Source organism: Chitinophaga horti, from assembly GCF_022867795.2.
GTDB lineage: Bacteria > Bacteroidota > Bacteroidia > Chitinophagales > Chitinophagaceae > Chitinophaga > Chitinophaga horti.
Window position 1 is genome coordinate 2,133,049 of record NZ_CP107006.1, and the last position, 115,343, is coordinate 2,248,391.

General features: G+C 49.9%; 84 protein-coding genes and 2 tRNA genes (2 of these 86 only partly in view). 41 read left to right on the forward strand and 45 right to left on the reverse strand.

Going from position 1 to position 115,343, the window contains the following annotated elements; all coding sequences use genetic code 11:
- Window positions 1-546, forward strand: partial view of a RagB/SusD family nutrient uptake outer membrane protein gene (locus tag MKQ68_RS08675; protein WP_264282949.1) — the 3' portion only. 897 nt of this gene lie to the left of the window's left edge; 546 of the gene's 1,443 nt are visible here — the last part of the coding sequence; its start codon lies off the left edge, out of view; its stop codon occupies window positions 544-546.
- A 72-nt stretch (window positions 547-618) separates the two neighbouring features.
- On the opposite strand, the gene MKQ68_RS08680 is transcribed toward MKQ68_RS08675, so the two are convergent.
- Window positions 619-2,178 carry a DUF6600 domain-containing protein gene (locus MKQ68_RS08680; protein WP_264282950.1) on the reverse strand — a complete coding sequence of 520 codons (1,560 nt, stop codon included), beginning with the start codon at window positions 2,176-2,178 and terminating at the stop codon, window positions 619-621.
- Between the two features lie 488 nt (window positions 2,179-2,666).
- On the opposite strand from MKQ68_RS08680, the gene MKQ68_RS08685 reads away from it, so the two are divergent.
- The 4 genes from MKQ68_RS08685 to MKQ68_RS08700 all read left to right on the forward strand — a co-directional run bounded on the left by MKQ68_RS08685 (window position 2,667) and on the right by MKQ68_RS08700 (window position 8,281).
- Window positions 2,667-3,602 (forward strand): hypothetical protein, encoded by a 936-nt coding sequence (locus tag MKQ68_RS08685; RefSeq protein ID WP_264282951.1) that lies wholly within the window; start codon window positions 2,667-2,669, stop codon window positions 3,600-3,602.
- Between the two features lie 260 nt (window positions 3,603-3,862).
- Window positions 3,863-4,900, forward strand: a complete 1,038-nt coding sequence (locus MKQ68_RS08690) for a sensor histidine kinase (protein ID WP_264282952.1) — start codon at window positions 3,863-3,865, stop codon at window positions 4,898-4,900.
- Window positions 4,901-5,599, forward strand: a complete 699-nt coding sequence (locus tag MKQ68_RS08695; protein ID WP_264282953.1) for a LytR/AlgR family response regulator transcription factor — start codon at window positions 4,901-4,903, stop codon at window positions 5,597-5,599. It begins immediately after the preceding gene.
- A gap of 99 nt (window positions 5,600-5,698) precedes the next feature.
- The gene (locus tag MKQ68_RS08700; RefSeq protein WP_264282954.1) at window positions 5,699-8,281 is read left to right on the forward strand and encodes a TonB-dependent receptor; all 2,583 of its coding nucleotides are present in this window, start codon (window positions 5,699-5,701) and stop codon (window positions 8,279-8,281) included.
- A gap of 106 nt (window positions 8,282-8,387) precedes the next feature.
- On the opposite strand, the gene MKQ68_RS08705 is transcribed toward MKQ68_RS08700, so the two are convergent.
- The 3 genes from MKQ68_RS08705 to MKQ68_RS08715 all read right to left on the reverse strand — a co-directional run bounded on the left by MKQ68_RS08705 (window position 8,388) and on the right by MKQ68_RS08715 (window position 10,590).
- Window positions 8,388-8,867 (reverse strand): hypothetical protein, encoded by a 480-nt coding sequence (locus tag MKQ68_RS08705; protein WP_244837664.1) that lies wholly within the window; start codon window positions 8,865-8,867, stop codon window positions 8,388-8,390.
- 283 nt (window positions 8,868-9,150) lie between these two features.
- Window positions 9,151-9,996 (reverse strand): dienelactone hydrolase family protein, encoded by an 846-nt coding sequence (locus MKQ68_RS08710; RefSeq protein WP_264282955.1) that lies wholly within the window; start codon window positions 9,994-9,996, stop codon window positions 9,151-9,153.
- Window positions 9,997-10,026: 30 nt separating this feature from the next.
- Window positions 10,027-10,590 carry a mechanosensitive ion channel family protein gene (locus MKQ68_RS08715; RefSeq protein WP_264283640.1) on the reverse strand — a complete coding sequence of 188 codons (564 nt, stop codon included), beginning with the start codon at window positions 10,588-10,590 and terminating at the stop codon, window positions 10,027-10,029.
- A gap of 469 nt (window positions 10,591-11,059) precedes the next feature.
- On the opposite strand from MKQ68_RS08715, the gene MKQ68_RS08720 reads away from it, so the two are divergent.
- A complete protein-coding gene (locus MKQ68_RS08720) occupies window positions 11,060-12,160 on the forward strand; it encodes an FUSC family protein (protein ID WP_244837658.1) in 1,101 nt (366 codons plus the stop codon).
- A gap of 538 nt (window positions 12,161-12,698) precedes the next feature.
- Here MKQ68_RS08720 and MKQ68_RS08725 read toward each other — a convergent pair.
- Window positions 12,699-12,772 (reverse strand) — tRNA-Arg (locus MKQ68_RS08725).
- 207 nt (window positions 12,773-12,979) lie between these two features.
- Window positions 12,980-13,053 (reverse strand) — tRNA-Arg (locus MKQ68_RS08730).
- Window positions 13,054-13,177: 124 nt separating this feature from the next.
- Between MKQ68_RS08730 and MKQ68_RS08735 the strand changes: the two genes are divergently transcribed.
- Window positions 13,178-13,651 (forward strand): 23S rRNA (pseudouridine(1915)-N(3))-methyltransferase RlmH, encoded by a 474-nt coding sequence (locus tag MKQ68_RS08735; protein WP_264282956.1) that lies wholly within the window; start codon window positions 13,178-13,180, stop codon window positions 13,649-13,651.
- A 39-nt stretch (window positions 13,652-13,690) separates the two neighbouring features.
- Complete coding sequence (locus tag MKQ68_RS08740; RefSeq protein WP_264282957.1) at window positions 13,691-14,341, forward strand: rhomboid family intramembrane serine protease; 651 nt, start codon at window positions 13,691-13,693, stop codon at window positions 14,339-14,341.
- Between the two features lie 28 nt (window positions 14,342-14,369).
- Here MKQ68_RS08740 and MKQ68_RS08745 read toward each other — a convergent pair whose 3' ends face one another.
- The 3 genes from MKQ68_RS08745 to MKQ68_RS08755 are packed head-to-tail and all read right to left on the reverse strand — an operon-like array spanning window position 14,370 to window position 16,024.
- Complete coding sequence (locus MKQ68_RS08745; RefSeq protein WP_264282958.1) at window positions 14,370-14,558, reverse strand: tRNA lysidine(34) synthetase TilS C-terminal domain-containing protein; 189 nt, start codon at window positions 14,556-14,558, stop codon at window positions 14,370-14,372.
- Window positions 14,559-14,560: 2 nt separating this feature from the next.
- On the reverse strand, window positions 14,561-15,697 hold the full coding sequence (gene tilS, locus MKQ68_RS08750) for a tRNA lysidine(34) synthetase TilS (protein ID WP_264282959.1): 1,137 nt from the start codon (window positions 15,695-15,697) through the stop codon (window positions 14,561-14,563).
- Window positions 15,698-15,712: 15 nt separating this feature from the next.
- Window positions 15,713-16,024: a hypothetical protein gene (locus MKQ68_RS08755; RefSeq protein WP_244837649.1), complete on the reverse strand. Its 312-nt coding sequence runs from the start codon at window positions 16,022-16,024 to the stop codon at window positions 15,713-15,715.
- 75 nt (window positions 16,025-16,099) lie between these two features.
- On the opposite strand from MKQ68_RS08755, the gene MKQ68_RS08760 reads away from it, so the two are divergent.
- From MKQ68_RS08760 to ispE, 4 genes are all read left to right on the forward strand, one after another.
- Complete coding sequence (locus MKQ68_RS08760; RefSeq protein ID WP_264282960.1) at window positions 16,100-16,840, forward strand: electron transfer flavoprotein subunit beta/FixA family protein; 741 nt, start codon at window positions 16,100-16,102, stop codon at window positions 16,838-16,840.
- A gap of 34 nt (window positions 16,841-16,874) precedes the next feature.
- Window positions 16,875-17,846: an electron transfer flavoprotein subunit alpha/FixB family protein gene (locus MKQ68_RS08765; RefSeq protein WP_264282961.1), complete on the forward strand. Its 972-nt coding sequence runs from the start codon at window positions 16,875-16,877 to the stop codon at window positions 17,844-17,846.
- A 132-nt stretch (window positions 17,847-17,978) separates the two neighbouring features.
- Window positions 17,979-18,581 carry a bifunctional nuclease family protein gene (locus MKQ68_RS08770; RefSeq protein WP_264282962.1) on the forward strand — a complete coding sequence of 201 codons (603 nt, stop codon included), beginning with the start codon at window positions 17,979-17,981 and terminating at the stop codon, window positions 18,579-18,581.
- Window positions 18,550-19,392: a 4-(cytidine 5'-diphospho)-2-C-methyl-D-erythritol kinase gene (ispE, locus tag MKQ68_RS08775; RefSeq protein WP_264282963.1), complete on the forward strand. Its 843-nt coding sequence runs from the start codon at window positions 18,550-18,552 to the stop codon at window positions 19,390-19,392. The genes MKQ68_RS08770 and ispE overlap by 32 nt, the downstream gene beginning before the upstream one ends.
- Before the next feature lie 66 nt (window positions 19,393-19,458).
- On the opposite strand, the gene rplT is transcribed toward ispE, so the two are convergent.
- Together rplT and rpmI are read right to left on the reverse strand one after the other, a co-directional pair.
- Window positions 19,459-19,806: a 50S ribosomal protein L20 gene (gene rplT / locus MKQ68_RS08780; protein WP_244837636.1), complete on the reverse strand. Its 348-nt coding sequence runs from the start codon at window positions 19,804-19,806 to the stop codon at window positions 19,459-19,461.
- Window positions 19,807-19,844: 38 nt separating this feature from the next.
- Window positions 19,845-20,042, reverse strand: coding sequence for a 50S ribosomal protein L35 (gene rpmI / locus MKQ68_RS08785; protein ID WP_264282964.1), 198 nt, complete (start codon window positions 20,040-20,042; stop codon window positions 19,845-19,847).
- A 557-nt stretch (window positions 20,043-20,599) separates the two neighbouring features.
- Here rpmI and MKQ68_RS08790 point away from each other — a divergent pair.
- Window positions 20,600-37,288, forward strand: a complete 16,689-nt coding sequence (locus tag MKQ68_RS08790; RefSeq protein ID WP_264282965.1) for a T9SS type B sorting domain-containing protein — start codon at window positions 20,600-20,602, stop codon at window positions 37,286-37,288.
- A 67-nt stretch (window positions 37,289-37,355) separates the two neighbouring features.
- Here the strand turns inward: MKQ68_RS08790 and MKQ68_RS08795 are convergent, their stop codons facing one another.
- A complete protein-coding gene (locus MKQ68_RS08795; protein ID WP_244837615.1) occupies window positions 37,356-37,883 on the reverse strand; it encodes a transposase in 528 nt (175 codons plus the stop codon).
- A gap of 339 nt (window positions 37,884-38,222) precedes the next feature.
- Window positions 38,223-39,461 carry a phosphoglycerate dehydrogenase gene (serA, locus tag MKQ68_RS08800; RefSeq protein ID WP_264282966.1) on the reverse strand — a complete coding sequence of 413 codons (1,239 nt, stop codon included), beginning with the start codon at window positions 39,459-39,461 and terminating at the stop codon, window positions 38,223-38,225.
- A gap of 291 nt (window positions 39,462-39,752) precedes the next feature.
- On the opposite strand from serA, the gene MKQ68_RS08805 reads away from it, so the two are divergent.
- Window positions 39,753-40,934, forward strand: a complete 1,182-nt coding sequence (locus tag MKQ68_RS08805) for a serine hydrolase domain-containing protein (RefSeq protein WP_264282967.1) — start codon at window positions 39,753-39,755, stop codon at window positions 40,932-40,934.
- A gap of 1 nt (window position 40,935) precedes the next feature.
- Here the strand turns inward: MKQ68_RS08805 and MKQ68_RS08810 are convergent, their stop codons facing one another.
- Window positions 40,936-41,916 (reverse strand): cation diffusion facilitator family transporter, encoded by a 981-nt coding sequence (locus MKQ68_RS08810; RefSeq protein ID WP_264282968.1) that lies wholly within the window; start codon window positions 41,914-41,916, stop codon window positions 40,936-40,938.
- A gap of 78 nt (window positions 41,917-41,994) precedes the next feature.
- On the opposite strand from MKQ68_RS08810, the gene MKQ68_RS08815 reads away from it, so the two are divergent.
- Window positions 41,995-42,513, forward strand: a complete 519-nt coding sequence (locus tag MKQ68_RS08815) for a HEAT-like fold family protein (RefSeq protein ID WP_244837606.1) — start codon at window positions 41,995-41,997, stop codon at window positions 42,511-42,513.
- A gap of 136 nt (window positions 42,514-42,649) precedes the next feature.
- Here the strand turns inward: MKQ68_RS08815 and infC are convergent, their stop codons facing one another.
- The 4 genes from infC to MKQ68_RS08835 all read right to left on the reverse strand — a co-directional run bounded on the left by infC (window position 42,650) and on the right by MKQ68_RS08835 (window position 48,540).
- Window positions 42,650-43,450 (reverse strand): translation initiation factor IF-3, encoded by an 801-nt coding sequence (infC, locus tag MKQ68_RS08820; RefSeq protein ID WP_264282969.1) that lies wholly within the window; start codon window positions 43,448-43,450, stop codon window positions 42,650-42,652.
- Window positions 43,451-43,509: 59 nt separating this feature from the next.
- On the reverse strand, window positions 43,510-45,453 hold the full coding sequence (gene thrS / locus MKQ68_RS08825; RefSeq protein ID WP_264282970.1) for a threonine--tRNA ligase: 1,944 nt from the start codon (window positions 45,451-45,453) through the stop codon (window positions 43,510-43,512).
- Between the two features lie 69 nt (window positions 45,454-45,522).
- Entirely contained in the window at window positions 45,523-47,904 is a 2,382-nt protein-coding gene (locus MKQ68_RS08830) for a TonB-dependent receptor (RefSeq protein WP_264282971.1), read from the reverse strand.
- 51 nt (window positions 47,905-47,955) lie between these two features.
- A complete protein-coding gene (locus tag MKQ68_RS08835; RefSeq protein ID WP_264282972.1) occupies window positions 47,956-48,540 on the reverse strand; it encodes a DUF3347 domain-containing protein in 585 nt (194 codons plus the stop codon).
- A gap of 570 nt (window positions 48,541-49,110) precedes the next feature.
- Here MKQ68_RS08835 and MKQ68_RS08840 point away from each other — a divergent pair.
- Genes MKQ68_RS08840 through MKQ68_RS08850 form a run of 3 tightly spaced genes read left to right on the forward strand, consistent with a single transcriptional unit; the run spans window position 49,111 to window position 53,160 of the window.
- Window positions 49,111-51,087, forward strand: a complete 1,977-nt coding sequence (locus tag MKQ68_RS08840; RefSeq protein WP_264282973.1) for an ABC-F family ATP-binding cassette domain-containing protein — start codon at window positions 49,111-49,113, stop codon at window positions 51,085-51,087.
- 11 nt (window positions 51,088-51,098) lie between these two features.
- A complete protein-coding gene (locus tag MKQ68_RS08845) occupies window positions 51,099-51,785 on the forward strand; it encodes a response regulator (protein WP_264282974.1) in 687 nt (228 codons plus the stop codon).
- Between the two features lies 1 nt (window position 51,786).
- Entirely contained in the window at window positions 51,787-53,160 is a 1,374-nt protein-coding gene (locus MKQ68_RS08850) for a sensor histidine kinase (RefSeq protein ID WP_264282975.1), read from the forward strand.
- A gap of 44 nt (window positions 53,161-53,204) precedes the next feature.
- Here MKQ68_RS08850 and MKQ68_RS08855 read toward each other — a convergent pair whose 3' ends face one another.
- Both MKQ68_RS08855 and MKQ68_RS08860 read right to left on the reverse strand, forming a co-directional pair.
- Window positions 53,205-53,978, reverse strand: a complete 774-nt coding sequence (locus MKQ68_RS08855) for a hypothetical protein (RefSeq protein ID WP_264282976.1) — start codon at window positions 53,976-53,978, stop codon at window positions 53,205-53,207.
- Window positions 53,978-54,304: a hypothetical protein gene (locus MKQ68_RS08860; protein ID WP_264282977.1), complete on the reverse strand. Its 327-nt coding sequence runs from the start codon at window positions 54,302-54,304 to the stop codon at window positions 53,978-53,980. Before MKQ68_RS08860 ends, MKQ68_RS08855 begins: the two co-directional genes overlap by 1 nt.
- Window positions 54,305-54,462: 158 nt before the next feature.
- Here MKQ68_RS08860 and MKQ68_RS08865 point away from each other — a divergent pair, with 158 nt between their 5' ends.
- Window positions 54,463-54,861 carry a hypothetical protein gene (locus MKQ68_RS08865; protein WP_264282978.1) on the forward strand — a complete coding sequence of 133 codons (399 nt, stop codon included), beginning with the start codon at window positions 54,463-54,465 and terminating at the stop codon, window positions 54,859-54,861.
- Window positions 54,862-55,012: 151 nt separating this feature from the next.
- On the opposite strand, the gene MKQ68_RS08870 is transcribed toward MKQ68_RS08865, so the two are convergent.
- Genes MKQ68_RS08870 through MKQ68_RS08880 form a run of 3 tightly spaced genes read right to left on the reverse strand, consistent with a single transcriptional unit; the run spans window position 55,013 to window position 56,880 of the window.
- Window positions 55,013-56,278 (reverse strand): hypothetical protein, encoded by a 1,266-nt coding sequence (locus MKQ68_RS08870; RefSeq protein ID WP_264282979.1) that lies wholly within the window; start codon window positions 56,276-56,278, stop codon window positions 55,013-55,015.
- Between the two features lie 8 nt (window positions 56,279-56,286).
- Complete coding sequence (locus MKQ68_RS08875) at window positions 56,287-56,682, reverse strand: hypothetical protein (RefSeq protein ID WP_264282980.1); 396 nt, start codon at window positions 56,680-56,682, stop codon at window positions 56,287-56,289.
- A gap of 6 nt (window positions 56,683-56,688) precedes the next feature.
- Window positions 56,689-56,880 (reverse strand): hypothetical protein, encoded by a 192-nt coding sequence (locus MKQ68_RS08880; RefSeq protein ID WP_264282981.1) that lies wholly within the window; start codon window positions 56,878-56,880, stop codon window positions 56,689-56,691.
- A 201-nt stretch (window positions 56,881-57,081) separates the two neighbouring features.
- Between MKQ68_RS08880 and MKQ68_RS08885 the strand changes: the two genes are divergently transcribed.
- A complete protein-coding gene (locus tag MKQ68_RS08885; RefSeq protein WP_244837566.1) occupies window positions 57,082-58,083 on the forward strand; it encodes a sensor histidine kinase in 1,002 nt (333 codons plus the stop codon).
- A complete protein-coding gene (locus MKQ68_RS08890; protein ID WP_264282982.1) occupies window positions 58,080-58,787 on the forward strand; it encodes a LytR/AlgR family response regulator transcription factor in 708 nt (235 codons plus the stop codon). Before MKQ68_RS08885 ends, MKQ68_RS08890 begins: the two co-directional genes overlap by 4 nt.
- Before the next feature lie 176 nt (window positions 58,788-58,963).
- Here MKQ68_RS08890 and MKQ68_RS08895 read toward each other — a convergent pair whose 3' ends face one another.
- The 10 genes from MKQ68_RS08895 to MKQ68_RS08940 all read right to left on the reverse strand — a co-directional run bounded on the left by MKQ68_RS08895 (window position 58,964) and on the right by MKQ68_RS08940 (window position 71,406).
- On the reverse strand, window positions 58,964-59,452 hold the full coding sequence (locus MKQ68_RS08895) for a TolC family protein (RefSeq protein WP_264282983.1): 489 nt from the start codon (window positions 59,450-59,452) through the stop codon (window positions 58,964-58,966).
- Entirely contained in the window at window positions 59,382-60,386 is a 1,005-nt protein-coding gene (locus MKQ68_RS08900) for a TolC family protein (protein ID WP_264282984.1), read from the reverse strand. Before MKQ68_RS08900 ends, MKQ68_RS08895 begins: the two co-directional genes overlap by 71 nt.
- Entirely contained in the window at window positions 60,373-63,495 is a 3,123-nt protein-coding gene (locus MKQ68_RS08905; protein WP_264282985.1) for an efflux RND transporter permease subunit, read from the reverse strand. The genes MKQ68_RS08900 and MKQ68_RS08905 overlap by 14 nt, the downstream gene beginning before the upstream one ends.
- A 25-nt stretch (window positions 63,496-63,520) precedes the next feature.
- On the reverse strand, window positions 63,521-64,627 hold the full coding sequence (locus tag MKQ68_RS08910) for an efflux RND transporter periplasmic adaptor subunit (RefSeq protein ID WP_264282986.1): 1,107 nt from the start codon (window positions 64,625-64,627) through the stop codon (window positions 63,521-63,523).
- A gap of 119 nt (window positions 64,628-64,746) precedes the next feature.
- The gene (locus MKQ68_RS08915; RefSeq protein ID WP_264282987.1) at window positions 64,747-65,160 is read right to left on the reverse strand and encodes a hypothetical protein; all 414 of its coding nucleotides are present in this window, start codon (window positions 65,158-65,160) and stop codon (window positions 64,747-64,749) included.
- A 142-nt stretch (window positions 65,161-65,302) separates the two neighbouring features.
- The gene (gene trhO / locus MKQ68_RS08920; RefSeq protein ID WP_264282988.1) at window positions 65,303-66,337 is read right to left on the reverse strand and encodes an oxygen-dependent tRNA uridine(34) hydroxylase TrhO; all 1,035 of its coding nucleotides are present in this window, start codon (window positions 66,335-66,337) and stop codon (window positions 65,303-65,305) included.
- A gap of 466 nt (window positions 66,338-66,803) precedes the next feature.
- Window positions 66,804-69,317 (reverse strand): DUF5686 and carboxypeptidase regulatory-like domain-containing protein, encoded by a 2,514-nt coding sequence (locus tag MKQ68_RS08925; RefSeq protein WP_264282989.1) that lies wholly within the window; start codon window positions 69,315-69,317, stop codon window positions 66,804-66,806.
- An 11-nt stretch (window positions 69,318-69,328) separates the two neighbouring features.
- Window positions 69,329-69,697 carry a hypothetical protein gene (locus MKQ68_RS08930; RefSeq protein ID WP_264282990.1) on the reverse strand — a complete coding sequence of 123 codons (369 nt, stop codon included), beginning with the start codon at window positions 69,695-69,697 and terminating at the stop codon, window positions 69,329-69,331.
- 97 nt (window positions 69,698-69,794) lie between these two features.
- A complete protein-coding gene (locus tag MKQ68_RS08935) occupies window positions 69,795-71,000 on the reverse strand; it encodes an O-succinylhomoserine sulfhydrylase (protein ID WP_349773810.1) in 1,206 nt (401 codons plus the stop codon).
- Window positions 70,981-71,406 carry an OsmC family protein gene (locus MKQ68_RS08940; RefSeq protein WP_264282992.1) on the reverse strand — a complete coding sequence of 142 codons (426 nt, stop codon included), beginning with the start codon at window positions 71,404-71,406 and terminating at the stop codon, window positions 70,981-70,983. The genes MKQ68_RS08935 and MKQ68_RS08940 overlap by 20 nt, the downstream gene beginning before the upstream one ends.
- Before the next feature lie 113 nt (window positions 71,407-71,519).
- Here MKQ68_RS08940 and metX point away from each other — a divergent pair, with 113 nt between their 5' ends.
- The gene (gene metX / locus MKQ68_RS08945) at window positions 71,520-72,539 is read left to right on the forward strand and encodes a homoserine O-acetyltransferase MetX (RefSeq protein ID WP_264282993.1); all 1,020 of its coding nucleotides are present in this window, start codon (window positions 71,520-71,522) and stop codon (window positions 72,537-72,539) included.
- A gap of 133 nt (window positions 72,540-72,672) precedes the next feature.
- Window positions 72,673-75,510: a TonB-dependent receptor gene (locus tag MKQ68_RS08950; protein ID WP_264282994.1), complete on the forward strand. Its 2,838-nt coding sequence runs from the start codon at window positions 72,673-72,675 to the stop codon at window positions 75,508-75,510.
- Window positions 75,511-75,600: 90 nt separating this feature from the next.
- On the opposite strand, the gene ychF is transcribed toward MKQ68_RS08950, so the two are convergent.
- Complete coding sequence (ychF, locus tag MKQ68_RS08955; protein WP_264282995.1) at window positions 75,601-76,704, reverse strand: redox-regulated ATPase YchF; 1,104 nt, start codon at window positions 76,702-76,704, stop codon at window positions 75,601-75,603.
- Between the two features lie 112 nt (window positions 76,705-76,816).
- On the opposite strand from ychF, the gene MKQ68_RS08960 reads away from it, so the two are divergent.
- Window positions 76,817-78,049, forward strand: coding sequence for a nucleoside recognition domain-containing protein (locus tag MKQ68_RS08960; protein ID WP_264282996.1), 1,233 nt, complete (start codon window positions 76,817-76,819; stop codon window positions 78,047-78,049).
- Between the two features lie 36 nt (window positions 78,050-78,085).
- Complete coding sequence (locus tag MKQ68_RS08965; RefSeq protein WP_264282997.1) at window positions 78,086-79,339, forward strand: YeiH family protein; 1,254 nt, start codon at window positions 78,086-78,088, stop codon at window positions 79,337-79,339.
- Window positions 79,340-79,857: 518 nt separating this feature from the next.
- Here MKQ68_RS08965 and MKQ68_RS08970 read toward each other — a convergent pair.
- Together MKQ68_RS08970 and MKQ68_RS08975 are read right to left on the reverse strand one after the other, a co-directional pair.
- The gene (locus MKQ68_RS08970; protein ID WP_264282998.1) at window positions 79,858-80,166 is read right to left on the reverse strand and encodes a thiamine-binding protein; all 309 of its coding nucleotides are present in this window, start codon (window positions 80,164-80,166) and stop codon (window positions 79,858-79,860) included.
- Between the two features lie 100 nt (window positions 80,167-80,266).
- Entirely contained in the window at window positions 80,267-81,787 is a 1,521-nt protein-coding gene (locus MKQ68_RS08975; RefSeq protein WP_264282999.1) for a bifunctional GNAT family N-acetyltransferase/carbon-nitrogen hydrolase family protein, read from the reverse strand.
- 197 nt (window positions 81,788-81,984) lie between these two features.
- Here MKQ68_RS08975 and MKQ68_RS08980 point away from each other — a divergent pair, with 197 nt between their 5' ends.
- Complete coding sequence (locus MKQ68_RS08980) at window positions 81,985-82,437, forward strand: hypothetical protein (RefSeq protein ID WP_264283000.1); 453 nt, start codon at window positions 81,985-81,987, stop codon at window positions 82,435-82,437.
- Between the two features lie 80 nt (window positions 82,438-82,517).
- Here the strand turns inward: MKQ68_RS08980 and MKQ68_RS08985 are convergent, their stop codons facing one another.
- From MKQ68_RS08985 to MKQ68_RS09010, 6 genes are read right to left on the reverse strand one after another with little or no spacing between them, the layout of a single operon-like run.
- Window positions 82,518-83,768: a glycosyltransferase family 2 protein gene (locus MKQ68_RS08985; RefSeq protein ID WP_264283001.1), complete on the reverse strand. Its 1,251-nt coding sequence runs from the start codon at window positions 83,766-83,768 to the stop codon at window positions 82,518-82,520.
- A gap of 12 nt (window positions 83,769-83,780) precedes the next feature.
- Window positions 83,781-84,914, reverse strand: a complete 1,134-nt coding sequence (locus MKQ68_RS08990; protein ID WP_264283002.1) for a glycosyltransferase family 4 protein — start codon at window positions 84,912-84,914, stop codon at window positions 83,781-83,783.
- Window positions 84,914-85,936, reverse strand: a complete 1,023-nt coding sequence (locus MKQ68_RS08995) for an NAD-dependent epimerase/dehydratase family protein (RefSeq protein WP_244843886.1) — start codon at window positions 85,934-85,936, stop codon at window positions 84,914-84,916. Before MKQ68_RS08995 ends, MKQ68_RS08990 begins: the two co-directional genes overlap by 1 nt.
- A gap of 12 nt (window positions 85,937-85,948) precedes the next feature.
- Window positions 85,949-86,860, reverse strand: coding sequence for a glycosyltransferase family 2 protein (locus MKQ68_RS09000; RefSeq protein ID WP_264283003.1), 912 nt, complete (start codon window positions 86,858-86,860; stop codon window positions 85,949-85,951).
- Window positions 86,861-86,918: 58 nt separating this feature from the next.
- Window positions 86,919-88,064 carry a sugar transferase gene (locus MKQ68_RS09005; protein WP_264283004.1) on the reverse strand — a complete coding sequence of 382 codons (1,146 nt, stop codon included), beginning with the start codon at window positions 88,062-88,064 and terminating at the stop codon, window positions 86,919-86,921.
- 50 nt (window positions 88,065-88,114) lie between these two features.
- A complete protein-coding gene (locus tag MKQ68_RS09010; RefSeq protein WP_244843879.1) occupies window positions 88,115-88,504 on the reverse strand; it encodes a response regulator in 390 nt (129 codons plus the stop codon).
- Between the two features lie 587 nt (window positions 88,505-89,091).
- On the opposite strand from MKQ68_RS09010, the gene MKQ68_RS09015 reads away from it, so the two are divergent.
- From MKQ68_RS09015 to MKQ68_RS09065, 11 genes are all read left to right on the forward strand, one after another.
- Window positions 89,092-90,276 (forward strand): glycosyltransferase family 2 protein, encoded by a 1,185-nt coding sequence (locus MKQ68_RS09015; RefSeq protein ID WP_264283005.1) that lies wholly within the window; start codon window positions 89,092-89,094, stop codon window positions 90,274-90,276.
- 48 nt (window positions 90,277-90,324) lie between these two features.
- Window positions 90,325-91,089, forward strand: a complete 765-nt coding sequence (locus MKQ68_RS09020) for a class I SAM-dependent methyltransferase (RefSeq protein ID WP_264283006.1) — start codon at window positions 90,325-90,327, stop codon at window positions 91,087-91,089.
- A 3-nt stretch (window positions 91,090-91,092) separates the two neighbouring features.
- Window positions 91,093-92,175 carry an acyltransferase family protein gene (locus MKQ68_RS09025; RefSeq protein WP_264283007.1) on the forward strand — a complete coding sequence of 361 codons (1,083 nt, stop codon included), beginning with the start codon at window positions 91,093-91,095 and terminating at the stop codon, window positions 92,173-92,175.
- A 478-nt stretch (window positions 92,176-92,653) separates the two neighbouring features.
- On the forward strand, window positions 92,654-99,433 hold the full coding sequence (locus tag MKQ68_RS09030) for a fibronectin type III domain-containing protein (RefSeq protein WP_264283008.1): 6,780 nt from the start codon (window positions 92,654-92,656) through the stop codon (window positions 99,431-99,433).
- Between the two features lie 95 nt (window positions 99,434-99,528).
- Entirely contained in the window at window positions 99,529-101,733 is a 2,205-nt protein-coding gene (locus tag MKQ68_RS09035; RefSeq protein ID WP_264283009.1) for an exopolysaccharide transport family protein, read from the forward strand.
- 24 nt (window positions 101,734-101,757) lie between these two features.
- Window positions 101,758-102,873 (forward strand): acyltransferase family protein, encoded by a 1,116-nt coding sequence (locus MKQ68_RS09040; protein WP_264283010.1) that lies wholly within the window; start codon window positions 101,758-101,760, stop codon window positions 102,871-102,873.
- 10 nt (window positions 102,874-102,883) lie between these two features.
- Entirely contained in the window at window positions 102,884-104,233 is a 1,350-nt protein-coding gene (locus tag MKQ68_RS09045; RefSeq protein WP_264283011.1) for a flippase, read from the forward strand.
- A complete protein-coding gene (locus MKQ68_RS09050) occupies window positions 104,230-105,462 on the forward strand; it encodes a glycosyltransferase (RefSeq protein ID WP_264283012.1) in 1,233 nt (410 codons plus the stop codon). Before MKQ68_RS09045 ends, MKQ68_RS09050 begins: the two co-directional genes overlap by 4 nt.
- Before the next feature lie 118 nt (window positions 105,463-105,580).
- On the forward strand, window positions 105,581-107,107 hold the full coding sequence (locus MKQ68_RS09055) for an O-antigen ligase family protein (RefSeq protein ID WP_264283013.1): 1,527 nt from the start codon (window positions 105,581-105,583) through the stop codon (window positions 107,105-107,107).
- 11 nt (window positions 107,108-107,118) lie between these two features.
- Window positions 107,119-107,817 (forward strand): TolC family protein, encoded by a 699-nt coding sequence (locus MKQ68_RS09060; RefSeq protein ID WP_264283014.1) that lies wholly within the window; start codon window positions 107,119-107,121, stop codon window positions 107,815-107,817.
- A 3-nt stretch (window positions 107,818-107,820) separates the two neighbouring features.
- A complete protein-coding gene (locus MKQ68_RS09065; RefSeq protein ID WP_264283015.1) occupies window positions 107,821-108,594 on the forward strand; it encodes a carboxylesterase family protein in 774 nt (257 codons plus the stop codon).
- A 98-nt stretch (window positions 108,595-108,692) separates the two neighbouring features.
- Here the strand turns inward: MKQ68_RS09065 and metK are convergent, their stop codons facing one another.
- The 3 genes from metK to MKQ68_RS09080 are packed head-to-tail and all read right to left on the reverse strand — an operon-like array spanning window position 108,693 to window position 112,153.
- Complete coding sequence (gene metK, locus MKQ68_RS09070) at window positions 108,693-109,946, reverse strand: methionine adenosyltransferase (protein WP_264283016.1); 1,254 nt, start codon at window positions 109,944-109,946, stop codon at window positions 108,693-108,695.
- A 21-nt stretch (window positions 109,947-109,967) separates the two neighbouring features.
- A complete protein-coding gene (locus tag MKQ68_RS09075) occupies window positions 109,968-111,341 on the reverse strand; it encodes a DUF4270 domain-containing protein (RefSeq protein WP_264283017.1) in 1,374 nt (457 codons plus the stop codon).
- Window positions 111,342-111,373: 32 nt separating this feature from the next.
- Window positions 111,374-112,153 (reverse strand): glycogen/starch synthase, encoded by a 780-nt coding sequence (locus MKQ68_RS09080; protein ID WP_264283018.1) that lies wholly within the window; start codon window positions 112,151-112,153, stop codon window positions 111,374-111,376.
- Window positions 112,154-112,302: 149 nt separating this feature from the next.
- On the opposite strand from MKQ68_RS09080, the gene panC reads away from it, so the two are divergent.
- The 4 genes from panC to ppk1 all read left to right on the forward strand — a co-directional run.
- Window positions 112,303-113,145, forward strand: a complete 843-nt coding sequence (gene panC, locus MKQ68_RS09085) for a pantoate--beta-alanine ligase (RefSeq protein WP_264283019.1) — start codon at window positions 112,303-112,305, stop codon at window positions 113,143-113,145.
- A 74-nt stretch (window positions 113,146-113,219) separates the two neighbouring features.
- Window positions 113,220-113,564, forward strand: coding sequence for an aspartate 1-decarboxylase (gene panD / locus MKQ68_RS09090; RefSeq protein ID WP_244843797.1), 345 nt, complete (start codon window positions 113,220-113,222; stop codon window positions 113,562-113,564).
- A 30-nt stretch (window positions 113,565-113,594) separates the two neighbouring features.
- Window positions 113,595-114,605, forward strand: a complete 1,011-nt coding sequence (locus MKQ68_RS09095; RefSeq protein WP_264283020.1) for a lysylphosphatidylglycerol synthase transmembrane domain-containing protein — start codon at window positions 113,595-113,597, stop codon at window positions 114,603-114,605.
- Between the two features lie 196 nt (window positions 114,606-114,801).
- Window positions 114,802-115,343, forward strand: partial view of a polyphosphate kinase 1 gene (gene ppk1 / locus MKQ68_RS09100; protein ID WP_264283021.1) — the 5' end (the start) only. The gene runs 1,621 nt beyond the window's last position; 542 of the gene's 2,163 nt are visible here — the first part of the coding sequence; the start codon lies at window positions 114,802-114,804; its stop codon lies off the right edge, out of view.

Below are 115,343 nucleotides of genomic sequence, written 5' to 3' on the forward strand. Positions count from 1 at the left end.
ACGAATGTAGACCTGGGTATTAGCCCCGACTTCCTGAGCAGCGCTACCAATCCGTGGCTGGCTGCAGACGATAAGCGCCGTACGCAACTTATCGGGCTTCATGCCGGTCAGCAGGTAATGGTATCGCTGAAGTACCGCGACGTGGCAGACTGGGCTCCCATTATTCGTTATGCAGAAGTGCTGCTGAACTTTGCAGAAGCAGCCGCCCATTTAAGCACTACGGCCGATGCGGATGCAGTGGTGCGACTCAACGAGGTGCGTAACCGTTCACGCGTGAGCGGACAGTCTTATACCAACGGCAGCTTCGCCACACAGGCGCTGTTGCTGGATGCGATACTGGCTGAGCGTCGTATAGAACTGGCTTTCGAAGGACATCGCCTGTTCGATCTCAATCGTTTGAAGAGGAGCATTCAGAACAAACGCGACTTCGATTACAATACGTTCGTGACTACGCAGGCCTATGGCGCCGATAAGCGCATCCTGCCTATTCCGCTGGCGGAGATGGAGAAGAGTGGCGGTGTGTTGGAAAAGAACCCCGGTTATTAATACTTCATCTATAAAAAGTAAAGGGCGGCCTCCTATCGAGACCGCCCTTTTTATTTGTTGTAGCTGATATGATTACGATTCCCTGGAACCTCTGCGGCCGCCACGATCGCCGTTGTTAGAAGGCTGCTGGCGTTGCTGAGGGGCCTGGCGTTCGAAACTCCTGCCGGGAGCCGACTGCCTGGGTTGTTCTACTCGCTGCGAACGCTGCTCGGGCATGGCACGGCGTTGTTCCATTTGCGGTGCGCGCTGCGGTGTGCTACGTTCAAACGTTCTGCGGTTCTCCGGCGCACTCGTCCTGTTTTCATTACCCGGCCTGTTCCAGTTACCACGTTCGCGCGGTGTAGTCGGACGAACGTCGTTATTACGTTCCGGCAGGTTGTTCCTGTTATCCGGGCGGTTCACGGTACCACGGTCAGGGATGTTGTTGTCGCGCGGCGTATTCGGACGCACATCGTTACTACGTTCCGGCAGGTTATTCCTGTTCTCCGGACGGTTTACATTACCACGGTCGTTGTTATCGTTGTTGCGATCCCAGTTGCTGCGGTCGCGCGGTGTAGTCGGGCGCACATCGTTACTACGTTCCGGCAGGTTATTCCTGTTCTCCGGGCGATTCACGTTGCCACGGTCGTTGTTATCGCTGCTGCGATCCCAGTTGCTGCGGTCGCGCGGTGTGGTGGGACGGGCATCGTTATCGTTACGATCGTTATCCCTTGACCACTGGTTGTCGAAACTGCGTTGTGGCTGGTTATCGCGCCTTCTGCTATTATCATTGTCGCGGGTCCACTGTCCGTTCGTGCGGCCGTTGTTATCCGGGCGGGCGCCTTCTGAACGACTGAACACCCTTGAAGGAGCAGGACGTGCATTGTCATTGCGACCATTGCTGGCATACTGCCTTACTTCCGGCCTGTACATCCTTACTTCGTTGCGTCCTACACGGTCCTGTCCGGGACGACGCTCGCTACGGATAGCGGCAGGGCGCAGATCACGGCCGGTGCTGCGGCGGTACCAGCTTGCATCGGGACCATTAATATAAGTTCGGTTGTTATACACATAAGTGTTACGCACGATCACCGTATTGTTGTAATACACGTTGTTCGAACGGAACGGCATACAGTGATTGTAGTAAGAGCGATGACCGAGCCACCTGGTTTCAAGGAACACCCAGTGGTTAACCGGGATGACTGCGTTAAACGACAGGTTGATGCTTACGCCAGGCCCCATCGGTGCCCAGCCACACATGCCTGCGTTGTTACGCCAGCTCACCCAGGCTGGTCCCCATTCATAACCAGGTATCCATACCCAGCCATAGAACGGGTCCATGCGCCAGCGGCCGTAGTGGAACGGCGCCCAGCCCCATCGGTAGGAAGAAACCCAGGTCCAGCCATACGTCGTGTACTGCCAGTTACCATTGGTGTAATAGGGGCGGAAGTCCGCACCTTCATTTGGTTGCCAAACGTAACCGTACTCCGAATCATCGATCCAGCGGCCGTAAGGGCTTAATTCATCGTAGAAAGTCTGGTAAGTTACCGGGCCGTCATCATAATAATCCTGCAATGGACTAGCGGTGGCTAAAGTGGGCATGGCAGCTATGAATATTCCCGCGAACAACGCGACTGCGAATACTTTTTTCATAACTTTTAATTTATCTCCCATAACCAGGGAGTGCTGTTGTTTCCGTTACTAATGCAAAACTGTTGCCAGATTTAAAAAAGCAATAACTTTAACATTTATTAAACGCAAAAGCATCGATTTTATTGGACGTATGGATTGTAAGCCAGGCGATTATAATTTTTTAACAAACACCGCGTTAAAATATCGCCGGTAAGTTATACATTTAGTCTACCGAGTACATGCTGACTTAAAAACTCAATTATGAACGTTGTTTGGTTTACCGCCATAGTGTTGATGCTGGCCGTCCCTACGTTGATCATGCTTTCTGCTTATGCCGGTTCATATATAGCGCCTTATTACCGTTTAAGGAACAAAGGCTACACGCCGCCTGAAAGCTTTACGATCAGCGTTGCAGGGTTTATGACGGGATTATTATTGTCAGGCTTTTGCTTCGCATTAGGTAAACATCATCTCTTTAACGGCGAAGATCTCCTTTTTCATGTCGTATTATGGTGCGTGATCCTTCCGCCCGTCAACTTCCTTTTTGCTCCTTTTTTCCTGCCGGAAGAAAAGGTTTCTCTATTCGATGGCTGGCTGGTTTGCTGGTGGCCCTCATCGTGGCCATCGTGATGCTGTATGTATATGTATTCATGGAACATGGCTTAAGCCATAGTGCTATTATAAAAGGGGCGATCGACATCAGCATCGGCGTAACGGCAGTCGTTTTTGCCTACTTTTCGGTGCGTCAGCGCTTCCGGGAAAGGCAGCAGCAGGAGAACGCGGTGACCCTTCAACCCGGTAAAAAGTATATCCTGCTGATCCGCCCTTTTACCACCGACCGCGACCCGTTCTTCCTTGGAAATATCTATCGCCATAAGGTGTATAAACAGCTGGCCGGTGATCCCGTTTATTTCATGCAGAATGGGGCCATCCGGGTGGTGGACTTTAAGCAGTTCTTCTCCAAAACCTTTAATAATTACATCTGTGCCGTGATGCCGGAGCACTCCCTTGCCAACGCCGAGGTGGTGATCTGCTCCCCTGCCAAGTCGCCCCAGCAAATCGAAGATTTCAAAGTATTGGCCGGCGGCGCCGCCTGTATTATCGCCATCCCCGGAAATATCGGTAAACTGGCCCTGGAGCTGCAAATGATCCGGGAAAACGCCTGGCAGGAGAAATTCTTCATCTTCACCAAGCCTATCTACCAGAAAATATACTCGCACATCCTGCTCCCCCTGTTCCAGTGGGTGTTGGACGTAAAACCAGTTCAGTGGGACCGCTTCTCCGCCCGTATGAAGTCCTTCGGCTACCAGGTACAGGAAGCCGCCCCCGAACCTGGCACCATCCTCGGATTCGACCGGGAAGGCCGCCAACAGGTACTCGTCTCCGGCGCCCGTAACCCGATGGGCTACATCGTACCCGTCCTGGGCCGGCTCGACAGGCACTGATAAAGGGTTGTTTACCAGCTTTTTCTCTCTTTTCACCCGCCGTTGTGTCACTCACTTCAGCGGCAGTTTCGCTATTCGTTCAGGCATACCCAACCATCACCCAACCATCACCCAACCATCACCCAACCATCACCCAACCATCACCCAACCATCACCCGACCATCCCGACCCCTTTCGGGAAAGCCTGCTTTCGTCGCATAAATACCCGGTAACGCCGCATTACCCGGTACAACCCACCGCTTTGTTGTTACTTTTGTGGGATGAAGCAACCCTGGTATTTCCGAAAATGGGTGAATATAGCGATGCACTGCCTGGCGTGGATCATTCTGTTCTCCCTGCCGTATTTCTTTAAACCGTCGATGGACAAGCATCCCGAGCGGGAGCCTAACCGCCTGCTTTGGGAAATGCATTACCTGCTCAATAACATCCTGCTGATCGGTATTTTCTACCTGCAGGCGTTCGTATTAGTGCCGCATGTGATCTATAAAAAGAAGATATCCTTATATATTCTCATCGTTTTCTCCTTACTGACGGGCCTGGTCGCGATCAGGTGGCTGTTTGTGACGTCACTCATTAACGCCAACGACTTCGAGCTGAAGCCGAACATCCTGTTTTCTTTCTTTACGCTGCTGTTCATGCTCTTCGGGGCTACTACCTACATCGTGATCAAGGAAAAGATGCGGGAGGACAGGATCAAGAGCCAGACGGAGAACGAAACGCTCAAAACGGAGCTGTCGTTCCTGCGCTCGCAGGCGAGTCCGCACTTTATGTTCAACGTACTCAACAACATGGTGGCGCTCGCGAGGAAGAAGTCAGACCAGCTGGAGCCGTCTTTGATCAAACTGTCGTCGCTCATGCGGTATATGTTGTACGAAACCGATGAGGACAAGGTGCCTGTAGAGAAAGAAGCCGAATACCTGCAAAGTTACATCGACCTTCAGCGGCAGCGCTTCGGTAAAAACGTACACATCGACGTCAATCTCGATATTGACGACGGCGGCTACGAAATTGAACCCATGCTACTGATCCCCTTCGTAGAAAACGCGTTCAAGCATGGTACGGGCCTTATCCCGGAGGCGCATATCGAGATCAAAATGGAAATGAAAAAGAATACCCTGCACTTCTTCGTGGCCAACCGGTACGATCCGCGGTCGATCGAAGTGAAGGATAAAACTTCGGGTATTGGTTTGACGAACGTGAAGCGCCGCCTGAACCTGTTGTACGCTGCCGGCCACTCCCTCACCATCGAAAGGGGGAATGAACGTTTTGCCGTATCTTTAAAAATAAACCTGCACTAAATGTTACGTTGTATTGCTGTTGATGATGAACCGCTGGCGCTCGATCTGCTGGAAGATAATATCAGTAAAGTGCCTTACCTCAAGCTGGTAGCGCGTTGCAGCAACGCCTTCGAGGCCATGGAGGAGCTGAAGAAAGAGCAGGTGGACCTCATCTTCCTGGACATACAAATGCCCGGACTCACGGGTTTGCAGTTCATACAAAGTATGCCCGAAAAGCCGATGATCATCCTCATCACAGCTTATGAAAAATACGCGCTGGAAGGCTTTAACCTGGATGTGACGGATTATCTCGTAAAGCCTGTATCGCTTGAGCGTTTCGTGAAGGCGGCCAATAAGGCTTACGAATTGCATCTGCTTAAAAAGAAAGATAAACATCCTACCTCGCCCGACTTCTTCTTCGTAAACGCGGATTATAGCCTGCTGAAAGTAAACGTAGCCGACATCGTGTGGATCGAGGGTATGCGCGATTATATCAAGATTCACCTGAAGAGCAGTCCGCGCCCGATCGTCACGCGTATGGGCATGAAGAATATTGAAGATCAGCTGGCGCCGGATAAGTTTATCCGCATCCATAAATCCTACATCGTATCAGTCGCCAATATCACCGCAGTGCGCAAGAACAGTGTGTTTATAGACACATTAGAGCTGCCCGTAAGCGATGCCTACAAGACCGTGATAGATGAACTGACAGGGAAATAAATCCGTATTTCCCTTTCGTCGCATCTTTTTACCAACCTGCCTCAATTCCCCCTTCTCCCCTATAAAGCCGGCGTAATTTTGAGTCTGAATAACAAGACCATGAAAAAGATTATCGCCCTTCTCGCCTTTCTATATGCCCCCTACGCGCTGATGGCGCAAATGCCGGGTGGCGCACCTGGTGGAGCACCCGGAGCTGCCCGACAGGCCATGCCCAATATGGGTCACATCTACGGTAAACTTTTAGATAAAGACAATAAACCGGTTCCTTTCGCCTCTGTGATGGTAATGCAAAGCAAGTTTGATACTGCCACCAAAAAGCAGAAAGACGTGCTCGTAAAAGGTATGATTACCGAAATGAACGGTGAGTTCAACTTCGAAGATTTACCCGTGATGGGCATCAAAGTAAAAGTATCGGCTACGAATTACAAAGCGTACGAAAAAGCGGTGAGCTTTGCGCCTGCCGGTGGCAAGCCATCCTTCGATAAAGACCTCGGCAACATCAAACTGGAAGGCAGTGTAAGTCAGCTCCAGGGCGTGGAAGTAACGGCCAGCAAACCAATGATGACATTGGATATCGACAAGAAAGTGTTTAACGTAGAAAAGAACATCGTGAGTGCCGGTGGTACCGCGGTAGACGTGATGAAGAACGTCCCATCTGTAGCGGTGGACATCGACGGTAATGTATCGCTTCGTAACAGCGCGCCGCAGTTGTATGTAGACGGTCGCCCCACTACCCTCACGCTCGACCAGATACCTGCGGATGCGATCGAGAGTGTGGAGGTGATCACCAATCCATCTGCGAAGTACGACGCTTCCGGTGGTGGCGCAGGCATCCTGAACATCGTGCTGAAGAAAAATAAGAAGACTGGTTATAACGGTAACCTGCGTGCAGGTATCGATAAACGTGGCGCCGTAAATGGTGGTGGCGACGTTAACTATCGCCAGGATAAATTCAACTTCTCTGCGAGCATCAACGCTAACCAGAATAAGAGCCGCACGAATGGTTATACCGATCGGGATAATCTGGGCACTACGCCGCTTACCAGTCTGCTGCAAACGAACAATAACCGTAACAACGGCGCTTTCGTGTTCGGTCGCGCCGGTATCGACTACTTCCTTTCGAACCGTACCACGATCTCTGTATCGGGCGTAAAAGTACACGGCAAATTTAAGCCGGATGACGTGAACAACATCACGACCGATAGCCTGTTCAATACGGGCATCACGTCCTCCTTCAGCCACCGCACGACCGAAGGCGAACGTACCTTTAACGCGAACGGCCTGGTATTAGGCTTTAAGCAATTGTTTCCCCGCGAAGGTGAGGAACTAACGGCCGACTTCAACTACTTTGGCGGTAAACATGAGAACTACTCGCTTTTCAATACCGATTACTTCAGCGGCGCTGCCAAGACGGGCAACGAACTGCAAAGGATATTGGGTGATGGTAAGATGAGCAACACGACCATTCAAACCGACTACGTTCGCCCGATCGCCAAAACCGGCAAGCTGGAAACCGGTTTGCGCGCGCAGTTACGTACTACGGAGAACAATAACTTCAACTACATATATAGCGAGGCTTCGCAGGATTACGTGCTGATTCCGAGTACGAGCAGTAACTATAAAAACAAGGATAACGTATACGCAGCTTACCTGAGCTTCAGCAATTCGATCGGTAAGTTTGGCTATAAAGTAGGCTTACGTGCAGAGAGCTCCGAGTATGAAGGTGAGTTATTGCAAACCGGCGAGAAGTTCAGCAACAGCTACCCGGTAAGCTTGTTCCCTTCCCTGTTCCTGAGCCAGAAGCTGAATAAAGACCAGGAGCTGCAGTTGAGTTATACCCGCCGTGTAAACCGCCCTAACTTCTTCCAGCTGATCCCGTTCGCGGACTCTACGGACAAGTTGAACATCACCCGCGGTAATCCGAACCTGGTGCCGGAGTTTACACAGTCGGTGGAAGCTTCTTACGCTAAAACATTCAACGCAAATCACAGCCTGCTTGCCTCTGCGTATTTCAAGCACACAGACGATCTGATCACCAATTACCTGGAGAAGGTGACCGACGACGTAACGGGTTCCGAAGCGCTGATCAATACCTTCACCAATGCTAATTCTTCGTACTCCTACGGCACCGAAGTAACGCTGATCAACAAACTGACGAAGTGGTGGGATATTTCCACCAGCGTTAACGTATACAACTCTAAGATCAATACCGACAATGTGAGCGGCAGCTCGCAGGATGCGATGTGGAGCATGTTCGGAAAATTCAACAGTAACTTCAAACTGCCCGCCAGCTTCGATGTACAGCTGTCGGCCACGTTCCAGTCTAAAACGAACCTGCCGATCAATAACAACCCGCGCGGCTTCGGCGGCCCCGGCATGAGCCAGGCACAGAGCGCTGCACAGGGTTACATCAAACCATTTGGTGGCGTTGATTTAGCCGTGAAGAAAAGCTTCCTGAAGAACAATGCGTTGTCAGCCACGTTAGCCATCAGCGACATTTTCCGCACCATGAAGACCATTCAGTATTCCGAAAGCGAATACTTTACCCAATACTATTCCCGCCTGCGCGACCCGCAGATGCTGCGTTTAACACTGGCTTACCGCTTTGGTAAGGTAGATGCCAGCCTGTTCAAACGTAAGAGCCAGGGTACCGGTAACAGCGGCATGGAGGGAATGCAATAACATTTACCAGTTTATAGATTGATATAAAGCGCCGCCCTGGTTTGCCCGGGGTGGCTTTTTTCAACAATGCAAAGAAAAGCCACCCGGAGGTGGCTTTTTTCATTTGCTACGGCATCGGGAAAATGTTCGAGTTCACGGTCGGCGTGTAACTGATGTTCTGCGTCTGGCTACCTACCAGGATCTTCGATCCGTTCATGTAGTAAAACCGCTCGGAATACAACGTTCCGCTGTACGACAGCGATGCGATGGTGCCCGCGCTGTTCAGCGAATAGCTTGTACCTGTAGGCGTGTACGTGTGCTGAGTCGTGTAAATGCCCGACGTTGACGAGCGTACGATGGTCGTGTGCGGCTGGTCTACCGCGGTAATCACGTTCGTTACGCTGTAGTTTTCGTAGGTAAAGTCCACGGCGACACCCAGGGCAAAGGTACCATAAGTGGTCATGATGTTCAGGAGTCCCTGCCATTCGTAATAAAGGGCAAACAGCTGCTGCGTCTTTTGCACTGTGGGCGTGCTTTGCGGGTTTGCATTCTTAAAGGAAGATAATGACAGGGCGGCTACTGCGAGTAGCAAAGGGATTCGTTTCATTGACTTGGGATTTCGGGTTAAAAAAAGAACTATCCCTATAAAGATTGCAATAATTCCGCAGTAATTGTTTGCCGATTTTGATGGATTGTTGGCGAGAATTACCGCCGATGAAGGGTGTGACACAACGGCGGCTCCATAGCGGGAAAAAAGCTGGTAGCATAAAAAAGGGGCTGTCTCAAAAGTAGTTTGATGGCCATGAGAAACGCATAAACGAAAAATCTCTCCATCAGGTGCCCGAACAAAAACGGGTCAAAGCTACTTTTGATACAGCCCCCCGTTCAGTTTAGAATATCGTACTGAAGAACGTCTTCATGTCGTTCCACGATGCCGAGTCGGCGGCAGCGTTGTAAGCGATGGGAATGTTGAACTTCTGACCGTTCTCTGTAGAGCCAGGGTTTGTAAAGGCGTGCACGGCACCGGGGTAAGCGATGAACTTGTAATCCGCGCCAATTGAGTCGAGACCTTTCCTGAAAGCGGCAATTTCTTCGTTAGACACGAATTTGTCGTCGGCGCCATGGCAAACGAGTATTTTGGCTTTCAGCAGCTCTTTGTTGGCCGGAGCGCCGGCGAGGTTGCCGTGGAAGCTTACCACACCTTTCAGCGGCGTGCCCAGTTTAGCCACGTTCAGCACCACGGAACCGCCGAAGCAGTAACCGATAGCGGCAATGCGGGTAGTGTCTGCCTGCGGGAAGGATTTGATCTTGGCCAGGGCGGCTTCGATGCGTGTTTTCATCATGGCCGGGTTAGCGTAGAACTTGCCGGCTTCGGCACCCGCTTCTTTAGGCGTAGGCGCCTGGAAGCCGTTACCGTACATGTCTACCGCAAACGCGATGTAGCCCATCTCTGCCAGCTGGCGGGCGCGGGCTTTCGGGTAGTCATTGATGCCCCACCATTCCGGTACGACCAGCACTGCGGGACGGGCAGCGTCGCTGGCTTCGTTGTACGCTACGTAACCGATAAGGGTGGTCGTATCGTCTTTGTAGGTCACTGTTTCCTCCTTCAATTTCACTTCGGCAGGCGCTGTAGTGGCCGTAGAGTCCGTGGTGTTCTTCGCTGGCTGGTTGTTACAGGCGGTAAAGCCCATCACCGAAGCAGCCATGGCGGCAAATAGCAGGCGTTGTTTCTTCATCTTGTTGAGTTTATCTGTTTAGGTGACTAATTAGTCTTCTACTTCTTTTTTGTTGACGGATAAAATGACTGTGTTCACCGCACGTTTCATCTGTCGCTCTACTTCCTTGTCGTGCCGCGGGATGAGGAACTGTACTTTGAAACGTGCCAGGTCTTTACGGATTTCAAGTGTTTTCAAAGAAAAACTGTTAGCCGTGATATTCGCCGAGAATGGGTGAAGCGCCTCTTTCAGTCTGCCTTCCAGGTCGGCCGGCGACGTAAAGTTATGCAGGTCTACCTCAAACTCGATCGACATCTTTTTGATATTCTGCTTGCTTTGGTTGACAATCGTAGAGGTAAAGATCACCGAATTTGGAACGATCACGATATCGTCGTCGTCGTTCTGTAATACTACATTGATAAGTGTGATGTCCAGTATCTTTCCCTGGAACTCCCCTACCCTGATCTGGTCGCCGAGCGATAACTGGTCAGAGAACATGATGATCAGGCCGTTGATGATATTTGTGATGTAATCCTTCGACAGCAGCGCGATGGCCGCGGCAACGATCGTGATGCTTGTAATGAAACGGAGAATATCAACGCCAAATACAATCATCACCGCCAGAATAATAAGTATTGCATTTAGTACCGATGATATACGTCTGATCCCCAGCAGAAAGTTATCCCGTTTTACATTGGTGATGTTGTTCCTTCGGATATACCACGACCTTACGATAATATGAATCAGCGAGATCACGATATTACCGCCAAGAAGCAGGTATAGCGCGTGCGTTAATTTTAACAGGAGACGATAATTATCGGCAAAATACTCCGGATAATTGTTGTGAAAGTAAATGATAACGCCATATACAAGTATTTTAGCAATAAAAATAAGGCGCGCCCTGCGTTCCCGGGCAACATTCTCACTGGATGATGGTCCGTTTACCATATGCTTCTTCGGATACGTTTGATGATACCTTGCAAAAGTAGCCAATCTGGGCCGGAATGCATGTTGTTAAGTTTAAGTGTTGGGTTGACAGGCGCTTTTTTCTTAGCAGGATTAGGGATAATTTTGCCGGTAGTATATGAAACCGACTATTCGCCAGATCATCCTGCAGGAGATAAAGACACTTTTTGAGCTGAAGAAAACCGAGCGCCTGTGGCACATTCCGGTACTGGCGTCGTTGTGTGTAGGTATTCCGATGCTGGCCGGTTGGTACTTCGGTCGGCTGGATTACGGGTTGCTGGCCTGTATGGGCGGACTCGTCATCTTATACCTGAACGCCGGCACCGTGGCCGAACGAATGATTACCCTGGTGGCATGTTCTTTTGGTTTCATGGCCTCCTACGCGATCGGCATCAGTTTCAGCTTCAATCCTTTGTTGTCGACCTTGTTCATAGGCGCGTTCGCTATGGGTGTGCATTGGGTGACAAGTTACTTCCGGCTGCCCCCGCCGAACAGTTTCTTCTTTATTATGCTGGCAGCTATCGGTAGTTGCGCGCCTTTCCACTTGCATACAATCCCTAACCGCGTGGGGCTGATCGGAATGGGCACCATGTTCGCCTGTACCCTTGCCTTCTTTTACAGTTTGTATATCACCAAACGTATCCCTGCTAAAAAGCCGGCGCCGCTTGTGCGTAAGGAGCCTTATTCGGACACCGTAAAGTCGCTGATCGTCGGTGTGTTTGCGGGCATATCGATATTGGTGCCTCAGCTGTTGCAGCTCGACAATCCTTACTGGGTGCCTATTTCGAGTATGGCGGTGATGCAGGGGGTGGATGTTCGTCATGTATGGCAGCGTAGTTTCCAGCGCATCCTGGGTACCTTTGCGGGCATGGGACTCACCTGGGCATTGCTCTTGTTTCATTTCAATGCCCTGGGTATTTGTATCGCTATTCTCGTATTGCAATTTTTAGTGGAGATGCTGATCGTGCGGCATTATGCGCTAACTGTTTTCTTCATCACTCCTATGACCGTTTTCCTGGCCGAGGCGGGCAGCGCGATGACACAGGACCCGCGTGTGCTGGTAGAACTGCGCGTGCTGGATATCGTAATCGGCAGCCTCATTGGCGCAGTTGGCGGCTGGTTCCTGCATCACAGGGCGATACAGGAGCAAACGCGCCGGCGTTTACGCATTACGCGTTATGTGCTACTGAATTTGCGTCATAAGACGAGGTTGCGCTGATTGCTTCCTGCATGGGTTGCCGCGTTAATTACTTCTTCAACAATTTCTGCTCAGGATGATGTGCTGATTATTTCTTTAACAATTCCTGCACAGGCTGTCGCGCTAACTTCTTGAGCAGTTCCCGCGCTGGGTGTTGAGCAGATTACTTCTTCGACAGTTTCTGCACGGCTTGATGTGTTGATTACTTCTTCAACAGTTCCTCCACGGGTTGTTTCCTGGTTATGCTGATGTAAGTGTGCTGATGTTGCCTGCGTATACGGCGGATTGAGGAAGCGAACTTATAGCGAGAGAGAGAAAAAAATGCCAGGCAGACAATACTGCCCGGCTTAGTAGTCCTAAGCCTTTTACGTTTTTTTGCAAATGGAAGGTGAGATCTTAACCACCTTCATTATCACTTCATCTCTAATTTCCTACAAATCTGGCAGAATGCGCGTTTCAGCGTGATTGGATTTTTATCATTAACCGGGAGTTAACAGCTAAAGCGAGCGTTGCGGGCATAAAAAAAGGGATCAAATCGTAGTAGATTTAATCCCTTTTGTGACTCCGTCTGGATTCAAACCAGAAACCTTTTGATTCGTAGTCAAATGCTCTATTCAGTTGAGCTACGGAGCCGTTGTTTGTTTGACGGGATGCAAATGTACGATGCTTTGTGTGTGATTTCCAAAACTTTAGTAAAGAAATGTAGAGATGAGTTTTCCTCATTGCTAGATTAATCTGTTTTTCAATAAGTTACGCTGTGAAATGTGGATAAGTGAAGCGTTACTACGGCGCGTAGAGAAATAAAAAAAGGCAAAGAGAATGATCTCTTTGCCTTTTTAGTGACCCTGTCAGGATTCAAACCTGAAACCTTCTGATCCGTAGTCAGATGCTCTATTCAATTGAGCTACAAGGCCGTGTTCATGTTGAACGGGATGCAAATGTAGGGAGATTTTCTATTTCTGCAAATCTTTCGCTTAAAATTCTTGCATTTTCTTTTTTAGCCCTACTTTTGACGCTCATCAAATAACGCGGAAAGCCTTGAAGATACAGCTTTGGAGCATAGGTAAAGAGAACGATGCGTACATCGCCGATGGCATCAGAATATTTCAGAAGCGGCTGCAACACTACACGGATTTCGAGATAAAACTGATTCCCACGGTGAAGCAGGCAGCAAGTCTTTCTACCACCGAATTAAAAAAACAGGAAGGCAAAATGCTGCTCGATATGTTGCAACCATCGGACTACCTCGTGGCTTTATATGAACGCGGTAAAACGATGACCACCCTGCAACTCGCCGACTTCCTGCAGCAACGGGCCAATGCGGGTACCAGGCAGCTCATCATCCTTATAGGCGGCGCTTTCGGGCTGGACGAACCAGTGCTGAAGCGCGCACAGTTACAGCTGTCATTATCTGCACTCACGTTCCCGCACCAACTGGTACGGCTCATCGTAACAGAACAATTGTATCGGGCTTATTCGGTACTGAGTAACGAAAAATACCACCACGAATAACCGATTTCCTTTATTTTAGCGCCTACATCAGCTATTGTTATGTCCATTACGCTTTCGATCATCATCCTTACCTGCCTGGTTTCTTTCACTGCACTGCAAAGCCAGGACCAGTTCTATAAATTGAGTATGTCGCCCTACCAGGTGAAACATCAGCGTCAGTATTACCGGATGATTACTTCCGGCCTTATACATGCCGACTTCATGCACCTGGGTTTTAATATGCTGTCGCTGTACTTTTTTAGTTCGGTGGAGGATATTTATGTGATGCGTTTCGGCAGTAAATACTATTTCCTGTTGATGTATGTGGCGGCTTTGCTGGTGTCGAGTGTGCCATCGTTACTTAAACACCGCGATAACCCGAGTTACCAGTCTGTAGGCGCTTCTGGTGCGGTATCGGCAGTGATCTTTTCGGGTATCCTGTTTTTCCCGTGGAGTGGTATCTCTTTCTTTTTTATTGATATTATCCGCTTTCCTGCCGTGATCTTCGGCGCGGTGTATATATGGGTGTCCGTTTACCTCGATGGCAAAGGTGGTGGTCGTATTGCGCACGATGCGCACTATTGGGGTGCGGTGTTCGGCCTCCTGTTCCCTGTGTTGCTCGAGCCTGTCATCGGCATGGAGTTTATCAACGCGATCCGCTACGATTTTCCGGGGATTGACAAATACATTGGATCAAGAAGGCGATACTAGCGATACTGCGATGTTAAATGCAGTTCGGTCATGCGGGCTTCCACTCCAGTTGTATTAACTGTCTGGTTTGCGGGGTCAGCTTAAAGCGATCGTCGATACGCAGTCCTACAACCCACACAATCTTTTTGTCACTTTCCAGCACCCAGGTATTTTCCTTTTGTGGGATAGATAACTTTTGGTCGATGAAAAAGCGGGACAGCTTTTTCTTTTTCTGCATGCCTAACGGGTAGAAGTAATCCCCTTCTTCCAGCGCCGGAGCAGCAAGGGGTATTTGAGGTGTTTTGTGTCCAGGCAGGCGATGGTGGCGGCTGTGGGTGGTGTAATGCCCGTTGCATCTTTTGCCTGCAGGTAGATGGTGGCGCCGGGCAGCAATACGGTCTCCTGCCCTTCCGCAATGACGAAATGCGTCGACTGGTCTACCTGCTGCGGCGTAATAATCAGCCATTTCCGATCGCGGTAAATACGATGGGTTTGCGTAGAAAGATATTTTCCTGATCCGCTATCCAGCATATCCACTACCTGCGCAGCCTGTGCCGCACTACAGCCAAAGGGTTTCAGCAGTTCGTAAGCGATCGTTTGCAACGGCGCCGTTTTTTGCAGCTTCAGTATCGGGATGAAGTACTCCTCTCCTCTCTTTTCAAGCAACTTTTTCCGGTGTACGGCCAACGCCTCCTGGTACAGCATTTCCGCCTCGCGTAAACGCTCGATGCTGCTGCCGATATTTCGTATCGCTTCGGGATATACTTCTTCTATTTTAGGGATTACCTTGTGGCGAAAGTAATTCCGTGTATACTTATCTGTTATATTCGAACTATCTTCCACAAACCCTGTTTCCTTTTCTTTTTCATATTGATTGATTTGCTGCCTGGTCGCGAAAAGCAGTGGCCTTATAACGCGACCGCTTTTCGGCGGGATGCCATGCAGTCCCGCGATGCCAGTGCCTTTCGAAAGGTTCATCAGCACCGTTTCTACATTGTCCTGCATATGATGCGCCGTAGCGATGTAGTCCAGCTGCTGTTGCTGCCGAACTTCTTCCAGCCACTGGTAGCGCAGCTCACGGGCAGCTACCTGTATGGATAGTTTATGTTCCGTTGCAAATGCCCGTGTATCGAAATGTTTTACATGATAACGAACCGCCAGCCGCTGCGCAAGTGCCTGCACAAATTGCTCGTCCCGCATCGACTCCTCATCCCGCAAAGCAAAGTTGCAGTGCGCAATCTCAAACGCCAGTCCTGATACATGAAAGAGGTGCGCCATTACCACGGAGTCGCGGCCGCCGCTCACGGCGAGCAGTGTTTTTTGTTCGGCAGCCAGTAAATTCTGCTGACGGATATAATCACGGAATGCTTCTTGCATAGCTGAGCGTTGAGTTTAATAGGCCAGGTCTTCGTAAGCCGACTGTAGTTCATTATAAGCGTGGCGTTGCCCGGCTGCCTTCGCGATGGCCATGCCTTTTTCGTAAGTGGCGAGGGCTTCCTCAGGCACTCCAGCGCGTTCGAGCAGTTTGCCCAGGTGATAGTAAGAGCCGGTATATCCTGGTTCGTTAGCGAGCAGCTCTTCGAACTGCCGGCGTGCCGAAACATCGTCTCCGATCTTGATGTACTCCAGTGCCAGCGCGTGTTTCAGGAAGCTGTCGTTAGGCTCCTGGGTGAGTAATTCGGCTAATTGGTCTATTCTGCTCATATGCCTGTTGTGAATGCTGAAAATCGATATATTTGTAAATACCGCATTTACCAAAACAAAACTAAGTTAAAGGTTATGAAGATTTTAGTATGTATCAGTAAAACCCCGGACACTACTGCAAAAATAGCTTTCACTGACAACAACACGAAATTCAGTGAGGCGGGCGTGCAATTCATCATCAACCCCTATGATGAATGGTATGCGCTGGTACGTGCCCTGGAATTAAAAGAAACACTGGGCGGTACGGTTCACCTGATCACTGTTGGCGGCGCAGATACGGAGCCTATTATCCGTAAGGCCCTCGCGCTGGGTGGCGACGAGGCCTTCCGCATTAACGCGGATAGCCATGACAGTTATTTTATTGCTGCGCAGATAGCAGACCACGCGAAGAAAGAAAACTATGACCTCATCCTCACCGGTAAGGAAACGATCGATTACAACGGCTCCAGCATCGGCGGTATGCTTTCCGAACTACTGGACCTCCCCTTCGTTTCGATCGCCGCTAAACTGGACATAAACGGGCAGACCGCCACCCTTAACCGCGAAATCGAAGGCGGCGAGGAAGTGGTGGAAGTAGCGTTGCCTGTCGTAGTCAGCGCCCAAAAAGGCATGGCTGAGGCCCGCATCCCCAATATGAAAGGTATTATGGCAGCGCGCACCAAGCCCCTGAAAGTACTGGAGCCGGTGGCTGCGGATAATCTTACCACCGTGGTTGGCTTCGATCTTCCCCCGGCTAAAGCGGGCGTGAAGCTCATCGATCCTGAAAATGCGGAGGAGCTGGTAAAACTGCTCCACGAACAGGCCAAAGCATTTTAGTCCACGTTATCATTCACCAGAAAAAGGAATTAGCATGTCTGTATTAATATTTGCGGATCAATTCGAAGGAAAGATAAAAAAATCGGCCCTGGAGGCAGTACAATATGGCGCAAAAGTAGCGCAGCAACAAGGCAGTAACGCAGTAGCCATCGTTTTGGGTGATGTGGACAACGCCGAGCTGGCCGCACTGGGTAATTATGGCGCAGCCAAAGTATTACAGGTAGCCGGCGCAAAGTTCAGCGACGCCGATGCTGGTGTAAGCACTAAGATCATAGCCGAAGCCGCTGCTAAAGAAGGCGCTAAAGTGGTGATCTTCTCCCACAACTTCTCCGGCCGTGCTATCGCCCCGCGCGTAGCCGCCAGGCTTAAAGCCGGACTGGTGGCAGGCGCTATTGAACTGCCTGATACCGCTTCCGGTTTTGTAGTAAAGAAGAACGTGTTTTCCGGCAAGGCCTTTGCGAAAGTGAACATCACCTCCGACATAAAAGTAATATCCGTGCTGCCCAATACGTTTGCTTTGGAAGCAGGTACAGGCACCGCCTCTGTGGAAGCCTTCGCTCCTGCTGTAAGCGATGCAGACTTTAAAGTGAAAGTTCTGAAAACGGAAACGATCAGTGGCGAGGTGCCTTTAACCGAAGCCGAGATCGTAGTGAGCGGCGGCCGTGGTTTGAAAGGTCCCGAAAACTGGGGGCTGGTAGAAGACCTGGCCAAAGCATTGGGTGCTGCTACTGCCTGTTCAAGGCCGGTGGCTGACTCCGACTGGCGCCCGCACCACGAACATGTGGGACAAACAGGCCTCACCATCCGCCCGAACCTGTATATCGCGATCGGCATTTCCGGGGCGATACAGCACCTGGCGGGTGTAAACGGCAGTAAAGTGATCGTAGTGATCAACAAAGATCCGGAAGCGCCGTTCTTTAAGGCGGCCGACTACGGTATAGTTGGCGACGCTTTTGAAGTGGTGCCTAAAATCACCGCAGCAGTTAAGAAGATCAAAGGTCATTAATAGGTTATCCATTTGATAGTTACAGGCCTACAAGTCTGTAACTATCAATTTGTCAAATGTTTTTTTTTAGAATATTTTTCTAACTTCACGTCTTGCGCTGATACTAACCGCAGCGCGAACGTATCTGACAGTATGAGAAAGATAGAATTGGAAATAGTTGCATTGTCGCATAGCATTACCCAAACGCATTCGTACGCTGTAGTGTTGGGCGAAGTGAACGGATTAAGGCGCTTACCGATAGTGATTGGTGGTTTTGAAGCGCAGGCCATTGCGGTTGCCCTTGAAAAAATGCAGCCCAGCAGGCCTTTGACCCACGATCTCATGAAGAACTTCATGAATGCGTTCGGGGTTGAGCTGCACGAAGTTGTTATCAGTAACCTCCAGGAAGGCATTTTCTATTCTAAATTAGTTTGCTCCAACAACGACGATACCATCGAAATTGACTCCCGTACATCCGATGCGCTGGCCCTGGCCGTACGTTTCGGTTGCCCGATTTATACATACGAGAACATTCTCAACAGTGCGGGCATCCTGCTGGACGATCCGGCTGGTAAAAAGGCGGCCAAAACTACTACCGGCCCCACCATCTCCGAACATGAAAAGGGCGCAGAGGACGATCTGAAGGCCATGAGTCTCGAAGATCTGAACCAGCTGCTGCAAGACGTGCTGGAGCAGGAAGACTACATCCGCGCAATCGCCATCCGTGACGAGATCAACGCCCGCAGAAGCAGATAATATGGTCGTTTTTCCGAACTGTAAGATCAATTTAGGCCTGCACATCCTCCGCAAGCGAATGGATGGCTTTCACGACCTGGAAACGATCTTCTATCCCCTGCCCCTTTGTGACGCACTCGAAATCGTTCATGCCGATGAGCTGTCATTCACCGTTAGCGGCATAGATGTACCAGGCAATACGGACGATAATCTTTGCCTGAAGGCTTATCATCTATTAAAGAAGGATTTTCCCACGCTTCCGCCCGTTCACATCCATCTTCACAAACATATTCCCATTGGCGCAGGCCTGGGGGGCGGCTCTTCCGATGCTGCATTTACACTCCTGTTGCTGAATGACAAATTCAAATTAGGCATCTCCGAACCGCAACTGATCGCCTATGCGGCCATCTTAGGAAGCGATTGTGCCTTTTTCATCAAAAACAAGCCTTGTTTAGCCACCGGTCGCGGCGAGGTATTAGAGGAGATTGACCTGGATTTGAATCGATACAGTTTCCTGGTGGTACATCCTGGTATTCATGTGAATACAGGTAAGGCGTTCGGGAAAATAACGCCTGGGGAGCCAGCGCAACAGTTGAGGGATTTAGATCTACAGTCAGTTCATCAATGGAAAGACGTGCTGGTGAATGATTTTGAGGCGGTGGTGTTTGCGGAGCATCCGGCCATTAAAGCCATCAAGGATAAGATGTATACTTCCGGGGCGGTTTACGCGGCCATGAGCGGCAGCGGTTCTGCGGTGGTGGGGCTGTTCCCTAAGGGGCAATTGCCCGTGATTGACTGGGGTGCGCAGTATAAAGTGTTTGAAAAACAATAGGGTATATAAAAAATAACCGGCTCCTTGTGGGAAGCCGGTTGAAGAGTATTGAGAAAGTTAAGGTAATTATCCTTTTACGGAAGCTACCAAAGCTTTAAAGGTTTCTGGTTCGTTCATTGCCAAGTCAGCGAGCACTTTCCTGTTAAGGTCGATATGCTTTTCTGATAATTTATGGATAAACTGAGAATAAGTGAGACCTTCGGCGCGGGCAGCAGCATTAATACGTGCGATCCACAGCTGGCGGTATTCTCTTTTCTTCAGTTTGCGGCCTACATAGCTATATGTAAGACCTTTCTCCAGAACGTTCTTGGCAACGGTGTATACGTTCTTTCTTTTACCGTAGAAGCCTTTAGCTTGCTTTAAGATTTTCTTTCTTCTTGCTCTTGACGCGACTGCGTTTACTGAACGAGGCATGATTACGCTTTTTTAAAAAAGTGATAAATTGAAAAATATTAGCGGAGAACAAGCATTCTCTTCACCAGGTTCAGGTTAGCATCGTTTACCATGCTACCACCTCTCAGGTGACGTTTTCTCTTGTTGCTTTTTTTAGTGTTCAAATGGCTTTTGTAGGCATTTGCACGCTTGATTTTTCCGCTTCCCGTAACCTTGAAGGTTTTTTTCGCACGGGAGTGTGTTTTTACTTTCGGCATACATCAAATTTGGTCTGCAAAGGTAGGTAAATAATTATCAATTCCACTAGGGTGGTAAAAAAATATCGAATGGTATCCTATTTGTGTATAAAAAGTTAAGATTTTTTCCGGCAGGTTAAATGGTTGGAAATCAGATAACAGATAGTTTATAAACATAATATTTATGGTTTTTTGTCAGTTTGGGATAAAAAATGCATTTTTGTATGTCATATATAGTTATTAATTTTAATCTCAGATACACTGAATACTGAGCTTTGTAAGAGAAGAAAACTTGAACACCGAATGAATAATACCGTATTCCTGATTACCTGGTGTTGAATACGTAGGTTGACACAGCAGATGGAGAAACCGAAGATTGAACACCGAACGCCGAATATTATATATATCCTGAATAACCGAACCGAATAAGACCGAAGACCTATGAAAACAATTTACACTTATGAAGTGTCAGCTCGCAGGGCTGAATTTTCTCACAACGCATACAAAGGCTGTGGCCAATGGGCGCTTTGCGGTTAGCCGTAAAGGGTATCATTCTATTCACCTAACTGTTAGCGCATATGAGAAAATTTTTACTCCTATTGACCCTGCTTGCGTGCACCTTTGTAATAGGTAAGGCACAGAACAACGCGAGGCTTACCGCGCCGAGGGACGTGTGTAAAGGAAACTTCGTTTCCATGCACGCCTTTTATTTTAACAACAACACGATCAACCGTGTTGAATGGCGTATTACGCCCCTTGGCAGGCCAATGTATACCATTACGCCCAGTTCCACCGTTGGTGTGAACGGGTTACGATACATTTCCAGTGGTAGAGGACAATCTGTTACGCTTGATTTCCTTGAGGATGTTGCATCTTATACCGTACAGGTGAGGATCTTTAACAACTCAGGAACGACGTCGTTTACAGATACGGACCCGGTCACCATCCGGTTGCAAAATTGTGAGATTACGGAATGTAAAGGTAGTTTCCAATCCTCCTCGAACTTCAAGGAAACGTTTGGAACTTTCGGCGTTAATGAAGGCCGTCGCTGTATTCCTAACCCGCCTTCAGGTCCACCGATTATCCAGTACAACTGTAACACCTCTTCTTCCCTCGCGGACAATGACTATAATATTTACTGGGAAACAAATGGCGGCGGTCGTCCGGAATGGGTAGCCTCTACAGACCACACTGGCGATACCAGGGGTGGTATGCTCATTTGTAACTCCAGCCACCAGCCTAACACGTTCTACCGTAGAGAAATCACGGGGCTGTGTCCGGGTGCGGTATATAACTTTACCGCCTGGTTCCAGAACCTCGATGGCAGGAACATTATGGAGGGTACCTGTAGAAACGATTATATATATACAGGTGTAACGTTCAAAATTTACAGACCATCAGATCTCGTTAACCCGATCGCGTCTTTTCCAACGTACGCAGTATCGGCCAACTTCGAGAACAACGCAGCCAGGAGATGGATGCAGTTTGGTGGTAGTATCCGTCTTGCTCCCGGCCAGGAAAACCTGATCCTTACGATCGAGAATAACTTCCCTGGTGGTTGTGGTAACGACATCGCGATCGACGATATCTCTTTCGAATATTGCGCGCCTAAAATCTTTTCTTACATCGATGGTTTAAAAACAGACAGAGATGCGATATGTCAGGGTGCGCCCATCAGGCTTACCTCTGAAATAGATCCGATCAACTACTTCCAGGACCCGCTGTACCAATGGCAACGTTATAACGCAGGTACCGCTACCTGGCAGCCTGTTGCCGGTGCTGGTTTTACCGGTATCAACACAGAAACATTGAACATTGCTGCGAACGTGCTCACTACGGTGGGCGTTGAGCGTTTCCGGCTCATGATCTATGAACGGGGGAACGAAAATGCAGCGAACTGTTATACGCCCGGTAACAGTGTGGAACTAACGATACTAGAGAAGCCCGTCATCGCCTTTAGTACACCATTTATATGTTTGGGGCAACGGGCCACACTAACGGTGAACCCGGGGACGTACGACATTTATAATTTTACAGGGCCTAACCTGATTCCGCTGGGAGGGCCGAACTATAACCGGATTGATGCGCAGCCGACCACCACATCTCAATACATAGTGGAAGCGGTTGCGAACTACGGTAATGGTAAAACCTGTTCCGCGTACGATACCTCTACCCTTGTGGTGGATACGATGCCTCGTCTGAACCTCGGCCCGGACGTGGCTGTGTGCGTTGGTAATTCTATTACCCTCGACATGGGTGCCGCCAACTCCATTTTCTATACACAATGGACTGGCACCGGTATCAGTACCACACTCGGACAAACATTAACGATTTCGCCTTCACCTGCCGGTAACTATACTTATACGGCATTAGTAAGAAACAACGCTTGTACGATCACCGACAACATTACGATCAGCGCGCTGAACCCGCCGACAGCAAGGATCAGTACCGCTTCACAATCATTGTGTAACGTTACCGACCTGGCGATTGCGGCCACATCTAACCCGCCATCTAACCAGCGCGGTACATGGACAATCGTCGGTGCCGCACACGGTGCTTACATTGAAAGCCCGAACGCTTACAGCACGCGGGTACGTAGCCTGCCTGTCGGCGAAACGATCACTGTTAGATGGACCGTATCGTATACCGCTATTGCTGGTTGTGAATCTTACGACCAGATTACGATCCGGAACGTGGCCCGGCCACAAACCGCCAACGCAGGACCTTCGCAAACCGTCTGCGGACAAAACTCCATTACAATGGCTGCTAATGCGCCATTGCCGAATGAGTATGGTACATGGAGTTCTGCTACACCTGGTGTTAGCTTCAGTAACGTGAATGATCCTAATGCAGTGATGACCTATTCCGGTGCACTGCCAAGGACGCTTATCTCGACCACCTGGTCGCTGAGGGATACCTCTAATATATGTCCGGCTTCAACATCGACCGTACAGCATAACCTGCTGGCCGCGCCGACCCTGACTGTATTGGAAGCGAGGGATACCTGTGCTACCACCGGCCTGTTCCGGTTGTTGTTCAGCACCGCCGGTAACCCTAACCGTTATTCCATTACAGCAAGCGGTGCGAACCCAATGCCTGGCTTTACGGATATCGTAAACCAGACCTTGTCCAGCTCCAGCTCACAGCTGTTGCTGTCGTACCCTAACACAGTAGATTCCGGCACCTACACCTTTAGCATGACAGTAACGCAGGCAGCCGGCTCCAACGCCGCCTGTACCTCTACGCGCGACTTTACATTGCGACTGGTGAAGCCATCCAGGCTGGATTCGATCAGCCCCTCCTCTACTACTATCTGTAACGGTTCATCCGCTACCCTGATCGCTTATGGTTATAAGTCTCCGGGTGCGGTATGGCGTTGGTATACCTCATCTTGTAACGGTACGCTTGTGCATACAGGCGATACCCTTACTGTGTCACCAACATCTACCGTTACTTATTATGTAAGAGCAGAAGCTGGTACTGCTTGTCCCGCAACTACCTGTCTTACTACGACGATCAACGTAGATCCGATGCCTGCCCGGCCGAACGCTGGTCCCGACCAGACGCTTTGTAACGTGGTGTCGTTCAATACAGCGGCCACCTATACAGGCGGCGCTACCAGCGGTATCTGGTCACAGGTGCCAGGTGGTACAGCTGTATTCGCCAACCCGAACGCCAACATCACCCAGGTAACCGGCATTGCCGCCGGATCCAGCGCTACGCTGATCTGGAGCGTGAGAAGAGGTGTGTGCGTATCGTTACCAGATACAGTAGTGTTCAGAAACCTGGCCCCTATCACTAATAACGTGATCGGGCCTAACCAGACAATATGTCTTGGTTCTCCCGCTGCCATGATAGATATGCCTAACGGCCTGCCTGCAGGTGGTAATGGCAGCAACGTTTACTCGTGGGCCTCGGCTCCAACAGCAACTGGAACGTGGACTACCATCTCTGGTGCAAATGGTGCTACCTATACACCAGGTGCCCTGGCTAATACTACCTATTTCAGGCGTACAATCGCTGCTGGTTGTCCGAGCGTTAGTAACGTGATAGCAGTAAGGGTTGCGAGGAACGCACCAGTGTTGGTATCGACACCTGCAGCCGTTACCGTGGATTGTGTGAACGGAACTGATTACACCACCAACTTTGGTACACCGGTGTTCTCCCATCCTGACAATATCCCGGTTACGATCACCCAGAGTGATGTAACGACCACCGTGGGTTGTGGTTCCAGGATCACCCGTACCTGGAGAGCGACCGACTCTTGTGGCAGGTTTGTTGAAACCTCGCAAATCGTGAACGTACAGGACACGACCCGACCTGTATTCTCAACGCCTGCTCCGGCGAATGCAATCGTGAATTGTGATGCCATTCCTACACAGCCGGACTTAACCGCGACTGATAATTGTAGCACCGTGACCGTGGACAAACGTGAACGTACCCGTACGATCGCGGGCGCCACTTGTGCGGCAAATTATGAGATCATCCGTACCTGGATTGCCACCGACCTTTGTGGTAACAGGGATTCCGTTGTACAGGTATTAACTGTACAGGATACTACCCGTCCGACCTTCACTGGTACCGCTCCTGCTGATACCGTAGTTCAGTGTGGCGCGATCCCGGCTCAACCGACAATTGGTGCGCAGGATAACTGTACGCCCGCAGGCAGCGTGACCGTGACGATGCGTGAGCGTATTGAACCGGCTCCCGGATCTACCTGTGTTAATAACTATTTACTCGTACGTACCTGGATTGCGCGTGACCTTTGCGGTAACAGCGATTCGCTCGTGCAGCGTTTAACCGTGATTGATACAGTCAGGCCGGTGTTTACTACGGCGGCTCCGCTGAATGTGACGGTGAATTGTGATGCGATTCCGACGCAGCCTACCTTACAGGCAACTGATAACTGTAGCGCGCAGAATAACGTAAACGTTGTTCCGACACAGCGTCGTGAGGATATTCCCGGAGCATGTGTAAACAACTACCGTTTGATCCGCGTATGGACGGCGACAGACGAGTGTGGTAATGTGGATTCTGTTAGGCAGATCATTACCGTACAGGATACTACCCGTCCTACTTTCACCAGCACTGTACCTGCTGATACCATCGTGAACTGTCATGCACCATTGCCGGTACAACCAACAATGACTGCTACCGACAACTGTAGCGCAGGCAACGTGGTAGTTACACCTACACAGCGTCGCGAGGATATCGCCGGTGCCTGTGTAAACAACTACCGCATTATCCGTGTATGGACTGCTCGTGACGAATGTGGTAACGTGGACTCTGTACGCCAGATTATTACCGTACAGGATACTACCCGTCCTACTTTCACCAGCACCGTACCTGCTGATACCACTGTAGACTGTCACGTACCATTGCCGGTGCAGCCGACAATGACTGCTACTGACAACTGTAGCGCAGGTAACGTAGTAGTTACGCCTTCGCAACGCCGCGAGGATATCGCAGGTGCCTGTGTGAACAACTACCGCATCATCCGTGTATGGACTGCTCGTGACGAATGCGGTAATATCGACTCTGTACGCCAGATCATTACCGTACAGGATACTACCCGTCCGACTTTCACCAGCACCGTACCTGCTGATACTACTGTAGACTGTCATGTGCCATTACCGGTACAGCCGACACTGAACGCTACTGACAACTGTAGCGCTGGTAACGTAGTAGTTACGCCGTCACAACGTCGCGAAGACATCGCTGGCGCGTGCGTAAATAACTACCGCATCATCCGTGTATGGACAGCCGTTGACGAATGTGGTAATATCGACTCTGTACGCCAGGTCATCACTGTACAGGATACTACCCGTCCGACGTTCACCAGCACTATACCTGCTGATACCACTGTAGACTGTCACGTGCCATTACCGGTACAACCGACTTTGAACGCTACCGATAACTGTAGCGCTGGTAACGTAGTGGTTACGCCGTCACAACGTCGCGAAGACATCGCCGGCGCGTGCGTAAATAACTACCGCATCATCCGTGTATGGACGGCGGTTGACGAATGTGGTAATATCGATTCTGTACGTCAGATCATTACCGTTCAGGATACTACCCGTCCGACATTCACCAGCATCGTACCTGCTGATACCACTGTAGATTGTCACATACCATTGCCGGTACAGCCGACGCTGAATGCTACTGATAACTGTAGCGCTGGTAACGTAGTGGTTACGCCTTCGCAGCGTCGCGAAGACATCGCTGGCGCTTGTGCGAACAACTACCGCATCATCCGTGTATGGACTGCGGTTGACGAATGTGGTAATATCGACTCTGTACGCCAGATCATTACCGTACAGGATACTACCCGTCCGACGTTCACCAGCACCGTACCTGCTGATACCACTGTAGATTGTCACATACCATTGCCGGTACAGCCGACACTGAATGCTACCGACAACTGTAGCACTGGTACTAATGTGACCGTAACACCAAGCGAACGTCGCGAAGACATTGCAGGCGCGTGTGCGAACAACTATCGCATTATCCGTGTATGGACTGTTCGTGACGAATGCGGTAATATCGACTCTGTACGCCAGATCATTACCGTACAGGATACTACTCGTCCGACCTTCACCAGCACCATTCCTGCTGATACCACGGTAGACTGTCACGTACCATTGCCGGTGCAGCCGACAATGACTGCTACTGACAACTGTAGCGCAGGTAACGTAGTAGTTACGCCTTCGCAACGCCGCGAGGATATCGCAGGTGCCTGTGTGAACAACTACCGCATCATCCGTGTATGGACTGCTCGTGACGAATGCGGTAATATCGACTCTGTACGCCAGATCATTACCGTACAGGATACTACCCGTCCGACTTTCACCAGCACCGTACCTGCTGATACTACTGTAGACTGTCACGTGCCATTACCGGTACAACCGACACTGAACGCTACTGACAACTGTAGCGCTGGTAACGTAGTAGTTACGCCGTCACAACGTCGCGAAGACATTGCGGGCGCGTGCGTAAATAACTACCGCATCATCCGTGTATGGACAGCCGTTGACGAATGTGGTAATATCGACTCTGTACGCCAGGTCATCACTGTACAGGATACTACCCGTCCTACTTTCACCAGCACCGTACCTGCTGATACCACTGTAGATTGTCACATACCATTGCCGGTACAACCGACTTTGAACGCTACCGATAACTGTAGCGCTGGTAACGTAGTGGTTACGCCGTCACAACGTCGCGAAGACATCGCCGGCGCGTGCGTAAATAACTACCGCATCATCCGTGTATGGACGGCGGTTGACGAATGTGGTAATATCGATTCTGTACGTCAGATCATTACCGTTCAGGATACTACCCGTCCGACATTCACCAGCATCGTACCTGCTGATACCACTGTAGATTGTCACATACCATTGCCGGTACAGCCGACGCTGAATGCTACTGATAACTGTAGCGCTGGTAACGTAGTGGTTACGCCTTCGCAGCGTCGCGAAGACATCGCTGGCGCTTGTGCGAACAACTACCGCATCATCCGTGTATGGACTGCGGTTGACGAATGTGGTAATATCGACTCTGTACGCCAGATCATTACCGTACAGGATACTACCCGTCCGACCTTTACCAGCATCGTGCCTGCTGATACTACTATAGATTGTAACGTACCATTGCCGGTACAGCCGACGCTGAATGCTACTGATAACTGTAGCGCTGGTAACGTAGTGGTTACGCCTTCGCAGCGTCGCGAAGACATCGCTGGTGCCTGTGCGAACAACTACCGCATTATCCGTGTATGGACTGTTCGTGACGAATGTGGTAATATCGACTCTGTACGCCAGATCATTACCGTACAGGATACTACTCGTCCGACCTTCACCAGCACTGTACCTGCTGATACCACTGTAGACTGTCACGTACCATTGCCGGTTCAACCGACACTGAATGCTACCGACAACTGTAGCACCGGTACCAATGTGACCGTAACGCCTTCACAACGTCGCGAAGACATTGCAGGCGCGTGTGCGAACAACTATCGCATTATCCGTGTATGGACTGCGGTTGATGAATGTGGTAATATCGATTCTGTACGCCAGGTCATCACTGTACAGGATACTACCCGTCCGACGTTCACCAGTACCACACCTGCAGATACCACTGTAGACTGTCACGTATCATTACCGGTACAACCGACACTGAATGCTACCGACAACTGTAGCGCTGGTAACGTAGTAGTTACGCCGTCACAACGTCGCGAAGACATCGCTGGCGCGTGCGTAAATAACTACCGCATCATCCGTGTTTGGACAGCTGTTGACGAATGTGGTAATATCGACTCTGTACGCCAGGTCATCACTGTACAGGATACTACCCGTCCGACGTTCACCAGTACCACACCTGCAGATACCACTGTAGACTGTCACGTATCATTACCGGTACAACCGACACTGAATGCTACCGACAATTGTAGCACTGGTACTAATGTGACCGTAACGCCAAGCGAACGTCGCGAAGACATCGCTGGAGCTTGTGCGAACAACTACCGCATCATCCGTGTTTGGACAGCCGTTGACGAATGTGGTAATATCGACTCTGTACGCCAGATCATTACCGTACAGGATACTACCCGTCCGACTTTCACCAGCACCGTACCTGCTGATACCACTGTAGACTGTCACATACCATTGCCGGTTCAACCGACACTGAACGCTACTGACAATTGTAGCGCTGGTAACGTAGTGGTTACGCCTTCACAACGTCGCGAAGACATCGCTGGCGCGTGCGTAAATAACTACCGCATCATCCGTGTATGGACCGCCGTTGACGAATGTGGTAATATCGATTCTGTACGTCAGATCATTACCGTACAGGATACTACCCGTCCGACGTTCACCAGCACCGTACCTGCTGATACTACTGTAGATTGTCACATACCATTGCCGGTTCAACCGACGCTAAATGCTACCGACAATTGTAGCACCGGTACTAATGTGACCGTAACGCCAGGTGAACGTCGCGAAGACATTGCAGGCGCGTGTGCGAACAACTACCGCATTATCCGTGTATGGACTGTTCGTGACGAATGTGGTAATATCGACTCTGTACGGCAGATCATTACTGTACAGGATACTACCCGTCCGACGTTCACCAGCACCATTCCTGCTGATACCACTGTAGACTGTCACGTACCATTGCCGGTTCAACCGACACTGAATGCTACCGACAACTGTAGCGCCGGTACCAATGTGACCGTAACGCCTTCACAACGTCGCGAAGACATTGCAGGCGCGTGTGCGAACAACTATCGCATTATCCGTGTATGGACTGCGGTTGATGAATGTGGTAATATCGATTCTGTACGCCAGATCATTACCGTACAGGATACTACCCGTCCGACCTTCACCAGCACCGTACCTGCTGATACCACTGTAGACTGTCACGTACCATTGCCGGTACAACCGACGCTGACTGCTACTGACAACTGTAGCGCAGGTAACGTAGTAGTTACGCCTTCGCAACGCCGTGAGGATATCACCGGTGCCTGTGTGAACAACTACCGCATCATCCGTGTATGGACAGCCGTTGACGAATGTGGTAATATCGACTCTGTACGCCAGGTCATCACTGTACAGGATACTACCCGTCCGACGTTCACCAGCACCGTACCTGCTGATACTACTGTAGACTGTCACGTGCCATTACCGGTACAACCGACACTGAACGCTACTGACAACTGTAGCGCTGGTAACGTAGTAGTTACGCCGTCACAACATCGCGAAGACATCGCTGGCGCGTGCGTAAATAACTACCGCATCATCCGTGTATGGACAGCTGTTGACGAATGTGGTAATATCGACTCTGTACGCCAGGTCATCACTGTACAGGATACTACCCGTCCGACTTTCACCAGCACCGTACCTGCTGATACTACTGTAGATTGTCACATACCATTGCCGGTACAGCCGACGCTGAACGCTACCGATAACTGTAGCGCTGGCAACGTAGTGGTTACGCCTTCACAACGTCGCGAAGACATCGCTGGCGCGTGCGTAAATAACTACCGCATCATCCGTGTATGGACCGCCGTTGACGAATGTGGTAATATCGATTCTGTACGCCAGGTCATTACCGTACAGGATACTACCCGTCCGACGTTCACCAGCACCGTACCTGCTGATACTACTGTAGACTGTCACATACCATTGCCGGTTCAACCGACGCTAAATGCTACCGACAATTGTAGCACCGGTACTAATGTGACCGTAACGCCAGGTGAACGTCGCGAAGACATTGCAGGCGCGTGTGCGAACAACTACCGCATTATCCGTGTATGGACTGTTCGTGACGAATGTGGTAATATCGATTCTGTACGCCAGGTCATTACCGTACAGGATACTACCCGTCCGACATTCACCAGCACTGTACCTGCTGATACCACTGTAGACTGTCACGTACCATTGCCGGTACAGCCGACACTGAATGCTACCGATAATTGTAGCACCGGTACTAATGTGACCGTAACGCCAAGCGAACGTCGCGAAGACATCGCGGGTGCTTGTGCGAACAACTATCGCATTATCCGTGTATGGACTGTTCGTGACGAATGTGGTAATATCGACTCTGTACGCCAGATCATTACCGTACAGGATACTACCCGTCCGACGTTCACCAGCACTATACCTGCTGATACCACTGTAGACTGTCACGTGCCATTACCGGTACAACCGACACTGAATGCTACCGATAATTGTAGCACCGGTACTAATGTGACCGTAACGCCAAGCGAACGTCGCGAAGACATCGCTGGCGCGTGCGTAAATAACTACCGCATCATCCGTGTATGGACAGCCGTTGACGAATGTGGTAACATAGACTCTGTACGCCAGATCATTACCGTACAGGATACTACCCGTCCGACGTTCACCAGCACCGTACCTGCAGATACTACTGTAGACTGTCACGTGCCATTACCGGTACAACCGACACTGAACGCTACTGACAACTGTAGCGCTGGTAACGTAGTAGTTACGCCTTCACAACGTCGCGAAGACATCGCTGGAGCGTGCGTAAATAACTACCGCATCATCCGTGTATGGACAGCCGTTGACGAATGTGGTAATATCGATTCTGTACGCCAGATCATTACCGTACAGGATACTACTCGTCCGACTTTCACCAGCACCATACCTGCTGATACCACGGTAGACTGCCACATACCATTGCCGGTACAGCCGACATTGAATGCTACCGACAACTGTAGTTCCGGTAACGTGGTGGTAACGCCAAGCGAACGTCGCGAAGACATCGCTGGCGCCTGCGCGAACAACTACCGCATCATCCGTGTATGGACAGCCGTTGACGAATGTGGTAATATCGATTCTGTACGTCAGATCATTACCGTACAGGATACTACCCGTCCGACGTTCACCAGCACCGTACCTGCAGATACTACTGTAGACTGTCACGTGCCATTACCGGTACAACCGACACTGAATGCTACTGACAACTGTAGCGCTGGTAACGTAGTAGTTACGCCTTCGCAGCGTCGCGAAGACATCGCTGGCGCTTGTGCGAACAACTACCGCATCATCCGTGTATGGACTGCGGTTGACGAATGTGGTAATATCGACTCTGTACGCCAGATCATTACTGTACAGGATACTACCCGTCCGACGTTCACCAGCACCGTACCTGCAGATACCACTGTAGATTGTCACATACCATTGCCGGTACAACCGACACTAAATGCTACCGACAATTGTAGCACCGGAACGAATGTGACCGTAACGCCAAGCGAACGTCGCGAAGACATCGCAGGCGCGTGTGCGAACAACTACCGCATTATCCGTGTATGGACTGTTCGTGATGAATGTGGTAATGTCGACTCTGTACGCCAGATCATTACTGTACAGGATACTACCCGTCCGACATTCACCAGCACTGTACCTGCTGATACCACTGTAGACTGTCACGTACCATTGCCGGTACAGCCGACACTGAACGCTACCGACAACTGTAGCACCGGTACCAATGTGACCGTAACACCAAGCGAACGTCGCGAAGACATCGCTGGAGCGTGTGTAAATAACTACCGCATCATCCGTGTATGGACAGCCGTTGACGAATGTGGTAATATCGATTCTGTACGCCAGATCATTACTGTACAGGATACTACCCGTCCGACGTTCACCAGTACCACACCTGCAGATACCACTGTAGACTGTCACGTATCATTACCGGTACAACCGACACTGAATGCTACCGATAACTGTAGCACCGGTACTAATGTGACCGTAACGCCAAGCGAACGTCGCGAAGATATCGCCGGAGCTTGTGCGAACAACTACCGCATTATCCGTGTATGGACTGCCGTTGACGAATGTGGTAACGTAGACTCTGTACGCCAGATCATCACTGTACAGGATACTACCCGTCCGACTTTCACCAGCACCACACCTGCAGATACCACTGTAGACTGTCACATACCATTACCGGTACAACCGACACTGAACGCTACTGACAACTGTAGCGCTGGTAACGTAGTGGTTACGCCTTCACAACGTCGCGAAGACATTGCTGGAGCGTGCGTAAATAACTACCGCATCATCCGTGTATGGACCGCCATTGACGAATGTGGTAATATCGACTCTGTACGTCAGATCATTACCGTACAGGATACTACCCGTCCGACTTTCACCAGCACCGTACCTGCTGATACTACTGTAGACTGTCACATACCATTGCCGGTACAGCCGATGCTGAATGCTACTGATAACTGTAGCGCTGGTAACGTAGTGGTTACGCCTTCGCAGCGTCGCGAAGACATCGCTGGCGCTTGTGCGAACAACTACCGCATCATCCGTGTATGGACTGCGGTTGACGAATGTGGTAACATAGACTCTGTACGCCAGGTCATTACCGTACAGGATACTACCCGTCCGACATTCACCAGCACCGTACCTGCTGATACCACGGTAGATTGTCACATACCATTGCCGGTTCAACCGACACTGAATGCTACCGACAACTGTAGCACCGGTACTAATGTGACCGTAACACCAAGCGAACGTCGCGAAGACATCGCGGGTGCTTGTGCGAACAACTATCGCATCATCCGTGTATGGACTGCAGTTGACGAATGTGGTAATGTCGACTCTGTACGCCAGATCATTACTGTACAGGATACTACCCGTCCGACATTCACCAGCACTGTACCTGCTGATACTACTGTAGACTGTCACGTGCCATTACCGGTACAACCGACACTGAATGCTACCGATAATTGTAGCACCGGTACTAATGTGACCGTAACACCAAGCGAACGTCGCGAAGACATTCCGGGTGCTTGTGCAAACAACTATCGCATCATTCGTGTATGGATCGCCCGTGACGAATGTGGTAATATCGACTCTGTACGCCAGATCATTACTGTACAGGATACTACCCGTCCGACGTTCAACATCACCGTTCCTGCTGATACAACTGTAGATTGTCACGCGACGTTAGTTGCACAACCGACGTTGACTGCCACCGACAACTGTAGCGTAGGCGCGAACGTAATCGTAACACCAAGAGAATACCGCGAAAGCATCCCAGGTGCCTGCGCCGGCAACTACCGCATCATCCGCGTATGGACGGCGACCGACGAATGTGGCAATGTGGATTCCGTACGTCAGATCATCACCGTACAGGATACCATCAGACCAGTATTCACCGCACCAACGCCTGCGAACACGACTGTGAGCTGCGACAACGTACCGGTTCAGCCTGATCTCGCCGCTACCGATAACTGCTCACCTAACGTGACAATTGTTAAAGATGAGCGCATCACTCCGATCCCTGGCCGTTGTGAAAACAACTACCTGATCGTACGCACCTGGACAGCGATCGACGAATGTAACAACACTACTACCATTACCCAGACGATCACCGTGATCGATACCACCAGGCCGGTATTTACGGTAGCAATTCCTGCTGATACCACTGTAGATTGTCACGCAGTACCTGCCCAACGGATGTTGCCTGCAACCGACAACTGCAGCCCTGATAAGGTAACCGTAACGATGACCGAACAACGCATCGACCAGCCCGGCGCCTGTGTGAACAACTACCAGTTGATCCGCCGCTGGACAGCGACCGATGTATGTGGTAACGTAGCTACTGCTATGCAGACCATTACTGTACAGGATACGACAAGGCCGGTATTCTCCGCCCCTGCTCCTCCTGATGCTACAGTAGCTTGTGATGCGGTACCTGCTCAACCTGACCTGACCGCTACCGACCTTTGCAGCCCGACCGGTGTAACGATCACCAAGGCTGAACAACGGATCGATATTCCGGGTGCATGTGTAAACAACTACCAATTAGTACGCACCTGGACGGCAACCGATGCTTGTGGCAACAGCATAGTAGTATCACAAACACTTACTGTTCAGGATATCACCAGGCCGACATTTGCGGTGGCGATACCAAGAGACACTACGGTGAACTGTCATACGATCCCTGCCATGCCGCAGCTGACTGCAACCGACAACTGTAGTCCTGCCGCGAACATTACCATCACGATGAACCAGCAGCGTGTAGACAACGTTGGTGCATGTGAGAGCAGCTACCGGTTATTACGTACCTGGACTGCGACCGACGAGTGTGGCAACTTTACAACTGCCCTGCAGATCGTAACCGTACAGGATACAACTAAACCAGTGTTCACAATGCCTATCCCGGCCAACGTGACCGTAAACTGTGGCGAAGTACCTGCTCAGCCAGATCTGACCGCGACGGATAACTGTACGCCTGCAAACAGGGTGACCATTGTGAAGGACGAACAGCGTGAGGAGATCAGCAATACAAGATGTGCTGGTAACTACCGCCTCATCCGCACCTGGACCGCCCTCGATCAGTGTGGCAACGTAACAGTAGCCCGCCAGATCATCACTGTACAGGATACCTCAAGGCCAGTGTTTACTTCGCCGATCATGAGGGATACAACCGTAAACTGTCACGAAGTGCCGACCTGGCCTGTAGTAACAGCTAGCGATAACTGTAATCCGAATGGCGTAACGATCACTACCAGCCAAACCAAACAGTTCCTGAGCGCTACCTGCAGCAATAATTACAGGTTGATCCGTCAGTGGACTGCGAGAGACGAATGTGGCAACACCGCTATCATGCAACAGATCATCACTGTAGAGGATACGACCAGACCAACATTCTCGATCGTAGCACCACGAGACACTACTGTAAACTGTAACGCAGTGCCTTCAATACCAACTGTAACTGCTACCGACAACTGTAGCGTAAACAGCCGGGTGAGAGTGACGCAGACCCAGATAAGGGAAAACATCCCGAACTCCTGCAACTACCGCCTGGTACGCACCTGGACCGCAACCGACGAATGTGGCAACGTGAGCACCATTCGCCAGGTGATTACGGTACAGGATACAACAAGGCCAGTGATTGCGGCGGCTCCGGCCAGCATGACACTGTCTTGCCAGCAGCCGGTACCTGCAGCTGTGACGCTGCGAGCTACAGACAACTGTGACGCCAGCTTCCCGAAAAATGCAGTAATGACTACTGATCCGTTCGTAGCAGACAACTGTAACGGTTACACCATCACCAGAAGGTGGAATGTTGTAGATGCCTGCGGAAACAGGGCCGAAGAAAGAGTACAGATCATCACCGTACTGCCTTGTCCGAAACCTGTACTGAAACCGGAACTGCCGCGTAATTGCTCGACGGATCCGTTCTTCACGATCGAAACAGTAAGCCCGGTAACGAATCCGACTTATATCCTGGTTGGTGTAACACCATCCAACGCGGTAAGAACGCCGCTGTCGCAGACCAGCAACCGCTTTAACCTGAATGGCGCTACTTCAGCATCGTTCATCGTGAGAGACGGTCGCACAGGTTGTGCATCAGATACGGTGACTTACCAGCTGAATTACATACAGACACCGGTTGTAAACCTCGGCAGAGACACCAGCATCTGTGGTGGCGACGGCCTGGTACTCGATGCAGGCGCTGCTAACTACAACAACGCTATCGTATGGAGCACCGGTGCAACAACACAACGTATCAGGGTATCACAAGCGGGTACTTACTGGGTACAAGTGTCGAACGGCATCTGCGTAACCAGGGATATTGTAAGAGTAGCCATGATACCAATGCCGCTGGTAGACCTGCCAGATACCACTATCTGTCGTGGCCAGTCAGTAAGGCTGAACGCAACAGTAGCCGGAGCAACTTACCTGTGGAGTACTGGCGCGACCACACCGTCGATCAACGTAAGTACACAGGAACGCTTCTGGGTACGAGTGATGAAAAACGGTTGTATCACCATCGATACGGTGAATGTAACGGTGAATCCTCCGCCAGACATTACCCTCCGCTCAGACACTACGATCTGTCAGGGCCAGTCCGTTGTACTGTCAGTTACCGCGAATGCAAGCCGCATCCAGTGGATAACCGGCGAAACAGGCAGCTCGATCGTGGTGAACAAAGCCGGCAACTATTGGGTGTCCGTTACGAGAGACCGTTGTGTGGTAAGAGACACCGTAACTGTCAGAATGAGAGCACCGATTAAGTTCGACCTCGGTCCGGACCGTATCATGTGCCCAGACGGTCGCTTCACGATCGACGCAAGAATGGACGATGCCGCTTCTTACCTCTGGAACGATGGCGATCGCAACCCAATCAAATCGATCGACCGCGCTGGCACTTACGTTCTGAGCATCATGGACAGGTACTGCTACGATGTGAAATCCGACAGCCTGAAAGTAAGGATCGCCGGTGCGCCGAAAGTAAGCCTTGGCAATGATACCATGATTTGTCGCGGACTCACTTACACCATCAGGCCAAGACTGCTCGAAGATGCAACACACATCCGCTGGAGCAACGGCACAACCGGTCCGACACTCAATGTAACTGAGCCAGGCACGTACACCGTAACCGCATACAATGATTGCGGCAGCACAACGGACGAGATCGTGGTAGACTTCATGGAGTGCGAAAGCAAACCAGATATACCAAACGCCTTCTCTCCAAACGGTGACGGACGAAACGACATCTTCCGCCCTGTAGTGAGAGGTCCGATGTACGACTACGAGTTACGCATCTTCAACCGTTGGGGCGAAATGGTCTTCATCTCGAAAGACCTCCACAAAGGATGGGATGGTACACAAAAAGGTCAACCTGTTGACAATTCCACTTTCGTGTGGTGGATGAGTTATAAAAAGGTTCAGAATGGACCAGTGTTCATACTGAAAGGCGAAGTAACCGTGATTCGCTAGCCTGGTAAACAAAACAAACTAAATACGGTTCTTTCACAGCGAGGTCGCCACAAGCGGCCTCGCTTTTTTATACCCGTACCCAATCACGGTAATTGCTCAGCATATCGAACTCATCGCGCCCGCGCTCGTAGAAAAGGCTGGACGAATACCCATAATCGGCAGCCGTGCGGCATAGCCGCCAGTGATGACGGAGGGGATTTTGATGCATATTGTGGAGCAGCTGCATCACCTCACCACTATTTTGCACTTGCCGCGTTATAGCGGGCAATTGCCAGATGCTGCCAACATCGCCACTCATTTCGGGCGATATATGATACAACATCATCGGCTGCTCGTCATATAACAATACCTGCAGCCTGTTGGCGCTTTCGCGCAATAGTCTATCGAACGGTTGCTCGGAGTCATTACGCCTCAATACTTCCATCAAAACATGAATATGGTCGGGCATGATCACGTATCCATAAATACGCGCACACTTTTTATCATGCAATAACTGCAGATACCTGATGATCACATCCTTACATTTGTCTGATACAAATACACGCTGCCCGTAGCGGATACAGGCCGTACAATAGTAGATCTTACTCGGCTTCATGAGGTTAACAATTTCACTCAAAGGTAAGCCACTCTCCCCGATCTAACACGCTCAAACATATCGTTTTCACTTGAAAGCTCTTATGGTTTCACATCACCTGAAATCACAAAAAGAAACATCCTGCTCAATAATAAGAGAATACACCATCCCCTCAAACACCGGTCAACTATAGTAACGCGTGCCCCAGCGCACAATTCATCTTTTGCAACACATTCTCCCCTCAAACACCGGTCATTTATAGTAACGCGCGCGCCAGCGCACCATTCAACTTTTGCAACATCCTTCAACAAAAAAAGGAACGCCACCAGGCGTTCCTTCACTATCAGCAATTAAATCAAACTAATACAACAACCTCGCTTTAATCGTATGCGGCACCTCTTTCAGCAACGTAAACGCTTCCTGCGAAAGCTTCGAATCCACGTCCAGTACAACGTAACCAATTGTATCATTGGTTTTAAGGTACTGGCCCAGGATGTTGATCTTGTTCTGCGACAAGGCCGTGTTGATAGCCGACAATACACCCGGAACGTTCTCGTGAATGTGCAGGATGCGATGCGTATTTTCAACAGCCGGTACACTGATTGCCGGGATGGTGTGAGAACCGAAGCTGGCACCCTTCTCCAGGTAGTTCAGCATCTTCGCGCTCACATCCAGGCCGATGTTGAATTGGGCTTCTTCGGTGCTGCCCCCGATATGCGGCGTCAATATCACGTTCGACAGCTTTTGTAACGGTGTGCTGAAAGCCGCACCGTTTTTCTCGGGTTCAATAGGGAATACGTCGATCGCCGCGCCAGACAGCTGCCCGCTTACCAATGCATCTTTCAGGTCGTCGAGGTTCACCACTTCGCCACGGGCGTAGTTGATGAAAATAGCGCCTTTCTTGGCATATTGAAGGATCTCTTTGTCGATCATGTTTTCGGTGCGCGCGGTGGATGGCACGTGCAGGGTAATGATGTCCGACTTGCTGAACAGTTCTTTCAGCTGCCGCTCCTGTACGGCGTTACCCAACGGGAGTTTGGTTTCCACATCATAATAAAGCACGTTCATGCCCATCCCTTCGGCCAGTACGCTCACCTGGCTACCGATGTTACCGTAACCCACTATGCCGAGGGTTTTTCCGCGCAACTCGAAGCTACCGGTCGCTTCTTTTTTCCAGATGCCTTCGTGCGCAGCGGCGTTCTTGTCGGGAATGCGACGGATCAGCATAATGGAAAGTCCGATCACCAGCTCAGCAACGGAACGGGTATTGGAATACGGTGCGTTAAATACCGCTACACCCGAGGTACGGGCTGTTTTGAGGTCAACCTGGTTAGTACCGATACAGAAACAGCCGATCGCCTGTAACTTATTGGCTGCTTCGAGTACAGCGGCAGTAACCTGCGTTTTGGAGCGGATGCCCAGCAGATGTACGTCTTTGATCTCGCGTACCAGGTCTTCTTCGCTGAGCGCACCGGTAAGTCTTTTCACGTTCGCGTAACCTGCATCCTTAAACTCGTTGGCTGCAGCCTCGCTAATGTTTTCCAGGAGCAAAATGTTGATCTTTTCCTTCGGATAACTGGTTATTTTACGTTCACTCATATTCATCTTTATTTTCGATAACGTCAAGTCGCAAACCTACCAGAGTTTAAGCACAAATCAAATACCGGCTTCAGCAAATTCGATTTTCTCAAAATTTTGGGTCGACTTGGCTCATTTTTTGAATAAATTTTAGGATCATATCTTAAAAACTCCTTAAAAAACGAGCGTATCGTGCAATTTTATTTGGCAAAGGCGGTATCAGCGCTTATTTTTAGGGCTTTTATAACCAAACTGACCCATAGTTTTCTATTAGAGATGAAGTGCAAGCATGCAGCCATAGGTGTTTTAGCCATGTCCTTATCAGCTTCGCTCCTGTTTTCAGGATGTAGCAATAGCGTGGCCCACCGGAAAGACGTGAAGAATGAGAACAATCCAAATGAGAATGTCTACACCCTTGGACTAACAGCCGCGCAAAAGGATTCTATCCGCAACCTGCCGGCCAGTAAGCGCATCAGCCGTGATATGGCTTTTGTTTATGCAGAAAAACTGAAGAGAAGTGGGTTCAACGGTGCTATCCTGGTCGCACGTAAAGGGGTTGTGTTATACGAAAATTATAATGGCTTCGAGGACTTCAAAACCCGTACGCCGCTTACAGATAGTTCCAGCTTCCAGCTTGCTTCGGTGTCGAAAACGTTCACAGGTATGGCTATAATGCACCTGGTAGAAAAAGCGCAGCTTTCTTTGGAAGATAGCCTGCAACACTTCTTCCCCGACTTCCCCTATAAAGGCATCACGGTAAGAATGTTGCTCAATCACCGCAGCGGCCTGCCGAATTATCTTTACTTCTGCGACAGCCTTTGGCCTGATCGCAATAAACTCATGACCAACAACGATGTGATCGGCCTCATGATCAAACATCGCCCACGCATACAACATCTTCCTAACACGCATTTCCAGTATTGTAATACGAACTACCTGCTGCTGGCCTCTATCGTTGAAAAGGTGAGCGGAGAAAAGTTCCCGGACTTCATGCAGCACACGTTCTTCCAGCCACTGGATATGTACAACACGTTTGTCGACGACGGTCTCAGGCCTAAACGTCCGCATCAGACGGTAAGCCACGACTTCCGCGGCAGGCCCGAGCCAGATGTGAACTTCGATGGTGTGGTAGGTGATAAAGGCATTTACAGCACGGCACAAGACATGTTGAAATGGGACCAGGCGCTCTACTCCGGGAAACTTTTTAGCGACGCTACTTTGAAAGAAGCCTTTCAGCCTTACAGCAATGAAAAGCCAGGCATCCGCAATTATGGCTTAGGCTGGCGTTTGATGGTGTATCCTGATAGTACGCGTAATATCGTTTACCACAACGGCTGGTGGCATGGTAACAACACGGTGTTCTATCGTTTTGTGCATGATTCTACCACGCTGGTGATATTGGGCAATCGCTACAACCGCGCTATTTACCATGCTGTAAAACCTATCCGCGAAGTGTTAGGACAGGCAGATGGTGAAGAAGCCGGGGCCGAATAGCCTATTCGCCGTGCTTGCGGTTAGGCAGCACGTTACTTCTTGTCCATTCAATTTTCTCTTTAAAAGGATGACTGCGCACCGGGCATTGCAGCAGCTGGCAGTATGGACAGCTCGTAGGCACGCACGGATCGGTGTGTATAAAAAACTCCGTTTCTCCCTTCGGTAATTCCCGGTTGATGAGTGCATCCACCGCTTTCAGTTCATCGTGAGCCTGACTTAATTCGATGTAGTAAGGCATGGTGATATGACAGTCGATGTGATAGTTGCTGCCGTACTGTTGCACCCGCATATTGTGTACGTCGATCCACATGGGGCGGCGGTGGGTGGATAGAATATCGATCACCTTATCAACGACCTGCATATCGGTTTCATCCATCAAACCAGAAATAGAACGGCGCAACAGTTGATAACCTTTAAACAGGATGAAGCCACCCATAATGGCCGACGTCGCCGGGTCTATCCAGTCCCAGCCTGTAAAGTGAATCAGTAACAGCGCGATGATCAATGCGACCGAGCTGTAAGCATCCGTGAGGATGTGCTGCCCGTTCCCGCTCAGCGTAATCGAACCGGAGCGTTTTCCTGCATACAACAGGTATCTTCCCAAAACGAAATTGATCACTGTAGTGGCCCCTGTAATCCATACACCCTGGTCCACATCCTCGATAGGTGCCGGCGTAAAAAAGTATTGCGCGGCTTTAAACAGGATAAGACAGCCCGCAATAAAGATCATCGCGCCCTCAAATCCAATCGAGAAAAACTCTACCTTTCCATGTCCGTAGGGGTGGTTTTCGTCGCGGGGTTTGCTGGTGAGGTAGATGCTGTAACTTGCGAAAGCGCCCGCCACCACGTTGATGATCGACTCCAGGGCATCCGAAAGGATCGCCACAGAATGCGTCATAAACCAGGCGGTGAACTTGGCGATCGTCAATACAAAACTGACCGCCAGCGATAACAGGATGATGCGGAACTCTCTCTTCAGCAAATGAACAGGTTTAGTGAGACAAATATCTTGTAAAACCGCCGATTATCGTGCCAGTTGACTTAAATTTTATATTCGCGTATGGATTTGCGTAACGCCATTTTAGAAGAGCATTCAAAGGAACAAACATTAAAACTGGCGGCTTACATCGGTAACGATAAGAAGCGTTTTGCCGAATTGGTCAGCCTGGTGCTGCATGATGAATACCGCGTCGTGCAACGCGCCGCCTGGACGCTCCGCCACGTCGTAGAAGACCACCCCACGCTTATCAAGCCTCACATCGATGCGCTCATTACTCGGCTTGGCGATCCCGGCATACCGGTAGCGGTTAAACGCAATGTAATGGCCGTACTGCAACAGGTGCCCATCCCCGAACACCTGCACGGCCCGGTGATGAACTATTGCTTCGACTTCCTGCAGGACCCGCAGGAGACGATTGCCGTGAAGTCTTTCTCCATGGTGATACTCGCGCAGCTTGCCAAATCTTACCCCGATATCCGTAATGAGATCGTACTCGTGATCAGTGACTTACTGGAGCAGGAACCGAGTGCAGGCATCCGGTCGAGAGCGGCGAAAACACTCAGGCAGTTAGGTACCTAGTTTCAGCGCGAACTTACAACTAACCCGGCGATAATACATTCACTTACCCGGCGTAAAACGTTTCGAAGCACCCAATCTCACCATAAAAAAAGCCCGGGACCACGTCCCAGGCTTCTTCCGTGAAATATCGATACCCTTAGTTACTACCTTCCGTATTTTGATCCGGCGTAGGTTCTGCTGCTGCGGGTTTGTTTTTGTATTGGATGTTGATGGGCGGTCTGCCGCTTGGCGTAATCTGCGTAGTGCCTGGTTGAGGCGCTGATGCAGCCGGTGCAGGTCTTGGTTCACCAGCGGGCCTTTCCGGGCGCTCTGGTCTTTCAGGCCTTTCCGCTCTTTCTGCTTTGTCAGGCTTTTCAGATGGCTTCTTCTTCGCGCTCTTAGGTGCGAAAATAGCGATCATCCTTTTACCTTCCATCGTCGGCATACCTTCCAGTGCGCCCACCTCTGCGAGGCGTTCTGCGAACTTCAGCAGGATCAGTTCACCACGTTCTTTAAACATGATCGCACGGCCTTTAAACTGAACGTACGTTTTTACTTTATTACCTTCCTTCAGGAATTTCTCGGCATGTTTCGCCTTGAAGTCAAAGTCATGATCGTCCGTGTTCGGCGTAAAGCGAATCTCTTTTACTTCGCTTTTATGCGCGTTGGCTTTCATTTCCTTTTCCTTCTTCTTCTTCTCGTAAAGGAATTTATTGTAATCGATGATTCTACATACGGGGGGAACGGCATTTGGGGAAATTTCTACCAGGTCGAGACCCTGATCTTCCGCCATACGCAACGCCTCATCAGTACGATATACGCCGACCTCCACATTGTCACCTACCAATCGAACTTCAGGAACGCGGATCATCCTGTTGGTGCGATGTTCTTGTTGTTGTTCTCTTCTGAAGTTAGGGCCTTTACCCCGGTTGAAATTTGGCTTTGGTCTTTGTTGCATTAAGAAAAATAAAGTTCTAAAATTAAATTTTACTGTTTGATACGTAAATTACGACTTTCTTACTCAAAAGGTTTGCGATTTATTACTTCGTCGGTTACCATGTCGATGAAATTTTTAATCTCCATGGTTCCCAGGTCTCCTTTTGCCTGTCGGCGTACTGCCACCAGGTTATCGGTTGCTTCCTTCTCGCCCAGCACCAGCATGTATGGAATCTTGGCTAGCTCGGCTTCGCGGATCTTTTTACCGATTTTCTCGCTACGATCGTCAATCTCTGCGCGAATTTCGGAATTTTTCAGCAATTCTGCCACTTTTTCCGCATAAGCCTGGCTCTTGTCACTGATTGGCAGGATTTTCACCTGGGTAGGTGCCAGCCACAGCGGGAACTTTCCGGCTACGTGCTCGATCAGTACGGCAATAAAGCGCTCCAGCGATCCGAACGGCGCCCTGTGAATCATTACAGGACGGTGTTTGGCGTTGTCGGCCCCGATATACTCCAGCTCAAAACGCTCTGGAAGGTTGTAATCTACCTGGATGGTACCAAGCTGCCATTTGCGGCCCAGCGCATCCTTCACCATGAAATCAAGTTTCGGGCCATAGAATGCAGCTTCGCCATATTCTACCACAGTTGGCAGTCCTTTTTCTTTCGCACTCTCGATAATCGCCTGTTCTGCCAGGTTCCAGTTCTCGTCGCTGCCAATGTATTTGGAGCGATCTTCCTTGTCACGCAGCGATATCTGTGCGGTATAATCTGTAAAGTTCAGGCTTTTGAATACGTACAGCACAAGGTCGATCACTTTGATGAACTCTTCTTTCACCTGGTCGGGGCGACAGAAAAGGTGGGCATCATCCTGCGTAAAGCCACGTACACGGGTCAAGCCGTGCAACTCTCCGTGCTGCTCATACCGGTAAACTGTACCAAATTCCGCAAGGCGAACGGGTAAATCTTTATAAGACTTAGGCGATGCTTTGTATATCTCGCAGTGGTGCGGACAGTTCATCGGTTTCAGCAAAAACTCCTCTCCTTCTTCGGGAGTAGAAATCGGCTGAAAGCTGTCCTTACCGTATTTCTCATAGTGACCGGAAGTCACATACAACTGTTTCGATCCGATGTGTGGCGTAACTACCGGCAGGTAACCGCTCTCGATTTGCGCACGCTGCAAGAACTGCTGCAGTCGTTCGCGGAGCATAGCACCTTTAGGCAGCCACAGTGGCAGGCCCAGACCTACTTTCTCAGAGAAAGTAAACAGTTCCAGCTCTTTACCCAGTTTGCGGTGGTCGCGTTTTTTCGCTTCCTCCAGCAATAACAGGTGCTCGTCCAGTTCCTTCTGCGTCGGGAAAGTGATACCATAGATGCGGGTCAGCATCTTGTTTTTCTCATTTCCGCGCCAGTAAGCACCGGCTATATTGGTGAGTTTGATCGCTTTAATAAAACCAGTGTTCGGGATGTGTGGTCCGCGGCAAAGGTCGGTGAAGCCGCCCTGGGTATAAAAGGTAATGGTACCGTCCTGCAGGTCGTTGATAAGTTCCAGTTTGTACTGGTCTTGCTTGTCGGTGAAGTAAGTAAGTGCGTCTGCTTTGGACACGTCTTTACGTACGTATGAGTTGTTCTGTTTGGCCAGTTCATTCATTTTGGCCTCCAGTTTACGCAGGTCTTCCTCCCCGATCTGGCGGTCGCCCAGGTCGATGTCATAGTAAAAACCACCGCTTTCGATCGCCGGACCAATACCCAGCTTCACCCCGGGAAACAGCGCTTCCAGGGCCTCGGCCATCAGGTGGGCTGAGGAGTGCCACAACGTGGACTTGCCCTCCTGGTCGTTCCAGGTCAGGAGCTGCAACGTACTATCCTGCGTGATCGGGCGTGTGGCGTCGATCACCTCGCCGTTTACTTTGGCCGATAATACTTTGCGCGCAAGTCCTTCACTGATTGACTTGGCAATGTCCAGTGCGGATACGCCTGGTTCATACTGTCTGACTGCTCCATCCGGGAGTGTAATGTTGATCATATTAGTCTTAGATCTTCTTTATAAAATGCTTGCGAAGTTAAGCAATTGGGTGGAAATTAACCAGCAGTGCTAAAACTTAAAGTTCCAGGTGGCCGAAGGCAGCACCGGGAACAGCGAAACCTTGCGTCCTTTTAGCTGCAGCGTACCATCTGCCACGTTGCCTTTCTGGTAAAAATACATGAAATAGGGGTTCATCCTGCTATATACGTTGTACACCGAAAACGCCCAGCTACCTTGCACACGGTTATTGAACCGTTTCTTCTTCGGTGTATAAATGGCCGAAAGGTCCAGACGGTGGTAAGGCTCCATCCGGTAAGAGTTGATGCTGCCACTCTCCTGCCGAAGCACGCCTTCTATGAAATAGAACTTCTCCGGCAAAGTAGTCGTATTGCCCGATCCGAAAATAAACACGCCCGAAAAACTCCACCGTTCATTCTTGTCGTAAGTCGCTACCACGGCCAGGTCGTGCCGGCGGTCGTATTTGGCGGGGAACTTATTGCCATCGTTCAGGTCGGGGAACCGCCGCCAGGTCCAGGCCAGGGTGTAACCCAGCCAGCCGGTAAACTTGCCCTTGTTTTTTTTCACGAACACTTCTGCCCCATACGCCCAGCCCTTGCCGAACACGAAGTCTTCCTCCGGATCGGTGGTCGACGGCGTGTAACCTTCCCGGTATTCCACCTGGTTCTGCATGTCTTTGAAATAGGCTTCTATAGAGGCTTCGTAATCGTTGTTGCTAAAGTTACGGAAGTAGCCGGCGGAGTACTGCCACGCGATCTGCGGCTTCACGCGGTAGGTACTCGGCACCCAGATGTCGGTCGGTAAAGAAGATCCGGCGTTGGTCACCAGGTGTATGAACTGGTTGTTGCGCGTCACCGATGCTTTCAGAGAGTTGGCGTTGTTCCAGGCGTAACGTACGATCACGCGTGGTTCTGGCCAGCCGTACGACCGGACAGGCACGCCCTTTCCCCAGCTGGTGCTGTCGAGTTTATTGCCATCTGTGTCGCGTTCGTAAGCGGTGTAAGGACCAATCTGCTGAAATCCGCTGTAACGCAAACCGGCATTGACTTTCAGGGTGGAGCTGATCTCCCAGTCGTCCTGTATATACAACGCCGCTTCGTGCGCAAATTTCTTGTAAGTGTTATCGGGATTGAACGTCGTCGTATCCTGCACGCCGGAGATCGATGATGGACGAAACTGGTGGTAAATATAATTGCCCCCGAACTTCAGGTGGTGTTTGGAATTGAGGAAGTAATCGAAATCGAGTTTGGCGTTCAGGTCGCGGATGCCCGACTTCATGCGAATATTAAAGTCGCTCTGGCTGCCGGAAAACTCGAATTTATAGTCATTGTAGATCAGCGAAGTATTGGCGAACAGCTTGTTCGAAAACACGTGGTTCCAGCGCAAAGTCGCCGTGGCATTGCCCCAGGGAATGTGTGCATCGAACGCCCGCTCGCGGTTGTTGAAGGTAAATACGTCCTTTCCCATATAGGCGCTCACGTACACGCGGTCTTTGTCCGAAAAGCGGTAATTGGCCTTGGCGTTGAGGTCATAAAAGTAGTAGCCGGACCCATAAAAGTCACTGTCTTTCGGGATGAAGGGTTTCGTGAGAATGTCCACATAAGTCCTTCTCGCCGACAACATAAACGACGACTTGTCCTGCTGTATGGGGCCTTGTATAGATAGCCTGGATGCAATTGCCCCCAGCCCCCCTTCTACTTCGAACGCCTTGTTATTGCCCTCTTTCATGCTCACATCCATCACAGACGATAACCGGCCGCCATAGTTGGCGGGCATGCCGCCCTTTATGAGTTTCACATCTTTAATGGCGTCTGCATTAAATATCGAGAAGAAGCCGAACAAGTGCCCGGTGTTGTAAACAGGCGCTTCGTCCAGTAAGATCAGGTTTTGATCAGGGCCGCCGCCACGTACATAAAAACCGGCATTACCTTCGCCTGCAGCCTGCACGCCCGGCATCAGCTGCATCACCTTCAAAAGATCCACCTCACCCATAAGGGCCGGCAGCTTTTTCATGCGGTCGGTGGAGAGCTGTATCGTGCCCATCTCCGTATTACGGATGTTCTGGTCGCGCCGCCTGTCCGTAATCACCACCTCTTTCCCCTGGATGGCGCCGGATTGCAGCGCTAAGTTCTGCTTCATGTCCTGGTGGAGGGTGACGGTCAGTTCCTGCGTGGAGGCGCCGATGTACGAGTACACCAGGATGTAGTCGCCTGCGGGTAGTGTAAGAGAATAGAATCCGTAGGCATTGGTCTGCGCCCCGGTGAGGGTGCCTTTCACCAATACATTCGCGCCGGGAATGGATTCGCCGTTGCGGGCATCGGTAATGTAACCGCTGATCGTGAATCTTTGCACAGATTGCGCCCCCGACCGCAGTACCAGCGCGGTCAGCAGAATGATAGAGAGTAAAATAAAGTGTGCCCGGCGGTTAAACATATGTCGGGGAAATTAAGCAAGTGTTCCCAGCAAAAACAACGGTGATATCGGTTATTGGTAACGCAGCGTGTCGGTTACAGCGCCGCAGGTAAGCATTTCGTCGCCGAAATATGGGTTACGGATCTCCGTTTGGTCGCTCAGCCAGTAAGCGCCCTTATCGTCGAAGGCCATCGGGCAGTATTGACGGTAAACCGTTTGTCCCTTCAGGCCGGTCGCTTTAATGAGGTCGAACAGCATATCCGACACCATCTGGTAAGATGCCCGTTTTTTCTCTAGGTCCGTTTCGCCCATCAGGCCCGTCAGTTCCGCACTAATGTCGCCCGTGGTAGACTTCACCAATGTAAAAATGGCTGAGTCGGAACGGAGTACGTCCACCGGCAAACTGTCGATGCTACTTTTTAAGGAAAGGGCCGCGTCGTTGGCTTTGATCGTATTGGCTGCCACGAGCGATCCGGAAAGATGGTAGTAGTTAGTCAGCGCCCCCTTCAACGAATCGTAAAACACGCCGGGGTACGGCGCCTGGAAGGCCGCTTGTTCGTCAGCCGCTGCCGTTTCACCCGTTTTACCTTGCTGCTGGCACGCCGACATCGTCAAAAGCCCTGCTACTGCCGCCAATCCTAAAAGTTTCAATCCCATTTCCTTACGTTTGGAACAAAGATATATAAAAATAATGGCTGTGTTACCGCCTTCTGCTTCCTTCCCCAGCCCCCGTTGTGTCACTCACTTCAACGGCATGGCTACTATCGGCATGTAGGCTAGTTTCATGACCTACCCCTGTCTTGTAAACCTTAATCCGGATTATCTCACAAGGGTGTAAACCTATTTTAGGACGTGACGACAGGGCTCCTTCAGGGATACTCAACCATCACCCAACCATCACCCAACCATCACCCGACCATCCGAAGGAGTGTCGGTCCGGCTGAGCTAAAGTTGCCCGATCCTCCCAGGATCGTTCGTGCATCCTTGCTATCGGCTGCTGTAATCCTGCTGTGGCAGTGAGGTTTCAGCAGGGTGACAGCAAGGATCCTCGAAGGATCCACGAAGGATGGTCGAAGGGTTGATTAGGGAACCAGGCGGTGCAGTGAGTGACACAACGGCGGCTGAAACAAATTCCCATGGCTGATTTAACTACCTTTTCACTCGCCCGGTTTGCCAAGCCGGACTGAAATAGTAACTTTGACAGTTTTTTAATCTATACGACGACTTATGCTGTTAGCATTACAGGATGTAACCTTTGAGTTTGGGGCCAGGACCATCGTTCGGAACGCTTCCTGGCACATTGTGCCCGGCGACCGGGTGGGCCTTATCGGCATGAACGGAACGGGCAAATCGACACTGCTCAGAATTATTAATGGCGAATACTCTATTTCAGGCGGAAGCCTTAATAAAGCCAAAAACTTATCGCTCGGCTTCTTTAACCAGGACCTGCTCAGCTTCGAGTCCGACGACTCGATCCTCGAAGTGGGCATGATGGCTTTTGGAGAAGCCCTGAAGGTGGAAAAGGACCTCGAGCGCCTGGTGGCGGAAATGGAACATAACGAAAGCGAGGCGTTGCTGAACGAGTACAGTGACAAACTGCACCTCTTTGAAACGCTGGACGGTTATAACATGCGCAACAAATCGGCGCAGGTGCTGGAAGGCCTCGGCTTCAGCACGGCCGACCTGGAAAGGCCTTACAGCCAGTTCTCGGGTGGCTGGCGTATGCGTGTGCTCCTTGCACGCCTCATCCTGCAGCACCCGGACGTGCTGATGCTTGACGAACCTACGAACCACCTTGACCTTCCCTCTATCGAATGGCTGGAAAGGTACCTGCAGACGTACGACGGCGCGGTGATCATTGTATCGCACGACCGTTTCTTCCTGGATAAGATGGTAAATAAAGTGGTGGAACTGTACCAGCAGGAGTTGCATCACTATGCGGGCAACTACTCTAACTACGAAGTGGAGAAGGACATGCGCCGCGAGCTGCAGCAGCGGGCTTACGAGAACCAGCAGGACTACATCCGCCAGCAGGAACGGTTTATCGAACGCTTTAAGGCCAAAGCCTCTAAGGCGGCGCAGGCACAGAGTGTGATGAAGCGGCTTGACAAGATCGAACGTATCGAACAGGTGGATAGCGGTCCTTCCAAGATCCGGATCAACTTTTCGGTGGACAAGCAGCCGGGTAAGATCCTGCTGACCTTGAGCGACGTATCAAAGAGCTTTGGCAAGATCGAAGTATTGAATCATACCGGCGCGGAAATTAATCGTGGCGACAAGATAGCCCTCATCGGGGCGAACGGTAAGGGTAAGTCTACCCTGCTGCGCATCATTGCAGGTACCGAGCCGGTAAGCGGTGAACGTATTCCCGGACATAACGTGGTCACCAGTTTCTACGCGCAGCACCAGCTGGAGTCGCTGAACCTGGACTACGAGATTCTCGATGAGTTGAAAACCAGCGGTAGTGGCCGTTCTGAAATGGAACTCCGCTCCCTCCTGGGTTGCTTCCTGTTTAACGGGGACGATGTATTTAAAAAGATCCGCATCCTTTCCGGTGGTGAGAAAGCGCGTGTGGCATTGGCTAAGACGATCATCAGTCAGGCCAACTTCATGCTGCTGGATGAGCCCACGAACCACCTTGATATGTTATCGGTTCAAATGCTGATCGATGCATTGAACAAATACGAGGGTAGTTTCGTTCTTGTATCGCACGACCGTTATTTCGTGAGCCAGACCGCCAACAAGATCTGGGAAATCGTGAACGGCGAGATCAAAGAGTTTAAAGGTACCTACGCTGAGTGGGAAGAGTATAAGAAACGCCAGGCGCAACGTGAAGCACAGGCGCAGCAACAGGCTGCGGCGGAGAAGAAAGCGGCCAGCGCGAACGAGCAGGTGAAGAAGGCGGCAGCGCCTCCTCCGGCACCGGTAAAAGGCGCCGGCGCCATCGATAAAGAAGCGCAGAAGGAGTTGCAGAAGCAGCAGAAACAATTCTCGCAGATAGAATCGCAGCTCGCCAGTCTGAAAACCCGAAAAGGCAAACTGGAAGAAGAAATGGGCGATCCGGCCACGTATGCCGATCCGAAGAAGTTTAAGAGCTGCGAAGAGGAATACGCGCACGTAGGTAAAGAGCTCGACCGGGTGAACCAGCAATATGAAAAGGTGTTTGAAGCCATCATGGAGCTGGAAGCTAAACTGGGTAACTAGCATTATCATTTATGCAGAAAATACTGGTAGTTGAAGACGAAGTGAAAGTAGCCAATGCCGTGAAAAAGGGGTTGGAGGAGAATGGCTTTGAAGTAGACGTGGCATACGACGGCCGCATGGGCAAAGGCCTGGCAGCCGGCGGTAAATACGATCTCGTTATTCTTGACCTGAACCTGCCGCACGCCAATGGCTACGAACTTTGTGAAGTGATCCGCAGCCGCAACGCCAAAGTGCCCATCATCATGCTTACCGCCCTCGGTGGTCTCGATGATAAGATGCAGGCCTTTGACCTGGGGGCGGACGACTACCTCGTAAAACCTTTTGATTTTCGTGAACTGTTGGCGCGCATCCGGGTATTCTTAAAACGGATGGGCGCCGAAGTTGCGACCGGGGCGGGTAACCGTCTCGTTATCGCCGACCTGGAAATCGATCGTGAAAAGAAAGACGTGATCAGGGCCGGCAAAAAGATTATGCTTACCGCCAAGGAATACCAGCTGCTGGAGTTCCTGGCGCTGAACAAAGGCAAGGTGATCTCCAAACTCACCATCGCCGAAAAGGTATGGGATATCGACTTCGATACAGGTACCAATGTGATAGAAGTGTACGTAAACTTCCTCCGCAAAAAGATCGATAAAGACTTCGATACTAAACTGCTGCATACCAAAACAGGCATGGGTTACTACCTGGCCGAAGAGTAGCATGAAGATCAAATTCAAAATAGCGCTTTATTATACGGTTACCGCGACCGTATTACTCGTTACATTCGCTACCCTCGCCTATTTTCTCTCCGTTAAAGAACGCCGCCAGGAGTTCCAGGACCGCCTCGAATACCGCGCCCGCTCCGTAGCCAGCGTACTCGAAGAAGGCATCCGCCAGGAAACCCAGTTGCTCAAGAAGCTGGAGGAAACCTCCTTCCAGGACCTGTACCGCGAAAGCATCGTGGTATATAACCATAACAATGATGTGGTGTACTCCAGTCAGCGCGACACCGCCATCAGCATCAAGATTGATATATTGAAGTTCATTCGTCGCGGCGGCGTGTATCACTTCGAACGGGATAACCTGGAGACCGTGGGCATCTATCACGACAAGGGCAAAGAACCGCTTGTAATCATTGTTTCCGCGCTCGACAAATACGGCCTGAGTTTCGTCGCCAGTCTCCGGCAAATACTATTGATAGAACTGGCTATCTCGGTGATACTGCTCGTCGGCATCGCTTACCTCTTCGCCCGCAAAATGATGCAGCCCGTTAACCGGCTGGTGCAGGAAGTGAACAGCATCAACGCCAATAACCTGCAGGACAATCGTGTAACCATTACCGGTAAGGACGAAATAGCCTCGCTGGGCGGTAACTTCAATACCATGCTGCAACGCCTGAGTAACTCCTTCGACTTGCAGAAAAGCTTCGTGAGCAACGCCTCGCACGAGCTGCGTACCCCGCTGGCGTCGATGATCAGCCAGTTGCAGGTAACCTTGTCGCGCTCCCGCACGCCCGAAGAATACGAGCAAACACTCCACTCTGTTCTGGAAGATGCCGAGAACCTCTCCGACCTTACCAACGGCCTGTTACAACTCGCCCAGTCTGATATGAACCAGTCCCAGTCGTTGTTTCGCCCCGTACGCATCGACGAACTGTTACTGGAACTTCCCAACCTCATTAAACTCAAACAGAAAGGCAGCGCCCGCGTGGAGATCAACTTCGGCGACATACCGGACAACGAGGCCATGGTGACCTGCAACGGCAACGAAAGCCTGCTGAAAGTACTGTTTCTCAACCTGGTCGACAACGCCTGCAAATTCTCCCCCGATAACGCCGCTGCTGTCACCATTCACACCGAACCCGGCCAGATCGTGGTTGCCGTGCGGGACAACGGTATTGGCATCCCCGCAGAAGAGATCAGCAAAGTATTTGAACCCTTTTACCGCGCGCAGAATGCTGCGGCCATGCGTGGGCATGGGTTGGGTTTGTCGATCTGTAAACGTATTGTCGGTATTCACCATGGCGTGATTAGTGTGGAGGCGAAGGTGGGTGAAGGGACGACGTTTGAGGTGAGGTTGCCGGCGGTGGGGTAATATCACTCATGCTGGCTTTTGCGCCGGAATGAGTGACGGATATGCTATCTGGATGCTTGTAATTGCTTCACTTTTTCTTCCAGTAAGAGGCGTGCTTTGTGTTCTTCGATAAGGTACAAAGTCAATTCTTCCACTTTCTCAAGGAGCTTTTTATTGATTTCTCCCAGATCGTGTCCATCGGCCGTTATTTCCTTCGCCGAAGGAACGCCGGGCAAGTGTTTCTCCCTGTTTACAAAGCGCTCCAATTCTGAAAGCGACGGTCTTTTGTGGGATGCTTGAAAGACGTAGTCAGGCCAGCCGGTTGTCGTTACCTTCACCTTTTTAGCAGTGATTGTACCTGCTACGGCAAGTTTCGATTGCGGGTCAGCCGTGCCTATACCTACGTTACTTTGCGGCTGCATTGACATGACTACATGTCCTGGCGATGTAATATTGAGGAATAATCTGTTGTTCGCGCCTGTCACATTCGACTCGAGATCGAGATATCCCTCATTGCTGCCCCGAATCCTGCCACCGTGTTCGCCACCGAAGAGTGTTAGGTGATTGTAAGCGTTGCCAAAAATGGCAGCGACGTGCTGATTATTCAATGTGCTCACCGAGGCAACGTGTAATGGAGCGAGTGGAGCGTTGATACCGATGCCTACTTTTCCGGAAAAGGTATTTAGGTACGGGACCTCGAAAGTTGGTGAGGACAGGCTTATCAAAGCCTCATCAGCGACCGTCCAACCGCTGAATGCCGCGGCGGGCGTTAACATCCCTACTTCAAATGCCTTTATATGGAATCGCTGATAATAATCTTTGGAGTTAATAAATATCACTACTTTACCTCCCTCGTTTGCGAGGTACACTGGGGAGTGTAGGCACCAGCACTTGAAATGGACGAGTTTACAAAAGCATTGCTGTAGATGTAAAACGTGAGTGTAAGTTGTATTGGTGCTCCGGTGCCATAATTGTAACCTTCTATCATGATTGTCGGCATGACTGATCCATTCTGAAATGTAATATTTGTCTTGATCTTTACACCATGTTGCGGCGTGCCGTTGGCATAGTAATCCAATACATCTACATAGCCGGCATCCTGTGCGTTTACTGTTTGCAAACAGGCAATGCATAAGGCTAACAAAAGAAATATTTTCTTTAGCATAAGGGATAATTTTATAGCGGGTTAATGGTTTAACGTAGCTAAAGTAGGTAATTCACCGTGTTATTCCTTCTCCCCCATTTTAATTTCTTTTTAATCCTGCTTAAAGCCCCCTTTAATCTGCATGTGCCAACTTTGTACCAGCAACGAATACAGGAGGCATGATCAGATCGTTAACATATGTTTTTACGGCGCTAACCGCTATGGTGGCTTGGGTGGGCTGCAGAAGCGTAACGACTGACGATGCGGTGAAGACCACGTTTGTGCTGAGTGACACGATGTTGAATACCGTGACCATTGACACCGTAAAGATGGCGGCATTGCCGGACGACTCCCGGGAATTGCCCGCCATCCCCTCCTGCGCAGTCGTGCTGGATAAGACCCACAGTTTTGTGATGGTGTTTCGTGATAAGTACAATGTAGCTGCCCGTGAGGTGAAAGTGCTGAAAGCGGCCAATGGCGTGAGTTACATCGATACCGGGTTAGTGCCCGGGGAGAAAGTGCTGTCGCGGAACCAGTTACAGATTTACCAGGCTTTGAAGAGCTACCGGCATTCCTAGCCCTTACGCACGCACAGTTTTAGTTCGCATATAGGTTGATAGAATGTAGTGTGTAAACCGGTATTATGCAAATAGTGTAACTGCATTTACCGGTTTCATGCGCAATCACTCCGCCCCGCTAGTACAAGAATGAACGCGGGGCGGATTCGTTTTAGTTGCTGGACTCGCCCTCGTTCAGTACAAGGAATGTTCCCGACACGAGGCAAGCGGTCCTGCCCCCGTCTTTGTACCCCGACTTCGAGGAAGTAAATGATCCTGCCACATACTCACCTTCATTACCATACTTATTGATGACGATACTTCCCGGACTATCGTGCCACTGCCTGTCATCGGACCAGGTAGAGTGATAAACCGTTATCGCACCATTGATATTGATCTGTAAAGTCATTTCGATCGGCTTCAGCCATTCCCACGCATACGGACTGCCATCGCCTTTGCCCGGGAAAACGAGCTCTATGTGCCGGTTTACGCCGCCTGTATTTTCACCGTAGCAGGTAATCTGCGTGGTTTGCGTATTCCTCCTGTAAATGGCCTGCGAAGGGCCGGTCATGCTGTAAATGCCCGCGCCAGGTCCCGCACCAACTGTGATGTGAAAGCCGGGTTGCAGTATCTTGATGTTACAAACGAGCATCAGTGCCGCCTGCTGACCATAATCTATTTCTGCCGTTACCGCTACCGGGTTTTCGGCTGGTACTTCCATCGGCGCAGTATACCAGGCTTCTGCCGCCCGGGAAATCAGCGAGCCTTCGCCGGAAAGCCGCCAGCGTTTGGTGACCTTTTTAGGAACATCTACTGCGTAAATGATCGGCTGCTCGCCTTTATTGGCGTTCACTTTGTTAACCTGGTATTTCACCTTTAGCGGTACTTCGCCGCCCGTCACTACCAATGGCGCTTTCGGCACGATGTATAACTTCTGGAACAGCGTCCAGTCGGAGAAGTGTGTGGTGTTAACCGTGAGTTTGTTGCTGGCTTTGTCGAGTTGCACATCATCTATGCTCATCCAGATGCCGTCTGCTTTTTGATAAGCGATGCCGAGCACTTCGGCTGCGGAGCCGTTGAGTGCTTCGGCAGTGTAGTTAAACGTGATGGATGCCGGTTGCGCCATTTGCAGGTTGTGCGGTGTGATGCGGTAGCTTTGGTGAAAACCTTCGCCACTTTCGTTCGTGATGGGTTGTATCGTAATCGTTTGTGTGCTGTTCAATGCGCCCGCGGGGATGTTTACGGACAGGCTGCCATCTTCACTGGTGAGCGCACCGCCTTCGGGGCCAATGGCTTTGCTTACGGGGGTACCTGTAAGTGTGCCGACAGGTGTGGCTTGTCCGGGTTGTTCAGGCGTCGTATTCGTATCGTCTTTTTTACACGCAGTAAAGCAGCAGGCGCACATCAGCGCCATACGAAGGATCAATTTGAGGTTCATTGTATATGTTAGTTATAGTCTCCGAGAAATACTTTTACGACGCGTCCGTTATCGCCGATCCACAGTTGTAGTCCGGCTTCGAAGCAATACACTGCCTGCTCGCTGCCGTCTGCGAATACGACGTGTTCCAGTTCGTAGCGTTGCCCTTTCATTAATGCGAGTGCGGTGGCAGCTTCCAGCCCGATGAGGCCTAACCCGTGCAATGCGCAGTTGGCGGCACAGGCGATGCCTTTGATGATGCCGTTTACCGTGAAGAGCGCTGTGGCTTCTTTGTCGAAAGTGTACACTGCTCTTTCGCCGGCACCCGGTGTATAGGTGGCTACGCCGAAGCTTTCGAGATGTGGGTAGAAAGGGGTGTTAAGAAAAAACGGGCCGATGTTGCCCTGAAGATTTACCTGGTGCATGGGGTATCAGTTTTTAGTTTGAACGATGAGTGGACCAATGTTGATGGTATTCGCCCGGCCGTGTTTGTAAGCAAGTTTTGATTTCACTTGTCCGCCCGGGAATAGCAGGTAACTGCTCGTAGGTGGCACTTGCAGGTTATTGTTCCTGCACGCGCAAAGACTCAATGCCAGCGCCACGAGGATGACTTTTGGAGGCATAACAATACAATTTTGACGCAAGTAACGAAGGTTACGTGGTTGGGGGAAGTGGAGGGTGAATGAATTGTGGGGATGGAGGGATGGAGTGTTTCGTTTCACGAAGAAGCAACCTGTTGGACACCTGGAATATTCATTTTCGTCAGGTTTTATAGTCCGTTCGTCAAGTCGCGGTCTGCCCTAAATTCCGTAAATTTAGTTTGCATGATGCGCCTGATCCTCCAATGGAAACTGCACCACGTTTTGTTCTGGACCACCTTTTTCATGGTCTGGCTACTGCTGCGGTTCGACGATTACCCGGCCATGGCTCCTACCATACTGGCCGGGCTGTTAAAGGTATTATCGCTCGCGGCCGCTGTTTACTTTACGAATTATGTACTGATCCCCCAGCTGCTATACACGCGCCGCTACCTGTTATTTGCACTGGCTTTTACGATACTGGTGGTTATCACCGGCATGGTTATTATCCGTTTACTAAACCTGATTTTGTTGCCTTACGTGATGGACATCCGCAAGTGGCCGAATGCTACGCTGGGCGCGCAGATATACGATGTGTTCATCCCGTTATTCTTTATGGTGGGTGCGGCAGCGGGTATCAAGTTTTACCTCGACCGGCAGAAGGCATTGCGGCAGAGCGCGGAACAGGAGCTGGAATACCTGCGGGCGCAAATGAACCCGCATTCGCTTTTCAACTCACTGAATGCGATCTATTTCCTGATCGATAAGGAGAATAAAACGGCCCGCGATACGCTGATGCAGTTCTCGGGGCTGTTGCGTTACCAGCTGTACGACGCAAACACGCCGCGCATCGCCATAGAAAAGGAATTGGAGTACCTGCGCAGTTATGTAGATATACAGCGGCTGCGGCATGACAGTCACTACGATATCGCTTTCACTTGTGATGGGGACGTTCGTGGCATGGAGATCGCGCCAATGTTGCTGATCCCGTTTATCGAAAATGTATTTAAACATCTCTCCTCGCATGCGCCGGGAATGAATACTGCGAGCATCCGCATCAGCCGTTACAGGCAGGGTGTACGGCTGGAAACGTTTAATACGCGGGACCAGCAGACGGTGACGACAGGCGGTATCGGGCTGGCCAACGCGAAACGACGCCTGGCACTGCTTTACCCGCAACGGCATCAACTCGAAATAGAAACGACTGCCGATACCTATTCCGTGATCCTTGATATTACATTGTTATGAATTTACGCTGCATGATCATCGATGACGAGCCCCTCGCCCGCAAGGGTTTAAGGGAATACCTTGCAGATACACCGGGACTGGAGTTAACCGGCGAGTACGAGCATCCCGCGGCCGCACTCCCGGCGTTGTCGGCGGATAAGCCTGACTTACTGTTTCTCGACATCCGCATGCCGAAAATAAACGGCGTGGACTTCCTGCGCTCGCTGCCGCATCCCCCGATGGTGATCTTTACCACGGCCCATAGCGAGTATGCTTTGGATGCGTTCGAGTTAAATGTGATCGATTACCTGGTGAAACCTTTCTCTTTTGAAAGATACCTGAAAGCGGTAACGAAGGCCCGTGACTTCGCTGCCCGCCACCGTCCGGAGCAGCCGGCCGCCGATCACTTCTTCATCAAGTGTGATAATAAGCTGGAGAAGGTCATGTACGACGATATCCTGTTCGTAGAAGCGCTGCAGAACTACATCGCTGTGCATACGAAGCAACGGAAATTCGTTACGTATCTCACATTCAAAGCGATGGAAGATTACCTGCCGGTTTCCCACTTCATCAAAGTACACAAGTCGTTTATCGTATCGCTAAATAAAATTGATAGCATTGATGGCCAGGATGTGTTTGTCGCCGGGCATCAGCTGCCCGTAAGCAGATCTTTAAAGGACGAGGTAATGGCGCGGGTGTTGCAGGACAGGTATCTGAGGCGATAGATGAGTGGCCGGTCTACAATGTGCAATCGAATCCGTGAAGACTACACACGAAAGTTGCTTCCTTACGACAACCGGGGGACTAAAAAAAAGCGAGGCCCTTGGCGGCCCCGCTAGTAAGGATGGCTGAACAACCGTCCCAATCAGTCAATGTATAGTAACAACTACGTAATTCTTCATCAGCTTCCTCCCAGTGCGCGATAAAGCGACACAAGTCCGCGGTACATGCCGCGCTGCGTGTTTACCAGCGTTAACTCCGCTTCCAGTACGCTTTTCTGCGCGGTAATCACTTCAAGGTAAGAGGCATAACCGGTGGAATACAGCACGTTGGCGGTCGACACAGCGTTCTTCAGCATATCCACTTCTCTCCTTTTCAGGCGATACGTTTGCTGCTGGTTTTCTACAGCGTTCATAGCGGTGCCTACGTCGCGGTAAGAATTGACAACGGTTTGCTGGTATTGGTAAAACGCCGTGTAGGCGCTGGCTTTACTGATGTCGTATCCGGCCTTTAGCTGCCGCTGGTTAAATATGGGCGCGGTAAGGCCGCCAAGTACGCCCCAGGCCAGTGATGCGGGCGATTGAAACAGCAGATTGGCTTTAAAGGCATTGTATCCAACATAAGGCGAAATGGTAAGCGACGGGAAAAAGGCTTTCCGCGCGGCTTCCACATCCATCCAGTTTAGCGGCGGCCAGTTCCTTCTCTGCCTGGCGGATGTCTGGGCGTGCTAATAGCTGACTGGCCATGATGCCTTGTAAAGCAGGCAGCACGAGTGAATCTTTTGGGAACTCGCGCCGTTGGATGTTTTGCGGCAGCCGGCCGAGTACTGCGTTCAACTGAAACTCCAGGGCGGCTATTTCCTGCTTAACACTGAACTCCAGGGCCTGTGTGCTGAGCAATTGGGCTGAAAACTGCTGTACGGCTAACTCTGTGGCGCGTCCACCCGCTTTCTGAATGTTTACGGTGGCGACAGCGCTTTCCTGTAACGTGATGTTACGGCGGATGATTTCCAGCTCGGTATCCAACGCGGCCAGTTCGTAATACATGCCGGTAACGGCGGCTACGAGTTGCGTTTTCAGGAGCTGACGACCTTCTTCTGCCGCGAGCATACGTTCGTAGGCGGCGCGTTTTCGGGTACGAAGTTTACCCCAGATGTCGGCTTCCCAGGAACTGCGTAAGCCTGCGAAATAATCGGGCGTCGGGCCGGGAATACGTCGGTCCTTATCGATGTTGGGCGACAGGTTAGTATCGAAATTACCCACGCCATTAAGCGTGTAGTCACCATAGCGCTCCACGCCTGCGCGAACGCTCACATCCAGCGAAGGCAGGCTTGCGTTTTTGGCGAGCATCAGTTGCGCCCGTGCGGTTTGGATGCGTTGTGTGGCTGCCAGTAAGTCGAAGTTGTTCGCCAGCAGTGTATCGATGAGCGCCTGAAGTTTTGCGTCATGAAAAACATTGCGCAGGTTGTCGGTTCGCAGCGAGTCGCCGCCCGCCGCATGCATCGCCGGTGTGGCGATGGCAGCGGGCAGCGTAAGGTGTTTTTCGGTGCCGCAGGCGCTCGTAAGCACGGCGGCGGGTATGATAAGATATTTATATAGTTTCATGTGTTGGCTTCTTTTTGATCATTGATGCGAAGAGTACGTACAGCCCGGGTATCACGATGACCCCGAAAAGGGTGCCCACCAGCATACCGCCTGCTGCGGCAGTACCGATAGAACGGTTACCCATGGCACCTGCGCCGGATGCGATACACAACGGGATCAGGCCCGCGATAAAGGCGAAGGAGGTCATCAGGATCGGGCGTAAACGCGATACTGCGCCTTCTTTGGCTGCCTCCAACACGCTCACTCCCTGTTTCCTCCGCAGCGTCGCAAACTCTACGATCAGGATGGCATTTTTACCCAGGAGACCGATCAGCATTACCAGCGCTACCTGCGCATAAATGTTGTTTTCCAGTCCGAGTAATTTGAGGGAGATAAAGGCGCCGAATATACCGGCAGGCAGTGAAAGCAGCACTGGCAACGGCAGCAGGAAGCTTTCGTATTGGGCCGCCAGCAGCAGGTATACGAATATCAGTACAATGATAAAGATGTACACTGCCTGGTTACCCGAAAGGATCTGTTCACGCGTCATACCGCTCCACTCGTAGCTGTAGCCCTGTGGTAATACTTTGGCAGCGGTTTCTTCCACAGCCTGTATAGCCTGACTACTACTATACCCCGCCGCCGCATCACCATTGATCATGGCCGCTGTGTACATATTGTAGCGCGTCAATTGCTCCGGTCCGTACACTCTTTCTAATTTGATGAAATCCGCGTAGGGCACCATTTCACCGCGATCGTTCTTTACGTGCAGTTTCAACAGGTCTTCCGGTTTGGTACGGAAATGCGGATGCGCCTGGATCATGACCTTATACATCTGCCCGAAACGGATGAAGTTTGAGGCGTACAGGCTGCCCATCAGTGTTTGCAGGTTGCTCATCGCATTATCGATGCTCACGCCTTTTTTGGCCGCCATTTGCTGGTCCATATGCACCATGTACTGCGGGAAGCTGGCATCGAAGCTGGTAAAGGCGCTACCTATTTCCGGGCGCTGTTTTAATGCATCGATAAAACGATCGGTTTCGGCGGCTGTTTTCTTCGCATCGCCTTCCCCGCTCTTATCCAGCAATCGCAGTTCAAAACCACTCGAGTTACCGAAGCCCGGCACAGTTGGCGGCGGAAAGTATTCGATACTCGCATCTGCAATATGTTTGGTCCGCTCCTGTAACTCCCGGATGATGTCGTTTACAGACACGTCGCGCTCGTCCCAGGGTTTCAGGTTCACCATGCCCATACCATAAGAGGCACCGGCCACTTCATTCACCAGGCTGTAACCTGCGAGGGTAGATACCGATTCCACGGCTTCGATACTGTCTGTCCCCTGCTTCACCTGCATCAGTACTTCTTCCGTACGTTCTACCGTAGCACCTGGAGGAGTGGTCACGTTTACGTAAATCATCCCCTGGTCTTCAGTCGGAATGAAACCGGAGGGTAAGATCGCACTCGTGCCCCAGGTGGCGGCAAAAAACACGATCAACAATACGAGGGTCACGAGCCTGCGGCCGGCCATCCAGCTGATCAGTTTACCGTATTTGTTTTCTGTTTTGCCATAAGCACTGTTAAAGCCATTAAAGAACCGTTGCAGCAGCCCGTTCTTTTTCTGCGTGTTATGTGTTAACATGATGGCGCACAGTGCAGGCGTTAACGTTACCGCATTCACACCGGATATCACGATCGAGATCGCCAGCGTAAGGGAGAACTGCCTGTAAAACACGCCCACGGGACCAGACAGGAAAGCTACCGGGATAAACACCGCCGACATCACCAGGGTAATGGCTACCAGTGCCCCGCTGATCTCTTTCATGGCAGCGAGTGTGGCTTCCATCGGCGGCAGATGTTCCTCGCTCATCTTCACGTGCACTGCTTCCACGACCACAATGGCGTTATCCACCACGATACCGATGGCGAGTACGAGTGCGAACAGGGTAAGCAGGTTGATGGAGAAGCCCATCATCTGCATGAAACATAATGTACCGATCAACGCCACCGGTACGGCCAGGGCCGGGATGAGCGTGGAACGGAAATCCTGCAGGAAGATAAATACCACTAAAAATACCAGCAGAAACGCCTCGAACAGGGTTTTGATTACTTCATGAATAGAGGCGTCGAGAAAGCGCGATACGTCGTAGTTAAAGTTGTAGGTCATGCCCGGCGGAAAGCTGGTCTTCTTCATTTCCTCCATCTTCGCTTTAACGTTGTTGATCACTTCCTGCGCATTGGAGCCGGGGCGTTGTTTCAACATGATGGAGGCGGATGGCTTGCCGTCGGTTTTAGACACCATGCTATAGGTGAGCGAGCCAAACTCCACGTCCGCAAGGTCTTTCAGTAATAGCACAGAGCCGTCTGTATTCGCCCGTATCACAATGTTTTCGTATTGCTTCGGCTCGTAGAACTTACCGGTATACCGCAACACGTATTGCTGCATATTCGGCTCTTTGTCGGAGCTTTCGCCGGTTTTACCAGGCGCCGCTTCGATGTTCTGCCGGCGGATGGCCGCGGTAATTTCGTCGGCGGATACGTTATAGGCTACCATACGGTCGGGCTTTAACCATACACGCATGGCGTATTCTTTCGCACCCATGATCTCCGCACGACCTACGCCGGTAATACGTTTCAGCTCCTGCAGTACGTTGATGTCGGCGAAGTTGTAAATGAACTGCTCGTCCAGCGAGGTATCATCACTCATCACGTTCAGGTACAGCAGCATGCTATTCACTTCTTTCTCGGTCGTTACGCCGCTCTTGATCACTTCTTCCGGCAGCTCGTCAATAATGGTGGCCACACGGTTTTGCACGTTCACGGCCGCCTGGTCCGGATCGGTGCCCACTTCGAAGAATACCTGTATCACGGTAATACCATCGTTACTCGAAACGGACGACATATACGTCATACCAGGCACGCCATTAATTGCACGTTCCAGCGGCGTGGCAACGGCCTTTACGCACACTTCTGCATTGGCGCCGGTATACCGTGCGGTAACGGTGACCGAAGGCGGTACGATATCAGGGAACTGGGTAACCGGCAGTGTAAATAAAGCCAGTAATCCCAGCAGGGTAATAATGAGGGATATGACCAGTGATAACACTGGCCTTTTAATAAAAATATCGAACATAATTCGGTGTTTTTGGATGAAGGAATTACAGGTTCAGCAAGCTGTCCATCGGCACAAGCCTTGGCTGTATCGCCATGCCGTCGCGGATGTTGCGCACGCCCTCGGCTACTACACGGTCGCCGGGCTTTAAGCCCGACTGCACAATGTAGAAGTGCGAAATGCGGGTCTGTGGTATAAAGTTGCGCATCTGTACACGATTGGCGCTGTCTACCACGAACACGTAATTTTTATCCTGCATCTCAAACACCGCTTTTTGTGGCACGATCACGGCATTTCCCACTTCGCTGGAGAGCCGAACCTTGCCACTGGAGCCATGTTTCAATAGCTTCGCCGGGTTGTTGAACCGGGCACGGAATGCAATGGAACCGGTGCTTTCTTCAAATTCACCTTCCACTGTTTCGATCTTGCCGGGCTGCTGGTAATCGCTACCGTCGGCCAGTATTAAATGCACGTCGTCGTATTGATGACGGGCTTTGGAATATTGCAGGTATTCTGTTTCGGACACGCTGAAATAAGCGTATACCTGCCGGATGTCGGAGATGGTGGTGAAGAGGGTGCCCTCATCTACCAGGCTGCCTTTCTTCAGCGGAATGCGGTCTATCAGTCCGTCGAAAGGTGCGCGTACTTCGGTGTATTTCAGTCTTGCTTCTGCATTGGTGAGGGTAGATCGTGCCTCCTCCGTTTTAGCCTCTGCGGCGGCCAGTCTTGCTTTGGCCACTTCCAGTTCAGAGGGTGCCACTACTTTTTTATCGGTGAGCAGTTTCACTCTTTCGGCTTCCAGTGCTGCTGCTTTTGCTTCTGCGATCACGTTGGTCAATGCTGCCTTTGCGCGTGACAACTCCGCCCTGTATTCGCCATCGCTGATGCTGAACAATAATTGCCCTTTTTTCACTTCTTCTCCTTCGTCCACGTGGATCATATCCAGGAATCCACCCACGCGGGCGCGTATTTCCACATTCTGTATGGCTTCGATATCCGCTACGTAACTGCGGTATAATAAGGTGTCTTTGGCGATGAGTTGTGTAACGGGCAGGTTTTTTACTACGTCGGTTTGTTTACTGCCTTCCGCGTTATTGCAGGCTGCCAACGAGAAGGCGGCCAGTGAACTATAAATTACCAGGTTGAGTCGCATGTCAATAAAGTTTCGCGCTCCGCATTAGCACGGAACGGGTAAAATAATCCGCCCGCCGCCAGTTTCAGTTGCAGGCGGCACTTGGGTGTACGTCATTGTTACTATAAGAAATGCGAAAATCAGAATGGCGTTTGCCGGAAGAGGAATTGATAGTAGCCAGGTAAGAATGAACGCACCAGCGAGTATTCGCCGGTTTTGTTCTCGTCGGTGACGATGGGTTGCCAGTTGCTCGCGTAAGGTATTACGCCGCTTTGCCGTGGCGTGAGATCGTATTGCTGACAAAAAGGAGAAACGTAGTAGCGTAACTTGATGCGACCAGGACGTTTCGTATGCAGGTGTGATGCGGTAACTTCAACATCGTCTGCCTCCACGGTGCCACATGGCATGGTCACTTCCAGTGGTGTTTCGTCAATCGCGTAAGAGATGGCCGGCGGTGTATGAACGGTAGCCCACGATGATACGACGCCAGCAGAAAGCTGTACGATCAGCAGCAGAGCGCAAACTGTCCATTTATACCACGTAGCTCTTCTCATAAAGTAAGTTACAAATCTACAGCATTGATGCAAAGATGCCAACGCTTTAATTATGAGCGGTTAGATTTTAACTTTTCTATTTGAGTTTACGCATAAAAAAAGCTGCCAGTTTACAGGCAGCTTTTTCTTTATGCTGATGCGTTTACCGGTCGCCAAGCCGTGGCCGTAAGCGCTGTTTCGATTTGTTAAATACATGATGCCCTTTGTCGATGTTCTGCCGCAGCAATGCCTGCTCTTCTTCAGGCAGATTGTACACATGCTGGCATTCGTCGCTACAGGTGCCCTGGAATTTCTCTGCGCATTTTTTACACTGGATAAACAAGAGGTGACAACCATCGTTCGCACAATTGGTATGATCATCACAAGGCTCGCCACACTGGTGACATTTGCTGATGATCTCCTCGCCTATGCGTTCACCCAGGCGATCGTCGAACACGAAGTTTTTACCTTTGAACTTATTCGGCAATCCGTGTTCCTTCGCCTTGTTACTATATTCAATAATGCCACCCTCGAGATGAAACACGTTATTGAAACCGTTGTGCAGGAAGTACGCAGATGCTTTCTCACACCGGATGCCGCCGGTACAGTACATGATGATGTTTTTATCTTTCTGGTCCTTCAGCATGTCCACCGCCATCGGCAACTGCTCGCGGAAAGTGTCTGACGGCACCTCCAGCGCGTTTTCGAAGTGGCCAACCTCAAATTCGTAGTGGTTGCGCATGTCCACGATCACCGTATCGGGCTTGGCTGACAATTCATTGAATGCTGCCGCGTCGAGGTACTGGCCGCGATGGGTAATGTCGAAGGATGGATCTTCAATGCCGTCGGCTACGATCTTCTCACGCACTTTAATTTTGAGTACGTAAAATGACTTACCATTATCGTCCACCGCGATGTTCAGCCGAATGCCGTTGAGGAAGTCGAACGAATACAGGAAAGTGCGGAAAGCGTCTACGTTATGTTCCGGAACGCTGATCTGCGCATTGATGCCCTCGTGCGCCACGTAAATGCGGCCAAACACGGCGAGGTCAAATAATCCCTGGTAAAGTTGATCGCGGAAAAGCTGCGGGTCGGTAATTTTCGCGTACTGGTAGAAGGAAATGGTAACGCGATTAAATGTCTCTGCTGCCAGTCTCTCTTTGAGTAGATCGGCCGATACTCTGTTGTGTAATGCCATAGTTGGAAATTTTAAGGACGTACGCCGGACGAACAAAATTTCTATTTGTCTGTTATAAAATGATGACGGCAAAGATACGGAAATCCCGGGATGGGGAGATTTTCTACAGTACACAAACTCAAATTATAATTTAATCCCATTTATTAAGCGATCACCACAAGCATACTTTACCGTTGGCATACTTTTGGAAATTTACTCGGCAAGTAACCAAGGAACCTTAACCCTTAAAGTTGACAACTATGAACACATACGTAATTTACTTTTTTCTGGTAGTGACCGCCATTTGGTGCTACCGTCTTCTCGCTTACTTTTATGACCGGGATGAAAGCAAAACTGCGGGCAAGGGCTACCGCACCGCATACAGAAGGAGACTGAACCGTTTTTGATCATATAATTGGCAAGCAAGTAAACAAGCCACCTACAGTTGAACGAAGGTGGCTTGTTACTTTACGGTTATTTCTTTTTTCTAGTTAGAAAATGACACGGCGCCTCCCAACAGGCCGCCGAACCCCACTCTCACCCCTACTGTCGTCGGCGCCTGCGTTTGGTAGCCGGCCACCACATCGACTCTTATTATCTTGAAGATGTTTTCCAGCCCGGCAAAAATTTCCACATAATTGTTGTTGCTGTTCACGTAGAACGCATTTGTGCCACCCACCAGGTGCCATTTGAGACGATTGAACAACGGAATTTTATTCGTGAGGAAACCGTTGAAGTGGTGCTCCACATGCGCCATGCCGTATAACCGCGCATCCGTGCTATATTGGTAGTACGGTGCCAGCTGGAAGCTGTTCAGGTAATTGATGTTGTAGAAAGTCTGGTTGCCATTAAAATGTTGCAAATCGGGTAAACTCACACTTTTGCGGTTCAGGAAGCCGCCGCCGGACAATTTGTAGCGCAGTTCCCCAAATAGTTTAAAGTTGATCTCATCCTGCATCGACACTTTCCATTTATCGAAGTCCACATCACTTTCGAATATGCGAATGCCCTTGCTGTAACTCACTTCAAACACCGGCTGCTTCGACCCCATTGCACTGCGACCGGTCGGGTATTCGATAAAACGTTGCCCCGGCTGAAAGCGCAGGCTGGCGTTGAACAGCATGGCCTGGTGCCGGACGAACGGCCTGCCCGCCAATTCCTGCGGGTGATTGGGCAGGAAGGTTTTGTCTTTATTATCGAAGATGACAAAGTCAGTGGTATTCTCGAGCGGTAACCGGTTTTCGTAGCCCAAGGATGCTGCCACACGCAGTGTATTGTCGAAACGACGTGCGTAGCGGAATTGTACAAATTGACGCTCGTACAGCTTCATGTAGTTTTCCTTCAGCAACAGGGTGTATAAGCTATTCGGCAGCGGCGTAATCGGATTCTCCGGATTAAACTGGGAAACCTTTTGCCCGCCGGATAGCGTCCACACATTCCGCGATTCGCTGTATTTTTTTCGTTTGCCGCGGTACACGAGTTCGGAACTAACGTTCAGGTGCGTATTGCTGAAGCCATAGCGGAAGAGGTTATTCCAGGCTAACGAGCGTCCATTCTTCAAACTGAAATCAATACCCGGCGCCGCCTGTACCACCAAACCCTCCACGGTGTTGTATTCCAGCCCCCTTATCAATCCCTTCATCCGTATATCATGCGAACGAATGCTGCTGTCCTGCCGGAAGTACAGCGGATAATCGACGCCTTCCCACAATATGTCCCAAACCTTTGGCCCGCGCCGCTTCTGGCGTAATGAGTCGATATGTCGTTTCGACCGGGACGAATCGCGGTCGGCTTTGGCGGTGCTGTCTTTCAACACGAAGTCGCGCGCTTCCTCGGCTTCCAGCGGAACGGGACGGATGCTGTCCCAGTAAGTGATGCTGCGCTTTTCGGCGGCAGTATCGTACTTCATGAAAGTTTTATCAAAATACTTTTTAGAGAAGTTTGGTTGCAGGTTGTAATTGGAATACACGTTTACAAAGTTGCCCACCACATCGAAGCCGAATTGTTTAATAGCGACGTAAATGAATTGGTCCTTCGTGCGCCATACGTCCGCGGTAACCGGTACATGTATCTGGCGGATGCGCAGCGTGTCTACCAACTCCAGCTGGTACTCCTGGGTAAGCAGCAGGTCGGTGCTGTGAATGCGCCAGTCATCTTCCGTAATGAAGATGGTACCCGAAAACACAGGCTCCTGCTTCCGCTTAGGGATCACGCGGATCTTGTTCACGATCTTTCCATCTTCGGTAAACGTGCCTTCCAGGCGGTATTTATAATGCATGAGGGCAGATTCCGCGATCGGGGAAATGAAGCCCCTCGGATTTACCTGCGAAATGATCGCCTCCACATTGTTATCGTAAAAGTTGATGAATGCCGGGAAACTAATGCCCAGTCCTCCCCCGCTTTGCCTGGCCGACACAACGTCGAGCTTCAGTTTATCAGGTTGCTGAAAAGCGATGCGTGTCACGGACTCTGACAGGAAAACGACGCCTTTGCCCGTAGAATCCAGCCCCAGGTCGTCGTTCTTGATCTTTTGTCCGAGTACGCGTTTGGGCGCGCCGCGTAGTTTGAAAAAGCCTTTAATGTAGGCTTCACAGGTATATTCGTTTACCTGTTTCCGATAGTATGACCGTTTACGGATGGCCTGGCGGATAATGGCGTAGGCTGGATCTTCGCCGCCAGAGCGCACGACTACTTCTTTCACCTGTAAACTCACGGGTTGCATGATGAAATTAAGCTGCTGGTCGTTGCCGGCTGCGTTGATGGATTGCTCCTGCTTCTTAAAACCAAGATACTGGCATACGATTACCTGGGGGCCGGTCGGCACTTCGAGCTGATAAACGCCCTGGGCATTGGCGGTGGCTCCGTTGGTAGTGCCTTTAATGAGGATCGTGGCGTAAGGAAGTACATTGCCGTTTTGGTCGGTTACCTTGCCGCGGATGAGGGTGGCATGGACATTCGTCATTACTAAGCAGCATAAGAGGGTCAGAAGCAATTTGGGCATAAGTAAGCAAATTAGGCGGCGGTGGCCGGCGTAACCGGCTTTCTCTTACGCAGCAACGACGCGCTTAAGGCCGCGAACCCCGCTACCAGCGCACCGGGAATGCCGGTAATGAGGATGATGAGGTAAGGAGTTTTTACTTTCAGTATGAGGTCGGCCATACGGGTAGCCAATATGTGATCGTTTTGCATGTCGGTGATCAGCGCCATGGCCAGGTACAAACAGTAAACAGCCAGGAATGCACTGAGAAAGGCCTTTGAGGGCTTCAAGGTAATCCACAGACCAACAATGAAGGCTACGATAGCCACCACCCACCAGTCGAGGGCCAGGCCGAGCAGGCAGCTTAAAATCACGTTCAATACAAAGGCGATCCAGAAACGCATTAGCTTATTGTTTAAACCAAGATAGATAATTCCGGGAAACTAAAACGCCTCCTGCGTAATTATTTTACAGGAGGCGTTGCAGTTATAAGATAGCAGGTTATGCCTTTTGCAAAGCCTGTTCAATGTCGTTCTTAATGTCCTCCGGATGCTCCAGTCCGCAGGAAATACGGATCAGACCCGGTGTGATGCCCACTTTCAGCCTTTCTTCCTCAGAAAGTTTGGCGTGGGTGGTAGAGGATGGATGCGATACAATGGTACGGCTATCCCCCAGGTTCGCAGTGAGTGAGCACATTTGCAGCGCGTCCAGGAACTTGCGGCCTTTTTCCAGCCCGCCTTTGATCTCGAAACAAAGGATACCACCACCTGCTGTCATCTGCTTTTTGGCAATGGTATACTGTGGATGGCTTTCGAGCATCGGGTATTTCACCCATTCCAGTTTGTCGTTCGACTGTAAAGCGCCCGCCAGCGACAGTGCGGTGGATGAATGGCGTGCCATGCGAACATGCAGTGTTTCCAGGCTTTTGCTCAGCACCCAGGCGTTAAACGGCGACATGGCCGGACCAGTGCTGCGACAGAAAGTATGTACTTCCTTGATCAGCTCCGCGCGACCTACGATGGCGCCTCCCAGTACACGTCCCTGTCCGTCGATCCACTTGGTGGCCGAATGCGTAACGATGTCGGCACCCTGCAGAATAGGCTTCTGCAATGCCGGTGTGGCAAAACAGTTGTCCACGTTCAGGATCACGTTTTTACGTTTACACACTTCTGCAACATAAGTGAGATCAATTACATCGAGGCCCGGGTTAGATGGCGTTTCGAGGAACACCATGCGCGTATTTGGGCGGATGGCGGCTTCCAGCGATGCGGGTGAATTGATATCAAAATAAGTATACTCGATACCCCATTTCGGAAGGAACTTCGTGATAACCGTATGCGTAGATCCAAAGATAGAGCTGCACGATACCAGGTGATCTCCTGCCTTAAGGAAGGCCATAAAGCTGGCGAAGATCGCGCTCATGCCCGAGGATGTAGCAAAACCTGTTTCGGCGCCTTCAAGCGAGGCTAAACGGGCAGCAAATTCATCTACCGTCGGGTTGCTGAAGCGGCTGTAAATATTGGCGTCTGTTTCATCGGCGAAGGCGGCGCGCATATCTTCCGCATTATCGAATGTAAAGCTGGAAGTTAAGAATACCGGGCTGGAATGCTCCATGTGCTGTGTTTGCGCGGCCCGTGTTCTGATGGCATTTGTCTCCGGATGATACTGTTGGTTTTCCTGGCTCATTTTATTTTGCGGGGGAAACATTCACTTCCCAGGTGAGTTTGGTTTTTGATGTACGCAGGGTTTCGGCTACAGAACAATATTTGTTCATGGAAAGTTCCACTGCGCGTTGTGCTTTATCGGCATCTATATTGCCTTCGAGGAAGAATTTGATATGCGCGGTTTCCCACAGAGAAGGTTCTTTACCTTTCTCGCGGTCTGCATCTATCTCAATTCTGAAGTCGGTTATTTCCTGGCGTTGCTTCTTGAGGATCATTACCACATCGATGGCCGAGCAACCGCCCAGCCCCATGATCAACATCTGCATGGGACGAACGCCATTGTTCTTCCCGCCGTTTTCCACAGAAGAATCCATTAATACTTTGTGTCCGTTCTCGTCCACAGCTTCCATATTAAATCCGTCGTCAATTCTTTGTAAGGCGATCTTCATAAACTGATAAGGTGTCTTGATTATACTTCAAAGATAACGAAGATTGCACAAAAGCGGAAACGCTGCTTGTCATAGTCATTATTCTTACTTAGGTTTGCGCAAAAAACAAGCCCTTGGCGCTTCAGACTTACCACCATACACAACCCTTTGAACTGGAATCAGGCTGCATACTGCCCGAACTGGATATTGCGTATCATACCTACGGCACGTTGAATGACGCTGGCGATAACGTAGTATGGGTGTGTCATGCGCTCACGGCCAATTCCGACGTGGCCGACTGGTGGTCGGGACTGATAGGCCAGCACCGGGTGATCGATTCGTCGAAGTACTTTATCGTTTGCGCCAACATCCTGGGTTCCTGCTATGGCAGCTCCGGCCCGTTGTCGGTGAACCCGGAAACAGGTACTCCCTATTTCTTCGACTTCCCGCAGATCACTATCCGCGATATGGTAAAGGCGCATCAGCTGCTGCGGACGCATCTTGGCATTACTGAAATTCACCTGCTGGTAGGAGGTTCCATGGGTGGATACCAGGCCCTGGAATGGACGCTTGCCGAACCGGACGTGATCGGCCGCCTGTTCCTGCTCGCTACCGGCTCCGCCGAAAGTGCCTGGGGCATTGCGGTGCACACGGCGCAAAGGCTTTCGATAGAAGCCGATCCTACCTGGAAAGATGCCAGTTCTTCTGCTGGTGCAGCCGGACTAAAGGCCGCCCGCGCGATCGGCATGCTCACGTACCGCAACTACCAGACTTTCGTGCGCACACAAACAGAACCAGATAAGAATAAGACCGACAACTTCCGCGCGGCGTCGTATATCGACTACCAGGGCGACAAACTGGTGAAAAGATTCAATGCGCAAACGTATTGGCTGCTCACCAAAGCGATGGACAGCCATAATATTGCCCGCGGTCGCGAAACGGACGGCGAAGCTACCCTCGCGCTCATTACCCAACCCACCTTAGTGATCGGCATTGCCAGCGATATTTTATGTCCGCCGGAAGAGCAAAGATTCATGGGGCAACACATACCTAATGCAGCCTATCATGAAATCGATTCCCCTTATGGTCACGATGGGTTTTTGATCGAATTTGAAAAGATCGGCGCGATCCTGCAGCGTTGGTTAGCGAAGTAAATATATTCGTTCGCGTTACCGGAAAAATCACCCGAAAATAGCCCCCTCTCTTTCTTGGTAGAATGAGTTTTTTTGTTATATTTAGTAAAGACTTTTTTCCACGTATAGCAACCGAAAACCAAAACCTCCGTTTATGAAGAACTACCTGCTTCTGTACCCCTGTATGTTATTCCTGTTGATTTTTTCTGCCGCAACCGTGGTTGCACAGAGCCAGACCATCAAAGGTGTGGTAACCGATAAAACGACCGGCCAGCCGATGCCCGGCGTAACCGTGTCTGTTAAAGGCGCGGCTACCGGTGCGGTGACGGGTACAACCGGCGCCTTCCAGATTACAACAAGTCGCAGTTTTCCCCTGACGTTAGTGTTCAGCTCCGTGGGTTACAAAACGGAAGAACTGGCCGTGAACAGCGCGGCCGACATTAATTTCTCACTTACTTCCACCGAAATTTTAGGGCAGGAAGTGGTGGTATCTGCCAGCCGTGTTTCGCAGAACATTTTAGAATCGCCGGTGTCCATCGAACGCTTAAGCACAAAGGCTATCCGGGAAAGTCCGTCCATGAGCTTTTACGACGGGTTAACGAAGATCAAAGGGGTGGAATCGAGTCAGCAGAGTTTTACCTTCAACTCCCTTACTACACGTGGTTTTAACTCGAATGGCAATACCCGTTTCAACCAGTTTATCGATGGTATGGACAACCAGGCACCGGGTCTCAACTTCGCGGTGGGTAACGTGGTTGGTATCAACGAGCTGGATGTGGAAAGTGTGGAGCTGCTGCCTGGCGCCTCGTCTGCCCTGTATGGTGCAGGCGGTACGAATGGTACTTTGCTGATGAACAGTAAAAGTCCGTTCGATTACCAGGGACTGAGCCTGCAACTGAAAGGCGGTATTAATCACGTAAACGATAAACAGGCGCCGGTTGGTTTTATCCCGGACCTGTCAGCCCGTTACGCCAAGGCCTTTGGCAAGTTCGCGTTCAAAGTGAATGTTTCTTATCTGCAGGCCGATGACTGGCGCGCTTCGGACTCCAGCAATATAGACCGCCTGAACCTCGTAGGTAAACCGGGCACCTCTCATGCGGCTGATCCTAACTACGATGGTATTAATAGTTATGGAGATGAAATCAATGCCAATATGCGCAGTGTAGCGCAGAACGTGCTGGGGCAGGCAACGGCGCAGTATGTGGCCAACTACCAGGCACAAACCGGGATGCAGCCTACACAGGCGCAGATCAATACCTTCCTGGCGACCAATCAAACTACACAACCTTTTTATGCCGGCACACAGGCGGGCCTTATTCCTAACCAGACCGTATCCCGCACCGGCTACCGCGAAAGCGACGTGGTGGATTACAGCGTGAAAAGCCTTCGCGTGAACGCCGCCGCACATTATCGCTTTACACCCGACCTGGAGCTGATTTTACAAGGTAACTGGGGTAAAGGTACCAGTGTATACACCGGCTCCGATCGTTACTCGCTGCGCAACTTTACATTAGGTCAATATAAAGCAGAACTGCGCGGCAAAAACTTCTTTGTAAGAGGTTACACCACGCAGGAGAACTCGGGCGATGCCTACAACGCTACCGCCTTGGCCACGTTCCTGAATGAAAGCTGGAAGCCCAGCACCACCTGGTTCCCGCAGTATGTAGGCAACTTCGTAGGGGCACGCAGCCAGGGGCTCACAGAAGAGCAGGCGCATGCTTTTGCCCGTAACGCTGCCAATACCGGCCGCTTTGCACCTGGTTCGGATGCGTTCAATCGCGCTAAAGATTCACTCACCAAAAGATACATCGGTTTCGGTGCCGATCGTGGCGGCGCGAAGTTTAACGACCAGACGAACCTCTGGCACTACGAAGGCATGTACAACTTCTCCGAGCTGGTAAAGGTGTTTGACTTACAGGTGGGTGCCAACTTCCGTAAATATGCGCTGTCCTCCGACGGTACTATCTTTGACGATAAGGACCGCGACATCGACATCAACGAATACGGTGGATTTATACAAGTTGGTAAAAAACTCGCGAAAGACCGCATCAAACTAACGGGCTCCGTTCGTTATGATAAGAACGAAAACTTCGAAGGCCGCTTTACGCCACGCATTTCGGGCGTATTCACCGTGGCCCCGGAAAACAATATCCGCCTCTCCTTCCAGACTGGTTTCCGCAACCCGACTACGCAAAACCAGTACATCGACCTGCTGGTACGCGCCAATACTTACCTGATCGGCGGTTTACCGGAGCTGCTCACTAAATACGATCTCTATAACAATAAGGGGTATACGCAAAACAGTGTAAGGAAGTTTGGACAGACCGGCAATCCGGCCGACCTGCAGCAGTACACCTTCGGCGAGTTTAAACCCGAAAGTGTAAAGGCTTACGAGATTGGTTACAGGGGCCTTATCAACAAGAAACTGCTGATCGACGCTTACTACTATTATAACTCATACGAAAACTTTGTATCCACCCTGGTATTACTGCAAACGCCCGATGGTACACCGGCGGGATTGGCCACCGGTAACTATAAAGCCATATCTACCGTAGTAAACAATCCCGGAGAAGTAACGACCCAGGGCGCTGCATTGGGACTGGATTATGTAGAGAAAACCTGGACATTCAGCACCAATGCATCGTACAACACTATCTCTAAAGAACCGGAAGGTTTGTACAGCGATTTTAATACGCCTAAATGGCGGTTTAACGTGGGCGTGGCGAACAGTAACGTGTACAAGAATATCGGCTTCAACGTGAACTATCGCTGGCAGGATGCCTACTACTGGACGTCTACCTTCGCATATGGCCCGGTGCCAGCGTTTGGTACCATCGATGCGCAGATTAACTATAAGATACCGCAAGCCAAGGCGATCATTAAAATCGGTGCTTCCAACCTGCTGAACCACTACTACATTACCTCGTTCGGTAACCCGTCAATCGGTGGTGTATACTACGCCTCCATTACCTTTGACGGACTGTTCCGCTAACTTTCGAATTGCCATAATTGTCGACGGCCCCCGGATTACCCGGGAGCCGTCTCTTTTTGTTGTAACCTTCAAAATCACTTTTGAAGTGTCTTACACGTTAAATCGGAAGTGCATCACATCACCGTCGCTAACGATATATTCTTTACCCTCAATTCTCAGGCGGCCGTTATCGCGCGCGCTGGCTTCGGAGCCATATTTTACATAGTCATCATAAGCGATTACTTCCGCTTTGATAAACCCTTTCTCGAAATCGGTGTGGATCACGCTGGCCGCCTGTGGCGCTTTCCAGCCGCGGTGGATAGTCCAGGCGCGAACTTCCTGTACGCCGGCAGTGAAGTAAGTGATCAGCTGCAGCAGGTTGTAAGCCGAGTGGATCAGGCGGTTCAGGCCTGGTTCTTCCAGTTTGTATTCGGACAGGAACAGCGCTTTGTCGTCGGCATCTTCCATTTCGGAAATCTGCGCTTCGATGGTGTTGTTCATCACGATCACCTGTGCATTTTCTGCCTTAACAGAAGCGGCTAAAGCTTCAGAGTACTTGTTGCCGGTAAGCATAGAAGCTTCGTCAACGTTTGCCACGTACAATACTGGCTTTTCAGTCAGCAGGAACAGGTCAGCGATTGCTACACGTTCTTCTTTACTGAGGCCCAGTTCGCGGATATTTTTACCTTTTTCGAGATGTTCTTTACAAGCTTTCAGTACTTCATACTCTGCTTTAGCTTTGGGATCGCCGCCGGTTTTAGCCATCTTCTCGGTACGCGCGATTTTCTTTTCCACGCTTTCGAGATCTTTCAGCTGCAGTTCCGTATCGATGATTTCTTTATCGCCAACAGGGTTGATCGCACCTTCTTCACGCAGGATGTTTTCATCTTCGAAGCAGCGGATCACATGTACGATCGCATCTACTTCGCGGATGTTCGCGAGAAACTTGTTACCCAGGCCTTCACCTTTACTGGCGCCTTTTACAAGACCGGCGATGTCTACAAATTCGATGGTAGTAGGCACAACGCGTTCAGGCTTTACCAGCTCTTCCAGTTTTTTAAGACGGGGATCCGGAACGTCTACCAGGCCAACATTGGGCTCGATAGTACAGAAACGGTAATTGCTTGCCTGTGCTTTTGCACTATTACTCACTGCATTGAACAAAGTTGATTTGCCCACATTCGGTAAACCAACTATACCTGCTTGTAACGCCATTTTTTTCGAAAATTTGCGCAAAGATAGGATATACAATTGAGTAATGGTTGTTAAAATTGTTTATTTTGAGCGCTGGTAGGCAAATAACTTACCATTTCGTAATTATTAGCATATGGTATTGAACTATGTATGGATCGCGTTTTTTGTTATAGCGTTCGTGGTGGCTTGCATCAAAGTAATCGTGCTGGGCGACGTCGGCCTCTTCAGTCAGGTTACTTCCGGGATGTTCGACAGTGCTAAGACCAGCGTGGAGATCGCCATCGGATTGATCGGGATGATGACGATGTGGCTCGGCATTATGCGTGTGGGTGAAAAGGCCGGAATGATCGAGCGTTTTGCCCGTGCGGTAAGTCCATTCTTCTCGATCCTGTTTCCAGGCATTCCCAAAAAAGATCCGGCGATGGGTTCGGTAATGCTGAACTTCTCTGCTAATATGCTCGGGCTTGATAACGCTGCTACTCCCCTTGGCTTGAAGGCCATGAAAGAGTTGCAGGAAGTGAACCCGGATAAAGAAACCGCGAGTGATGCGCAGATCATGTTCCTCGTACTTAACACGGCGGGTATCACCTTAATACCAACCTCCGTTATGGCCATGCGCCTGGCACAGGGCGCGGCTAACCCGGCGGATATATTTATTCCTACATTGATCGGCACCCTGATCTCTTTTATTTCCGGTATGATTGCGGTGTCGCTGTATCAGCGCATTAAGCTCTTCCGCGGACCGGTATTGGTGTTCATGCTGCTGTGTATGGCTATCGTATCCCTGTTGTTCTGGTGGGTGAGCGTGCTGCCGGCAGATAAAGTGGGGCCGTACGTTGGCGGTGTTGGTGGTTTTATCATACTCGCGATAATCGTATGGTTCCTGATGGCCGGCGTGAAGCGCGGTATCAATGTATACGAAACCTTTATCGATGGCGCTAAAGAAGGCTTCCAGGTGTCAGTGATGATCATTCCTTACCTGGTAGCGTTTCTGATCGGCATCAGCGCACTGCGTACCACGGGCTGCATGGATTACCTTACACAAGGCATCGGCTACGTGGTGGGCGCATTGGGCTTCAACACCGATTTCGTACCTGCCTTACCGGTAGGCATCATGAAAACATTCAGCGGTGGCGGTGCCCGTGCAGCGATGGTAGATGTGATGCAGGCTTATGGTGCCGACAGCTTCCAGGGACGTATGGCCTGTATTATGCAGGGCTCTACGGAAACCACGTTTTATGTGCTGGCCGTATATTTCGGCTCGGTGAATATCAAAAAAACACGTTACGCCGTTACCTGTGGCCTTATCGCGGATGTGGTAGGCGTGATAGGTGCTATTATCGTTGGTTATATTTTCTTCCACTAGATACAAAACGATCAACCAAACATGTCGACTACTTCTATGAAAAAGACACTACACGAAGACTGGATCGCGGTAGTGCTCGCAGGCCTTTCACTGATCCTTATTTTTTCGGGCTTAAAACCCACCCTTCCGAAATTCGAGTGGAGTGACGGTGCCAGTCTCACTGCACAACTCAGCAGCGCTAAAAACTGGGGTAATATGGGCGTGCTGTACGTGTGGCTGTGTTCCTGCCTCGCTATAACAAGGCTCCTCTCCTCTCAACCGGTAAGTATTCACCTGTTCCTGGGCGCGTTATTCCTGGTGACGGTCGCGTTCTTTGCACAGGTAATCACCGGTAATAAAGCCATTCAGCAATACGGTATCGAGATCGTATTGTTCAGCCTGTTGCTCGGACTGTTCATCAGCAACGTGCTTCGCGTACCCGCCTGGCTGAAAGCCGCTATACAAACGGAATTATATATCAAGATCGGATTGGTAATGCTTGGTAGCACCATCATTTTCGGCGACATCATGAAGGCCGGTGCGTTTGGCATTATCCAATCAGTGGTCGTGGTGTTCACCGTTTGGTACTTCTCCTTTTGGGTATGTAAAAAGCTTGGCCTGGATGATGAATTCCGCATGATGATCTCCAGCGCTGTATCCATCTGTGGCGTTTCTGCGGCCATTGCTACCTCCGGCGCCATCGAAGGCGATAACAAGAAACTATCGCAGGTGATTTCCCTCGTGCTCATCGTTGCCATCCCTATGATGCTCCTGATGCCGCCGATCGCACATGCCCTGAATATGTCGCCTGCCGTAACGGGTGCCTGGCTTGGCGGCACGATCGATACTTCTGGTGCGGTAGTGGCTGCGGGCACACTCGCCGGCGAGGAGGCCTTCAAGATCGCTACCATCGTGAAGTTCTCGCAGAACGTGCTGCTCGGCATTGCTGCTTTCTGCATCTCACTATACTGGGCTTACAACAAGAAGCAGGAGAACGCGCCTAAACCTGGCCTCAAAACCATCTGGGAGCGTTTTCCGAAATTCGTACTGGGTTTTATCGTTGCATCGCTCATCTTCTCCTTCCTGGTGTCGCCTGCCACCTTCAAGGACCTGAAAGCGCCGATCAAAGACCTGCAAACCTTCTTTTTCGCCCTGGCTTTCGTGTGCATCGGCCTCGAAACAAAGTTCAAAGATATTTTTGGCGCAGGAAACAGCCGTCCGGCACTGGCGTTCGTTATCGCGCAGGTGTTTAATATCTTCTTTACCCTGATTGTTGCTTACCTGGTGTTTGGTGGGTTGTTTGGAGCGTAAAGGTATGACCATGGGCAGGCGATTGCAACTTGCGTATCGCTTTTTCTTTGGAAACGTTTATTGGGCGGGCGGGACTAGAGCGGATGTCTGCTTCATTTCATTACCAATGACAAAAAAAGGCCTTCCCGTCTCCTTCATGGCGACGCAGGGAAGCCAACTTGCGCTCTGATCTTCGCGTTTGCAACATATAATGACGGGTTGAGAGTGCTTGCTACTCCCGGGGGCATTTCGACTGGCGGGAGGCAACCTTCGTGCTAGTTTGGTTTGCTTGTCGTTAAGTTATGTTCAAGTTATGGTCAAGTTATCGTTAAGTTATGTTCAAGTTATAGTCAAGTTATCGGCAAGTTATAGTCAAGTTATCGGCAAGTTATAGCCAGGTTACCTGCAAGTTATAGCCAGTTTACCTGACTGTTATCCCAAACGTCGGCAGCCAATCTATCAACATATATTGACAAAAATAGAGCGGCCATTTCCTTCAATCTCCTGAAAGAAATGGCCGCGCTGTTTATCGTAATTATCTACAAACTTGCTTCCGCATCATACTTGCCCGTCTTCTCCTCCATTGTCACATCCTCGTCCTTACGGATCTGCATCTTTATATATACCAGCAGTTGCGAAGCGCCGGCTTTGAAGCATACTTCCTGGGTCTTTTTCACGACTTCCATCAATTCTTCGTAGGTTCCTTCCATGACGGTCTCAAACGGGCACACGCGATACTTTACGCCGGAGGCTTTAATAACGGCAATCGCTTCATCTACAACGGGATACACCTGTTCTGAAGGTACGGATGGTATGATCTGGAGAGCCAGGTTGATAGTCTTTGACATTATTTGTGTTCTTTTTACAGTATTGGTTAAAAATTTGGTTTTGCGCTTTTTCTTGTTTTGTGTTGATTGTACATTAAATTAAATGGGTCGTTTGAATGGCCTATTTCTGTTTAATGACGATCTCATATAGGTCCCTACGTATATCCTTCATCGTTTGCACGCTGCCGTATGCATGTAACTCCTTCAACAGCACAAGATCCACATCGGCGATCACGATCATCTCTGTATTTGGAGTCGCATCGGCTTTTACGCCGGTCACCGGAAAGGCAAAATCTGATGGGGTGAGGATGGCTGACTGGGCATATTGCAGGTCCATGTTATTCACCCTGGGCAGGTTGCCCACGCTGCCGGCAATGGCCACGTAACACTCGTTTTCGATGGCCCTGGCTTGTGCACAGAAACGTACACGGTTATAACCGTTCTGGGTGTCGGTCAGGAAGGGTACGAATAGGATTTGCATGCCCTGCTGGGCTAACAGCCGGGGTAGTTCGGGGAACTCGACATCGTAACAAATCACGATGCCGATCTTACCGCAGTCGGTATCGAATACACGTACTTCGTTGCCGCCTTTCATGCCCCAGGCGTTTACTTCGTTAGGGGTGATGTGAATCTTGGTATACGAGTCATACGTGCCATCACGGCGGCAGAGGTACGAAATGTTGTAAAGCTGCTCATCTATGACGGTGGGCATGCTGCCGGTAATGATGTTAACATTATACGACACCGCGAACCGGATAAATTCGTTTTTCAACCGCTCCGTATACTTGGCCAGTCCACGGATGGCGGCGGCCTGGTCCAGCTGATTAAACTCGATCATCAGCGGGGCGTTGAACAGCTCGGGGAACACCACGAAGTCGGAGCCATAGTCGCTTACTGCATCCACGAAGTACTCCACTTGCTGGATCAATCCATCAAACCCGTCGTAAGCACGCATCTGCCACTGTACCAGGCCAATACGCACGGTAGATTTACTGTAACGGATAGTATCCGCGTCTTTCTCGTAATAGATATTGTACCACTGCAGCAACGTGGCGAAGCCTTTAGAGGCCTCGTCGGACGGCAGATAGTTACGCAATATCTTTTTTACGGTAAAATCGTTGGAAAACTGGAAAGTAAGCGTGGGATCATAAATCTCCTTATCCCGCACCTTTTCGATGTACTCCCTTGGCGTGAGGCTGGCCGCGTACTTTTCATACTTGGGAATACGTCCGCCGGATACAATTCCCCGCAGGTTCAGTTGCTCACACAGTGATTTACGGGTGTCGTACAGCCTGCGCGCCAGGCGGCGTCCCCGGTAGTCGGGGTGCACAAATACCTCTATCCCATACAAGGTGTCGCCCTTCGTATCGTGGGTGTTAAAGGTATAATAACCAGTGATTTGTTCGTAAGTATGCTCGTCCCCGAATTTGCCGTAGTCCACGATAATACTGAGCGCGCAGCCCACTACCTTGTCGTTGACAGTTACGGCGATCTGCCCTTCGGGGAACAGTTTGATCAACCTTTTCAGCGTTTCTTCCCCCCAGTAGCTACCCTGCATGTCGGGGTAGGCCAGTCTCATGGATTCCTTCAGGTCGAAGTAGTCTTCCGCAGTTAATTGGCGGATCGCAACGGTTTCTGACATGGTTTTAGTACGTTTTGGACATGGAAAGTTACTGATATTTTCGTGTGATACGTTCGTATTGGGGAAATGCTTACATTTAATATACCAATTGAAAAATCAAACCTGTCATGAGCACATGAATTGTTCGTAATCACAGACACACGCCGACACAGTTACAGAGAAGAGTCATTTATCTATTTGCTTAAAGATTACATACGATGTTAGCTACGCAAGCCTCAGCACAACGAGTAATGCCCTCTATGCCCGCAACGAGCGCCGTTAATGCTTTAGACAAGAAACGCGCCGCCGTTATCCGATCTTTTGTACAGGACCTTTTCATCAGCCCGGACACGCCATCTGCCCTTGGTCGTTATATGGCTTATGAATGTAAACCGGATTGCAGCCAGTGTTTCTGCAAACGAGTGGAATTCGTAAGGGAAGAGACCGGCCCCTTTTTACGGGCGTATCACACTTCCAGGATCACGGTGCTGCCTTATGCTGCCATCCGCGAAATGAGAGGCTGTGCGGCCTTTCCGCTGCCTGCTGTAAACGAGATCTACGGCATTGCCAGCGGTAATACGGTCATCATGTACTTCCTGTTCGAAGTAGGCTCCGATAAACTGGTGTCGTTCTGTACGGAGCAGCAGGAGAAGTACTTCTTTGCTTTTTAATGGCGATCTGGCTATAATAGCAAAGGGAAAGATACGATGATCTTTCCCTTTACATGTTTTCTATTTTTATCAAGGCAAGCCTACTTGTTGAGCACTTCTTCTATGTACACCACTTTGGTATTGTTGGTACGCAGGAAGTCTTTGTTGGCATCCGTTACTTTCAGGAAAGCCTTTACCTGGCGCAGCACGAAGAACGGCAGGTGGAACATCGCCTTAAAGATGGCGCTGTCTTTACTCATCACTACTACGATCGAGAAGAAGGTAACAACGAAGGTAAAGATCGCCGCGAACCAGAATATCGCCCATGGCAGGCTGATAAAGAGGTTAGCGATCATAAACAGTCCGGCCGCACCCATCATCATAAATAAAGGCGGACGAAACAGGTTAATGCCGAAGAAAGTATTATTGAAGTTGAATCTCGACAAACCGTTTAGCAACACTTTCACTGCATACTCCATAGACGTGAAGTAGGCGTTGATCCAGCGGGTACGCTGTTTCTGCAAAGCGGCACCGTCCTCGATCTTCTCATCATAAACGATTGCTTCTGTCGCGTATGCCAGCACATCAACATTATTTACGATATCGGCCTGCATCTTTTTATCGAAGCCACCCAATTTGCTGAAGGTGCCGGGGAAGTTCTGGTACAGGATCGTTTTGTACAGCTCTACGTCCATCACAATGCCGAGCCCCCAGATGTGCGATGACAAACCGAGTTCCATACGCATGAGGCGGTCGATGAAGTTACAATACAGGTTACCGGAAGCGTCCATACGGGCGTACAGGGTGTCTGTATTTTTCGGCAGCATGTTCGTTTGCACCACTTTGTATCCTTTGTTGAAGTACTGGTTAACCACAGACAGGTAGTCGGGGTGCACCAGGTTATCGGAATCAAAAATGATGAACGCGTCATGCTTTTCGGTAAAGCTTTCGATAGCCAGGTCGATAGACTTGGTTTTATTGTTGAAAGCCTGTTCCGGCGCGAGAACAGAAATCCTTGGATCGTTGAACAGCGTGCGCAGGTGGGCGACTGACTCGGGTGTACAGGCGTCAGCTACCGCATAAATACGAAAGTGGCTGTAGCGTTGTTTCAGCAGCGAATCGATCAATGGTGGTACCAGCGTAAGATCGGTATGTGCGCAGATGATCGCACCAAAGCTGTATTGTTTCGGGTTGGGATTATCCGCCGCCTTTTTAAGCGGTGAATTACTCCAGCCGAACAGCTTTTTGATGCCGTATATGACCAGGAGTACGGTAGGCAGCAGTACAAAGAATGCCAGTATTACCTGTATCCCGATAAACACATCATTCAATATTTGTAAGAGTGTATTCATGATAGTAGCCGGTTATTTTGGGGCATTGAGCACCTGTTCGTACAGGGCTTCAATTTTTCGCGTCATGCTGTAAATGCTGTAGCGATCGAGGATCGTTTTTACAGCGTTCTTTTGCAGCATCGCGCGGAAGAACTTTTCTGTGTGCAATTTCACGATGGCGTTGGAGAGCAGCTCCGCGTTACGCGGTTCCATCAGCCAGCCATTTTCGAGATGTTTTACAATTTCCCTGGAGCCGTCCACGTTAGTGGCGATAACCGCCTTACCCATGGCCATCGCTTCCAGCAGTCCGATCGGCAGGCCTTCCCAAAGAGACGGCAGGCAATAGATATCGCTGGCATGCAGGATGGCCGGTACGTCGGCCCTGAAAGGCTGGTACACGATATTATCCATGATACCCAGTTCCCTGGCGGCGTCCATCATTTCGTCTTTCAGTTCCCCATCTCCTACTACGAGCAGCGTCATATCCTTTGCTTCCTTTAATGCGCCGGCAAAGCCGCGGATCATCGTAAGCGGATCTTTCTGAATGGTAATACGTGCGATGTAGCTGATCAACGTATGGTGCGCCGGAATGCCCAGCTCCTGGCGGATATCCGGGTAGATGCCTTCAGGATTGAACTTAATCGGATCGATACCATTGTTGATCACCGTAGAGCTGAACTTACCGAAGTGCGTAACACCGGTGCTTTGGTTAGATGCCGATACCGAGATATTATGATTTACCCTGTTAGTGATAAACCGCTCGGACATGACACGCACCTTCTTCTGCACGAATGGCTGATCATCGTGAAATGACCAGCCGTGAATAGTATAAACGATGGGTAGACCTAATGCCTTGGTAGGAATCAGCAGATTACTGGCCGCTCTTGATCCGTGGGCATGTACGAGGTCGATCTGCTCTTTTTTAAGCAGGGCCTTCACCCGTTGCCACTGGCGGATGTCAAAAGCTTTAAGCGATGGGATCACATAATTTTTGATGCCCATTTCGTTCAGCCGGGTAATCATGGGACCATCCGTGAAGGATAGTACAACCGGTTCGAAACGTGATTTGTCCAGTTGCTCTGTAAGCCCCAGTACGTGCGTTTCTCCCCCGCCTACCAAACCCTGACGGATGGTCTGTAAAACTTTTATTTTTTTACTTGTAGCCATTATGCAGGCACTGCTTCGGTCTGCGGCGCTTTACGCTCCCAGCCCTGTGGCAGTTTTTCGTAAATCTCAATGTTTTCAAACTCTTTGCTCTTGCGGGCGCCTACCACTTTAGCCCAGGCAGCCATCTTGGCAATACCTTCAGCCAGGGTTACACCACTGCCTTCGCCGAATACGCCGTGTGCTTTAGCGTGGTCGGAATAAGCGTGCACCACTTCGTTACGGGCAGCCAGGTATTTGATGTTCGGCTCAACACCAAAGTAACCGCTTACCACTTTCGCCAGTTCGTTTACGGTGTAAGGTTTATCCGCACCGATGTTGAACACCTGGTTGTAAGAAGCCGGGATGTCAACAGACTTCGCGATCGGAATAGCTACGTCATCAATGTAAGAGAAGGCACGAGTTTGTTCGCCGTCACCGAAAATGGTGAGCTGCTGGCCCTGCATGATCTGGTTCATGAAAATGCCGATTACGTTACGGTACTTATCGCCAATGTTCTGGTTTTCACCGTATACGTTGTGCGGACGGAATACCACGTAGTTCAGGCCGAACATTTCGTGGGCAGCTTTCAGGTCCAATTCTACCGCGTATTTAGATACACCATATGGATCTTCCGGCTGGGGCACCATATCTTCACGCATTGGCAGCTGGCCTGCGCCATATACCGCGATAGAAGAGGTGAACACGAAACATTTTACTTTATGTTTGATAGACTCGTTGATCAGGTTGATGCTGCCAATGAGGTTGTTATTGTAGTTGAACCTGCGGATGAAGTGCGACAGACCTTCTGCTGCATAAGCCGCCAGGTGATATACGTAAGTGAATTTGTATTCGGCGAACAGGCTGGTAACCAGCTGATCGTCTACAACAGAACCCTGAACGAAGATTGCGCCTTCGGGGATGTGATCTTCAAAACCACCGCTCAGGTCGTCCAGTACTACTACTTTATGACCAGCCGCCAAACAATGTTTTACCACGTGAGATCCAATAAATCCGGCACCTCCGGTAACTAAAGATGTAATCATATCAATTCAATTTTACGAAACAGGTGAATAACTTGAGTTTGTCACGTTCCAGAAAGTACCTCTCAGGAATGACTTTAAATGTTTGAACTGGCCTCTTACTGTGTACTTCAGCACCGATTTCGGGAAAGTAAACGCAGAGAAGAACAGCGTGAAGGATATCAATTGCAGCGGATTGGTGTTCCGGCGCATGTATAATATCCTGTTGCGGGTGTGGTAGTACGCTTTGATCGCACTTTCCTTACCCATGGTGATAGACTCTTTATGATAAATAAGCCCGTCAGCCACATATAATATTTTATAGCCGGCGCGGATGATCCTGGCCGACCAGTCAGATTCTTCGTAATATATAAAGAACTTATCAGCAAACATACCTACTTTTTCCAGCACTTCCCTTTTTACCAGCATGGCTGCACCGTGTGCGCAGTTTGTTGGACCGGAAATGTTGTACTGTCCCTGGTCTTCCTCGTTGCTGCCTACTGCCGACTGCCTGCCTGTAAACAGGTTCATCGGGTTAAAGCCAGCATACTGGATAACATTAGGGTGAGAGAAGTAACGGATCTTTGGGCAGGTAACGCCAATAGTAGGATCGCTTTCGAAAGGGGCCAGCAGGCGCTCCAGCAAGTCGGGGGTTACCTCGGTGTCGTTGTTCACGATGAACACGAAGTCGCCTTTGGCATGTTTCATACCAAAGTTGTTACCGCCGGTAAAACCGAGATTTTCTTTGCTGAGCAGGACCTTTACATTGGGATAGTTGCCCGCTTCGATCTGCGCCGTTGGGTCTTCTTTCGAGGCATTGTCTACAACGATGGTCTCAAAGTTCTTGTAAGTCAGGTGTTTAGTTGACTCCAGGAACTCGCAGGTGATGCCCGTTTGGTTGTAGTTCAATGTGATCAGCGACACTAACGGTTCTGAACGTAGTTTCATGGTAGTATTCCTTGTGTTGTGTATTCGGTGTATTCGAAATTAATAATATCGGGTTATCTTAAACGTTGTCTTTCTGAATGAGGGCTTTCGGCGTTTGTGCCATGATCCACATATCATACATGAAAGAGTATTTTTCGGCATAGTCTATATCCAAACCTATACGCTCATTTACGCTCATCTCTTTTTGTCCTCTTTTCTTGATCTGCCACAGGCCGGTAAGACCAGCCGGGGCATTGAAACGACCGGCATACTGATCAGTCGTAAGGGTAGCCGCTTCGTACAGAGGTAAAGGCCTGTTACCAACCAGCGACATATCTCCCTTAATTACGTTCAGCAGCTGCGGCAATTCGTCGAGGCTGGTGTTACGCAGGAAGGCGCCGAGTTTAGTTACGCGTGGGTCGTTGCTCAGTTTAAAGAACACCGGACCTTTTTCTGTTTCGGCTGTGTCGTACTGGTTCAGGTGGCTCAGTTCCTGTACCTTTTTATCGGCATCCGCACACATGGTACGGAATTTATAAAATTTGAACACCTTGTAGCGACTGCCGGCCCTTTTGGAAATATAAAAGATGGGGCCTTTTGATTCTAATTTGATGGCAACGGCTATGACAGCAAGTACCGGGCTGAGCGCCATTAACGCTGTACCGGCGGCAGTGATGTCTACAAGGCGTTTCAATAAATAGTTAACATCTTTTCCTTCATACCAGGGATGGTTCCCTTTTTTCGCATGGTCGGCCTTGGTGCTCAGTTGCCTGAACTTCCGGGCGAATTGCAGCTTCATGTTGAAGTCCGCAGCCGTGGTAGCAGGTGTGATGATATCATCGATGCCGCCCAGGCGCGCGTATTGTTGTTTCTCGCCTGCAGACAAACCTTCTGTATACAGGAAGAAAGGTATCTTACGGAAATGCTTGTTCTGTTGCAGGAACTGCAACAGGCCCTGGAGTTCAGGTGCTGATTGCTGCAGGTGGCAAATAATGTATGCCGGGGTGATGCTATTCTGTAACTTATCCTTCAACACTTTCCTTGCATTCACCGCCGTAGTGGCAATCACGGTCTCTTCCTCCTGACGGGGGAAGAAATGTTTCTGAAAAGAGCTGTCGCCGATAAACAGCGCAAACCTCATCAGGCTGTCAGACGGAAGGGAAATCATTGTCGCCAGCGGTTTCCTCTTCTGGTCTTGTAGGTGTAATGGTACGTTATAAAGCATAAACAAACAGGGGTTTTACAATTAAACAATTACATATTACCGTTCGCGGCTTACGCTATTACTACATCGGCCGGCGCATGTATATGTTTATTGACAGATTCGAGCAACTTGATCGGATCGAATGGTTTGCGCAGGAAGTCGGAGATTTTATACTCCAGATCGTGCCCCATTGTTTCCTTTGTGTCCGAACCTGTGAGGACAATAACAGGGATATCATCGTACAACACATTTCCATTCAGATATCTCACCAGTTCCCATCCATCTATATTTGGCATTTGAATATCTGTGATAATCAAATCAGGCCTGTTTCCTTTTGAAAGCCACATCATCGCCGTTAATCCATCCGGTGCCGAGAAAACCCTGTACTGCTTGCCCAGTATGGACTCCAGCAAAAAGCGGATCGGCGCGCTATCATCAATAATCAGTATTGTCTTTTTCATCTTCTTCTTTTTTCCTAATTAAAAACTACTTGTTTCGAAAGGGGATAAAACGAAGGTTGCCGGTACTCTTTTTTCGATTACACAAAAGCAACTACAACGGATAATCCAAATCCGATTTTTCCAGGATAAGGCCAGGATCAATTCCCGGCGCCTTTACCGCAAAACTTAGTAAAAGCCAGTTTTTTTATTAGGTTCCTCCAGGGGGTTAAATTATTAGTGGAACATTGCGTTCCAGGAAATTCAAAGGAAGATGGTCAGAAAGGATATATTTATTTTAATTGACTGCGTAAAAATATTAACAAAACTTGAACTTTACAAATGTTGTTAACCGAATTAACAAAAAGAACTTGCTTCTTTCTAAAATTACGTACTTCTACGCGTAGTCGTGCCTGTTTAACTGAACGCAAAATTATAATAACTGTAAATTCATAATATAAGAGAATTGGTAAATGGTTAAATTTTCCTCGTAAGCGTCAATTTTTGCAGAGTGAATGACCCCAAATTCCGTGTAGACGTTCCAATTATCACCCACCTTATTTAAATTCTTTTATAATTTGGCACTGTAATTAGCCCCGCAATCAGCCGATATGATACTGAAATTAATATTTTTTGCCAGCTTTATAATCCTGTTTTACAATTATGTAGGTTACGGATTACTGCTGCTGGTCCTGGTAAAAATTAAGCGCTGGTACCGGAGAGATACTCCGGCCGATACGTTTATGGAGCCGCCCGTAACCCTGCTCGTGGCCGCTTATAATGAAGAAGACTTTATTCGCGAAAAGGTTACCAATACGCTGGAGCTGGATTACCCGGCCGACAAGCTTCATATTATATATATCACCGACGGTTCGTCTGACCGTACGCCGGATATCATTAAAGAGTACCCCCGGGTGCAGTTATTGCATGAGAACGCCCGCCGCGGCAAAACGGCAGCGATTAACCGGGCGATGGCACATGTTACCACCCCCTACGTTATTTTCTGTGATGCTAACACCTTATTAAATAAAGAAGCCATCCGCAACATCGTGAAGCATTACGCCGACGCACAAACGGGCGGCGTGGCCGGTGAAAAGAAAGTAGTAGCCTCCGGCGATGCAAACGCCGCATCCACGGAAGGCGTGTACTGGAAATACGAATCGCTCCTGAAGAAGTGGGATGCCGAGCTGTATTCCGTTGTGGGCGCGGCTGGGGAGTTGTTTTCCGTTAGAACGGAATTATATGAACAGGTAGAACCCGAGGTGGTACTGGATGACTTTATCATCTCCCTGCGCATCTGCCAGAAAGGTTTTCGTATTGCTTATGCCCCCGATGCTTTCGCCATGGAGTCGCCATCCGCCTCAATAACTGAGGAGCATAAACGAAAAGTGCGTATCAGCGCCGGCGGCTTCCAGTCGATCGTGAAGTTAAAGGCCCTGCTGAACATATTCCGTTATCCCCTCCTCTCCTTCCAGTACATCAGCCATCGTGTGCTGCGCTGGACATTAAGTCCGCTCAGCCTGCCCATACTGTTCGTCAGCAACCTGCTGCTGGTATGGACGGAGCCACAGGTTTGGCTCTGGCAACTAGTGCTGGCCCTGCAGCTTTGCTTTTACGGAGCGGCAATTACGGGCTACTTCCTCGCTAATCGTAACATTAAGAGCAAACCATTTTATATCCCCTTTTATTTCCTGTTCATGAACATTGCGGTGTTCCAGGGATTTTTCAGGTTTATTACTAAGAGACAGGCTGCCGCCTGGGAGAAGTCCCGCAGGCTGGTGGCTGTTAAGAGCTAATGCACAAGGAGTCTGTACCGTATTGCCACAACTGTAAAAACGAGCGAAATGCATCCGAAACTAAAAGCGTTCTTAAAGAAAACTGCCTTGCCGGTATACCTGAAGTTACGCGGCGTTTATTATAAGGGAAATGCCGTGTATTGCCCGGTTTGTGAGGGCAGTTACACCACCTTTCTGCCCGCAGGCTCTGACCAGCGTAAGGTTCAATGTCCGCGTTGCCGCTCTAACGAACGCGACCGCATGTTGTGGATGTACCTCGATCGCCATCCGGAGTTCGTGGCACCAGGCAAAAAGCTGCTGCACGTAGCCCCGGAGGCGATGTTCTATAACCGTTTTAAGAAGATTAAAGGGCTCGACTATACGCCGGCAGACAAATTTGCCCAAATGTTCGAAAGTACCTATCCGCAGGATACCATTTACCTGGATATTGTGGATATGAAAGAAATACCGGACAATACCTACGATGTAATCATTTGTTCGCACGTACTCGAATATGTGAAAGAGGACCTGCAGGCCATGAAGGAACTGCACCGGGTATTGAAGCCGGGCGGCGTAGCACTGTTACAGGTGCCTTTACGTGCTGGCATGGCCGTTACTCATGAGGACGATAGCATTACAACGCCCGAGCAGCGTGCCATCGTATTCGGCGATCCCGGACACATCCGGTTTTACGGAGAGGATTTTAAAGACAGGCTGGAGTCGCAGGGCTGGAAGACCGGTTTTGTTCCGATCACAGATCTGCACCCCGACGAGGAGATTGACCGGTGCGTTTTAATTAAAAGCGACGATTTTCATTTTTGTTATAAACATTAAGCAATGAGCAATGTGTTAAGCCCGGGCGCGACAGCTACACCGACGGAAACGGCGGCGCCTCAGAAACCCAAGAAGGAGTTTCTGAATTACATTCATTATTTCAGAGGCATTGCCATTTTTTACGTAGTGGCGGCGCACATTTTGGTGGACTGGCCGGAGGGCTCAACGATGCGGTATGTACTGGATGCCTTTTTCCAGAACAGTACCATCTTGTTTCTCTTTATCGCGGGCTACCTGTTTCAACATCTGTCAGGCAAGTTTGAATACAAAGATTACCTCATCAAAAAGTTCCAGAACGTGCATGTCCCGTACCTGGTACTTTCGGCTCCGCTCATCATTTATCGCGTGGTGCAACAGGACATACCCGGCTTTACCCTGGAAGATCATCCCGATTTCGGTACCTGGCCCGCCTGGAAGCAGGTTGCCGAGTATTTGTTACATGGTGGCCACCTGCAGCCATACTGGTTCATCCCGATGATTACCCTGATGTACCTGCTGGCGCCGGTATTACTTTATATAGACAGAAATCCGAAGCTTTACTGGGTGCTGGTACCGTTGTTCGCACTGTCGTTCATCATCAAACGACCGCCCCTGTCTTATACGTTCACCATGCTCGCACACTTTACTTCTGTATACGTGTTCGGTATGTTCATGAGTCACTTCAAAAAGGAGTACCTCGAATTTGCGAAGAAATATTACATCCCGATCACAGTGGTGTCGCTGGCGCTGACGGTGATGTTGTGTACGCCTTATCCCCTGTTTACAAAGTACTACAGTGAGCTGAACTTCGTGCAGAAGCTGTCGCTCACCGGTTTGTTCATTTACTGGCTGTGGCGCTGGGATGCCAAAATGCCGAAGCCGCTGCTAAACCTGCTGGCTAACCTGAGTTTCGGGCTGTTCTTCGTTCATTACTTCTTTGTATTGGCGATGCGTGGCGGCTACATCTTCCTGTTCGGCCGCGAGTGGCCTGGAAACATTTTGAGCTGGACGATCAACTTTGCGATCACCTTTACGTTGAGCGTGCTGTTCCTGATGGCGGTGAAGAAGGTTACAGGAAAGAACAGCAAGTATTTCGTGGGCTGCTAACAGCGTAAAGCAACAGTTATCAGCAGCTTATTAAATTAAAGGAAGTTTTAAATAGAAACTTAAGGATATTCATACACCGGTTAAAAAATGGCGGTCATACCGCAAAAGATGCTATTCACTGCCATTTTTTAACTTTTTGCAAACTTTTTTTTAGAGATATTATTTTTCTTTATACCTTGCACGAAATTCCATAATCTGTATTTCAATACTGATACAAGGAATTGAATAGAACCGAATCGAGCACAGCCTACGCATCATTGCAAAGACCTGATTGCTGCTTATTTTACCATTCCTCCGCAAAGACCGCAACGGTTATCTTTTTTGGCCACCAACCCTTTGGTAACCTTTATTATTTCGACCACATCCCATGAATGATCTGTGTAAAGATCTTATGACTGTTTATTGCCTATACCGTAAATAGCAGCTGGAGAATGTCTATAAGTTTTACACTTTACCAGGTTTTTCAATTATCATTTATATGAAAAAATTCTACCACCTACTTGTAATTTTAATGCTGGCCTTCGTTCAGCTGGTTAACGCGCAAGGCGTGCTGGATCCGAACGACCCCATCGTAGTTTACAATCCTGCCAGTCCCCCAACGGAGCCGGCCTATAACCAGATAGGCAAATGGGTGAAGACGAACAGAATTTCTAACTGGAACACTTCCTCCTACAAGTGTTATATTTTCAACGGTATCCAGTTCCGCTTAAAATTCCCCAAGTCTTACCAGCACGGTGTTGCCGATGGTAAGAAATACCCCGTAATTATTTTCTTTCATGGTTTAGGAGAGAGAGGTACCAAGTTTGACAATGAATACCAGTTGTATCATGGCGGTAAGAAACATGCCGAGATGGTAGACAATGGTACGTTTGACGGCTTCCTGCTATATCCGCAAAACACGGATGGTTATTTTGGCCAGGGACACTTCAATGCGATCAATGCGATCATCAACAACTTCATGGTGCCTAATAACAAGGTGGATATCAACCGTATTTCTATCGACGGCCTTTCAGCCGGCGGTAGCGGCGTTTGGGAGTTTCTGCTCGCTTATCCGCGACTGGTTGCCAGTGCGCAGCCAATCAGCGCGGCTTCTCAATCTTACTCCAGCGGTATCAACAACTATAAATACACGCCAATCTGGCATTTTCAGGGTGGTGTAGATAATAATCCTACCCAGGACCAGGCACAGGCACTCTATAACTCTATCAACAATGCAGGTGGTAACGTAAAACTTACTATCTATCCAACGCTGGGTCACTCCTGCTGGGATAAAGCATGGGCAGAGCCGGACTACTGGCCGTTCATCAACAGGGCGCATAAGGCTAACCCCTGGCCTTTAACGGGCAGAACAGAATTCTGTCCCGGTGATCCAATCAACGTAACCCTGGGTTTAACACCAGGTTTCACCGCATACGAATGGCGTAAAGACGGCAACGTTATTGCTAACGCTACAGGTAACACCCTGGTAGTTACTTCTATCGGAACATATTCCGCCAGGATCAGAAGAGGCACCGAATGGTCTGAGTATTCTCCCAACCCGGTAGTAATAAAGATCAAAGCCCCAACCGTTCCTCCGACTATTTCCGTAACACCTGCACTGAGCAGCGTGGCAATACCTTCTCCGGACGGCAAAACCGGTGTAACATTGGCTGTTCCTGCCAATTATGAAACTTATCTCTGGAAAAAAACAACTGATAACGTAACCCTGGGTACAGCGGCTACTTATAATGCAACCAGCGCGGGTGATTACCACGTGCGGGTGAAAGAACAATACGGCTGTTCCAGCGAATTTACCGAGTCATTCAAAGTAGTGAACGCGAACGGTGCCAACAAACCGCTTCCGGCTGCTGCGCTGGCAGGTAACCCGCTGTCTAAAACAGCAGTTGCGCTGAGCTGGAACGATAATCCTGCAGCTACGTATAATGAAACCGGTTATGAGATTTATCGCTCTACTTCTGCAGGTAGCGGCTACGCGTTTATCGCACTCACAGCTGCCAATGCTACCTCTTACCAGGATAATAACCTGAACGCAAACACTAAGTATTATTATATAGTACGCGCAGTAAACAGCTTCGCAGCATCTGCAGTAAGCAATGAAGCCGCTGTAACTACTTTTGCGGATAACAATCCTCCTACCGTTCCGGGCAACCTCACGATCACTGCGACAACCAACAGCTCTGTAAGCCTGTCCTGGACGGCTTCTACAGATGACGTAGCAGTTTCGAAATATGAGCTGTACGTGAACGGCGTTAAGTCTTACATTATCGATAGCACCGCTACTACCTTCACGGTAAATGGCCTGTCTAAAGATCTGCTGTATACATTTATCCTGAAGTCGAAAGACGTAAGCGGTAACCTGTCTATCGCGAGCAACCAGGTAAGCACTTACCCACTGTCTTCCGGCCTGAACTACAAGTACTACACCGGTAGCTGGACGTCTCTGCCTAACTTTAATAACCTCACCCCGGTAAAAATGGGTCGCACCGCCACAACTGATATTGGTGTAAGGACCCAGGAAGACAACTTTGCATTCCTTTGGGAAGGTTATATCTATATCCCGGTTACAGGTAACTACACCTTCGAGACACAGTCCGATGCGGGTAGCAAATTGTACATCGGTACATACAATCCGAACGCTGCTGCCCTCGTGGACAACGATGGCGTACACAGTGCTCAGTACCGTGAAGGCACTATCTACCTCCAGAGAGGTTCTTATCCTATCACGATCACTTACTTCGAAACTACCGGCAGCCACAGCATGAGAGTGTATTGGAAAAATACCGCTCATGGTGTTAGCAGCAGGCAGGAAATTCCGGCTGCTTACTACAAGCAGTACGAGACTCCGCTGGCTGATGTTCCTGCTGCACCGTCTACCGTTAAAGCTACCGCGCTTACTTATAATAAGATCGGTCTTACTTGGGCAGACAACAGTAATGACGAAACTGGTTTCGAGATTTATCGCGCGACGAGCAACTACGGTACATATGCGCTGATCGGTACAGCCGCTGCTAATGCGACCAGCTTCACCGATACGACTGTAAACCCGGTAACTACTTACTTCTACCAGGTACAGGCGATCAACAGCAATGGTGGTTCCGGCTATAGCCCGATGGATGTTTACGGTTTGTACTACCAGAGCTACAACCTGGTAAACCAAACCAGCATGCCTAACTTCGATGCATACAAACCTAATAAAACAGGTTTCACACACATCGTTAACCAGGACATCCGCAGCACAGATAATAACCTGGGTATCCGTTTCGCGGGTGCTATCAATATTACTACTGCAGGTACTTATACTTTCTATACCAGCTCCAATGACGGTAGCAACCTGTATATCGGTACGCTGGATAGCGCTGGCCTCGTGGTGAGAAACGACGGTGTACGCAGCAGCACTGTAGAAAGAAGCGGTACTAAAACACTGGCTGTAGGCAGGTATCCAATTTACGTGACCTACTTCCAGAACACAGGTAGCCGTGCCCTGTCTGCGTCTTACGCAACAACAGGCCTCAGCAAACGTGCGATCCCAGCTGCAGCGTTCGAAAACCCGAACCTGAAAGCGACCACCTTCGCTATGCCTGGCGCACCAGTAGCACCAACTTCCCTGGTGGCTAACGGTACCAGCGGTAAATCAATTGGCTTAACATGGGCTGACGTTCCTGGCGAAACTGGTTACAATGTATACCGTTCCGTAAACGACAACAGCACCTTCACCCTGCTGGCGGCGGTAGATTCTAACACTACTACCTACAGCGATACAGCAGTATTCCCACGCACCACTTACTACTATAAAGTAAATGCGAAGAACATTGGCGGTACATCCGGTTTCAGCAACGAAGCAAACGCTAAAACGCTGAACACCCTGCCAGTGCTGAACACGGAGCTGCCTGACCGCACACTGCACTATGCAACCCCGCTGACGATCAACATCAACGCTACCGATGCGGATGCCGACGGCCTGACGCTGACTACCACTAACCTGCCTTCGTTCGCTACCTTTACAGATAACGGCGACGGTACTGGTACACTGAATTTCAGCCCAACCATTGCCACCCTCGGTACTTATAACGACATCGCGATCACTGCAACCGACGTTAACGGCGGCGTGGCATCCAAATCGTTCAAGCTGACCGTAAACGACAACTTCTCTCCTGTTATGACTGCTATCAGCAATGTAACACTGGCTGAGAAAGGTACAGCGCAGATTGACGTGACTGCTACTGATGCGAACGCAGGTGACGATATTCAATGGAGTGCTATTGGTCTGCCTGCATTCGCAAGCCTGACGTCTAACATGGGTACTGCGCAGATCGTGCTGAACCCGACTTACTCCGACGCGGGTACTTACGCGGTAACGCTGACAGTAAACGACGGTAAAGGTGGTATTGACAGCAAAACATTCAATATCAACGTAACCGACGTTAACCCGAACAAACAGTTCTACTTCAACTTTACCCGTCCGGGTGCTGCAATGGCAGCTGCTCCATGGAACAACCTGAACAGGATGGCCGTGAGCGGTGATAGCTACCCAGGCATTAAAGACGCTGCTGGCAATACAACTGGTGTTGCGCTGACTATCGTGAGCAACTGGCAGGCGGTTAACGGCGGTGATAACACTACTACCCTCGGTTCTACTACCTATAACAACAGTGGTGTGTACCCTGACGTGGTGATCAGCTCTGGTTTCTGGACACAGAATGCTACCCAAACCTTTAAACTGACTGGTTTGGAAGCTAACTACAAATACAACTTTACCTTCTTCGGTAGCCGTGGCGGTATTGCTGATACCCGTACTACTGCTTACTCGATCAACGGTACTACTGTAACACTGGTAGCGAGCAACAACTCCTCGAATACGGTATCGATCAACAACATCTCTGCTGACGCGAACGGTGAGGTATCTATCAACATGGGTAACACCGCTGGCCAGTATGGTTACATCGGCGCTATGGTGGTAAATGCTTCTTACGACGACGGTAATGCTCCGGCAGCACCTCGCAACGTGGTAGTAGAGAATACACCAAACGGTGCTAAACTGACCTGGACCGACGCAGCGTTCAACGAAACTGCTTATGAAGTGTTCAGATCAGCGACCAAAGAAGGTACTTACAGCCTGCTGAGCCCGGTAGCTGCTGCTAACGCCACCACTTACACTGATGGAACGGTAGCTGCTAACCAAACCTGGTTCTATGCTGTGCGTGCGATCAATGGTAATGGTAACTCAGCATTCTCTGACAGCGTAAGCGTAACCGTTGCGAACAAAAATCCGCAGATCACGGCTATTGCAAACCAGTCACTGAAATCTGACACTACTTATATTATCCCGGTTGTTGCCTCTGATGATGCTGGTGATGTTATCACCCTGTCATCTGACAACCTGCCTGCTTTTGCATCACTGGTAAACACCGGCAACGGTACTGCTAACCTGGTGATCAATGCTAACGCTGGCCAGGCTGGTACTTACAACAATATCGTGATCAACGCAGCCGACGACCATGGCGGTTCTTCTTCCGATACTTTCAACATCAGCGTGAGAGATAAATCACTGACTGCTGTTTACATCAACTTCAACGATGGTGCCGTTCAGGCAACTGCTCCATGGAACAACTTCAACGCAGTTCCAAATGCAGGTGTATCTGTAAACAATGCGATTGACGAAACCGGTGCTGCTTCCGGTATCAAAGTAACACTGACGGATGCGCTGACTGCAGCGAACAACGTTGGTGTGAATACTGGTAACAACTCCGGTGTGTACCCAGATGCTGTAATGCGTTCCTTCTACTACGAAGAAACCACGACTGCTAAGCGTATCACGATTTCTGGTCTGTCTTCTACCAGGAAGTACAACCTGATCTTCTTCGGTAGCCGTGAAAACACTACAGACGATCGTACCACTGTTTACTCCGTAGGTGCACAATCTGTATCACTGAACGCTTCCAGCAACAGCCGCAATACTGTTCAGATCAACGGTCTGAGCCCTGATGCAAACGGTAACATCGTTTACACCATTAAGAAAGGACCAAGCTCCCTGTTTGCTTACATGGGTGCCCTGGTTATCCAATACTACGATGATAACGGTCTGCCTTTAGCACCTGGTGCCCTGACAGCAGATGGTAAAACACGCACTTCCATCGACCTGGCATGGCAGGATAAAACCAGCACAGAGACTGGCTTCGAAATCTATCGTGCAACAACGCAGAATGGCACTTATTCACTGGTGACCACTACTGCTGCCAACGCGACTACTTACACCGACGTAAACCTGACATCCGGTACCCAGTACTACTACAAAGTGAGGGCTAGAGTGAATGCTTCTACCTTCTCTGAGTACAGCAACCTGGCAACCGCCGGTACAATGGCCTTCGGTGTTCACGTAAACGTAAGCGTATCTTCTAACGGTGCGTTCCCATGGAATAACACTGCTACCCTGCCTTATGAGAACCAGACGTTGACCAACATGATCGACGACCAGGGTATTCCGAGCGGTATCAACTGGACCATCTTCGATGCGTTCACTGGTACAAACGGTGCAGGTGCGGTAACTGGTAACAACACCGGTGTTTATCCTGATAAAGTGATCCAGGAATCTTACTACACAGACGCAGGCGATACCGCTAAGATCCGTGTAACAGGCCTGAACCAGACATTCGCTTACAGCTTCACCTTCTTCGGTAGCCGTGCAACTGTAGACGATAACAGGACCACCGTATACAATATCAATGGTCAAACTGTTTCGCTGAAAGCAGATAAGAACAGCAACAACGTTGTTTCTCTTGAGAAGATCACGCCTAATGAAAATGGTGAGATCGTAATCTCGATCTACAGCGCAATCCAGTTCGGTTACCTGAACGCCATGGTCATCCAGGCATTCCCGAATGCAGAACTTAGCAACAACACCAACAATACAAATAGCCTGAACACCGTTTCAGTAGCGAGAACTTCAGGTGGTGTGAGCGACTACAGCAACAAGCTGATAGAAGTACAGCAAGACGGACTGACTGTCGACAAAGTGTTCCCGAATCCGTTTAAACAGGAAGTATACCTGAACGTAACAAGAACAGGTAAACCATCCCGTGTAAGCTGGATCCTCTATGATCTGAAAGGTGGTGTAGTATCCCGCAGGGATGTTGGTGAACTGGCAGCAGGCAGCCATGTGCTGAAAGTTGCAGCAGACCGCCAGATTCCGGTAGGAATGTATATCTTGCAGATTATTGCGGACGGTCAACCGGTGAAATCAGTGAAATTGCTCAAACAATAAACAATATTCCGGCACTGAAAAAATCCGGTTCTCGCAACCGGATTTTTTCAGTGTTATCAAATTAGAATCTTTTATACTTTAAAGAATCCGTCAATATGGATCTTATTTATTTATTTAAGTCGCTGCTTCGCCGGAAATGGCTGATTATAGGCAGTACGATCTTAGCTGTAGTCCTCGCGTTTCTGTTAACCATGAATGAGAAAAAGCTGTATCGCTCCTATGCCCAAATGGCGACAGGCTTCACGACCGCTTCCAGCCAGGTGAAACTGCAGGATGCGGGCTTTAACATTTATGAGATTGATGTGAAGTTCAACAACGTGGTTGAATCTTTCCGCTCCCCCAAAGTTATCGGCATGATTTCCTATCAGCTGATGATCCACGACCTCGAAAATCCAAAACCTTACAGAACACTTTCCAGTGAAGACAAGGAAACCGAACGTGGATTGAAGATCGACCGCAATAAAATGCTGGCCGCACTTCACGATCATTATAATAAGGAGAAGCTGCTGAGCTCTTTCGATAACGAGGAGCGCAAATACCTGGAGCTGATCAAATTATACAAATACGATCTTGAGAACATCCGTAAGCTCCTGTATGTTGACAGGGTGCAGCGTACGGACTTTGTAAATATTGAGTTCAACTCGGGTAACCCGGAACTTTCTGCATTTGTGGTAAACCAGATCTGTCAGGAGTTTTTGAGGAACCACGAGTCTTCCCGCTCTCAGCAGAACGTACAGTCTATCTCCACCTTAAAAACCCTGGTTGACCAGAAGAGAGCTGAACTGGACTCGAACCTGGCCATCCTGAGGGTGCGTGGTGGCGTAGACGTATCTGTAGAAAGCACCAGCAAACTGACGCAGGTGTCTACGTTCGAAACCCGCCTGGCCGATGAGCGTAACCTGTTGAACATGGCGCGCAACAGCCTCGATGAAATTGAAGGCCGCCTGCGCGAAATGGAGCGTACGAACACCACGACTACTACCGGTTCCAGCTCCAGCGCGAACCTGGAGTACGTAAGGGTGAAAGCGCAACGCGACCAGGTACTGGCAGAATATGTAAATAAAGGTTCTAACGATCCTGAATTGTATGCCCGTTACCAGAAACTGGCAAAAGAGGCCCAGGTGAAACTGAATGCCATCAACAGTAATAGCGGCGGCGCCATAGGCTCACCCGGTGTAGAAACCAAAGCCAGCTTACTGCAGAAGAAATCTGACCTGGAAGTACAGATCAAAAGTGCGGAACAGAACATCGCTTCTTACAATTCCCGCATCGGTTCACTGAACTCCAGCGTAAACTTCGCAGCGCAACGTAATGCCGACAACCTGGCCATGCAGAAACAGGTAGAGCTGGCCCAGGCCGAATATGAAAACGTCAAATCCCGCTACGATGCGGCGCTGAATAACAAGGTGGCTCCGATGGACGACTTCCGTCAGACGTTATTCGGCCAGCCTGCGGTTGAGCCGGAGCCTTCCAAACGTGTGATCATCCTCGGTTTTGCGGGTATGACCATGTTCGTGTTCTGCTGTATCGCGATCATCTTTATGGAGTATGTGGACGTGTCTATCAAAACACCTTCGCAGTACCTGAGGACCATGGACCTGAAAATGATCGGTGTGATCAGCCGCCTGGGCGGTAAGAAGCCTTCCGTAGCAGAAGCTTTCGAGGCAGAAGCTGATAAAAAGAAAAAGACCGGCGCCGAGTTCAGGGAGCAGCTGCGTAAGATCCGTTACGTGATCGAACAAAGCGGCCATAAAATTTACCTGGTAACCAGCGCACGTAAAGGCGAAGGTAAAACCACGGTGATTAAAGCCCTGGCGAAGTCTCTCAGCCTGAGCCACAAGAAAGTCTTATTGATCGATGCCAACTTCCCGAACAATACGCTCACACAAAGCTTCGAGGCGCAGCCAACACTCGAGGATTTTACCGCTCAGGATAACAACGTGAGCTTCCAGAAAATGAGCGCTTCCGTTAGCCAGACCGATATCCCGAACGTTGACATTATCGGTTGTAAAGGTGGCGACTACACGCCTACCGAGGTGTTGGGCGAAAACAACCTGTTGCGTTATGCACAACTGCTTTCTACCGGGTACGACTATATTTTTATCGAAGGGCCTGCGCTGAATGGCCGCGCGGATAGCCGCGAGCTGGTGCGTTACGCAGACTCCGTTATTTCTGTTGTATCAGCAAGGTCCAGCGTGAAACAAACCGATAAAGAATCGCTTGCATTCCTGAAAGATTTAAAAGAGAAATACACCGGCGCCGTTTTGAACAACGTTGAGCCGGGCAACATCGATCTGTAAGTTTCCCCCAACACAACGGCAACCATGAAAATTAAGTTGTTTAACTACGAGGTTGTGAACCAAAGCCGGCTTCCCTGGGTTGATTACGCCCGGGGGATAGCGATCATCCTTGTGTTATATCGTCATATTTATGAAGGTATTTCGCGGGCGGGGCTCTCCGACCAGAAGTTTGCTTATCTCGAGCATGCCAATATTATATTTTATAGCTTCAGGATGCCGCTGTTCTTTATCCTTTCGGGTATTTTCATCGGCAAAAGTCTTAGTAAAAGAAGTGTGCAAACACTGATCAGTACTAAGTTCAACACCCTCTTCTGGCCTTACCTGGTGTGGTCGCTGCTGCAGGTTACCCTGCAATTGCTGCTTTCCAACTACGTAAATGCCGACCGTACGCTTAACGACTACTGGTACATCTTTGTGTTCCCACGGAGGATCGACCAGTTCTGGTATCTGTACGCGTTATTCAACGTATCAGTGCTATACATCATTACCCGCGAAAAGTTTAAGTTCCAGGTGTGGCACCAGCTTGTACTCGGTGCGGTTGCATTCGGTGTATCGAGCTGGTTATCGGTAAACAAGATCGATCTTGGATTTGGATATGATCTGCTGCATTATTACGTGTTCTTCGCGCTGGGCGATCTTATCTCCGACAAGTTGCTGAATAAGGAAATGTACGCGAAGTACGCTTCCTGGAAGACATTCGCGATACTGCTACCTGTCTTTATCATCGGACAGTACTACTTCCTGGAAAAGAACCTGGCGATGGGCGACTATGAATACGTGGAAGCTTTTCAGCCGGTAATATTTGTATTGATCGCCGTTTCCGGCTGTGCGTTTATGGCCAACCTGGCGTTTATCCTGCAAAAGTTTAACGTGATGCAGTGGCTACGCTGGATAGGGTTCCATTCCCTGTATATTTATGTATCGCACGTATTGGTGGCTTCGGCTACCCGCGTAATACTGGTGAAGGCCGGCATCACCTATGTGCCGCTGATGCTGGCCATTTGCCTGGTGTTGGCGCTCATCATACCGATCATTGTTTACAACGTGGCTGTTTCTGTGGGCGCCTGGTGGCTGTATAGCCTGGAGAAGCCGAAGGAAAGTAAGCCGGTAACCGTTACGCCCAAACAACAACCTGTTTAAGTTAACCGTCATGAGTGAAAAAAAGTATGCATATTGGTTGAAATCAGGCGTGTATAGCGGCCTCCAGAAACTGACAGTCGTGCTGTTCGGTTTCGGTACCGTTATGCTCCTCACCCGCTCTACCGATCCGGCAGATATGGGTGTGTGGAGCCTGTTCCTGATATTCATAGGTTACATAGAAACCATTCGCAGTTCTCTTATTAAGAACGCGGTGATCAAATACCTGAACAGCAGTGAGAAGTCGGAACACGTGTATGTAAATTCCGCGGCGCTCTGTCTGAATATAGCCATTACCGTAGCAATGGCCGCATTACTTGCCGCTTTTATATTGCCATTAAGCATTTACCTGAACGCGCCTGCGCTCACACAGGTGATTTATATCTTTTTACCCGGATTATTGTTACTGATCCCCTTCTCTCACTTTGAATGGGTGCAGAACGCCAACGCCGACTTTAAGGGCGTGTTTTGGGCTTACATGATCCGCCAGGGTACTTCGTTTGTGCTGATTGTGGCAGATTACCTGATCCATAAACATGTGACGTTGCTGTCGCTCATTATTTACTATAATGCGGGCATCGTGCTGGGAACGATCATCTCTTACTTCTTTGCGCGTAGGTTCCTGTTGAAGCAGTTTCGTTACAGCAGCAAGTGGTTATCTACCATGTGGCATTTTGGTAAGTATGTTTTTGGTACGAACCTGAGTGCGTCTGTATTCCGCAACACCGACCAGTTTATTGTGTCGTCGTTGCATGGTACAGGCATTGTGGCGTTATATGGCGTTTGTGTACGTATCTCTAACCTGGTGGACGTGCCTTCGCAGGTGTTGGGCGACATCCTCTTTCCAAAAAGTGCGGAGGTGATGAAGTCGGGCGACCTTAACAAGGTAAAGTTTTATTATGAAAAGGCAGTTGGGGTGGTGATGGCGATCTGTATTCCGGGCAGCCTGTTTATCTTCCTGTTCCCGAAATTTGTGCTGCTGGTCGTTGGTGGTGATAAATATGTAGAAGCCGCGCAACTGTTGCAGCTGACCATGGCATACGGCTTGTTCCTGCCGTTCATTAAGCAGTTCGGTACTATCATGGACTCTACCGGTGCGCCTAAAGTCAACTTCCTGGTGATGACGGTTACAGCAATAGTAAACATCGGTATCTGTAGTGTTTTTGCCCGTCAGTTCGGCATTCCCGGTGCGGCTATCGGTACGATGACGTCTTATTTCCTTTGCTTCCTGGTGACGTCGGCTATTCTGCATAAGCGGTTTAATGCGAGCATTATCAACTGTTTCCGGTACATGTTCCAGTTTTATCCTGAAGCGTACCAGTTATTTCAACAAAGGTTTTTACTTAAACTGAAAGCAAGATGATAACAGGAAGGGATATAATCGTTGTTGGACTGCAATCCTGGGATATCAGCATCGGCAGTAACTGTAAAAACATTGCCTGGGAGCTGGCTAAACACAACCGCGTGTTGTACGTAAACCGCGCGCTGGACAGGATTTCGGCTATCCGCCTGAAACATGAGCCGGATATACACAATCGTATCCAAAGTCTGAAAGGTATTACGCCCGCCATTCAGCAGATAGCACCGCAGTTATGGACGTTGAACCCGATCACCCTGCTCGAATCCATGAACTGGGTGCCGGGCAGTGCATTCTTCGATTGGTTCAACCGCATCAACAACCGCCGTATCGCGACGGAAATTAATAAAGCCACGAAAGAAATGGGGTTCAGTAACGTGATCCTCTTTAACGATAACGACTTCTTCAGGGGATTTTATCTGCCTGAAATGCTGAATAACATCAGCAGCACCATCTATTATATACGCGACAATCTCACCAGCCAGCCTTATTTCGCGAAGCAGGGCAAACGCCTGGAGCCATTGCTGATGGCCAAGTCCGACATGGTAGTGGCCAATTCCGCTTACCTGCGGGATGTTGCCGCTCAGTACAATCCCCGCTCCTACGACATTGGCCAGGGCTGTGAGTTTGATATATTTGTGCCAGACAATTTCCCCGACAAACCGGCGGAGATGGCTGGTTTGAAAGGGCCGGTAGTCGGGTATGTAGGTGCCTTGCTCACGTCCCGCCTGGATATTGCGATCATCGAACATATCGCACAGCAGCGCCGGGACTGGAATATTGTGCTGGTTGGGCCGGAAGATGAAGGTTTCAAGGCCAGCGCCCTGCACGGTATGCAGAATGTGGTCTTTACCGGTAACAAGTCAGTGAAGGAATTACCGGCCTACATCGCGCATTTCGATGTGTGCATCAACCCGCAGGTATTGAATGATATGACCATTGGTAACTATCCCCGCAAGGTAGATGAGTACCTGGCCATGGGCAAACCTGTCGTAGCAACTGCCACCGCCGCTATGGAAATGTTCCGGCCATACACCTGGTTGTGTAAAGATGCGGCAGCGTATGTATCGGCGATCGAAAGCATCCTCAATACGCCGGCCGACCCGGCAAAGGCGGCGGAAAGAAGAAGTTTCGCGCTGTCACATACCTGGGAGAACAGTGTGGAGGCGATGAGCCGTTACTTTGAAGGGCTCAAACAAACCCGCCAGCGGGCAGCTGCGCTAAGTAATCAATAAAAGAAATGATTATGAGCGATCAACGATTTAGTGACGATAACATATTGGAAATATTTGTGACGTTATTTGTGCTATTTGTCATATTTTTCATGGCAGTTAAAATTGTGTTTTACTAAAAGTGAGCAACTCTCTTACCGATAAGAAATTTTCCCTCGTCACCTGGGTGAAGGATGTGCTTACAGAGCATTTCAGGATACGCAAGTTCAACTCCCCGTTGGGATACCTGTTCATTGCGTTTGTGACGATCGTGATCACTTTCGCTATCGCCAAGATCAACTTCCTGGTAGGTGCAGGTGTAATGGGACTGTTAATTGGCGGCGGCATGGTACTGGTTTGCCTGTTCGATACCAAGTGGGGCTTTTATATATCCACCGCCTCGTCGTTTTTCGTCTTCTACTTCAATAGAATGATCAACGACGTAGCGCCCGTAGGGGTCGTGATAGATATCTTTATCACCATTACATTCGTAGGGATCTACTTTAAGAAAACGATGGCGAAGGGTAAGTATTGGGAACATTCAAAAAACCCGATCACCTACGTTTATTTCCTCATGATCGCTTTCCTGGTGATCGAGGCGTTTAACCCGTCAATGTTAGGTTTAGGGGGATGGATATTCTCTTTCCGTAAGTTCCTGAACTTCATTATGATCTACTTTACAGCGCTCCACGTGTTCAAATCCATGGACGATGTAAAGCAGTTTATCAAGATATACCTCATTCTCTGCGTGATCTGCGGCGTATATGGTTGTTTCCAGGAATGGCACGGCCTGCTGGGCTTTGAGTCGCATTGGGTAATGAGTGATCCGCTGAAGTGGCGTTTATATTTCCAGGGTGGCACTATCCGCAAATGGTCGCTGCTCTCCGACCCTACCTCTTATGGTATGTTGATGGCGAATGCAGCCATTCTTGCCCTTATATTGGCCATGGGCCCGGCGAGCCGCAGGCAGCGTATCTACTACGTGGTAGGAAGTATGTTCATGCTGATGGGCATGGCCTATTCCGGCACGCGTACCGCTACGGCCATGATACCTGCGGGCCTGGTGCTTTTCGTGCTGATGACCATCACCAGCAAAAAGACCCTTGCCTTCGCGATTTCCTTCCTGGTATTGTTTATTGTGATCATCTTCGGACCTATTCACAGTAATGGCACTATCAACAGGATCAGGAGTACCTTTGAGTTTTCGGAAGATGAGTCATTTAATATCCGCGACGTAAACCGTCACTACATACAGCCTTACATGTGGCGCCACCCGCTGGGCGGAGGCTTGTCTACCACCGGCGTGCAGGGTGAAGTGTACAATCCTGGGCACGAGCTGGCTGGTTTTCCTCCAGATAGTGGTTACCTGAAAGCTGCGCTGGAAACTGGTCCGTTAGGGCTGTTGCTGACCTGTATCGTATACTTCGTGGTACTACAGGTAGGAATCCGTAACTATTATCGAACGAAAGATCCGGTGATAAGATCTTATTATGTAGGAATTATCTCCACTACTTTCGCTATTATTGTCGCGCATTACGCCCAGGTGGCGATCGGGCAGATACCGGGAGCGTTCCTGTTTTATGGATCTGCCGCGGCCATGGTGAAGATGCGATCGTTCGATCAAACTAAAAAAGAAGAAGAAACTCAACCTGAAACATCAATACTATAAATAACAACAACATGAAAAAAGTATCGGTTATTTTGTGCCTGGCCCTTTCCTGCTCGGTGACAGTGCTCGCTCAGACACCCAATACAGGTACCCCTCCTGCCGTACAAACCGACATTCGCGAAAAGCTGGTACAACTCGCACTAAAACACCCCACCCTTAAAGAAACGGATGCGCTGAAGTCCAAGTACCAGGCCAGCATCAGAAAAGTAAATTCTACCTGGCTGGATATGATCGTGGTAGGTGTCAACTTAAACGAAGTAACCACCGGCCAGCTGGACCAAAACCAATTTGGTAACCTTTACTTCCCGCTTTGGAACGTAGGTATCAACGTTCCCTTAGGCTCCTTTTTCGGTAAACCAGCCGAAAAGAAAATGGCCAGGATGGACGTACAGATGGCAGTAGCCAAAAGAGAATCACAGGAACTCACCATTCGCGCTACAGTGCTTACCCGTTACGAAGATTACCTGCTGAAGAAAGAACTGCTTCGCCTGCAGTCAGAAATGACAGAAGACGACCTGGCAGCCTTTACCCAGGCAGAACAGAAGTTCACTACCGGCGCCATCGATTACGATGCATACAGTGGCGCTTCTAAACGCTACAACGCTGAACTGGTGAAAAAAATCACCCTCGAAAGAGACTTGGCCGTAGCGGTGATAGAGCTGGAAGAAATGATTGGCGTGAAGCTCGAAGAAGCGCTGGCTCAAAAATAAAACATGAAGAGACGGTTGGCAGCGCTGTTGCTTATGTTGCCTGTATTCGCAGTCGCACAAAAGCATCAGCAAAAAGTGGATGTTCAGCTCACACCCTGGCACAACAACGGTGCCCTGGTGCAACTGCCCGACGACTACGACGCCGGCAATAACCGCTATCCCCTTATCCTGTTCCTGCATGGCAAGAGTAAATCCGGCACGAATATCAGCAAACTGGCGCTGGAAGGTATTCCCTACTGGCTGGACAAAGGGGCTAAGTTAGATGCCGTTAATCCGGTTGATGGTAAGCAGTATAAGTTCATTATCGTTTGTCCGCAGGCGTTAGAATGGGGCCTGACGCCCGTTCAGGTGAACTTTGTGCTGGACCAGGTGATCAAACGTTACCGGGTAGATACTTCCCGCATATACCTTACCGGTTATAGCGCCGGCGGTTGGGCTACGATCATGGCTATTACCGAGAATGCCGCTATCACCAAACGTTTCGCCGCAGCCGTACCGATGTCGCCCTCAGCGATTGATCCGCCTAACGAGAAGCGTTTTAAACTGGTGGCAGATGCAGGTGTTCATTGCTGGTACTTTGGCGGTGAGGAAGAAATAACGTTCCTGGAAAACAGCCAGCGTTACACAGATAGTACCAACAAGTACGGTCCTGGCCTGGCGAGAACGACGGTTACGCCGTACAGGCATTGCTGCTGGAAGGATTTATATGATCCGGCATTCCGGCAGGAAGGGATGAACATCTACGAGTGGATGTTACAATACAGGAAAGAACCATAATTAAACGTAAACGCTCCGGTAATGGGGCGTTTTTCTTTTAGCACCCAAACAAAAAGGCGTCCCTCACGGAACGCCTTTCGTTATTTACAAAGCCCACATTACAGTTTGAATGCTGCTTTCACTTTTTCTACGTAGTCCAGTTTCTCCCAGGTAAACAGTTCTACTTCCACTTTCTTCTCGTTCTTTTTGCCCGTGTTGAAAGTTTTAGTAACCGTCTGGCTTTCGCGGCCCATGTGACCGTAAGCAGCTGTTTCACTGTAGATCGGGTTGCGCAGCTTCAGGCGTTGTTCGATAGCGTAAGGGCGCAGGTCAAAGATCTCTTCGATCTTTCTTGCGATCTCACCATCGTTCAGGCCTACTTTCGCTGTACCGTGCGTGTTTACGAAAACGCCGCAAGGTTTAGCTACGCCGATAGCGTAAGATACCTGTACCAGTATTTCGTCTGCAACACCAGCAGCCACCAGGTTTTTAGCGATGTGGCGGGTAGCGTAAGCAGCAGAGCGGTCAACTTTGGAAGGATCTTTACCGGAGAAGGCACCACCACCGTGTGCACCTTTACCACCGTAAGTATCCACGATGATTTTACGGCCTGTAAGACCAGTATCGCCGTGCGGACCACCGATTACGAATTTACCGGTTGGGTTGATGTGATAAGTGATGTTGTCGTTGAACAACGCCTGTAACTCAGGTTTCAGGGTTGCTTTAACGCGTGGCACCAGGATCTTGATCATGTCTTCTTTAATCTTGGCCAGCATGGCGTTGTCTTCGTCGAAGTCATCGTGCTGGGTAGAGATTACGATCGTGTCGATCCTTGTTGGTTTATTATCGTCAGAATACTCGATCGTTACCTGTGACTTGGCATCAGGGCGGAGGTATTTGATATCTTTATTTTCGCGACGCAGTGCAGCCAGTTCCAGCAGTAGTTTGTGTGCGAGGTCGAGAGCCAGCGGCATGTAGTTCTCGGTTTCGCGCGTAGCGTAACCAAACATCATACCCTGGTCGCCAGCGCCTTGTTCTTCGGGGCTTTTACGTTCAACACCCTGGTTAATATCAGGTGATTGTTCGTGAATGGCAGAGAAGATGCCGCAGGAGTTAGCCTCGAACATGTACTCGCTCTTCGTGTAACCGATTTTGCGGATCACTTCGCGGGCAATGTCCTGTACGTCCAGGTAAGCGTCGGATTTTACTTCGCCTGCCAGTACTACCTGACCGGTAGTTACCAGGGTTTCACATGCTACTTTAGAGCTGTTGTCGTAGGCGAGAAAGTTATCGATCAGTGCATCAGAGATCTGGTCGGCTACTTTGTCCGGATGGCCTTCTGATACAGATTCAGATGTAAATAAGTAAGGCATAAAAAACTCGAATTTGGCTTTTTAAAGTTGGGTGTAAATAATCCTAAGTTTCATCTTGTAAGTGGAATGGTTACCGCCGCCCACCTTAACCCGGCGGGAGTCGATATTGAGTGATGAAAGTGCTTCCAACCTCAAACCAAAGTTAGTGTCTTTACTGTCGAGTAGCAACTGTAAATGCCGTGCAATATTAAATTTATATTGAACAACCTTCATGATGCCGAGATCAGATATGACCGTTCTCTGACCACCAAAATACGAAAGATTGGGATTAGTGGGGTTGCCGTAATCTACGAGTGCCTTCACACTGTCGCCGGTTGCCGCTTGGTATTGGGCGAGCATCAGCCTGTCAGGTTCTGTATAAATCGCGTCCCTGGCCGGATCGCTGCCGAAAGTAACCTCGGTGATCGCCAGTTCGGCTTTGTTGATAATCGCCTTCGGGATGCTTTCCAGTCCGGGTATTTTCAGCTTTGCATAAATACCAGGTGCCTCCTGCAGGAACAGCAGGCTATCTCCTAACGGATTATTGGTATTGATGTATTGCGCGGCCTCGGAGCCGGTGTAGTTACGGGAGAAGTAGTTGGCGTGCGCAGAAGCATAGCTGTCGAATGCAAAGCTGCTCACGAGTGAATCGTTTTCGGCAGATTTGTAGTAAACAGACAGTTTAGTGCTGGTGCTGGCCAGGTTGAGGTACAGCAGGTTACGACCAAGCACCGTCGTGTCGGGCACTACCGCGATGCCGCCCAGGAAAGCCCGGAACGTAGAATCATTCACGAAGTTACCGGAAGTAGTTTGCTGCAGTAACAGGTTACCGAATGCAGGCGTAAGTGCGATACGCAGTGCGGGCGTCTGTTTTACGCCATACACGATGATAGAGTCCCTCAGCTGCCTCGGAATGATCGTAGCGCTACCGATCTGCTGTGCCACGTCTACACCCAGTTTCTGGTAGTAGCGGTAGTTAGAGTCGATACGGAACTTCGGTTCGTTCATACGGTAAACATTCAGTTTCAGCGGCGCCATAGAGTCGCCGTAGAAGCCATTGTAACCGATGTAAAGAATAACGGAGTCCAGTGTTTGAGCGGTACCTGAGTAAGAGAAACCGGAATTCGGCAGGCTCACCTGCGTGTACAGCGTACCCTGGGTACGGCCGAACACGAGATCGTCGGTGATGCTACCTAAAACGGCGGTGTAATTTGCTGCGCCGGTAAATACTGCTGAATCGGTCTGCCAGATGTTGTTGGCAATGATATTTTCAATGGTCGTGTCTTTCACATTCACATTGTCCGAACCAGGTATTAGGTCAACCCCCAATGAGGTAGCTTTGTTACAGGCTGTGTACGCGAACAGCGCCGCCATTAAGGCAAGCGCTCCGCTAAAGTTCCTGATATTGATCTTCACGCAATAATGTTTGAATAGGCTGTCCAGAAAAGTTATTTACCAAGCAATTGATTATAAAGTTGCAGATAGTCTGCCAGATCTTCATTGTCTTTCCTGTAAGGAACGATGATCTTACCCTTCTCCGTCTTCAGTTCATCCACGATCTTCTTATCGGATTTCTCGCTGCCCAGTATCACCGCGTCGGAGTATTTGGCGGCGCCTTTACTGATCGCGCTGTTGGTGCCCTCTTTAAATGGCTCCAGGTCTTTTTCCTTCACCAGGTTACTGATAGCCGCCTTCTTCAGGAAGGTAGCACCCAGTTTTTCCTTGAATGTATTGGGCGTGAGCGAAAACACGGTTTTAGTGTTCGCGAACACAGGCTCCTTTTTATAAGCTGTTTTCAGGTATAAAGGTACCAGTGACGTCATCCATCCACTGCAGTGAATGATGTCAGGAGGCCATCCGAATTTCTTCACAGTTTCCAGCGCACCTTTACAGAAAAACACCATGCGCGCGGCATTATCGTCGTAAAACTTCTCGTTCTCGTCCGCAAATACGGTTTTCCGCTTAAAGTAATCTTCGTTATCCAGGAAGTACACCTGTAAACGTGCATTCGGTAAAGAAGCTACTTTAATGATCAGCGGGTAATCGTCCCCATCTATCACTATATTAATGCCAGACAGTCTAACCACCTCGTGCAAGCGGTGTCTCCTCTCATTAATGATCCCGAACCGGGGCATGATAACCCTCACCTCAAGTCCGGTCTCATTGGATTTGATCGCCATCTTGTTAACTATAGCCGCATAATCAGTCAGATCCAGATAAGGCGACATCTCTTGGGCAATAAAAAGAATTCTTTTCTTTGTGGACATTTAATGCTGATTATTAATGCTGATGTTTTTAATTTGGCTTGCAAAACTACGAATTTTTTAGGTAAAAAACGTCGTTTTGTCACTTTTAACATCCTTTTAAGTATAGGAATATGTACATTTTCAAGGAAATACGCACGTTACAACAGTTTCTCGAAGCAGAAAAAAAGGCAGGAAAAAAAGTCGGGTTCGTCCCGACGATGGGCGCACTCCACCAGGGTCACATCTCTCTCATCGATGCGGCGAGGGAGCAGTCAGACATCGTGGTCTGCAGCATCTTCGTTAATCCAACACAGTTCAATGATCCAAAAGATTACGAAAAATATCCAATTACGATAAATGAGGATGTGTCGAAGCTGACAGCCGCCGGTACAGACGTACTCTTTCTGCCTGCCGTGGCAGAGATGTACCCCGAGGGCGTGCATGGCGAGCACCGGCACTACGACTTCGGCTACCTCGAAACAGTGCTGGAAGGTGCGCATCGTCCCAACCACTTCCAGGGCGTGGGCATTATCGTGCATAAGTTGCTGGAAGCGGTGCTGCCGGACGGACTGTTCATGGGGCAAAAGGACTTCCAGCAGTGTATGATCGTGAAAAAGCTGCTCGACATTATACAACTGCCGGTGCAATTGGTGATTTGCCCTACGCGGCGCGAGGAAGACGGTCTGGCCATGAGCAGCCGCAACCTGCGCCTGAGCAGCGACGAACGCCAGCTGGCTACCGCGATCTTTAATGAGCTCATCCGCATCAAGGAAAATGTTAATCAAACTCCATTAGATGAATTAAAGCAAAACGCCATACTGAACCTGGAACAGCAAGGTTTCCAGGTTGATTATATAGAAGTAGCGGATGCGAATAACCTGCGGGTTATCTCCGCTCCCATACCGGAGAGCATGGTAGCGCTGGCGGCAGCGAAGCTGAACGAGGTGCGCCTGATCGATAACATGTTGCTGTAGTGGGGGTGTAATCTCCCCGCCCCTTGACTGGTATCTTAAATTTGTTCTACCTTTGCAAACATTCACGCGGAATTATGCAAATAGAGATATTAAAATGTAAGATCCACAGGGCTGTTGTTACAGAAGCTAACCTGCAATACGTAGGCAGTATTACGATCGACGAAGACCTCATGGATGCCGCCACCCTCATCGAGTATGAAAAGGTGCAGGTGCTGAACGTCAACAATGGCGAAAGGCTCGAAACGTATGTGATCAAAGGCAAAAGGGGTTCAGGCGTCATCTGCATGAACGGTCCGGCTGCCAGGCTTGTAGCTCCCGGCGACATAGTGATCATTATTTCCTATGCTACCATGGAGTTTGAAGAGGCTAAGAAGTACACGCCTATTGCCATTTTCCCGAAGGAAGGCAATAAGCTCTAGGTTACTACTCTAACATCTAAACCCGCATCCATGCCCAAGTTGCTCAAGAATATCCTGCAATCGGCCTTTTTTTTGGGCATCGGCGTCTTACTTATCTGGTGGGCACTGCGCCCACTTACGCCAGAACAGCGCACCGATATTAAAAACGCGATCTTCAACGCCAACTACTGGCCGATCATACCTGCTTTTATTATAGGGGTGTTCAGTCACCTCTCCCGCGCTATCCGCTGGAAATTGCTGATGCAACCTTTGGGTTACAAACCGCGGACGAGCAGCACCTTTTACGCCGTGATGATCGGGTATCTTGCCAACCTGGCAGTACCCCGGCTGGGAGAAATTGCCCGCTGCGGCATACTCGCCCGTTACGAAAAGATCCCGGCAGATAAACTGATTGGTACAATGATCGCCGAAAGAGCGGTGGACCTCATCTGCCTGATTATCGTGATGTTCGTTTCGGTATTGGTCCAGATCGACATCATCGGCGCGTTCTTCTCTACGAAAATATGGACGCCGCTGAGCAACAGCATCATGAATGCCAACGGCGCACAGCTCGTATTCAAACTGGGCATCGCAGCGGTAGTGATCTTTGTTATTTACTTATTACTGAAAAGATTCGCCCGTTCCAAGGCGGCGATTAAATTAAAGGCATTACTTCGCGGGGTGATGGAAGGCATTTTATCCATCGGCCGCATGAAGAACAAATGGCTCTTCCTGCTTCACACGCTGCTGATATGGGTATTGTACTTCTCTATGTTGTACGCAGGCTTCTTCTGTATGGAGGAAACGAACGACCTGGGGCCTAAAGCCTGCCTGGCGCTCCTCTCCTTCGGTAGCATTGCAATGATCATTACGCCGGGCGGCATCGGTGCTTACCCGATCCTTGTACAACAAACGCTGCTCCTCTACAACATCAACGAAACCAGCGGTTATGCCTTTGGCTGGATAGTATGGGGCGCACAAACTTTACTCACTTTCGTGCTGGGTATTTACTCCCTGTTAGGACTCACCCTCCGTAAAAAACAGGAAACAGTAACGGCATAGCGCATATTAATTTTTTATAGTGAAAGCCGCCATAGTGCGGCTTTTTTTATTTAAGAAGATACATCTTAACGGTTGTTAACCAATAACATCGTAACTTAATGTTCAGTTAACATTACCTGCCTATCTTGTTCGATTGAACATGAACACTAATCGCCGGCAGCCGTAATGATAGCTGTTGGCTAAAATGATATCGGATATGACAGCTCAGAGCAATGCTGTGACCACCTGGCCAACCAAAGACAAAAAGCATCCAAAAAAAGGAAAAGAAAGCATGGCCGCGCATAAGAAGAAAACCATCGTAAGAGACATTAGCTGGCTCTCATTTAACGCCCGCGTTTTGCAGGAAGCTGCCGACCAAACGGTGCCCCTGTATGAAAGGATACGCTTCCTCGGTATCTTCTCCAGCAACCTCGATGAATTTTTCCGGGTAAGGGTGGCGACGCTCAAGCGCATGAGCTCCATGGGCAAGTCGGCCAAAATGCACCTCGAAGAAAACGCAGATGATATACTCGACGATATCCAGAGCACGGTGATTCACCAGCAACAGGAACAAAACCGCATCTGGACCGAAATACAGGACCAGCTGGAGCAGGAAAAGATTTACCTGCGAACGGATAAACAGCTGAATAAGGAGCAACAACGCTTCGTACTTAACTATTTTAATGATGAAGTACGTACGAACATCATTCCCCTGATGATCGAAAGCATTCCGCAGCTGCCTTACCTCCGCGACAAATC

Bases quoted from the DNA above. Each gene is read 5' to 3' on its own strand.
- MKQ68_RS08680 (WP_264282950.1), bottom strand. From the start codon at position 2,178: ATGAAAAAAGTATTCGCAGTCGCGTTGTTCGCGGGAATATTCATAGCT.
- MKQ68_RS08685 (WP_264282951.1), top strand. From the start codon at position 2,667: ATGGTGCGTGATCCTTCCGCCCGTCAACTTCCTTTTTGCTCCTTTTTT.
- MKQ68_RS08690 (WP_264282952.1), top strand. From the start codon at position 3,863: ATGAAGCAACCCTGGTATTTCCGAAAATGGGTGAATATAGCGATGCAC.
- MKQ68_RS08695 (WP_264282953.1), top strand. From the start codon at position 4,901: ATGTTACGTTGTATTGCTGTTGATGATGAACCGCTGGCGCTCGATCTG.
- MKQ68_RS08700 (WP_264282954.1), top strand. From the start codon at position 5,699: ATGAAAAAGATTATCGCCCTTCTCGCCTTTCTATATGCCCCCTACGCG.
- MKQ68_RS08705 (WP_244837664.1), bottom strand. From the start codon at position 8,867: ATGAAACGAATCCCTTTGCTACTCGCAGTAGCCGCCCTGTCATTATCT.
- MKQ68_RS08710 (WP_264282955.1), bottom strand. From the start codon at position 9,996: ATGAAGAAACAACGCCTGCTATTTGCCGCCATGGCTGCTTCGGTGATG.
- MKQ68_RS08715 (WP_264283640.1), bottom strand. From the start codon at position 10,590: ATGATTGTATTTGGCGTTGATATTCTCCGTTTCATTACAAGCATCACG.
- MKQ68_RS08720 (WP_244837658.1), top strand. From the start codon at position 11,060: ATGAAACCGACTATTCGCCAGATCATCCTGCAGGAGATAAAGACACTT.
- MKQ68_RS08740 (WP_264282957.1), top strand. From the start codon at position 13,691: ATGTCCATTACGCTTTCGATCATCATCCTTACCTGCCTGGTTTCTTTC.
- MKQ68_RS08745 (WP_264282958.1), bottom strand. From the start codon at position 14,558: ATGCAGAAAAAGAAAAAGCTGTCCCGCTTTTTCATCGACCAAAAGTTA.
- tilS (WP_264282959.1), bottom strand. From the start codon at position 15,697: ATGCAAGAAGCATTCCGTGATTATATCCGTCAGCAGAATTTACTGGCT.
- MKQ68_RS08755 (WP_244837649.1), bottom strand. From the start codon at position 16,024: ATGAGCAGAATAGACCAATTAGCCGAATTACTCACCCAGGAGCCTAAC.
- MKQ68_RS08760 (WP_264282960.1), top strand. From the start codon at position 16,100: ATGAAGATTTTAGTATGTATCAGTAAAACCCCGGACACTACTGCAAAA.
- MKQ68_RS08765 (WP_264282961.1), top strand. From the start codon at position 16,875: ATGTCTGTATTAATATTTGCGGATCAATTCGAAGGAAAGATAAAAAAA.
- MKQ68_RS08770 (WP_264282962.1), top strand. From the start codon at position 17,979: ATGAGAAAGATAGAATTGGAAATAGTTGCATTGTCGCATAGCATTACC.
- rplT (WP_244837636.1), bottom strand. From the start codon at position 19,806: ATGCCTCGTTCAGTAAACGCAGTCGCGTCAAGAGCAAGAAGAAAGAAA.
- rpmI (WP_264282964.1), bottom strand. From the start codon at position 20,042: ATGCCGAAAGTAAAAACACACTCCCGTGCGAAAAAAACCTTCAAGGTT.
- MKQ68_RS08790 (WP_264282965.1), top strand. From the start codon at position 20,600: ATGAGAAAATTTTTACTCCTATTGACCCTGCTTGCGTGCACCTTTGTA.
- MKQ68_RS08795 (WP_244837615.1), bottom strand. From the start codon at position 37,883: ATGAAGCCGAGTAAGATCTACTATTGTACGGCCTGTATCCGCTACGGG.
- serA (WP_264282966.1), bottom strand. From the start codon at position 39,461: ATGAGTGAACGTAAAATAACCAGTTATCCGAAGGAAAAGATCAACATT.
- MKQ68_RS08805 (WP_264282967.1), top strand. From the start codon at position 39,753: ATGTCCTTATCAGCTTCGCTCCTGTTTTCAGGATGTAGCAATAGCGTG.
- MKQ68_RS08815 (WP_244837606.1), top strand. From the start codon at position 41,995: ATGGATTTGCGTAACGCCATTTTAGAAGAGCATTCAAAGGAACAAACA.
- infC (WP_264282969.1), bottom strand. From the start codon at position 43,450: ATGCAACAAAGACCAAAGCCAAATTTCAACCGGGGTAAAGGCCCTAAC.
- thrS (WP_264282970.1), bottom strand. From the start codon at position 45,453: ATGATCAACATTACACTCCCGGATGGAGCAGTCAGACAGTATGAACCA.
- MKQ68_RS08830 (WP_264282971.1), bottom strand. From the start codon at position 47,904: ATGTTTAACCGCCGGGCACACTTTATTTTACTCTCTATCATTCTGCTG.
- MKQ68_RS08835 (WP_264282972.1), bottom strand. From the start codon at position 48,540: ATGGGATTGAAACTTTTAGGATTGGCGGCAGTAGCAGGGCTTTTGACG.
- MKQ68_RS08840 (WP_264282973.1), top strand. From the start codon at position 49,111: ATGCTGTTAGCATTACAGGATGTAACCTTTGAGTTTGGGGCCAGGACC.
- MKQ68_RS08845 (WP_264282974.1), top strand. From the start codon at position 51,099: ATGCAGAAAATACTGGTAGTTGAAGACGAAGTGAAAGTAGCCAATGCC.
- MKQ68_RS08850 (WP_264282975.1), top strand. From the start codon at position 51,787: ATGAAGATCAAATTCAAAATAGCGCTTTATTATACGGTTACCGCGACC.
- MKQ68_RS08860 (WP_264282977.1), bottom strand. From the start codon at position 54,304: ATGCTAAAGAAAATATTTCTTTTGTTAGCCTTATGCATTGCCTGTTTG.
- MKQ68_RS08865 (WP_264282978.1), top strand. From the start codon at position 54,463: ATGATCAGATCGTTAACATATGTTTTTACGGCGCTAACCGCTATGGTG.
- MKQ68_RS08870 (WP_264282979.1), bottom strand. From the start codon at position 56,278: ATGAACCTCAAATTGATCCTTCGTATGGCGCTGATGTGCGCCTGCTGC.
- MKQ68_RS08875 (WP_264282980.1), bottom strand. From the start codon at position 56,682: ATGCACCAGGTAAATCTTCAGGGCAACATCGGCCCGTTTTTTCTTAAC.
- MKQ68_RS08880 (WP_264282981.1), bottom strand. From the start codon at position 56,880: ATGCCTCCAAAAGTCATCCTCGTGGCGCTGGCATTGAGTCTTTGCGCG.
- MKQ68_RS08885 (WP_244837566.1), top strand. From the start codon at position 57,082: ATGATGCGCCTGATCCTCCAATGGAAACTGCACCACGTTTTGTTCTGG.
- MKQ68_RS08890 (WP_264282982.1), top strand. From the start codon at position 58,080: ATGAATTTACGCTGCATGATCATCGATGACGAGCCCCTCGCCCGCAAG.
- MKQ68_RS08900 (WP_264282984.1), bottom strand. From the start codon at position 60,386: ATGAAACTATATAAATATCTTATCATACCCGCCGCCGTGCTTACGAGC.
- MKQ68_RS08905 (WP_264282985.1), bottom strand. From the start codon at position 63,495: ATGTTCGATATTTTTATTAAAAGGCCAGTGTTATCACTGGTCATATCC.
- MKQ68_RS08910 (WP_264282986.1), bottom strand. From the start codon at position 64,627: ATGCGACTCAACCTGGTAATTTATAGTTCACTGGCCGCCTTCTCGTTG.
- MKQ68_RS08915 (WP_264282987.1), bottom strand. From the start codon at position 65,160: ATGAGAAGAGCTACGTGGTATAAATGGACAGTTTGCGCTCTGCTGCTG.
- trhO (WP_264282988.1), bottom strand. From the start codon at position 66,337: ATGGCATTACACAACAGAGTATCGGCCGATCTACTCAAAGAGAGACTG.
- MKQ68_RS08925 (WP_264282989.1), bottom strand. From the start codon at position 69,317: ATGCCCAAATTGCTTCTGACCCTCTTATGCTGCTTAGTAATGACGAAT.
- MKQ68_RS08930 (WP_264282990.1), bottom strand. From the start codon at position 69,697: ATGCGTTTCTGGATCGCCTTTGTATTGAACGTGATTTTAAGCTGCCTG.
- MKQ68_RS08935 (WP_349773810.1), bottom strand. From the start codon at position 71,000: ATGTTTCCCCCGCAAAATAAAATGAGCCAGGAAAACCAACAGTATCAT.
- MKQ68_RS08940 (WP_264282992.1), bottom strand. From the start codon at position 71,406: ATGAAGATCGCCTTACAAAGAATTGACGACGGATTTAATATGGAAGCT.
- MKQ68_RS08950 (WP_264282994.1), top strand. From the start codon at position 72,673: ATGAAGAACTACCTGCTTCTGTACCCCTGTATGTTATTCCTGTTGATT.
- ychF (WP_264282995.1), bottom strand. From the start codon at position 76,704: ATGGCGTTACAAGCAGGTATAGTTGGTTTACCGAATGTGGGCAAATCA.
- MKQ68_RS08960 (WP_264282996.1), top strand. From the start codon at position 76,817: ATGGTATTGAACTATGTATGGATCGCGTTTTTTGTTATAGCGTTCGTG.
- MKQ68_RS08965 (WP_264282997.1), top strand. From the start codon at position 78,086: ATGAAAAAGACACTACACGAAGACTGGATCGCGGTAGTGCTCGCAGGC.
- MKQ68_RS08970 (WP_264282998.1), bottom strand. From the start codon at position 80,166: ATGTCAAAGACTATCAACCTGGCTCTCCAGATCATACCATCCGTACCT.
- MKQ68_RS08975 (WP_264282999.1), bottom strand. From the start codon at position 81,787: ATGTCAGAAACCGTTGCGATCCGCCAATTAACTGCGGAAGACTACTTC.
- MKQ68_RS08980 (WP_264283000.1), top strand. From the start codon at position 81,985: ATGTTAGCTACGCAAGCCTCAGCACAACGAGTAATGCCCTCTATGCCC.
- MKQ68_RS08985 (WP_264283001.1), bottom strand. From the start codon at position 83,768: ATGAATACACTCTTACAAATATTGAATGATGTGTTTATCGGGATACAG.
- MKQ68_RS08990 (WP_264283002.1), bottom strand. From the start codon at position 84,914: ATGGCTACAAGTAAAAAAATAAAAGTTTTACAGACCATCCGTCAGGGT.
- MKQ68_RS08995 (WP_244843886.1), bottom strand. From the start codon at position 85,936: ATGATTACATCTTTAGTTACCGGAGGTGCCGGATTTATTGGATCTCAC.
- MKQ68_RS09000 (WP_264283003.1), bottom strand. From the start codon at position 86,860: ATGAAACTACGTTCAGAACCGTTAGTGTCGCTGATCACATTGAACTAC.
- MKQ68_RS09005 (WP_264283004.1), bottom strand. From the start codon at position 88,064: ATGCTTTATAACGTACCATTACACCTACAAGACCAGAAGAGGAAACCG.
- MKQ68_RS09010 (WP_244843879.1), bottom strand. From the start codon at position 88,504: ATGAAAAAGACAATACTGATTATTGATGATAGCGCGCCGATCCGCTTT.
- MKQ68_RS09015 (WP_264283005.1), top strand. From the start codon at position 89,092: ATGATACTGAAATTAATATTTTTTGCCAGCTTTATAATCCTGTTTTAC.
- MKQ68_RS09020 (WP_264283006.1), top strand. From the start codon at position 90,325: ATGCATCCGAAACTAAAAGCGTTCTTAAAGAAAACTGCCTTGCCGGTA.
- MKQ68_RS09025 (WP_264283007.1), top strand. From the start codon at position 91,093: ATGAGCAATGTGTTAAGCCCGGGCGCGACAGCTACACCGACGGAAACG.
- MKQ68_RS09030 (WP_264283008.1), top strand. From the start codon at position 92,654: ATGAAAAAATTCTACCACCTACTTGTAATTTTAATGCTGGCCTTCGTT.
- MKQ68_RS09035 (WP_264283009.1), top strand. From the start codon at position 99,529: ATGGATCTTATTTATTTATTTAAGTCGCTGCTTCGCCGGAAATGGCTG.
- MKQ68_RS09040 (WP_264283010.1), top strand. From the start codon at position 101,758: ATGAAAATTAAGTTGTTTAACTACGAGGTTGTGAACCAAAGCCGGCTT.
- MKQ68_RS09045 (WP_264283011.1), top strand. From the start codon at position 102,884: ATGAGTGAAAAAAAGTATGCATATTGGTTGAAATCAGGCGTGTATAGC.
- MKQ68_RS09050 (WP_264283012.1), top strand. From the start codon at position 104,230: ATGATAACAGGAAGGGATATAATCGTTGTTGGACTGCAATCCTGGGAT.
- MKQ68_RS09060 (WP_264283014.1), top strand. From the start codon at position 107,119: ATGAAAAAAGTATCGGTTATTTTGTGCCTGGCCCTTTCCTGCTCGGTG.
- MKQ68_RS09065 (WP_264283015.1), top strand. From the start codon at position 107,821: ATGAAGAGACGGTTGGCAGCGCTGTTGCTTATGTTGCCTGTATTCGCA.
- metK (WP_264283016.1), bottom strand. From the start codon at position 109,946: ATGCCTTACTTATTTACATCTGAATCTGTATCAGAAGGCCATCCGGAC.
- MKQ68_RS09080 (WP_264283018.1), bottom strand. From the start codon at position 112,153: ATGTCGCCTTATCTGGATCTGACTGATTATGCGGCTATAGTTAACAAG.
- panC (WP_264283019.1), top strand. From the start codon at position 112,303: ATGTACATTTTCAAGGAAATACGCACGTTACAACAGTTTCTCGAAGCA.
- panD (WP_244843797.1), top strand. From the start codon at position 113,220: ATGCAAATAGAGATATTAAAATGTAAGATCCACAGGGCTGTTGTTACA.
- MKQ68_RS09095 (WP_264283020.1), top strand. From the start codon at position 113,595: ATGCCCAAGTTGCTCAAGAATATCCTGCAATCGGCCTTTTTTTTGGGC.